This is a genomic window from Serratia myotis (genome assembly GCF_027474885.1).
Classification (GTDB): Bacteria; Pseudomonadota; Gammaproteobacteria; order Enterobacterales; family Enterobacteriaceae; genus Serratia; species Serratia proteamaculans.
This window is the reverse complement of the sequence record NZ_CP099707.1, coordinates 4,365,650-4,480,992: the sequence shown is the minus strand read 5'-3', so window position 1 is coordinate 4,480,992 and position 115,343 is coordinate 4,365,650. Positions and strand designations below refer to the sequence as shown.

The window sequence follows — 115,343 nt, the reverse complement described above, 5'->3', positions numbered from 1 at the left end:
TTTGGGAAACGATGTCTATTTGTATGATGCGCAGCATTATCTGATGGTGTCAGTCCCGGTGCCCTTTAGCATGGAAACGGATGCCAGTGCTTCAGAGCCGATGTTGGCGATTTATATGCGGCTGGATTTCAATTTAGCGGCTGATTTGATGTTGCAACTCGATGAGCATAGTCCGAATCTCAGCGAGCCTCCACGAAGTATGGTGTCGAGTCCGATGGATGACGCAATGAGCCACTCGGTTTTGCGTTTCTTGCAGATCATGGCTTCACCGTTGGATGCAGAAATACTGGGACAGGCAATGGTGCGGGAGATTTATTACCGTGTAATGACCGGTCCTCAGGGGCAGATACTGCGAAGTGCGCTGACCACGCAGGGGCAGTTTGGCAAGGTGGCGAAAGCGTTACGAAAACTGCATGCCGAGTATGACTCGTATCTGGATGTGAAGGCGCTGGCGAAAGAGGCGGGTATGAGCCTGCCAACATTCCACAGCCATTTCAAAACCGTGACCAATACGTCCCCGATGCAATATCTTAAATCTACGCGGTTGCATCAAGCCCGATTGCTGATGCTGCGAAATAATCTCACCGCTTCAGCCGCCTGTGTTCGTGTCGGCTATGAAAGCGTTTCTCAGTTCAGTCGCGAGTTTAAACGTTTATTCGGGCTGACACCGCCCCATGAGGTTGAACGTATGAGGCAGAATTTTTCGCTGCCTGCACCCGTGATCCCTTCAGAGTTTATTTCCTCTCACTGACGGGGAGAAGCCGCGGGCCCGGTTTCAGTATTACTACACTTCACGAAATGGCCACCAGAGCACCGATAATGGCGATCAGTAGGATCCAAAACCATTTAGAGGTTTTTTCCGGCTTCCATTCTTCGCCATATTCAACCCGATAATCGGGTTTACGATCCTTTTGATTCATCCTGTTCCCTGGAATCGATATCCATATATGCCCTGGGATTACTTTAAGATGAATCCTAATATTATTGAATTTAAACCTGTTTTTTGGGTAAAAATCCTAAAAAAATTGAGGAGCGTAAAATCGGCATGGGATGAGCAGCTTGCCATGTGGCTGAACGAGAGAGTCACCGGGTCAATACGCCAGGTAGCTCAGATGACTCTGTCACCCTGAAGATATTGGCCACCTGGCAATGATTGAGTTGTTACCCATTTAAATCGGGAGACATTTTCTTCTGGCTGGTATATATGATGTTTATTCACAGTTTTTTATTGTAATTAACTTTCGTTATTTACAAAGTAAACATAAAAATAACCATATTTAAACAAGCTAATTTACACGTAAATATTTGATGGTTTTTTAACTATAAAAACCATCTGTTTGTGATCGCTATCCCTCAATGAAAATGAAAAGAAGTTAATTATTAGCCTTCTTAAAAAGAATAATGAGGTTAGCATGTTATTTACTATTCAACTTATTGTCATACTGATCTGTCTCTTTTATGGAGCCAGAAAAGGTGGGATTGCACTGGGGCTACTTGGCGGTATTGGATTAATCATATTGGTTTTCGTTTTTCATCTACAACCCGGTAAACCGCCGGTTGATGTCATGCTGGTTATCATCGCCGTGGTGGCTGCGTCAGCAACGCTGCAAGCCTCCGGCGGGCTTGATGTGATGCTGCAAATTGCAGAGCGTTTACTGCGACGAAACCCTAAATATGTCTCCATCGTTGCACCCTTCGTGACCTGCATACTGACTATTCTCTGTGGTACCGGGCATGTGGTGTACACCATCTTGCCGATAATCTATGACGTGGCAATCAAGAATAACATTCGTCCCGAAAGGCCTATGGCCGCCAGCTCTATTGGGGCGCAGATGGGCATTATTGCCAGCCCGGTGTCAGTCGCCGTGGTGTCACTGGTCGCCATGTTGGGTAATTTTACCTTTAATGGTAAACATCTGGAGTTTTTGGATCTGCTGGCGATCACTATTCCATCCACCCTGTGCGGTATTCTTGCTATTGGTATCTTCAGTTGGTTCCGGGGTAAAGATCTGGATAAAGATGAAAAGTTCCAAAGCTTCATTTCAGATCCGGAAAACTATAAGTACGTCTATGGCGACACGGCAACATTGCTGGATAAAAAATTACCTACCAGCAATTGGGTGGCCATGTGGATTTTCCTGGGGACCATCGCTATTGTTGCGTTACTGGGAGCCTTTTCCGAGCTGCGTCCATTAATCAATGGAAAGCCGCTGTCCATGGTGCTGGTTATCCAGATGTTTATGTTATGTGCAGGTGCGGTCATTATTATCGCTACCAAAACCAACCCGGCTAATATCTCTAAAAACGAAGTTTTCCGTTCAGGTATGATCGCCATAGTGGCGGTTTATGGTATCGCCTGGATGGCCGAAACGATGTTTGGTGCTCATTTGGAAGAGATAAAATCGGTACTGGGCGCCATTGTTAAAGAATACCCTTGGGCGTACGCTATCGTTTTGTTGATCGTTTCCAAGTTTGTTAACTCCCAGGCTGCCGCACTGGCCGCGATTGTTCCTGTGGCATTGGCCATCGGTGTTGACCCTGCCTATATCGTTGCTTCTGCACCGGCCTGCTACGGCTACTATATTTTGCCTACCTACCCAAGCGATCTGGCCGCCATTCAGTTCGACCGTTCAGGGACAACCAATATCGGACGATTTGTTATCAACCACAGCTTTATCCTGGTCGGTTTGATTGGGGTTTCCGTTTCCTGCGTGATGGGGTGGGTCCTGGCGGCGGCATACGGCTTCTTGTAACGGGGTGGGGCGTAGCGGTGGATAAAACCGTTTATTGATGAGTCACTATTTGCTTAGAAAAGAAATGCAAAAAACCCGCTCAAAGCGGGTTTTTTTATCACTAATGCTTAACTGCTCAGGCTGATGCCTTCATCGCTATCGTAAGTTTTAGCGAGATTATCGGCGATTAAAGCGCGATAACATTAACAGCAGATGGGCCTTTAGCGCCGTCCTCAATAGAGAACTCCACTTTCTGACCTTCATCCAAGGTTTTAAAATCGCTGCTCTGGATGGCGGAGAAATGTACGAAGACATCTTTGCTGCCATCTTGTGGAGTGATAAAGCCGAAGCCTTTGTCAGCGTTAAACCATTTTACTAAACCAGTCATTTTGTTAGACATAGATATATCCTTTTCATTTTTTGAGCCACTCAACGTGGCGAACATGGCCTGTTTTGCAGATTTTTACTTATTGGGCACTTAGGAGGAGGCTCATGAAGAAGGGTATCTAGAGATAACGCTTGAACTGAGAACTGCTTTACTAAAACTGCTTTCATAAGGTCTGTGTTCCAAACCGATGCCGCCATAGTAGGCTTGGTTTGATTTATTAAGCAAGGATTAATTTTTTTAATGTCATCGGTTGGTCAATATATCCCTGGTGCTGCATGAGGGATGAGGGCAGAGCTCAGGCTGTGTCGCCGGCATCTTTTATCGTCATGTGTGGCTGATGCATAAAAGATAAAAGCCCTGACAAGGATTGCCAGGGCTTTTAAGGTACTATCAACTTCAAATTTAACATTAATGAACTTACTAATTTCTTACTGCTAAGGTACTACCATTAAATGTACAGGTTTAACACAGATAATATTGGGCGAACTAAAACCTCCCCTATATTTACCAGTTTACGTTCCTCACCAATCTGAATGAATATTCGAAGATTGGGCATCTTAAACAGTACATCTCCCCTCGCGATATAGACTCTTTGATGCGTGGCCTCACTTCCGTTGCGATTTTGGTACACTAACTTTGAAAAAACAAATCGCAAGCAAAAAACAGTTAAATCATGGCCTTACATCATCGCGTTTTGGTACACACCCTGCGATTGTAGTACTGACTACCTGGCCTTAAAGCTTCATCCAATGAGGATTTACTTTTCCTCAATATGATGGCCCATACAACAAGTGCTTCGTGGCCTTTATCGCAAAAAAAACTTTGATAACTTATTTCTAACACTTTAACTATTATCAGCTGGCTATTGTTTCGCTGCTGATGAATACCAATCTACTGGTTTTTAACAGGGTGTCAATACTGTTTTTAATATCATGTTTTTAATAACATGTCTTTATTGACAGTATTGATAAAAATCATCCATTAAGCCTTATCCAGAAGCTGTTTTCAGCGGTGCGGCCTCATTTTTTTGGATTTATTCTGTCGGGATTTTGTTTATGAAGGGAGTTGGAGTGGAGAGGGAATATTTACCTTTTTATTAGCCGAGAAAAAACAAGATTATAACCGTACTGATGCAGCCCGCTGCCAGGGCAACGGGCTGTTTTCAGCCATCAGGATTTGGCAACAAACCGCGCCAGCCGTTGGTGTAGCTGATTGTTTTCTTTGCGTAATTGCTCAATTTCTTCCAGCAGGGTCAGCGTGACCGCAATGCCAGGCCAGTCCAACGCCAGTTCACGGTGCAACTGTTCAGCACGATGGAAAGTGATTAACGCACGATCGTCAAAGATCCAGTCTTCAGTCGCGGGATCGCGTGGTTGAATCACCCCCAGTCCGACAATTTCGGTCAGTTCATCCTGTGAAACGCCGGTATGCAGGCAAAACTCGGTAATGGTGAAAGTTACTTTTACGTTAGCCATTTTGCTTACTCCACTCTTTGCGTGGATCAAAGGTCTGCTGGGCTTCCGCCAACTGCTGCCATAGCGCGGCGCTTTTTTCGTCCGGCTTCGGTGGCATCATGACCTTGATCACCGCATACAAATCCCCGGTTTCTTTTTTGCCGACCAGGCCTTTCCCTTTGATGCGCAAGCGCTGCCCGGTTTGGCAGCCGGCAGGAATGGTCAGCAGAATGCTGTCTTTCAGCGTGGGGACCGGCACCTTGGCGCCCAGTGCGGCTTCCCATGGGGCGACCGGCAGGACGATCTCCAGATTGTGGCCGACAATGTCGAACAGCGGGTGCGGCGCAATGCGAATAATCAGGTAGAGATCGCCGTTAGCACCGCCGTCAGTCCCGGCCGCGCCCTGGCCTTTCAGGCGAATACGCTCGCCATCGCCGACACCGGCGGGGATTTTCACATTAAGGGTTTTGGGGACTTCCTGCTCCACCATGCCAAAGGCGTTATACACCGGCAGGCTATAGCGAATAGTACGAGTTTGCTCGGTCTGGGTTTCTTCCAGGAAGATCGCCACTTCCATCTCAATATCCTGGCCGCGCATGCCCTGGCGTCGTTGGCGATGCTGCTGAGCCCGGGCGTGTTCGCCGAACATAGAGGAAAAGATATCGGAAAAGTCTTCGGCGTTATGGGTATTGCCGTGCTGCTTCTGGCGGCCAAAATTGGGGTCGTTACGGTGCTGGCGCAGTTGATCGTATTCGGCGCGACGCTCTTCGTCTTTCAGCACCTCATAGGCTTCGGCAACCAGTTTGAACTGCTCTTCGGCGTTCGATTCGGTGCTGACGTCGGGGTGATACTTTCGCGCCAGTCGGCGATAGGCAGTTTTGATTGCCTTGAGATCGTCCGCTGGTTTAACCCCTAAAATGGCGTAGTAATCCTTGAATTCCATAGCGTTATCATCTCACTTCAATCTTTGGTCAGGGGGGTAGTTGAGCCTGTATTGGGTGAAACTTTACTCTTAGTCGGGCAGTTTGTCGTTAAGGTCTCGACGTCATCGGCGGCTTTAGCGCCAAAAAGCGGAGCCGGGTGGCTCCGCAATGGGATCACGCGCGTTTCAGTTGTCGGGCAACCTGGAACAGGCTGAAGGAGCTGAACAGCATTTCAATACCGACAATAGTGGTGACCAGCACCACGGACGTCATCGGATCGGCGCTGAGCAGTAACCAGGCAATCGCCAGATCCAAAACGCCAATCACCAGCTGCAGCCAGCTTCCTTTGACCTCACGCAGCTTGTAGCCGGCGATCAACCGCACAATGCCACCCAGCGCAAACAAAGCCGCGAGATAAATCGCCATGGCGAAAATACCTACCGCCGGGTTGGTGATAAAAACGTAGCCGATAATAAGGTAAGCCACCCCGAGCAGGATGCCGCCGATCATTGGCCAGGTATTTTGCACCCGATTGGCAACCATGCCGAAAATCAGACCGAAGCCGCTCAGCAGCAAGAAAATCCCCACCACCATACTGATCGCTGCGCCCGAGGCAAAGGGGCTGAACAGGCAGAAAAGGCCGCCCAATAGCAGCAATATCGAGATGATTAACAGCGGGGTGTGTTGTTTCTTTAGACTCTGTTCGTCGATTTTCAACGAATGAAGATGGTTCATATTTAGCATGATGTAACTCCCTTAGTTTTGAATGTCCTGTACTGTCCCACTGACTATTATAGTGGAACACGCCACCTTGAGGATGATGCCTGGCTGCGGTGTATTGACTCTGCGTACCAAAAAGAGCCACAGGGGTGGATTACATAAGGTTTTTCATGGCATACGTGCCAGAATAGATCATAAGCCGATACTGCGCTGCTGACCGAGATGATAGATAGCCGATGATGGATCCCTCCCGCTTACTGAAATTTTTGCTGCCTTACCTGTGGCCTAAAGATAACCCTAAACTGCGTTATTACCTGGTAATCGCCTTCGTCTTTATGGTGATTTCGAAGGTCAGCATCACGCTGGTGCCGCTGGCGTACAAAGCGATGATCGACGCCCTGAGCGGCGAAACCGCCAGGATGCTGGCCATTCCCATGGGTTTGATCCTGGCCTATGGCGTCGCGCGCATCGGTGGCGCGTTATTTGAAGAGCTGCGCAACGTGATGTTTGTGCATGTCAGCCAGAATGCCACCCGATTATTGGGGCTGCGGGTCTTCAGACAGTTGCACGCGCTGAGCCTGCGTTTTCATCTGGAGCGCCAAACCGGCGGGTTGTCGTTATCGATCGAACGTGGCACCCAGGCGGTAGCGACGGTGCTTTCGCGGCTGCTGTTCTCCATTTTCCCCATCTTGTTCGAAATCACCCTGGTCTCGGTGATTATGTGGCATCTGCTAAACGGCTGGTTTGCCCTGGCGATCCTGGCGACGGTCGGCTGTTATATCCTGTTCACCGTCATGGCCGTGCGTTGGCGAACCCGCTTTAGGCGTGAGCTCAACCAGGCCAATGCCGATACCAACAGCAAGTCGATCGACAGCCTGCTGAATTACGAGACGGTTAAATACTTCGGCAACGAAAACTTTGAGGCCGACCGTTTCAACATGTCGCGCCGGCTGTACGAATATGCCGCCATCAAGAACCAGTTCAGTTTTACCGCCATCAACCTCGGACAGACCGCCATTATCTCCATTGGGCTGATTGTGATGATGGCGATGGCGGCGCAGGGCATTGTGCAAGGGCGGATGACGGTCGGTGACTTTGTGCTGGTGAATGCCTATCTGCTGCAACTCTATCAGCCACTGAATTTCTTCGGTTTTATTTATGCCGAAGTCAGGCAGGCGCTGATCGATATGGAAAACATGTTCGATTTACTGCAGGAAGAGCAGGAGATTGTCGATAAGCCGGATGCGAAGGAGCTGCAACTGACCGCGGGCGAAGTGAGTTTTGACTCGGTCAGCTTTGGCTATGATGTGCGGCGGCCGATCCTGAAAAACGTCAGCTTCACCATCCCGGCCGGTAATACGGTCGCGGTTGTTGGTGCCTCGGGGGCCGGTAAATCTACCTTGTCCCGGCTGCTGTTTCGTTTCTATGACGTGAGCAGCGGGGCAGTCTCGATTGACGGTCAGGATATTCGTGACCTGAAGCAGGCCAGCCTGCGCGCGGCGATCGGCATCGTGCCGCAGGATACCGTGTTGTTCAACGATACGCTGGGCTACAACATCGGCTACGGCAAAACCGGTTCAAGCCAGGAAGAAATCGAGCGGGCAGCCAGGTTGGCGCATATTCATGAGTTTATCGTCAGCCTGCCCGACGGTTATGAAACCCGGGTGGGGGAGCGTGGGCTGAAGCTGTCGGGCGGCGAAAAGCAGCGGGTGGCGATTGCTCGTACCATCCTGAAAAATCCGGCGATCCTGGTTTTTGACGAAGCGACCAGCGCGCTGGATACTCAGACCGAGCGCGAAATTCAGGCTCACCTGCGCGAAGTCAGCCGTGACCATACCACGCTGGTGATTGCCCACCGGTTGTCGACGGTGGTGGATGCCGATGAAATCATCGTACTGGAAGCCGGTGAAATCGTTGAGCGAGGGCGGCATGACGCCTTGCTGGCCAGCAATGGCCGCTACGCCGCCATGTGGCAAAGCCAATATAACGACGAACAGCAGCCCTGAGGGTTCTAACCCCGGGCGCTATGTCGCGCCTGGGGGATCACCGGTTAAAGATCGCCGGTCAGGTATTGCGCTACACCGTTACCGAAGCTCCAGTCTCCCTTGCTATTGGTGGTGATTGACACCATCAGGTCGCTGCCTTCAATCCCACAGCTTTCCTTCAACTCACGGCTGAGCTCGGCATAAAACCGCTGTTTCTGCTCCTCGGCCCGCGGGCTGGTTATCACCCTTACCACCACCAGATCGCGGGTGCGGGTCAGATTCAGACCGGTGTCTTCAATCACCATATGCTGGGCTTTGTTTTCATGAACAATCTGGTAGCGATCGCGCGGTGGCACTTCAAAGGCGCTGAGCACCGCACGGTGGGCGGCATCGAGCAGGGTTTTCAGTTCGGCTTCGCTGCGGCCCTCGATGACTTCAAAGATAAGTAATGGCATTTTCATAATCCCGTCAGTAAGTTAATGAGTTCTGCCATGTGCAGGGCAGCGTTTTATTCTCGCTTTTGATAACCCATCTTAGCCAAGCCCAGGGGCGGGAAGAAGCGCTATACTTGAACTCATTGTTTATATAAATGAACAGTCGATGATGAAAAACCCAAAAATAGAAACCCTGTGGACTCATTTGCACTGGCTCACCGTCTTGGCCGAGCAGGGCAGTTTTACCCGTGCGGCGGAGCGCCTGGACGTCAGCAAAGCGGCGATGAGTCAAAAAATCAAAGAGATCGAAACCCTGGCCGGGGTGCCGTTGGTACAACGCACGACTCGCAGCGTCAGGTTGACCGATGCCGGGTTGCGGCTGGTGGAGGAACTGCGTCAGCCTTTCGCGCAGATAAAACAGAGTTTTTCCGGCATTTGCGATTCGGCCGGGCCACTGCGCGGTTCTGTGCGGGTGACGGCGCCGGTGGCGTTCGCCCGCCAGCAACTGGTCCCTCGCATTACCGGTTTTCTGCGTGAGAATCCGGAGGTGCGGGTTCAGCTTGAGGTTTCCGACCGATTGGTGTCGTTAACCACCGAAGGGTTTGATTTGGCGATCCGCCACAGTGACAGCCTGCCGGATACCCACGTTGCCTGGCGGCTGTGTCCGACCGCAACGCTGACCGTGGCGTCGACAGACTACGTGAAACGGCACGGCATGCCGACATCGCCGGCCGATCTGCAACGGCATCAGTGTCTTTATTATCCCCGAGGCAATGAACGGCCTGGCTGGAGTTTTGTTGCCAAACAGGCGCCACAAGGCAAGGCGGAAAAGGCCCGGGTCCTGGTCAGCGGGCCGTTTGCCACCAACAACAGCGAGTCGATTCGCGACGCTGCAGCGGAAGGGTTAGGTATTGCGCTGCTGCCAGATTTTAGCGCTCAGCAGGCATTGGCGGACGGCAGGTTGATCGAGGTATTACCTGCCTGGCGACCGGTCGATGCCTTTGCCGACAGCCTGTATGTGGTTCGACCCTATGCACCTCAGGTCTCCAGAGCGGTGACGGAATTCAGCCGCTATCTGCGCGGCGCTTTTGCCGAGGGGTTTACCACAGGGTTAGTGCGATGATCGCGTTGTGGCTCGGAGGATTGCTGTGATTCACATCACGATATGCGCTTTTTTACGCTTCAGTGGCGGTAATGTAAGCGCTGGAGAAGGGATTCCCTCAATGGAGTTAATTGCGAAAGCCACCACCGGATAAATGAAATGAATTCAACAGATAAAGATCACGCTGAATAAAGCACTGTCGAATAGAATAATAAATAAAGTTAAAGTATAAAACGTTAATATATTTATGAAAATGATTAATTACGCGGTTTTTGGGGCGTGAGGAGTCCCAGTTAATAAAGTTTTATATATAAATAACAGAGTAATAAGATTAGTGATGTTAATAATAACCCGTCTGTAATGTACCTGACTCATCGATTTTCTGGTCACCGCCAACACCCGGTTGACAGCCTGCCCGCTTGCGATAAGTTTAAATCGTTAACATGTTAATAACATCCTGTCAGACCAACAGGCCCGCCGAATTCGGGGTGCCAAACAGAGGCTGTGAACAGGGATATTGTCACTTATCAGTTTACTAACAGGCAGATCACACCATGAAAAAATCGGTGGGGCGGGGTTCGATATTGAGTGAGGAAAACAGACTGTTGGTGATTCTGTTTTTTGTCTTTGGCTGTGTTTTTGTTGATCGTTTAACCATCTCCTTCCTGTTCCCGATGATTGCCGCCGATTTGCAGCTCAGCAATGTGCACCTTGGCACGCTGTCCGCGGTACTGGCGCTAACCTGGGCGCTGTCTGGTGCCGGGCTGGGAGCCATTGCCGATCGTTTTAACGTCCGCAAGCCGATGCTGATCGTCTCAATTATCGTATTCTCCTTATTCTCCGCATTATCTGGGTGGGTCAGTGGTTTTGCCATGCTGCTGATATTCCGTGCATTGATGGGCATTGCCGAAGGGCCGGTATTGCCGATTGCACAGTCGCTGATGGTAGAAAAGTCACAGCCGCAGCGGCGCGGGTTCAATATGGGGTTGATCCAGGGTGCGGCACCGGGATTATTGGGCGGCATTATTGCTCCGCCGCTGATTATTTATCTGGCACAGAAGTGGGGCTGGAGTACGGCCTTTCACCTGACGGCCCTGCCGGGCATTATTCTGGCCTGGTTAATTTATAAATATGTTAACGGCAAAAAGGATCCGTCCTTCGCCGCCGAGCCGGCAGTAAAAAATCAGTCGGAAAAGGCCGCTTACGCCGAGTTATTCAAAATTAAAAATGTGGTGCTGTGCATCCTGATTTCCTGCGTATTCGTCACCTGGTTTATGGTCATTATTACCTTCACGCCCAGCTTCCTGGTGACCGCCCGTGGTTTCAGCGAGCAGTCGATGGGCGGCATCATGAGCGCCATCGGCGTTGCCTGGGTTTTCTGGGGCGTAGCGGTCCCAGCGATCTCGGACCGTATTGGCCGTAAGCCCACCTTGATTTTCTTCTCGTTGCTGGCGATTTGCTGTCCACTGTTTCTGAGCTACGTCGACAACCTGTGGTTATTGGGGGGGCTGGTGTTTTTGTCCTATACCGGCCTGGGTTGCTTCACTCTGTTTATGGCCACCATACCGTCCGAAACCGTCTCGAAAGCCCGTATTGCCACCGCACTGGGGCTGGTCATGGGGATTGGCGAGGTGATCGGCGGTTGCCTGGCGCCGTTTACGGCAGGCTTGATCGCCGATCGTTACGGCCTGGTCAGCGTGATGTGGCTGGCGGCCATCGGCGCGGCCTGTGCGGTGGTATTAAGTTGTTTTCTCGATGAAACGGCACCCGCAGTGGTCAGCCGAAGAGCGTTGAAAAGTCAGGGTGTTGCCGACGTCTGAAATGGTTTTTCACCCCTATCCTCAAGGAGAGCGAGCATGTCTTTAAACCCATCAGTATTGAACCAGAACGCCGAGCCGGAGTGGAAGAACTATGACGATTTTGCCCGGGGAATAGACACCAACCGTCTGCCCGCGACGCAGGATTGGCGAGGAAAAACGCTGCAGTTGGCGTTTGAACAGGGCGAGCAGATGACGTTGAATTTCAGTGCTGGTCATCAGCAGCTGAGCTGGGCCTGGCAGGGCGAAAGCGGTGAGGATACTTACGAGGAAGTGCGCACTTCCGCTGCACAATATTTCGTGAATATCCCCTTGCAGACGCCGGGCAATGAATGCCTGACGCTGGTGCTGAATACTGACAGCGGGCGGGTGCTGATGGTGCGCAGCACGCTATTGCCGGAACATCAGGTGGCGAGCGGCTCTCGTTTGGGACAAAGCTTTCACGTTGGCCAGATTACCGGTATGACACCGCTCGGCGCTGCTCCGCATCTGACTCGTGAACTGCTGGGCTATCGCACCTTGAATATTTACAGCCCCAACCATTATTACGAGCATTTCTACGTCAATACCGAGCGCTATGCCTGGCAGAATCTGCGCGGCGAGCAGTTTGGTCACGGCGATATGGATTACGCCACTTATTATAAATTCGATGAGGACCGGTATTTATTCACCTTCCGGGAAAAGATCATTCCGGTTTGTTCGGTGTTCTTTTTTGACTTTACCCTCGGCCGTTGCACCGGGATATTCCTGGGGCTGGATGCCGCCGGCAAGGTGCTGGTCTCACCCGCCGGCGCTTTTATTCACAAGATGAGTTACAACGCATATCCCGACGGGGTGCAGCCGCTGTAATCAGCGGCCGTTAACCAGCGAATCGGCGTTGATGTCCGCGATGGTTTTCGCGCCGATCAGCGTCATGGCGACGCGCATTTCTTTATCGATCAGCTCGAGCAGGTTGGTGACACCGGCCTGCCCGGCGGCTGCCAACGCATAGGCAAAAGCACGGCCCAACAACACTCCGTCTGCGCCCAGTGCAATCATGCGCACCACGTCCAGCCCGTTGCGAATCCCGGAATCGGCCAGCAGGGTGATATCACCCTTGACCGCCTCGGCAATCGCCGGCAGCGCATGGGCGGTAGATAACACGCCGTCGAGTTGGCGGCCGCCGTGGTTGGAAACCACGATGCCATCGGCGCCGAAACGCACCGCATCTTTGGCATCTTCCGGATCCAGAATGCCTTTGATGATCATTGGGCCTTGCCAGAATTCGCGGATCCAGTCCAGATCCTTCCAGGAGATAGAGGGATCGAAGTTGGTGCCCAGCCAGCCGATATAGTCTTCCAGGCTGGTGGGTTTGCCGCGATAGGCCGAGACGTTGCCCAGATCGTGCGGCTTGCCGCACAGCCCGACGTCCCAGGCCCATTGCGGATGGGTTACCGCCTGCAATATACGGCGCGTGGCGGCATGGGGACCGCTCATGCCGGAGTGGGCATCACGGTAACGCGCGCCGGGCACGGGCATATCTACGGTGAATACCAGAGTTTTCACCCCGGCGGCTTTGGCGCGTTCCAGCGCATTGCGCATAAAACCACGGTCTTTCAATACGTACAGTTGGAACCACATCGGTCGATCGATCGCCGGTGCCACTTCTTCAATCGGGCATACCGAGACCGTCGACAGGGTGAAAGGAATGCCTTTTTGCGCGGCGGCTTTGGCAGCCTGCACCTCACCGCGGCGGGCATACATGCCGGTCAGCCCGACCGGACCGAGGATCACCGGCATCGCCAGTTTTTCACCGAACAGGCTGGTCTCCAGGCTGAGATCCGACATATTGCGCAGTATGCGCTGGCGTAGCGCGATGCCCGCCAGGTCTTCGGTGTTACGTCGCAGCGTATGTTCTGCGTAGGCCCCGCCGTCAATGTAGTGGAACAGAAAAGGCGGGAGCTTAGCCTGTGCTGCGGCCCGGTAGTCGGTTGAAGCGGAGATAATCATAGTTTTACCTTATTTCGATAACGTGCTTTTACGCTCAAAGAATCATGATCTGCGCCATCACAGCGGCGATCCCCCCGTACACCAGCATGGGCAATACGGTCTTTTTGATAATTTTGCCTTCGGCATTGCCGATCCCAAGAATTGAGCAGACGGCGATAATATTGTTCAGGCATATCATGTTGCCCATGGCACCGCCAACGGACTGCAGTGCCAGAGTCAGGTTGACGTTTAGTCCGCTGCTGAGGGCGATCGAATGCTGAATACCGCCGAAGGTCAGATTAGAAACGGTGTTGGAACCTGAAAAGAACGATCCCAGAGCCCCGAGGAAAGAGGAAAACAACAGCCAGCTTTCTCCGGTGAGTGAGGCCAGCGTTTTGCCAATGAGGAACACCGGCGCATTGTCACCGCCCAGCATCATCAGGTTGACCATGACCAAAGCGCCAAAGAGCGCGATAAAGGGTTTGGCCACGCGTCCGCCGGTCTCTGCGAACATCTGTTTTACCTGCCCGCAGTTCAGTCGGAACAGGGGAATACACAGCAAGACCACCAGCAGGAAAGGGATCAGAGCAGGTACATACAGCGTTTTGTAGCTGGCGGCGGCAGAAGTGCCTAATACCTGCTGCAATTCAACGATCAGGGCATCGCTGACGCGTAACTCGCCCAGCCCGCTGAGTTTGCCCTGCCATAAAGGGGTGGTGCTGTTGAGCAAGGCCTTAATCCCCAATTGATGAATGCGCGTCACTATTAAAATAGCAATCAGCAGCAGGGTTGGGGTCATGGCTTTAATCACTTGAATGAAGGGCACGGGTTGAGGCGCGGTTTTGTCTTCGCAGCGGGACAGGCCGATGCCGGCACGCGCCAACAGAACCGACAGCATCAGGCCAATGGCGCCACCCACCAGTGCCGGGAATTCATAGTTAACCTGCGCCAGCAGCAGGTAAGGCACCGTGCAACTTAAGACGCTGAGTAAAATAAACGGCAGGTTGAGGCGAATATCACGCCAGGAAACGATAAAACGCAGCGCCAGTAGTGGGATAACAAATCCGGCGACAAAGTGGATCAACGCTGTCTGACGGCCAATTTCCAGCAGGTTGGCGTCGGATAATCCCAAATTGGCAAAGCCGAACCAGGTGGGGGTGCCGACGGCGCCGAATGAGACGGGAACCGAGTTCATCACCAGCGTCAACAGAGCCACGCGCAGGGGGTTAAAACCCAGGCCGACCAGAATGGGCGCGGCAATGGCGGCTGGAGTACCAAAGCCGCTGGCCCCTTCAATCATAAAAGCAAATGCCCAGCCGATGATCATCAATTGAGCAACAGGATTGGGGCTGATATTTTCCAGCCAACGACGAACCACGTTTTCCGCACCGCTGATTTGCATCAGTTTATTCAGCAAAATCGCGCCGGCGATGATGGTTATCGGGGTGAAAACCGACACCAGTGCGGTAATGATATTGGCGTGCAGCAGCAGGGGCAGACTGTCGAACCAAAACATCTGTATGGCATACACGGCGGCGGCCGTTAAGGGCAGCGCGATATAAGAAGGAACACCGTTCTTTTTGGTCATCATCCAAATCAGCAGAATGATGGGCGCAATACTGAAAAATAGGGACATAAGAGCCTCAGCGTTATTATTGTTATTTGTGGAGGTATGTAGCCGAAAGGTTAATTACCGCAACATTTTCATTCTAATCACAACGCTGGCTGATGTTCTATTGTGCAATTTTCCCGTAGGGAAATGTGGGGCGGTAGAGTGACTCTGCGGAACCATTTCTAATGACTGGGGGTATTTTTATTGTATTAAAAATCAAATTGATAGAATGTTTTATTGTGTGATGAATGTGCTGGGTCACATTGATTACACAACAATTATCAATAGATTATCTTCAAAAACAGGGTAATCCCGGCGGCTCGCTGGCGAGCCCGCGCAGAATGATTAGGTGACCCACTTCAAAAATAATGGCTGATATTTTGGTAGGAGGTGATGATGTGTTCGATCAGCAGTCGGGTTTTTAACGGTAAATTGCGGGTGTAAGGGTAGACGGCGTAAATGCCTAATACCTTGCCACAGTGGCCGGCCAAAATTTCCACCAGCTTTCCATCCTGTAAATCCTCGTACACCATGCAGCGTGGCACCATGGCAATGCCATAACCGCCGATCACCGCCTTGCGGATCGCCCGGGCGTTATTGGCGGACAGGTTGCCATTGACCTGCAGTTCATAAATCTCGTTGCTGCCCGGCTGCTTCATCAGCCAGTTGTCGGTGCCACTCTCCTGATAGGTATAGGTCAGGCAGTTATGCCTGAGCAAGTCGTCGGCGGACTGCGGCTCAGAATATTGTTGCAGATAACCGGGCGAGCAAACGATCACCCAGCGAGAATTCAGGATCGGACGGGCAATCAGGCTGGAGTCCGGCAGGGTACCGGTGCGGATCGCCAGATCTATCCCTTCGTTAACCAGATCGACAAAGCGATTTTCCAGCCGCATTTCAACCTTCAGGTTGGGATGATGAGCACAGAATTCCGCCACGCTTTCACTTAGCAACAATTCCCCCGAAATCGTCGGCACCGACATGCGGATCACGCCGGTCAGCTCATCGCTGTTTTCACTGATGACGTTCAGGGCCTCCTGAGTTTTTGCGCTGATTTCTTTGGCCTGACGATACAGGCTTTGGCCATTTTCGGTCAGCGTCAGGCTACGGGTAGTGCGGTACAGCAGGCGTGCGCCGAGGGATTTCTCCAGACGGCCGATACGTTTGCTGACCACCGAACTGGTGATGCCGGCGGTTTCAGCGGCTTTGCTGAAAGAACCGCAATCAACAATCAGGGCGAACAGGATCAGGTCGTTGGCGTATTCATGTGTGGGCAACATCGGTGGGGGTTTTCCTCGTCCCAGAGTAACAGCCAGTGTAAATCCTCAGGTTCAGGAATCAATCGCCGGCGACAATATGAGAATTGTTATTGATATCACTTTTTGGCCGCTTACAATGCCTGCCATCTCAAGATTTCAGGCTAAGGGTTCTTCATGGAGTTGCTACGGGTGGTTTACCACCAGTATCGCTGGCCGTTTCTGGCGGTCATGGCGTTGACCATGGTCAGTGCGGCGTTGGGCATAGGCATCATCGCCTTTATCAATTTGCGGCTGATGGCGGTGGCGGGCAATCCTCTGGCCGTGTTGCCGGAGTTCCTCGGGCTACTGGCGTTGCTGATGGCGGTCACGCTCGGCTCACAGCTGGCGCTGACGACGCTCGGCCATCATTTTGTGTTCCGGCTGCGCGGCCAACTGGTGAAGCAGATCCTGGATACTCATATCGAACGGATAGAGCAACTGGGCAGCGCTTCGCTGTTGGCGAGCCTGGCCAGTGATATTCGCAATATCACCATTGCCTTTGTTCGCCTGCCGGAGCTGGTGCAAGGTGTGGTTCTGACCCTGGGGTCGGCAGCCTATCTGGGCTGGTTGTCGCCACAGATGCTGGCGGTGACAGCCGTTTGGGTGGCGGTGACGGTATTTGGCAGCGGGTGTCTGGTATCGCGCGTGTATCGTCATCTGACCAGCGTACGTGAGGCTGAAGAGCGCCTTTATGAACACTACCAATCGGCGATTGACGGCCGCAAAGAGCTGGCGCTGAACCGCGATCGTGCCAAAGCGCTGTATCAGCAGGCCTATCAGCCGGATGCCGAAGATTATCGGCACCATATTATCCGTGCCGATACTTACCATCTCAGCGCGGTGAACTGGTCGAATATCATGATGTTGGGCGCAATTGGCCTGGTGTTCTATATGGCCAACAGCCTGGGCTGGGCCGATACCCCGGTCGCGGCAACCTATTCACTGACATTATTGTTCCTGCGAACCCCGCTGTTGCAGGCGGTGGGGGCGTTCCCGACGCTGATTGGTGCCGAAGTGGCCTTCGGCAAGGTCAAAGCCCTGCGGTTGGCCGATTATCAACCCGGGTTCCCCGCGGTGGCAGCCAAAGCCTGGCAAACTCTGGAACTGCGTGATGTGGTATTCCACTATGGTGCTACGGAGCAAAAAACCGGTTTCGCCGTCGGGCCGCTCAACCTGACGCTGCACCGTGGCGAACTGGTATTTCTGATTGGTGGCAACGGCAGCGGTAAATCAACGCTGGCGATGCTGTTGACCGGGTTGTATCAGCCGGTCAGCGGGCAGATTTTGCTGGATGGTGTGCCACAAACTCCGATCGATATGCCTGACTATCGCCGTTTGTTCTCCGCCATTTTTACCGATTTTCACCCGTTTCATCATTTACAGGGGCCTGAGGGTGAACAGCCGGACGCCGAACTGGTGGAAAGCTGGCTTAACCGTTTGAACATGAAGAGCAAACTGCAGTTTGACGGCCTGCGGGTGACCAATCCACAGCTGTCGCAGGGGCAGCGCAAACGCCTGGCACTGCTGCTGGCGGTGGCGGAAAAACGAGATATTTTGCTGTTGGACGAATGGGCTGCGGATCAGGACCCACAATTTCGCCGAACCTTCTACCGTGAACTGCTGCCGCAGTTACGTGCATTGGGTAAAACGGTGTTTGCCATCAGCCATGACGACCATTACTTCGAGCATGCCGATCGGCTACTGCAAATGCGCGATGGGCAGCTCAGTGAATTGACCGGCAGCGATCGTGAACGTGCCAGCAAGGATTCCGTTTCACAAATTGACTGATTAATTTCACCCAGACCTCGCTAAGGGGCTGGGTGATACCTCCTGTTTGCACGGTGCTATCCGCGACGCCAGCATATCCATTCATTTCCACATCCCCACTCAGCCTGATTCATTGCCAATTTCGCTTAAGAAAAGTCAATTAATTGATTTTTCGTTTATGTACTGGCGGTTTAATTTTGATCAATCCGCTTGTGACACACTGCTTCCTTATCCCTTCATTGAGCCTGGATCCATCGCCAAAGACCTGACAAATACTGATGTCTTTCAGCTGTATACCTGACTTTAGGCACATGGCTAGCAGAACTTTTATAAATATCTATAGGAACAAACTTCTTTATTGATCGTTTAAATAGATCAATAATTGCATTTTGATTAGTTTAATCTATTAGTAGAGGCGGCTGTGATAAGCAAGGATGGCGTGGATATCAAACGTAAAGCTTGGTTGTGCGTATTTATCGGCTGCGGAGTATTTTGGCTGGCCGTCGCCAGCGTGATTTATTGGCTGTTTATTTAGGAACCTATTGATGGACAAGAAGCGCGTAAAGAACATGGGGGGCGCCCGGGATGATAGCCCGGTCAAGATCCCCCCTTCCTGGCAGTTGACGCCCGAACAGCAGGATTTTATTAACGACCTCTGGCAGGACGACGCGGCAGAATATGCCGCAGAGCGACCCGCCCGCCCCACAGTTAACGAATAACCCGATTACGCCCGGCCAGAATGCCGAACAGCATTTGCAGCAGCGTCAGGGCCAACAGAATGGCCAGCGGCAACCGCCAGCCCTGAGTCAGATCGTGTAACAGACCGAACAGCGTGGGCCCCAGTGCCGCCAGCAAGTAACCTACCGATTGCGCCATGCCCGACAGTTGTGTGGCCTGATGATGGTGGCTGCTGCGCAGACCAAAGAAGGACAGCGCCAGCACCAAAGAACTTCCCGCCCCCAGCCCGGCAAAAATCAACCACACCAGCGAGTTGGCCGGCATCAACAGCAAACCGGCGACGCCGGTAAAAATCAGCAATGAACTGCACAATGCGATAGCCCGCTGATCGCGTGCGCGCGGCAGAATAAACACCATGACAAAGTTGGCGGCGATCGCCACCACCTGATAGATAAACAGCTCAAAACCCGCCTGTTGTGGCGAGGTGCCGTGGCTGGCGGCAAAGGCACTGAACCAGCCGATAATGGTGTAGAAGGTGATGGACTGTAAGCCCATAAATAAAGCCACCTGCCAGCCGAGTGCACTACCCCAGGGAGAACGGGACGGCGCAGGTTGAAGCGCCGAGGTATCAGCCGTTGCCGAAGCCGCGGGGCGGCGCAGTTGCGGCAGCCAGACCATCAGCGCCAACAGGGCTGGCAGGCTCCAGCACAGCAGGGAAAAACGCCAACCAAGATTATTCAACTCCGCCAGTGGCACCGCCAGACCGGAGGCCGTGGCGGCCACCAGTGACATCACCGCCGCATAACCGGCAATCATGGCGGCGGCACGGCTTGGGAAGTCGCGTTTTACCAGCGTCGGCAATACGACGTTGGCAAATGCAATGGCAGCGCCGATCAATACCGTGCCCAGCCACAGCATGCTGGTTTGCGGCAGAGAGCGCAGCACAATGCCACCAATCAACAGTAACAGCGCCATACCCAGCGTACGTTCAATACCCATACGTTTGGCCAGGCTGGGGGTCACTGGTGACAGCACGGCAAACAGGATCAGCGGCAGTGAGTTAAGCAGGCCGGCCGAGGTGGCAGACAGCGACAACTGCTGCTGGATCTGTTCCAGCAATGGGCCCACGCTGGTCAATGCGGCGCGCAGATTGGCCGCAACCAGCATAATGCCGGTGATCAGTAACAGCGGGTGGCGTAAACGGCTGCGCTTGTTGGCGGCAGGCGTTGGGGATAAAGCGGATTGGGGCATCAGTTCCTCGCACCAGGGCATGCAGTCAATCAATACTGCACGGCATGATGCGTTGATTGACGTTAACGCTTACGTACCGGCAGGGGGCCGATATCTGCGCGCAAGTGTAGGGAAGAACCCCTGATCTGACAAGAGGGTGGTTAAGCGGAACCTGCCCCATTCAGGCGTCGGCGGCGGGATGCCGGAGAGGCATAATTGTTATTATGTGATCCCGATCACCTGATGAACTAAAAGTCAGCCAGCCGGGCCGCTGTGTTACCCCTTTCGTTTTCTGCTGTACTTCGGGCTCCTCAGCCCGGCAGCTGCGCCTGCGCTGAGATTTCACTTTGCCTTTCACTGCTTCTCAATATTTTCATTTCATTTCGATCCGAAAGGTTTTTAACCTCTTTTTCTGCTAAAACAGCGCTGTAACCCCGATCACAATTTCATTGCCTTCGCTTTGCTGTAATGCCAGCGCAGTAGAGCGAAAGCCATCTTCTCCCCGGCCCGGCCGGAAACCTGAGGACCGCAGCTCATGCCAGTGAATACCGCAAAGCGACGTGAACACATTATCGATCTGTTATGCGAGCACGGCAGCGTGCGCGTGGAGCAGCTCAGCAAACAGTTTGCAGTATCCACGGTGACGATCCGCAACGATCTGCGCTTTCTGGAACGAAAAGGGTGTGCGCTACGAGCCTATGGCGGCGCGATGCTCAATCAGCAATTCGCCTTCGATCGCCCGTTGCATGACAAGGGGCGGTTAAACCGCGATGTGAAGTCGCAGATCGCCAGTGTAGCGGCCAGCTATGTGCGCGATGGTGATGCGCTGATCCTCGATTCCGGTTCCACCACCACCCAGATAGTGCCGTTCCTCAAAGGACGACGCGATCTGGTGGTGATGACCAATGCGCTGAACATTGCTTATGAGCTTTCAGGTAACGATGGGGCAGAGGTGATGGTGCTGGGGGGCAGCGTGCGCCGCAACTCCTACTCGCTCTACGGTCCGGCTGCCGAGCAGCAATTGCGCCAGTACCGTTTCGACAAGCTGTTTTTGGGGGTCGACGGTTTCGATCTGGTTGCCGGTATCACCACGCCTCACCCCGGTGAGGCACACCTCAATCGCGTGATGTGCGAGGTGGCGCGCGAAATTATCGCCGTGGCGGATGCCAGCAAGTTTGGTCGCAAGAGCTTTTGCATGATTCGCGAAGCCGGACAAATTCATCGGCTGATTACCGACAGCCTTCTTCCGGACGATTACGAGCGGGCGTTAACCGAGTTGGGCGTGGAGGTTGTCATCGCCGATCGGTAGTACGGCGCCTGCGTGGGGGATTCATGCAGCAGTTGTTACAGCTTATTGAGCAGCACAAGGCCGGAAAACCGGTTGGGGTATTTTCCGTTTGTTCCGCTCACCCCTGGGTGCTGAAAGCGGCCCTGCGGCAGGCCAAAGCGCGCGGCACACCGGTGCTGGTTGAGGCCACCTCGAATCAGGTCAATCAGTTTGGCGGTTACACCGGCCAGACGGCGCAGCAGTTCCGCGATGCGCTGTGGCAACTGGCGGATGAAGTGGGGCTGGCGCGCGATCGTCTGTGGTTGGGAGGTGACCATCTCGGTCCCAATGCCTGGCAGGATCGACCGGCGGAAGAGGCGATGCAGCTGGCAGAAACGCTGATCGACGATTATGTCCGCGCCGGCTTTCGCAAAATTCACCTCGATTGCTCGATGTCCTGCGTCGGCGATCCCTTCCCACTGAATGATGAAACCGTGGCCGTTCGCGCTGCGCGGCTGTGTGCCGTGGCGGAGCGCGCCTGGCAGGCAAGCGGCGGTGAGCCACCGGTATATGTCATAGGTACCGAAGTGCCGGTACCGGGTGGCGCGCAGGAGGCGCTGGAAGGCATGCAGGTCACCACACCGCAGGCAGTACAGCAAACCCTTGAGGTGCATCGCCTGGCCTGGCAGCGGGCGGAGCTGGTTGATGCCTGGACGCGGACTATTGCGCTGGTGGTACAGCCGGGCGTGGAGTTTGATCATCACAGCGTGGAACACTATCAGCCACAGCGGGCCCATGAACTGAGTCGTTTTATCGAACGGCAACCGGGAATGGTCTACGAAGCGCACTCAACGGATTACCAACCCCCACAGGCCTACCGGCAACTGGTGGGCGACCATTTCGCCATCCTGAAAGTCGGCCCGGCGCTGACCTTTGCCCTGCGTGAAGCCCTGTTTGCCCTGGATCATATCGAAAGAGAATGGCTGGGTGAGCATCAGTCGGCACAGCTGTGCGCCACGCTGGAACAGGTGATGCGCGAGCAACCGCAGCAGTGGAGCCGCTATTACCACGGCAATCCACATCAACAATATCTTGATCGCCACTACAGCCTGAGTGACCGGGTGCGTTACTACTGGCCGCAGCCACAGGTCCAGCAGGCGGTAGAGAGCCTGATCGACAACCTGCGTCGCAATCCGGTGCCGCTGGCGTTGCTAAGCCAGTATCTGCCCGATCAGGCGCGTGCGATGAATGCCGGTGAACTGAGCGACGATCCACAGGATTGGGTGATGCACAAAGTGACGCAGGTACTCGATGACTATCACGCCGCCTGCTATCCGGAGGTGCATTGAAATGCCGAATATCTTGATGACCCGTATCGATAACCGACTGGTGCACGGCCAGGTCGGCGTCACCTGGACCAACACCCTGGGAGCCAATCTGGTGGTGGTTGCCAATGACGAAGCGGCGGCCGATCCGGTACAGCAAAACCTGATGGACATGGTGGTGGCGGAGGGGGTGCAGACGCGCTACTTCACGCTGCAGAAAACCATCGATGTGATCCACAAAGCGGCAGATCGACAGAAGATCTTTTTGGTGTGCAAAACGCCGCAGGATGTTTTGCGGCTGGTGCAGGGCGGGGTGCCGATCCGTTTCGTCAACGTCGGCAACATGCATTTTACCGAGGGGAAGCGGCAGGTGCATAAAACGGTCTCGCTGGATGACGGTGACGTGGTTGCCTTTCGCGAGCTGGCGGCGCTGGGCGTCGAATGTGAGGTACGCCGGGTGCCGGATGAAGCGGGTGAGGCGATCGGCAAACTGCTGTTTTGAGTTCGGGGGAAACCATGTTGACTGATGCGTTATTGATTGCACTGCTGGCCGGATTGGCGGGGGTCGACTTGTTCGACGGCCTGACCCACTTCCACCGTCCGGTGGTACTGGGGCCGCTGGTCGGCCTGATCCTGGGGGATGTCTACACCGGCCTGTTGGTGGGCGGCACGCTGGAACTGGTGTGGATGGGCATGGTGCCGCTGGCGGGGGCTCAGCCGCCTAACGTGGTGATTGGCGGGGTGATTGGTACGGCGTTTGCCATTCTGACCAAGGCCGATCCCAAGGTGGCGATTGGCGTGGCGGTACCGTTTTCGATTGCGGTACAGGGCTGTATCACGCTGTTGTTCACCCTGTTTTCACCGATGATGCATCGCTGCGATCGCATGGTGAAAGAGCTGAACTGGCGCGGTATCGAACGGGTGAACTATCTCGGTATCACCATCCTGTTCGCGTTCTATTTTGTGGTGGCGTTTCTGCCGATTTATTTCGGTGCCGACGCGGCCAGCGCCATGGTGCAAAAGGCCCCGGTCTGGCTGTTGGACGGCCTGGCCGTGGCGGGTGGCATGATGCCGGCGATTGGTTTCTCGCTGCTGATGAAAGTGATGATGAAAAAAACCTACGTGGCCTACTTCATCCTCGGCTTTATTTCCGTCACCTTCCTGAAATTGCCGATCCTGGCCGTGGCGCTGGGCGCGCTGGCGATCGCCCTGATCGATTTCTTTAACAGTCAGCGGGCCGGTGCGGACCCGCTCAAACAACCTGTACCCCAGGAGGATGCTGAAGATGGCATTTAATGATTCTGACGATCTGCTGGCGCAAAAAGCGGAAAAACGTATGGCGCAGGCGCTGGCCACCAGTCAGGTGGAGCAGGACGACTACCTCGACAGCCAGCCCGCCGAGGCCTTGACCCGCGGTGACATCAACCGTATGGCCTGGCGCTCATTGTTGCTGCAGGCATCGTTCAACTATGAACGCATGCAGGCCGGCGGCTGGCTGTATCAGTTGATCCCCGCTTTGCGCAAGATCCACCGTAATCCGCAGGATCTTTCCAATTCGATGAAAATGCACATGGAGTTTATCAATGTGCATCCGTTTGACGTCACCTTCCTTTCCGGGTTGGTGCTGGCGATGGAGCAAAACAAAGAGAAGATCTCCACCATCCGTGCGGTCAAAGTGGCACTGATGGGCCCGCTGGGGGGCATCGGCGATGCGCTGTTTTGGCTGACGCTGTTGCCGATCTGCGCCGGGATTGGTGCTTCGCTGGCGCTGGAGGGAAGCCTGTTCGGGCCGATCGTCTTCCTGCTGCTGTTTAACGTGTTCCATTTCGGCCTGCGTTTCGGGTTGGCTCACTATGGTTATCAGGCCGGTACCAGCGCGCTGGCGCTGCTGAAAACCCATACCCGACGAATATCCCACGCCGCCTCGATTGTCGGTATGACGGTGATCGGCGCGCTGGTGGCCTCCTATGTACATCTTTCTACCCCGCTGGTGATGCATGCCGGCAAGGCCAGTGTGGCGCTACAGACCGACGTGCTGGACAAGCTGATGCCCAACCTGTTGCCGCTGTGCTTTACGCTGCTGATTTTCTTCCTGATGAAGCGCGGCTTCTCACCGGTAAAACTGATTGGCGTGACGGTGGTGATTGGGGTGGTGGGCAAGTTTATCGGTTTACTGTGAGGAAAGGCTTATGCCAGGCATTGTGATTACCGGCCACGGCGGCTTCGCCAGTGGGCTGTTGCAGGCGGTTGAACAGGTAGTGGGGCCGCAGCCGTACTGCGTTGCGGTCAATTTTCCCGAACAGATGAGTACCGCAGAGTTAAAGGCCGCGTTGATCTCGGCATTGGCCGAGGTGGCACAGCCGGACGGCGTGGTGTTTCTTACCGATATGCTCGGCGGTTCACCGTTTCGCTGTGCCAGCGAGTTGGCGGATGCGCAAGGGCATTGCGAGGTACTGACGGGCGTTAATATGCAGTTGGTGGCGGAGATGATGCTGGAACGGGATGGGCTGAGCCTGGATGAATTCCGCGAACTGGCGCTGGCGTGTGGCAAGCGTGGGTTGACCAGCCTGTGGCACGAGAGACGCCGGGTAAAATGTGAGGACGTGCAGACGGACGGTATTTGAGGGAAACCGGGCGCTGCCAGGGGAGCAGCGCCCGGTTGATCAACTGGCGAGCGGCAGTGGGCTAAGTGCCATACGCGCCGGTTGATTCTCTTCTGTACGGCTAAAGCGCCAGCAGCTCTGGTGATATTTCGCCACGCTGTTGCGGTGCGCCACGCTGACCAGCGTCACCTGCGGCAGTTCATCCACCAACAGGCAGTACATCAGTTGCTCGGTTTCATCGTCCAGCGCGCTGGTGGCCTCGTCGAGGAACAAAATATCCGGACGGGTCAGAATAGCGCGGGCAAATGCCAGCCGCTGTTGTTCACCCGGCGACAGACGGTGGCTCCAGTTGGCGCTGGTATCCAGCCAACGCTGCAGAGGTTTCAGACAGCAATTTTCCAGCACTTTCAGCAGTTGTTCATCGCTGTATTCCGCCGCGAGATGCGGATAACTGAGCGCCTCCCGCAATGTGCCAATCGGAATATAGCTGCGCTGCGGCAGGAATAAGCTGCTGCTGGCGGCATCCCGGCCGATGGCGCCGGAACCGTAGGGCCAGATACCGGCGATAGCACGCAGCAGCGTTGATTTGCCACAGCCGGACGGGCCAACGATCAACACGCGATCGCCGCGTTTCAGCGTTATCGAGGTCGGTTCCAGCAAGCTCTGGCCGTCCGGCAATTGCAGGCTGAGGTGGTCGAGGATCACCGGCTGGCCGTTCTCCGACAACAGTTGAATGCCTCGTTGCTGATGATGCACCTGATCCACGGCGGCGTTGAAACCGGCCAGACGGTTAACGCAGGCTTTCCAGGTCGCCAAATCGCTAAAGGCATCGATAAACCACGACAGTGCCCCCTGCACCTGACCAAAGGCGGAGGCGATCTGCATCATGCCCCCCATCTGGATAGCGCCGGAGAAGTAGCGCGGTGCCGCCACCAGCAGCGGGAAGACAATGGCGAACTGGCTGTAAAAGTTGGAGGCAATGTTAAGTCGACGGGTGATACGCATGATCGACCCCCAGTTGGTCCGAATGCTGTCAAAACGATCGCCCAACTGTTGTGCCTCGCGGGGTTCACCGTGGTACAGCGCGATAGCATCGTTATTTTCACGGATGCGGATCAGGCCAAAACGGAAGTTCGCCTCGTAGCGTTCCTGATTAAAGCCGAGCTGCACCAGTGGCTTACCGACCCACCAAATCAACAGCGACCCCAGCACCGCATACAGCAGGGCGAACCACACCATGTAGCCGGGCAGGGTGACGGCATGCTGATGGATAACAAAGGTCATTGGCCCGCTGACGTGCCAGAGAATGGTGATAAACGAAAACAGCGTCACCAGGCTGGAGAGCAGCCCGAGTGACAGCGACAGCGTGTACTGGGTCAGCACGTTGAGATCTTCGGCAATACGCTGGTCCGGGTTATCGACGATCTGTTGCTGTTCGGTGTGGTAATAGGCCTGATGGGCCAGCCATTTCCCCATAAACTTTTCGGTCATCCAGCGCCGCCAGCGCATTTGCAGGCCCTGTGTCAGGTAAATCTTATACACCGCCAGCACGATAAAGATCAGCGCCAGGTAGGTAAAGCGCCACAGTTGCGCCTTGAACACCGGGTAGTTCTTGTTTTGCAGCGCGTCGTAGAACACCTGGTTCCACTGGTTGATCAGCACGCTGATGTAGACCAGCCCGAGCGACAGGGCGATGATGGCGATCAACATCGACCAGGCCCGCAGTTTTTCTTCTGAAACCCAGAAGGGCTTAATCAACTGCCAGACGGCGTGTTTGGGGGTGGGGCTTGTGTTCATGGGCTCTCGTTAATTCTGCATTTTTTTCAGCATGGGCCGGGGACAGGTAACAAACAAACCCTGACTGTAAGCAGTTTTAACGCGGCTAACCGTTTGAAATATTGTGGTTGGATCGTCAGAGGTGAAGCCGGGAGGGATGGCGGTTATACTGGCGCCGAAATTGGGTTTGTTTACTGCGGAAAGGATGAGTGATGAAGGCGTGGGTTCCCCTGCTGTTGGCCTATGGCGCGCTCGCCAGCGGCCAGGCGATGGCACAGATTGATGAGCCGGATATTGATGCCGATTGTCACAAGGTGGCGAGCTATGCCGAACTCGGGAAAAGTGCCTACCAGCGCGGTGATTACCCGCGAGCCGCCGATATTTTCCGCGATCAGGCCGCCTGGAGTGAGTTCTGCGGCCTGGAGCGTCAGGCGACCGCCACGGCCTATAACAACGTGGCGCTGGCGCTGATGCGTGCCGGTGAACTGCTTAAAGCGCGTGCCTATCTGGAACTGGCCCCGCAAGACAGTAAATCCCAGCATAACCTGAAGCTGTTGCAGCAGCGTTTGGCGAAACAGCCGCCGCTGAGCGGACCGGCTGGCGTCTACTGGCAGTACGCCGGGCGTGGTGTCTGGAGCGAAGTGGAGGTCAAGCCACAAAACGGCCGCTGGCTGATCCAATACTCTGGCTATTACATGCCGCAGATGGGGCTGTATTACGGGCCGAATATGGGCGAATTCGCCGAGGTATTACCGATTGAACACGGCAAGGCGCTGTACCGTCAACGGGAGCCTGAGGACGCGATGGCCTGTGATGTGACGATGCAATTCACCGCGGATGCGTTGGAAATGCATACCCAGGGTGACTGCGGTTTTGGTTTTAACGTACGGGCGGAAGGGCGTTTCGTGCGGGTCGAATAATCAGCCCCGGACATTCAATTTCGTGAATACCGGGGACTGTCGCAGGCATTACGCCCAGGTGGCGGCACCGCTCAACAACTCTTTCCAGGCTGCAACATTACCCAGATAGTTGCCCGCCGGGATCTGGCGTAGCTGACCTTCGCTGTCTTCCAGTGCGAAGGTCGGGAAGCCCTGGCCCTGAACTTTGGCCAGCAGCGCCCGGCTTTGGGCGATGTGTTGTGCGGTCGGTGCACCGGCGTTAAAGCGCATCTCGGCGATGAACGGGGCCGAAGCCAGGCCCAGCTCTTTCGCCAGGGCTTCCAGCACCGGCGTATCGGCGATGCGTCGACCTTCCTGATAATGCGCTTCCTGAATGCGGTGCAGCATATCCAGCCCACGTCCCGCCAGCGCCTGAGCGGCCAGAATCGCGGTAATCGGCGGCTCAGAATCCATGATCGCCGTGGTATCACGCAGCAGCCCATTGAAATAGGCTTCACCAAAGGTCTGTCCGGTTAACTCCGCAATACGCTTGTCGTGCGGAATCACATAATTACGCCATTCGTCCGTGATTTGGCGGCGGTTGTTGCCGGTCATCATGCCACCGGCGTGCAGGGCGATGTTCAGCCCTGGAATGGTTTTGGCCGCCTTCACCAGGGGGGCTGCGCCATAACACCAGCCACACAGCGGATCGAAAATGTAATGCAGAGTCGTGCCGGTCATAATAATTCCTCGTTATACCCGCCCCCTTTCAAGGGCGGGGTAGCAGTAACGCCTTAGCCTGTGTGTTTAGATGGGCTTATTGCGGCCACTTCATTTCGCCTTTCAGCACCTTGGCGCTCAGTTCCAGGCTGGACTCATCTTTCAGGTTCGGGTAATGCTTTTTCATTGCCGCCACCAGTTCCGCAGAGTCTTTGGCCTTCGGCAGTTCAGCCTCCAGCGTGGTCAGGTAGTTCTGGGTAAAGGTAACGGATTTCAGCGTTTGGTCGGCACCCGGCAGGAAATGGCCTGGGACAACGACTTTCGGTTTCAATGCCTTGATGCCTTCCAGCGTTTGCTGCCAGTGTGCGCGTGATTCAACGGTCTGGTTATCGGCGACCCACGGATGGATATTGTCGCCCGCGACCGGAACACCGCCCACTACCGCTTTCAGCGCCGGGATCCACACGTAGGTGCGTTCCGGGGTTGGACCGGTCAGGCCTTTCACTTCGACTTTCTGGCCGTCAACGGTAAAGCTGTCACCCTGCAACGCCTGTGGGACCACCACCGCTTTCGGTGCGTTGTCTTTCAGAATTGGGCCCCAGTAGGCCACTTTGCCGTCTTTGGTGGCGTTGATTTCTTCGATGGTGCCTGGGGAAGCGATGATTTTTGCCTGTGGGAAGGCGGCTTTAATCACGTCCAGACCGAAGTAGAAATCCGGATCTGAATGGCTGATATAAACGGTGGTCAGCTTCTTGCCGGTCGCCTTGATCTTTTTCACCAGCTCTTCCGCGTCATTACGCTGGAACTGGGCGTCGATCAGTGCCACTTCGTGCTTGCCGCTGATGATTTCAGAGGACACCGGGAAAACGCTTTTCTCACCTGGGTTGTACACTTCCATGGTCAGAGTGTTAGCCGCAGTGGCGTAGGCGCTAAAGGTAGTGATGCCGGCGAAGGCCAGGGTCAGTAATGATTTGTTAAACATGGGCAGAGGTCCTTGGGTAGCGATTAAATGTTGTATAGATGTTAGGTTGCATAAAGCGATAGAAAAACCGGATAATGAGCAATTATTCATTGCGTAAATCGGACGAATCATGGATCGCATTACCGCAGCTGAGGTTTTTATCACCATCGTTGACCGTGGCAGCATGATTGCGGCAGCGGAAACGCTGGAAATGTCACGAGCCATGGTGACGCGCTATCTGGCTCAGATGGAGCAATGGGCAGGTGCACGTTTACTGCATCGCACTACCCGTAAGCTTAGTCTGACTGACGCCGGTGAGCGCACGCTGGAGCGTTGTCGGCAGATGCTGGCGCTGGCGGGTGAGATTGATTTGGTTGAAGGAGAACAGAGCGATGAGCTGCGCGGCCTGTTGCGTATCACCTGCTCACAGTCCCTGGGCCAGACGGCGTTGGTGGGAGCGGTAGCCCAATACCTGAAGCGCCATCCGCAGGTCGCGGTGGATCTGCAAATGAATAATCGCACGGTGAATCTGGTCGAAGAGCGTATCGATTTGGCACTGCGAATTACCAACGAGCTGGATCCCAATTTGATCGCCCGGCCTTTATCCTCTTGCGCCTCGGTGGTTTGTGCCTCCCCGGCTTATCTGGCAGCGCACGGCACGCCGCGTCATCCGCAGGATCTGGCGTTACACAACTGCCTGACCTATTCCTACTTCGGTAAAAGCCTGTGGCATTTTGATCACCAGGGGGTGAAGTCGGCGGTCGCGGTCAGCGGCAACCTGAGTGCCAATGAGTCGGTGGTGTTGATGGCGGGTACGGCGCAGGGGGCGGGTATTTCGATGCAGCCTTACTATTCGGCGGCACCGCTGCTGGTCAGTGGTGATCTGATTGAACTGATGCCGGAGTATCGGCCTCAGTCGATGGGCATTTACGGCATTTATACTTCACGCCGACAGATGCCGGCGACCCTGAGAACCATGCTGGATTTTTTGGTGGAGTGGTTTGCCACCGACGCTGACTGGCGGGCGACGCTGCGCTGATATAGTTAACACGACAGTAACATTTTCACACATTTTTGATCGGTAGCGCATTCAAGCGGTTAGTCGGCTCATGGGGGCTTTTTGTGCGCTACTCTGGCTTTCTCACTGGTTAACTCGTGGGACGAGGTGTAATTTCTGTAACGTGAAAAGAGTGAATAAGACTTAATAATTATAGGGTTAAATACATTTCCCCAGCTCTTGGAACACCCTCTCTGACCTTTTTCACGGGCAGCCTGTCAGGTTGCCCGATAATTTCGTGTGTTTTTACCGGCCTCGGGCGCCTGACGCCGGGGCTTTGTTAATTGGGAGCGTTACGCATGCCTGTTTCTCTGCTCGCACTGGCATTAAGTGCATTTGCTATCGGCACCACCGAGTTTGTGATTATGGGGTTGCTGCCTGAGGTCGCCAGAGACCTGCAGGTTTCTATTCCTTCTGCCGGCTGGTTGATCAGTGGCTATGCGCTTGGCGTGGCTATCGGCGCACCGATCATGGCGCTGTTGACGGCGAAACTACCGCGTAAAAAGACTCTGTTGCTGCTGATGGTGATTTTCATCTTCGGCAATATTATGTGCGCCCTGGGTTACAGCTACGACTTCCTGATGCTGGCGCGCATTATCACCGCTCTGTGTCACGGTGCGTTCTTTGGTATTGGCGCGGTGGTGGCGGCCAACCTGGTTCCGCCAAACCGCCGGGCCTCTGCCGTGGCGTTGATGTTTACGGGCCTGACGCTGGCTAACGTGCTCGGGGTGCCGCTCGGTACCGCGCTGGGGCAGGCACTGGGCTGGCGCTCGACGTTCTGGGCGGTGGCGGTGATCGGTGTGTTCTCCCTGTTGGCGTTGTATAGCAAGCTGCCCACGGTGAAGGACGAGGCACCAACCGACCTGAAAAAAGAACTGGCGGCGCTGCGTGGCGCTGGCATCTGGCTTTCGCTGCTGATGACCGTGGCCTTTGCCGCATCGATGTTCGCGCTGTTTACCTACATTGCGCCATTGTTGACCGAAGTGACCGGCGTTTCATCCCATGGGGTGAGCTGGACGCTGTTGCTGATGGGGGTAGGGCTGACGCTGGGGAATATCCTGGGCGGCCGTCTGGCAGACTGGCGTTTGCCGCTGACGCTGACCTGTACCTTCCTGGTGATCGCCTGTTTCGCCGCGCTGTTCAGTTGGACCAGCCATTCGATGGTCCCGGCAGAGATCACCCTGTTCCTGTGGGCTGCCGCCGCGTTTGCCGCCGTACCGGCACTGCAGATCAACGTGGTCACCTACGGTAAAAAAGCCCCCAACCTGGTCTCTACGCTGAACATTGCCGCGTTCAACGTCGGTAATGCGATTGGTGCCTGGGTCGGCGGCGTGGTGATTGCGCAGGGGCTGGGCTTGACCAGCGTACCGCTGGCCGCTGCGGGGATTGCGCTGCTGGGGTTGCTGCTCTGCATGGTGACCTTCAGCCGCGCCAAGCGCCCGGCTAGCGTGTAATTACCGCAGCCAGGCGGGCGGGGAGTGTCTCCGCCTGCTGTTGCAAATGCTGAGTAAAGGCCGTGACCAGCGCCGACGATGGGCGGTGCAGCGGCCGGATCAGACTGACGGTAAAGGGCACTTCAACGCTGAATGGCCGCACGTGCAGGCCATCACTGGCGTAATCGAGCGCCGTCAGCGGGTTAACGATCGACACACCCACCCCTGCTTTAACCATGGCGCAGACCGACGCGGCGCTGTGGGTTTCCATCACCAGACGGCGGTTAACGCCTTCCTCACTGAACAGCGAATCCAGCAGTTGACGATAGCTGTCGGTATTCGACAGGCTGATAAAGTTTTGCCCGGCAAAGTCCTGCGGCGTCAGTACCGTTTTTGCCAGCATGGGGTGCCCGGCCGGCAGCACGCAGACCTCGTTCAAGGTCATCAGCGTCATGCGCTCGGTTCCCGCCGGGGTCAGGGTATTTTCCGTCAGCCCCAAATCGTGACGCTGCGCCGACAGCCACTCCTCCAGCAGCGGTGATTCCTGCGGTATTACGCTGAAACTCACTTCGGGATAGCGATCGATAAAGGGTTTGCACACGGCGGGCAGCAGTGACTGCGAGAACACCGGCAGGCAGGCAATCGACAGCTGCGCCTGCTGGAACTGGCGGATACCGGCGGCGGCATTGACGATGCGATCCAGACCGTAATAGGAGCGTTGCACCTCCTCTAACAGCCGCAGGCCTTGCACCGTCGGGGATAACCGGCCGCGCACCCGTTCGAACAATTGCAGTTGGATCAGCTTTTCGAAGCGCGCCAGTTCACGGCTGACGGTGGGTTGCGAGGTTTGCAGCAGCGCAGCGGCCTCGGTCAGATTGCCGGTGGTCATCACCGCATAGAAGATTTCAATCTGGCGCAGGGTTATCGCGTGCATCGGCAGTGTCCATAATGAGCAAAGTCATATCATAGATGAATAGACTCTGGCTAAATAGATATTTTCCACCCGAGAAAGAGTGCGGCAATATTGGGGTATTAGAGTCACTAAATTTTATTCAGGGATACCACCATGCCACGTGCTTTACACGATACGACGACTGCCCTTAATGCCGCTAACCTGTTGGCCTTGCCTCAGCGTTTTGGTTGCCCGGTATGGGCCTATGACGCCGCTATCATTAGCGAGCGTATCAGCCAACTGCGTCATTTTGATGTGATCCGTTTTGCCCAAAAGGCCTGTTCGAATATTCATATTCTGCGCCTGATGCGTGAGCAGGGCGTCAAGGTGGATTCGGTGTCGCTGGGGGAGATTGAACGTGCACTGCAGGCCGGTTTTCAGCCGGGTGGTGAGCCAAGCGAAATCGTATTTACCGCCGACGTATTGGATCATGCAACGCTGGCGCGCGTCAGTGAATTGAAAATCCCGGTCAACGTCGGTTCGATCGACATGCTGGAGCAACTGGGCCAGGTTTCTGCCGGGCACCCGGTGTGGCTACGCATTAACCCGGGCTTCGGCCACGGTCACAGCCAGAAAACCAATACCGGCGGTGAGAACAGCAAGCACGGCATTTGGTATGCCGATTTGCCGCAGGCAGTGGAAAAAATTCAGCAGTACGGCCTGAAATTGATCGGCGTGCATATGCATATCGGTTCGGGTGTGGATTACCAGCATCTGGAGCGCGTGTGTGACGCCATGGTGCAGCAGGTGATCGACCTGGGCCATGACATCAGCGCTATTTCCGCCGGTGGTGGCCTGTCGATCCCGTATCAGTACGGCGAAGAGGCGATTGATACCGAACACTATTTTGGCCTGTGGAACAGTGCGCGCGAGCGTATTGCCGCCCATCTGGGCCATCCGGTGAGTCTGGAAATTGAACCTGGGCGCTTCCTGATGGCGGAAGCCGGGGTGCTGGTGGCTGAGGTACGCGCGGTAAAAGACATGGGCAGCCGCCACTTCGTGCTGGTGGACGCCGGTTTTAACGATTTGATGCGTCCGGCGATGTACGGCAGTTACCACCATATTTCCCTGCTGCCGGCCGATGGCCGCGATACTGCCAACCAGCCGCTGCGCGATACCGTGATTGCCGGGCCGCTGTGTGAGTCCGGTGACGTCTTTACCCAGCAGGCCGGTGGCGGTATTGAAACCCGCGAACTGCCGCCGGTGCAGGTCGGCGATTATCTGGTGTTCCATGACACCGGCGCTTATGGCGCATCGATGTCTTCGAACTACAACAGCCGTCCGCTGCTGCCGGAAGTGCTGTTTGAGAACGGCGAACCTCGTTTGATCCGTCGCCGCCAGACCATTGAAGAGCTGATTGCGTTGGAACTGATCTGAGTGCTTCGGGCGCAGTTCAAAACTGCGCCCGTCTCACAATGTCATCCGTCGATGCTGACCGTTGGGCAGTTGGACCTCCAGCGAGAGTGTGCCGCCCATGGCTTCGATGTAGCGCTTCAGTGAAGAGAGTTTAATTTCGCTACCACGTTTTTCCAGATTGGCGACCGAAGGCTGGCTGATGCCCAGTCGTTTCGCCAGTTCCACTTGGGACACCGCCAGTTCTTCCCGCAGCATTGCCAGCCGCAATTCAAAAATTTCTTTGTCCGCTTTTTGCCTCGCTGCTTCAACCACTGCGGGATCAAGCTTTTCGATCAGGTTTGCTAAAGGCTTAGCCATATGCGTTACCTCTGGGTTGCCAAATAAAAATCAGTTGTCGAATCGTTCGACGACCACACTCCAAATATAGCTTTTATGCTATATAGCGTAAAGACTATTGTTGTGACAATATGCGGCTAAGTGGCAGGCAAGGGAAATCGTAGTGGGGGAAATGCGGCGTGGCGCGCAATCAGCGCCAGCGCCCGAAGGGATCAGTTGGCGTAGGGGCCGGGTATCACGGATTCGCGCAGCCGTAGTTCACCGGTGAAAGGAGGGAGTGGCTGTATATTCTCTCCTTTAATCAGGCGGAAAGCCTGGCTGATGGCGGCTTCGATCATCACGTCGATCGGCAGATAAACGGTGGACAGCGCAGGTTGCAAATAGGCGGCGCTGGGTTCGTCGTCAAAGCCAAACAGGGAGACATCCTGCGGCAGGCGTTTGCCTGCATCGTGCAGCGCCTTCATGGCGCCGACCGCCATGTCGTCGTTGCAGGCGAACAGTGCGCTAAAGCCGCTATCGCTGGCCAGTAAACTGCGGGCACCCTGATAGCCGCTTTGCACGCTGCTATCGCCATAGGCTACACGGGCGTCGTCGAAGGCAATCTCATGATGTTCAAGCGCCTGCTGATAACCCGCCAATCGCGCCTGAGCGGTGGGCGTGGCGATCGGCCCGGTAATACAGGCGATCTCGCGGTGCCCTTGCCGGATCAGATAATCCACCGCGTGGAAGGCGGCCCTCTGCTGTTCGAAGAACACGCAGCGCTCGCGTGCCTGTGGCAGATCGCGGTTGATCACCATGATCGGCACCGGCAGGCTTCCCAGCAAGTTCATCAGCGCAGATTCGGACATAAATCGGGTATACAGAATGATGGCGTCACAACGGCGATCGGCCAGCAGTCGCACTGCCTGTAGCTCGTCTTCCGGCGTGTCGTGGCCATCGGTGACAATCAGGTGCTTGCCGCTGGCTTCGATCAGCTTGGCGGCTTTACGCAGCAGACGGCCGAAGTAGGGGCCGTCGAAGTTGGAGACTACCAGTCCAATGCTGTTGGAGCTTTTATTCGCCAGCGATTGGGCGAGGAAATTCGGGCGGTAACCCAGGTCGTCCATCGCTTTGAACACCGCGTCGCGGGTGCTTTTTTTCACCTGGCCGGTGCCATTTAACACGCGTGAGACCGTGGCCTTAGAGACCCCAGCGCGAATGGAAACATCCAACATGGTGATCATCAATGGCTTACCCCTTTCAACATCCGCTGTGGCAAATAATGCTCAGTCTAGCATAGGGTTAGCCCTTGGCTGCGTGGCTTTTTGTCGCCGGGATTGCGTTGTCTGCAAACGCCCGTAGACTGATCTCGGGCAACGGGAAAAGGGGGGGAGATGATTAACATTGTGCTTCTGGCGGATTACCCACAGTATCGACAACAGGTGATCGACTGGCAGTGGCGGGCCTTTGGTAGCGAAAGCAGCCGGGCATTTTTCGCCAGCGTGGTGGACAGTGGGCTGCGTGGGGCGGATTTACCCATCACTTTTATTGCTCTGCTGGGCGACAAACTGGTCGGCACCGTGGGCCTGTGGCGCTGCGATTTGATCAGCCGCCAGGATCTGACACCCTGGTTGGCGGCGCTGTATGTCGATGAAAGCCAACGCGGTTGCGGGCTGGGTTTACGGCTGCAGCAGCATGTGCAGGACTACAGCCGGGGTGCCGGTTTCAGCGAACTGTATCTCTATAGTGACTTCAGCGGCTATTACGAACGTCACGGCTGGCATTACATCGGCGACGCGCTGGATTACCCCGACCGCCCGGTGCGGGTCTACCACCGGGAACTGGACTAGTTCTGTTCGTAAACGTTATTGATGCTGGCCACCGAATGGCGGCGTACCAGGGTCGGGCTGAACATATTGGTGATCTCCGGCAGTGGCTGGTTGTTGGCCAGCGCTAGCGCCAGTTCGGCTGCCTGAGTCGCCATCGCCACCACCGGATAACGAATGGTGGTCAGGCGTGGCCGCAGGTAGCGTGAAATCAGCACGTCATCAAAACCAATCAACGACATCTGGCCAGGAACATCGACACTGTTGTCGCTCAGCACCGACAGAGCACCGGCGGCCATTGAGTCGTTATAGCAGGTCACCGCCGTAAAGTTTTTGCCGCGCCCGAGCAGTTCGGTCATCGCTTGCTCACCGCCGATTTCGTCCGGCTCACCATAGGCAATCAGTTTTTCATCCACCGCAATGCCATGCTCCTGCAAGGCATCGAGATAGCCCTGCAGGCGGTCTGTGGCGTCGGAAATCTGGTGGGTGGAACAAATGATGGCAATGCGCTGGTGCCCCTGCTGGATCAGATGGCGGGTCGCCAGCCAGGCACCGTAACGGTCGTCCAGCGCCACGCAGCGTGATTCAAAGCCCGGCAGCGTGCGGTTAATCAGCACCATCCCCGGGATTTGCTGCATCCAGCCACTTAACTCACGGTCAGTCAGTTTTTTGGCATGGACCACCAGCGCAGCACAGCGATGGCGTACCAGTTGTTCAATCGCCTGACGCTCTTTTTCTGCCTCATGGTAACCGTTGCCAATCAGCAAGAAGTTATGGGTGGCGTAGGCCACCTGTTCGACCGCTTTGACCATGGCGCCAAAAAAAGGATCGGACACGTCGGAGACGATCAGCCCGAGCGTTTCGGTGGATTGCTGCGCCAGCGCGCGGGCGTTAGCGTTTGGGTGGTACTGCAGTTGTTCCATCGCGGCCTGCACCGCAGTGCGTGAGCCTTCGCTGGCCTTCGGGGAATTGTTTATTACGCGGGATACCGTGGCCACGGAAACACCCGCCAGCCTGGCAACATCCTTTATGGTAGCCATATCTGTCATACATCCTGGGTAATCGCTTACATTCCTCAGTTTTGCGGAAAAAACGCGGGGCTGCAAGCGCTGGCGATCGCAACTTGTGGCGGCTGTTGCAGATATGGGCGATTTATCGTGCGCTTAGACCTGTACCACCCAGTAATAGAGTCATTTGTGCTTTGGTGGCGCAGGTCGGCTAATGTTACTTTTGGGCATCTACTTTTGTTTGAGAACCGCATGTCGATTAAACGTTATCCGCAGCTCGCTCACTGGGGGGCGTATACCGCCGTGGTTGAAGACGGCAGGCTTATCCGTTGTGAGCCGTTCACCGACGATCCGGATCCTTCCCCGATGCTCGCCTCCATCGCGCCTATGGCCTATTCCGACAAGCGCATCCGCAAGCCTGCCGTGCGTCGCTCCTGGCTGCAAAAGCGCGAAGGCAGTGACCGCACGCTACGGGGGCGCGAAGATTTTGTCGAAGTGGACTGGGATTTGGCGCTCGATCTGGTGGCGGAAGAAAACCGTCGCGTGCGCGATCGCTACGGCCCCTCGGGCCTGTTTACCGGTTCCTATGGCTGGTCATCCGCCGGGCGTTTGCATCATGCGCGTTCGCTGGTGCGGCGTTTTTATTTCGGCGGCGGTGGCGGTGTTGACCAGTTGGGCAACTACAGCTGGGGGGCTGCGCAGTTTTTCCTGCCTTATGTGATTGGCACCTTCACCCCATTGACCGGGCGCGTCACCAGTTGGCCGAGCGTGGTCGAGCACTGCGAACTGTTTGTGGCTTTCGGTGGCCTGGCGTTGAAAAATGCCCAGGTATCTTCCGGCGGTGCGGCGGAGCATTCACTCAAGCCGTGGCTGCAAAAGCTGGTGCAGAAAGGCACCCCGGTGATCAACATCAGTCCGATGCGTGATGACTGCCCGGCATTCGTCAATGCCGAATGGATCCCAATCCGTCCGAATACCGATGTGGCGCTGATGCTGGCGTTGGCGTATGAAATTCAGCGGCGGGGCGCGCAGGACGAGGCATTCCTCTATAGCCACTGTGCCGGTTACGACCAACTGGCGAGTTATCTGCGCGGCACCGATGACGGCGTGGCAAAAACGCCGGAGTGGGCCAGTGCGATCACCGGCATCCCCGCGGCACGCATCGGCTTGCTGGCGCAGCAACTGATCGGCGTGCGCAGCTTTATCACCTGTTCCTATTCCGTTCAGCGCGCTCACCGTGGCGAACAACCCTACTGGATGATGATTGCCCTGTCGGCGATGCTCGGTCAGGTTGGGCTGCCGGGCGGCGGCTTCTCGTTTGGGCACGGTTCAATGAACGGCGTCGGCAATCCGCGCGTGGATACCCCGGGGCCAATGATGCCGGTGGGGGCCAATCCTTGCGGGCTGGCGATCCCGGTGGCGCGCATCTGTGACATGTTGCTGCAACCTGGTGAACCCTATCAGTTCCGCGGCGAGACGCGGCACTATCCGGATATCCATCTGGTGCACTGGGCCGGTGGCAATCCGTTCCATCACCACCAACAGTTAAACCGACTGGTGGAGGGTTGGCAGAAGCCGGATACGGTGATTGTGCAGGACATTTGGTGGACACCGGCCGCCAAAATGGCGGATATCGTGCTGCCGGTCACGACCTCGCTGGAACGTAACGATATCGGCGGTTCATCGCGCGATCGCTACGTGTTGGCGATGCATCAGGCGATTGCGCCACAGCATCAGGCGCGAAATGACTTTGATATTTTTGCCGATCTGGCGGAGCGACTCGGTTACCGCGAGCAATTCACCGAAAACCGCGACGAACGCGCCTGGATCGAATCTATCTATCAGCAGTGCGGACAGGCGCAGGCAGGCACCGGCGTGGAATGGCCGGAGTTTGAGGACTTCTGGCGCAAAGGCTATGTCGAACTGCCGGCACCGGCGAAAGAGTTCGTGTTCTTTGATGACTTCCGCGCCGATCCACAGGCCAATCCGCTGCAAACCCCGAGCGGCAAGATTGAGTTGTTCAGCGAGAAAATCGCCGGCTACGGTTATGCTGATTTTGCACCGCATCCGCAGTGGCAGCCGCCGGCCGAATGGCTGGGGGCACCGCAGGCCAAAGATTGGCCGCTGCACCTGATTTCCATCCAGCCGAGCGACCGTTTGCACAGCCAGATGGATCCGGCACCGCTGGCGCAGGGCAATAAAACCGCCGGTCGCGAGACGCTGTATATGCATCCGCAAGATGCGGCAGAACGCAGTATTGTCGATGGCACTGAGGTGCTGGTCAGCAATGCGCGTGGCCGTTGTCTGGCAGGAGTTTCTCTTACCGACGGTGTCACCCGGGGCGTGGTACTGATGGCCACCGGTGCCTGGTTTGATCCGGGCTTCGGCACCGAGCGCCTGGAGGTGGAGCAGTCCGGCAACCCGAACGTATTGACGCTGGATATCGGCACCTCGCCGTTAACCCAGGGCCCGAACGCCATGAGCTGCCTGGTCGAAGTGAGCGCCCGATAGGTAATTACACCCCTGGTTACACTTTGCGCCTCAATGTTGCGATTGCCTGCTGGCTGGCTTTTGCCGGCCCGGGGTAAATTGAATGTCCCAGAGGTATTGATTGGTGAGTTTCGGCAACTTGTTTGTTGAACCCATATTAATTTGCACCAACCTACGCAGATGCGTAGGTTTTTTTTTGCCTGCTACCTTGCCATCCCGCCTGCACAAAATCCGATTTTGTATTTTTCTGCTCCAGGACTGTTTAAGTTTCATTGAGTTATTTCCGAAAATTGCGGGAAATTTACAGCTGGTTGCATTTAGAGCAAAACTCTTGCGATTGGTCGGTAGTTTCTTAATCGTCATCTCTCTAGAGTAGGTGATCCCAGAGGTATTGATTGGTGAGAAATCAGCATACTCTGTATGTTGAAGCCATTTTCAATTGCACCAACCTACGCGGATGCGTAGGTTTTTTTTTGCCTGCCATATAGTATTCTTTTCCCTACAACCATTTACGCTCATCTTGGCCAAGGGGAGAAGGGCATGATCTTTTCTATACTGCGGGTGCTGTTCCGCCTGCTGTACCGGGTACGTGTCGAGGGCGACGTCCGACATTTCGATCAGCAAAAGCTGCTGATTACCCCCAATCATATCTCCTTCCTCGACGGCGTTTTGCTGGCGGTGTTTTTGCCGATCAAGCCGGTGTTTGCCGTGTATGCCAGCATTGGCGATCGCTGGTTTATGCGCTGGCTGCGGCCCTATATCGACTTTGTCTCGCTCGATCCGACCAAACCCATGGCTATCAAACAGCTGGTGCGCACGGTAGAGCAGGGCCGGCCGGTGGTGGTGTTTCCTGAAGGGCGTATCACCGTTACCGGTTCGCTGATGAAGGTTTATGACGGTGCGGCGTTTATCGCCGCCAAATCCGGAGCGACCCTGGTACCGATACGGCTGGATGGCGCCGAGTTCAGTCCCTTTGGGCGCATGGCCGGGGTGTTCAGGATCCGCTGGTTCCCGCAGATCAGCATCCGTATTTTACCTCCGACCTCGCTGCCGATGCCGGTAGCGCCGCGAGCCCGCGATCGCCGTGCGTTGGCTGGTGACCGGTTGCACCAGATCATGATGAAGGCACGGATGGATACCCGTGAGCCGCAGACCCTGTTCCAGGCCCTGCTGGCGGCGCAGCACCGTTATGGCGGTAACAAGCCGTGCATCGAGGATATTAACTTCAAGGAGGACAGCTACCGGACGCTGACCAAGAAAGCGCTGGGTGTCAGCCGTATCCTGCAACGCTTTACTGCCGAGGGTGAGCATGTCGGTATGTTATTACCGAATGCGACCATCACCGTCGCGGCGATTTTTGGCGCTTCACTGCGTAATCGCATTCCGGCGATGCTCAATTACACTGCCGGGTCCAAAGGCCTGAAAAGCGCCATGACCGCCGCCAGCCTCAAAACCATCGTCACTTCGCGCCAGTTCCTGGAAAAGGGTAAGTTGACGCATTTGCCACAGCAGGTGCCGGAGGCCAATTGGGTGTACCTGGAGGATCTGAAAGATACGATTACCCTGGCGGACAAACTGTGGATCCTGCGTCACCTGTTCCAACCGGCGCGCGCCATGCTGCCGCAGCAACCGGACGATGCGGCGCTGATCCTGTTCACCTCCGGCTCGGAGGGCAATCCGAAGGGCGTCGTGCATTCTCACGCCAGCCTGCTGGCCAACGTTGAACAGATCCGCACCATCGCCGATTTCACCCCGCGTGACCGTTTTATGTCATCGTTGCCTCTGTTCCACTCGTTTGGCCTGACGGTCGGGCTGTTGACCCCGCTGATGACCGGCAGCCGCATTTTCCTTTACCCCAGCCCGCTGCATTACCGTGTGGTACCGGAGCTGGTTTATGACCGCAACTGCACCGTGCTGTTCGGCACCGCGACTTTCCTCAATAACTATGCCCGCTTTGCCCACCCGTATGATTTTGCTCGTTTGCGCTACGTGGTGGCCGGGGCGGAAAAGCTGGCGGACAGCACCAAACAGATTTATCAGGACAAATACGGCATCCGCATCCTGGAAGGCTATGGCGTGACCGAATGCGCGCCGGTGGTGTCGATCAACGTGCCGCTGGCGGCCAAGGTGGGCACCGTCGGCCGTATCATGCCGAATATGGAGGCGCGGTTGATGAAGGTGCCGGGTATCGATAACGGCGGGCGCTTGCAGTTGAAGGGGCCTAATATCATGAAAGGCTATCTGCGGGTGGAACGCCCGGGCGAGCTGGAGCCCCCGGCGGCAGAGGATGAGCACGGCAGCCTGCAGCCGGGTTGGTACGATACCGGCGATATTGTCACATTGGACGAGCAGGGGTACTGCGTGATCCGCGGTCGGGTGAAGCGCTTTGCCAAACTGGCGGGGGAAATGGTCTCGCTGGAAAGTGTGGAACTGCTGGCACAGCGCGTAGCGCCGGAGGGGCAGCACGCCGCCACGGTGAAAAGTGACAGCAGCAAAGGTGAGGCGCTGGTACTGTTTACCACCGACGCCGGCATCACCCGCGAAGCCTTGTTGAAGGTGGCGCGGGAATTGGGCAGCCCTGAGCTGTCTGTGCCGCGTGATATCCGTATTTTGAAAACCTTACCGGTGCTCGGCAGCGGGAAACCGGACTTTGTGACCCTGCGTAACATGGCTGAACAGCCGGAGACTGTCTGATGAACCCGACGTTGAATACTGATTCACCCTTGCTTTCGCGCAGCATGATTGCGGTGATTTGCGCTCAGTTTTTGTCTGCATTCGGCGACAACGCGCTGCTGTTCGCCACGCTGGCGTTGATCAAACAGCAGCTTTACCCCGACTGGAGCCAGCCGATTTTGCAGATGGCGTTTGTCGCCACCTATATCATCCTCGCGCCTTTTGTCGGCCAGGTGGCTGACAGCTTCGCCAAGGGGCGGGTGATGATGGTGGCCAACGGTCTGAAGCTGGCCGGTGCGTTGGTGATTTGTTTCGGGTTCAATCCGTTCCTCGGTTATACCCTGGTGGGCGTTGGCGCCGCGGCCTATTCACCCGCCAAGTACGGTATTTTGGGCGAGATCACCAGCGGCGAAAAACTGGTCAAGGCCAATGGCCTGATGGAGGCCTCCACCATTGCCGCGATCCTGATCGGATCGGTGGCCGGCGGCATACTGGCCGACTGGCATATCGTGGCGGCGCTGGCGGTGTGTGCGGTGGTCTATGCGGCGGCGGTGATTGCCAATCTGTACATTCCGCGCTTGCCGGTGGCACATCCTGCCGTTTCCTGGACGCCGCGTGCCATGACGCGGGCCTTCTTCAACGCCTGTGTGGTGTTGTGGCGCGACGGCCAGACACGCTTCTCATTGATTGGCACCAGCCTGTTCTGGGGCGCAGGGGTCACGCTGCGCTTCCTGTTGGTGTTGTGGGTGCCGGTGGCGCTCGGTATCGCCGATAACGCCACGCCGACGCTGCTCAATGCCATGGTGGCGGTCGGGATTGTGATTGGCGCCGGTGCGGCCGCGCGCTTCGTCACGCTGGAAACGGTGAAGCGTTGCATGCCGGCCGGGATCCTGATCGGTGTAGCGGTGGCAATATTCGCGCTGCAAACCACCCTGTTTAACGCTTATGTAGTGCTGCTGATTATCGGCGTATTGGGCGGCTTCTTTGTGGTGCCGCTGAATGCGCTATTGCAGGAGCGGGGCAAAAACTCGGTGGGGGCGGGGAACGCGATCGCGGTGCAGAACCTGGGGGAGAACACCGCCATGTTGCTGATGCTCGGGTTGTATTCTCTGGCGGTCAAAATCAGTGTGCCGGTGGTCGGCGTGGGGATTGGTTTTGGCGTGGTGTTCGCACTGGCGATTAGCGCGCTGTGGTTGTCGCAGCGGCGGGCAAAATAACGGATGGGGCGCGATCAGGCGCCCCATCTTGTTTATGGCGCAGGAATGGTAAAGCGGGTATGGATCTCTTCCAGCCCCTGCAACACATCTTCATTCAACACCACGTCGAAACTGTCGATGTTGGTTTTCAGCTGTTCCAGCGTGGTCGCGCCCAGCAGGGTACTGGCAACGAAGGGTTGTTGGCGCACAAAGGCCAGCGCCATCTGCGAAGGATCCAGCCCGTGCTTTTTGGCTAACGCGACATACTCGGCAATCGCCAACTGCGTTTGTGGCGCAGAGTAGCGGTTAAAGCGCGTGAATAACGTGTTGCGCGCACCGGCCGGTTTTGCGCCGTTCAGATACTTGCCGCTCAGGGTACCGAACGCCAGGCTGGAATAGGCCAGCAGTTCGACGCCTTCGTGCTGGCTGATCTCTGCCAGGGCAATCTCAAAACTGCGGTTCAGCAAGCTGTAGGGATTCTGAATTGAGACGATGCGCGGCAACTCGTGCTTTTCAGCCAGTTGCAGGTAACGCATCACGCCCCATGGCGTTTCGTTAGACACCCCGATATAACGGATTTTACCGGCACGCACCTGTTCGGTCAGCGCCTCCAGCGTTTCCAACAGGGTGACGGTGGCTTTATCATCGGTGTATTGATAATTGAGCTTGCCGAAGTAGTTGGTCGGACGCTGTGGCCAGTGCAGTTGGTAGAGATCGAGATAATCGGTGTTGAGTCGTTTCAGGCTGGCGTCCAGCGCGACACGGATATTTTTGCGATCCAGCGCCTGCTGTGGACGGATACTGCTGTCGGTGCCACGCACCGGCCCGGCAATCTTGCTGGCCAGCACTATCTTCTCACGGTTGCCGCGTGCCTTGATCCAACTGCCAATGTATTGCTCGGTCAGCCCCTGGGTTTCAGGACGGGGTGGAACCGGGTACATCTCTGCGGTATCGATCAGGTTGACGCCAGCGGCTAATGCATAGTCGAGTTGCGCATGGGCATCGGCTTCACTGTTCTGTTCGCCAAAGGTCATGGTGCCCAGTCCCAGCACGCTCACTTCTAAAGAACTGTGGGGAATACGGTGGTATTGCATTAACGGCCTTCCTTTCATGTTAGCGCTAACGGGCGGTACCGCCCGGTGAAACAGGAGCCAAATGGCAGGCTGTGGCAAACAACCCGCAAGGCGGTGATATCGCCTTTTCCGACTATAACCAAGCCGGGAAGATGGGGGAAGTGGATTCAGTGCGGGGAAGGCTATCACGCAGGATAGCCGACGGGGGATTAGCGTTCGATAACCTGTGAAACCTGATCGCCGTTGATTTGACGGCTGTTGCCTTTTTCATCTTTGTAGCTGATCAGGCCGGTATCCTGGTCAATCTCCGGTTTACCCTGGGTCAGGATCATATTGCCGTCTTTGGTCGCCATCACGTAATCGCTGGAACATCCCGCCAACCCGGCGGCGATCACCAACGCAGACACTGCCATTACCCACTTGTTCATCCTGCGGATCCTCTGTTATGTATGCAAAAAAGAAGCTTCTTCTTAGATTAGCAAACTCTGTAAGCGCCGTGTTTCGGATAAGTCTTTATCTTTATAGATTAAAGTGACGTTGAAGCAGGGCGGAAGGCGAAAATAATAACGGGAGCGGCTGGCGCGCACTCCCGTGGGGAATTACTCAGAGACGGTTTTTTTCTTGCTGCGCATCAGATTAAGCGCTTCGACCGACATTGAGAAGAACATCGCAAAGTAGATGTAGCCTTTTGGCACATGCACCTGGAAGCTTTCCAGCATCAGGGTGAAGCCCACCAGGATCAGGAACGCCAGCGCCAGCATTTTCACCGAAGGATGGCGGTTAACGAACTCGCCAATAGGGCGGGCGGCAAACATCATGACGCCAACGGCAATCACCACTGCGGCCATCATGATAAACAGGTGGTCGGACAGGCCTACTGCGGTAATCACCGAGTCCAGGCTGAAAATGATGTCCAGCAGCATAATCTGCACGATGGCACCAAAGAAGCCGTGCACCTTGGTGTGGTGCTCTTCATCGGAGCCTTCGATGGTTTCATGGATCTCTTTACTGGCTTTCCAAATCAGGAACAGCCCACCCAGCAGCAGGATCAGATCGCGCGCCGAGATACTGTGGTCCATGAAGCTAAACAGCGGATGGGTCAGACGGATCACCCAGGCGATAGAGGCCAACAGCCCCAGCCGCATTAACATTGCGCCGGCCAGACCGATGCGGCGAGCCTTGTTCTGCTGTGCTTTCGGCAGCTTGGACACCACCAGCGACAGGAAAATAATGTTATCAATACCCAAAATGATCTCAAGAATGGTCAGCGTACCTAACGCTAACCAGGCATTGGGATCCATAATCCACTCGAACATTGGCAAACCACACCTTAATAAAAAGCAAAGGCTGAATTATACGCGTTTATTGATACAGCGACACTGTTAGCTAAACGCGACCTAAACAAAAGGGATCAGATAAAGAAATGTCTTGCTAATAATGCACCAGTGAAGCTTTTTTTCAGGTAGAACCCGCGCGGCAATGTGAGGATCGGCTGACCCTGTTCGCCGATAGCTTCGGTCAGGGCCTTACTGTTGGCCGCCTTGGGACGCAGTTGCAGCACTTCACCGTGGCGGGCAGTGATCCGCTCGACATGACCAAGCACAATCAAATCCATCAGTTCCTCCCAGTCGCGGCGCAACATTTCTTCCTCTTCGGCGCTCGGGCTCCACAACAGCGGTGAACCTATACGTCGCTGTGCCAGCGGGATTTGCCGCTCGCCTTCCACCGGGATCCACAGCACCCGCGCCAGCTTATGGCGCACATGGCTGCTGGCCCAGGTTACGCCGCTGTTGCCGGTTAAGGGTGCCACGCAGACGAAGGTGGTTTCCAGCGGTCTGCCGGCGGCGTCTATCGGGATGGTTTTCAGCTCGATGCCCAACTCGGGGAAATCCTGCTCCGGCTTGCTGCCCGCCATGGCACCCAGATACTGCTCCAGCAGCATGCCAACCCAGCCTTTATCGCGCTTCAGGTCTTTGGGGATAGCCAACTGTGCACGTTCGGCCAGTTCACCCAGATGGCAGCCGGCAAGCTGCTGCGCCCGTTCAAACAGTTGTTGTTCGTTTTCTGGAGGAGGGGGCAAAGGAGATAAAAACGCCATAATACCAGCCTGTTAGATTTGGTTGAAAAATGTACTGTATTTGTCCACAGAGAACCTTGGCGGGAAAGGACTGGGGAAAAGAATAATAGTAGCATGATTTTTCATGACTTTTTTTCTCACAGCCGGCAGAGGAAAAATTCCGGGCGACGCTTGTGCACCTGAAGCCACCGACAATAAACAGGATCTTACACCTATTTATCCACAGATTTATGGGATAACCCAAATTTTTACCGATCACTGGTTCGATTTACAGCCTTGACGCAGGCACTTTTTTGCGAAATTGTCCGTTTTGTGCGTATCTCATACGGATAATCTGTGGATAAAAACAACGTTGGTGGATCTTTCGCCAGGGTAAGATCCTAAACGGACATAGATCACATTTTTGCTCTGTATAGGGCTGTTGATAATTATATATCTTTATGTTTTTAAACGATTAATATGATTATTATTTTTATGGGGTTTTTAGGCTCACCAGAGTTTTACCGGCTTATCCCTTGAGTTCTTCACACACCTATCCACAGAAAAAGTGAATAAAACCGCGTGTAAATCGCCTCGCATGTTTATAACTTTGCCATTATCTGTGAGTTATCCCAATGTTATCCGGTCTGCAGCGCCGCAAAGCAGTGGTTTACCGCCTGTAGCTTGTGTGAAACAATCAGGGTATCTATGCGAATTTAAGCTTATCGAGGTAGTCCGGTGATCGATGATGATGGCTACCGCCCGAATGTTGGTATCGTAATCTGTAATCGTCAGGGGCAAGTCCTGTGGGCTCGCCGTTACGGTCAACACTCCTGGCAGTTTCCCCAAGGTGGGATTAACCCTGGTGAAACCGCAGAACAGGCAATGTACCGTGAGCTGTTCGAAGAAGTGGGGCTGAGTAAAAAGGATGTACGCATCCTGGCCTCAACCCGCAACTGGTTGCGCTATAAATTGCCAAAACGTTTGGTGCGTTGGGACACAAAGCCGGTTTGTATCGGCCAAAAGCAGAAATGGTTTCTGTTGCAGTTAATGTGCAATGACGCTGATATCAATATGCAACGCAGCAGCACGCCGGAGTTTGACGGTTGGCGCTGGGTGAGTTTTTGGTATCCGGTGCGCCAGGTGGTGTCGTTCAAACGTGACGTGTACCGCCGGGTGATGAAAGAATTCGCCGTCACCGTGATGCCAATGCAGGAGCAGGCAGCACAGCGGCAGACCCCCGCTTATCGCCGGAAGAGAGGTTAAGTTAAGCCGACTATGCTCACGCGCTTGCGAGAAATTGTTGAGAAGGTGGCCGCGGCGGCCAGCCTGACAGATGCGCTGGATCTTTTGGTCAATGAAACCTGTCTGGCAATGGATACAGAAGTTTGTTCCATCTATCTGGCGGACAACGACCGCCGCTGCTATTACCTGATGGCGACACGCGGGTTAAAAAAACCGCGTGGGCGCGCTATCGCATTGGCCTTTGATGAAGGGATTGTCGGTTTGGTCGGACGCCGTGCGGAGCCGATTAACCTGGCCGACGCGCAGAGTCACCCCAGCTTCAAATACATTCCCCAGGTGAAAGAGGATCGTTTCCGATCCTTCCTCGGCGTGCCGATCATTCATCGTCGCCAACTGCTGGGCGTGCTGGTGGTACAGCAGCGTGAGCTACGTCAGTTTGACGAAAGCGAAGAATCCTTCATGGTGACCCTGGCCACGCAAATGGCCGGGATCCTCTCGCAGTCACAGCTTAACGCCATTTTCGGACAGTATCGTCAGACGCGCATTCGTGCACTGGCGGCCTCCCCAGGCGTTGCGGTGGCCGAAGGCTGGCAGGACAGCAGCCAGCCGTCACTCGATCAAGTTTACGAGGCTTCGACGCTCGATACTGCCAGCGAGCGCGAACGCCTGACCCAGGCGCTGGAAGAAGCCGGCGCGGAATTCCGCCGTTTCAGCAAGCGCTTTGCCGCCAGCTCGCAAAAAGAGAGCGCGGCGATCTTCGATCTCTACTCTCACCTGTTGAACGACGCGCGCCTCAAGCGCGAACTGTTTGCCGAAATTGATGCCGGTTCCGTGGCGGAATGGGCGGTTAAACAGGTGATCGAGGTCTTTGCGGCTCAGTTTGCCAGCCTGCAAGACACCTATATGCGTGAGCGCGCCAGCGATCTGCGCGCGCTTGGTCAGCGTCTGTTATTCCACCTCGATGACACCACCCAGGGCGCTACCCAGTGGCCGGCGCGTTTTGTGCTGGTGGCCGATGAATTGACCGCGACCCTGCTGGCAGAAATGCCACAGGACAGACTGGTCGGCGTGGTGGTGCGTGACGGTGCCGCCAACTCCCATGCGGCCATCCTGGTGCGAGCGATGGGGGTGCCGACGGTGATGGGGGCGGATATCCAGCCTGCGCTGCTCAGCCAGCGGCTGCTGATCGTCGACGGTTATCGCGGCGAATTGCTGGTCGACCCGGAACCGGTGCTGGTGCAGGAATACCAACGACTGATCAGCGAAGAGCTGGAATTAAGCAAGCTGGCGGAAGACGACGTTGAGCAACCGGCCCAACTCAAAAGTGGCGAGCGCGTCCAGGTAATGCTTAACGCCGGCCTCAGCCCGGAACATGAAAAACTGCTGGGCGGGCGGGTTGACGGTGTGGGTCTGTACCGTACCGAGATCCCTTTTATGCTGCAGAGCGGCTTCCCTTCCGAAGAGGAACAGGTCGCCCAGTATCAGGGCATGCTGCAACTGTACCCGAACAAGCCCGTGACGCTGCGCACGCTGGATATTGGCGCCGATAAGCAACTGCCTTATATGCCGATCAGCGAAGAAAACCCCTGTCTGGGTTGGCGCGGCATCCGCATCACCCTGGATCAGCCGGAAATCTTCCTGATCCAGGTGCGTGCCATGCTGCGTGCCAATGCCGGTACCGGCAATCTGGGCATACTGCTGCCGATGATCACCAGCCTGGAAGAGATCGACGAGGCCCGACGCTTGATCGACCGCGCAGGGCGGGAAGTGGAAGAGGTACTGGGATATGAAATCCCAAAACCCAAATTAGGCATCATGCTGGAAGTGCCCTCGATGATCTTCATGATCCCGCATCTGGCCGGGCGCGTTGAGTTTATCTCGGTAGGCACCAACGACCTGACCCAGTACTTGCTGGCGGTAGATCGCAATAATACTCGGGTAGCGGCGCTGTACGACAGCCTGCATCCTTCCATGCTGCAGGTGCTCAAGCTGATAGCCGTGCAGGCCAGGGCAGTTGGGTTGCAGGTAAGCCTGTGTGGGGAGCTGGCCGGTGATCCTATGGGCGCACTGCTGCTGGTGGGGATGGGTTACCGTAATCTGAGCATGAACGGACGTAGCGTGGCGCGCATCAAATATCTGCTGCGGCACATTGAGTTATCCGACGCCGAAGTGTTGGTGCAGCGGGTGCTCAATGCCCAAATGACCACCGAAGTGCGTCATCAGGTAGCGGCATTTATGGAACGGCGCGGCATGGGTGGTTTGATCCGCGGCGGTAAGTAAGGCCGTGGGCTGACTGATTTTTTTACAGAACTTTTCCCAGCAGGCCAGTCCGGAGGCGGTTAAGCTTATGCTATTATCCGCCTCCTCAACTGCGCTGAAAGCAACGGAAAAATAATGCTCCTGCTGTGTTTCACCGCGTTTGGTACCTGCCGCCCCCGGATGGGGAAGAATAATAGACTTGTTGTGGTGATAGATGACCAATAGCTATCTGGCGTTTCCTAAATTTGATCCGGTGATTTTCTCTATCGGCCCGGTCTCTCTGCATTGGTACGGTCTGATGTACCTGGTTGGCTTCGTTTTTGCCATGTGGCTGGCGGTACGCCGGGCCAACAAACCGGGCAGCGGCTGGACCAAGGATGAAGTAGAGAACCTGCTGTATGCCGGTTTCCTCGGTGTGTTCGTCGGTGGCCGCGTGGGCTATGTGCTGTTCTACAACCTGCCGCTGTTCATGGATAACCCGCTGTATCTGTTCAAAGTCTGGGATGGCGGCATGTCATTCCACGGCGGTCTGATGGGGGTGATCCTGGTGATGTTCTGGTTCGCTCGCCGCACCAAACGCACCTTCTTCCAGGTTTCTGATTTTATTGCCCCGCTGATCCCCTTCGGCCTGGGTGCCGGCCGTTTGGGCAACTTTATCAACGGCGAACTCTGGGGCCGTGTGACTACCGATACCCCATGGGCGATGCTGTTCCCAAGCTCACGCCCGGAAGACGTAGCGCTGGCTGCCGCCGATCCGCAATTGCTGCCTATCCTGAACCAATACGGCGTGTTGCCGCGTCACCCGTCCCAGCTGTATGAACTGCTGTTGGAAGGCGTGGTGCTGTTTATCATTCTGAACCTGTTTATCCGCAAACCGCGGCCGATGGGGGCCGTTTCCGGCCTGTTCCTGATTGGCTACGGCGCATTCCGTATTATCGTCGAAGCTTTCCGCCAGCCGGATGCCCAGCTTGGCCTGTTTGACGGCGTCATCAGCATGGGGCAGATCCTGTCCGTCCCTATGGTGGTGGCCGGTATTATTATGATGATTTGGGCGTATCGTCGTCGCCCGCAGCAACAACTGTCGTGAGGAACAAATGAAACAGTATCTGGATTTGATGAACAAAGTGCTCGCCGAGGGCACCCCTAAAGCCGACCGTACCGGCACTGGCACCTTGTCGATATTCGGCCACCAGATGCGTTTCAATTTGCAGGAAGGGTTCCCGCTGGTCACTACCAAGAAGTGTCATTTGCGCTCAATCATCCATGAACTGCTGTGGTTCCTGAATGGTGACACCAACGTGGCTTATCTGCGGGAAAACAACGTCAGCATCTGGGACGAATGGGCGGATGAAAATGGCAGCCTTGGCCCCGTCTATGGCAAGCAGTGGCGTGCCTGGGGGACGGCGGATGGTCGTCAGATCGACCAGTTGACCACCGTGCTGAACCAACTGAAACAGGATCCGGATTCGCGCCGTATTATCGTTTCCGCCTGGAACGTGGGTGAGCTGGATCAGATGGCGCTGGCACCTTGCCACGCGTTCTTCCAGTTCTATGTGGCAGACGGCAAATTGTCTTGCCAGCTGTACCAGCGCTCCTGCGATGTGTTCCTTGGCCTGCCGTTCAATATCGCCAGTTATGCGTTGTTGGTACATATGATGGCGCAGCAATGCGATCTGGAAGTGGGTGATTTCGTCTGGACCGGCGGCGACACTCATCTGTACAGCAACCATATGGAACAAACCCAGCTGCAGCTGACCCGTGAACCGCGTGCATTACCGAAGTTGGTGATCAAGCGCAAGCCGGCATCGTTGTTCGATTACCGCTTCGAAGACTTTGAAATCGAAGGTTACGATCCGCACCCTGCCATCAAGGCACCGGTTGCCATCTGATTTTTATCCGATGATTGATCCCCAAGGGCGCACAGGTTGCGCCCTTGGTTTTTTCTGCCGATCCACCTCCGCTGTTTCTGCGCTCTGCTTCGCATTTAATTGGGCTTCCCCGTCAGTTTCATAGAAAGGTTGCGCAGCGCGCTTCAGGCCAGATAACGCCTTCTTTATCCTGCTGTGCCTCTGGTTACACTGGCCGGCATGAGCGACAAGATGATTTTCAACATTGAGGGCCAGCGCGGCATGACGCTGATTGAGCTGCTGGTGGTGATTACCCTGGCGGGCCTGCTGACCGGTTGGGGCGTTAGCCACTGGCGTCATTATCAGCAGGCCTTGCGGCTGGAGCATACCGCACAGCAGCTGCTGGCCTTTCTCACCCGGTTACAGGCGGACGCCAACTGGCGTAATCGCACGGCGCTGCTGGGGTTTAAAACCGGCGATCCCTGGTGCATCGGCAGCGGTCAAGCGCCGGTGGATTGTGCAGCGCTCGGCGATGATGTGTTCCGTCCTGACTATCGGGACGTGCAACTGGCGGGGTTTACCCAAAAAGATATCGGGTTTTATGGCCTGCGTAACAATGCCCAGGCCGGGCATATTTTGCTCAGGAATGGTGCCGGCAGCCTGCGCCTGGTGCTGTCAGCCAAGGGGCGGCTACGGTTATGCAGCCAAGACGTGAGCCTGAGGGGGATTGCGGTATGTCAGCCCTAGAGCGCGGTTTTACACTGCCGGAGGTGATGCTGGCACTGACCTTTGGCAGCCTGATTGCGTTGGCTGCGGCAAAAACCTATCCGGTGTTGCGTCAGCACAGTGTCGATGTCGGTCGGCATTATCGGCTGGAATCGGTGCTGCGGCAGTTAGCCTTTGGCATTGAGAAGGATCTGCGCCGCGCCGGCTTCTGTGCAGGCCGGTGCCAGGGCCAACCCTTGTTGATCAGTCATGCGGCCGGGGAGGCGGCGGGCAGCTGTGTGATAGTTGCCTATGACATCACCCGCAGCGGGCGTTGGGAAACCCTCGGTGCCGACGCCGGCTACTTCGGGTACCGGTTACGGCAAGGCATGCTGGAAGGGCAGAGAGGCGTGAGTCACTGCCGTGGCACCGGCTGGGAGCGTCTGCTCGATAACGATGAAGTGCGCATTGAGACCTTCAGCATCAAGGTGAATGCGGGCGACAGCGGTAAAAACTGGGTGACGCTGGCCTTGAGTGGCCGTTCAAAAGCGGATAAAGGGATACGGCGCAGCCTGCAGTGGGCGGTTAACATGGCCTCGCTGCCATGAATGCTGGCGGGCAGCGGGGAGGCAGCACCCTGGCGGCAGTGATGATGTTGCTGGTGATGGGGTTGATGCTGCTGAATGCCCAGCACCGCCAACTGGACAGTGCTCTGCTGCTGGCCGCCGACGAGAAGCGTTATCTACAGGCTTATAATCAGGCCGCTTCGGCGCTCAGTTGGGGCGTGGTGCAGTCCTGGCCGCGCGGGCGGTTAGCCACTAACGACTGGTGGTGTCAGCAAACCGGTGAGCTGCGCGCCTGTGCAAAATTATCCTCTCAGGCGGGCATTGTGCTGGTCCGTGGTGATGCGCAGGTGAGCCGTGGGGAACCGTTGCGGTTATACCAACGAACCCAACCTGAAGGCACCGGGGGTGTCATCGGGCTGAGGGTGGAAACCGGCGGCTGGCTGGATTTTTGCCCTGAAAAAAAGCAGGTAGACTGTGCGGAGTAACCTGCGCAGCGCGTCCGGTGCAGCGTTATGGCGCCAACGGGGTTTCAGCCTGCCGGAGGTACTGATCGCCGCGTTGCTGTTCGCGGTGTCGCTGCTGGGATTGTTACAGTATCATCAGGTGCTGTTGCAGTCGTTCCAGCGTCAGTGGCAGTATCGACAGGCCTGGTCGTTGGCGCATCAGCAATTGGAAGTTTTCGCCGCTAGCGGGCGTGTGGATGTCGGGCTGCCGCTACCGGGCCCCGGTTGGCAACGTGAGACAGGGTTAAGCACCCCGCAAGCCGGCTGCCAACGGCTGACGGTAAGAATACAAACGCCCCAGCGACAGTGGGCGGAACTCAGTCGTTGGTACTGCATGCGCCCGTGATCCGGCGGATATTTTGTTTTAAGGGAGCTCCCAATGTTTAGGGTTTATCATTCCAATCAGTTGGATTTGCTGAAAACGTTAACCAGCGCGTTGATAGCCAGAGAGCCATTGGCCGATCCTTTTCAACCGGAAGTGGTGCTGGTACAGAGCCCCGGTATGGCGCAGTGGTTACAGATGCAACTGGCAGAACAATTTGGCATTGCCGCCAACATTGCGTTCCCATTGCCGGCCACCTTCATCTGGGACATGTTCACCCGGGTGTTACCGGGGATCCCGAAAGAGAGCGCCTTCAGCAAAGACGCCATGACCTGGAAGTTGATGTGGCTGTTGCCCGACCTGCTCACCCAACCTGAATTTGCCCCACTGCAGCATTACCTCACCGACGACGGCGACAAGCGTAAAATCCACCAGCTTGCCGGTCGGGTGGCTGACCTGTTTGACCAATATCTGGTGTATCGCCCGCAATGGCTGGAAAGCTGGCAGCAGGGTGAGCCTGTTGATGGGCTGGCGGAGGCACAGCAATGGCAAGCGCCGTTATGGGCGCGGTTGGTCGAATACACTCAGGAATTGGGGCAGCCGGAATGGCACCGTGCCAACCTGTATCGCCGTTTTATCAGCGCGTTAGAGAAAGCTGAAACCCCGCCGGCGGGGCTGCCACCTCGGGTCTTTATCTGCGGTATCTCGGCGTTGCCACCGGTGTATCTGGAAGCGTTGCAGGCGCTGGGCAAGCATATTGATATTCATCTGATGTTCACCAACCCGTGCCGCTACTATTGGGGGGACATTCAGAGCCAGTCATTCCTGGCTAAATTGCAGAGCCGTAAGCGGCAGCATTATCGCGACAAAACGGAATATTCGTTATTCCGGGATCCTGATAATGCCGCCGGGTTGTTTAACGACGCCGGCGAGCAAGACCTGCCAAACCCGCTGCTGGCTTCATGGGGCAAGCTGGGGCGCGACCACCACTTTTTACTCTCGCAGATCGAATCCTCAGAGGAAATTTTTGCCTTTGTTCATATCCCTGCGGACAATCTGCTGCATGCTATTCAGCACGATATGCTGGAGCTGAAGAACAGTGCGGTTATCGGTACCACACCGGAAACGCTGGAGAGCAGCGTCACTAAACGTCGGCTTGATCCTGCCGATCGCTCGATTAGCCTGCACGCCTGCCACAGCCCGCAGCGTGAGGTGGAAGTACTGCACGATCAGCTGTTGAGCATGCTGGCGGATGATCCTGAGCTGACGCCACGCGACATCATCGTGATGGTGGCGGATATCGACAGCTACACGCCATATATTCAGGCGGTATTCGGTAACGCTTCCCCCGAACGTTACCTGCCGTTTGCCATCTCTGACCGCAAGGCCAGCCAGGCTCACCCGGCGCTACAGGCGTTTATTTCATTACTGGATCTGCCGCAGAGCCGCTTTACCTCAGAGCAGGTGCTGGCCTTGCTGGAGGTTCCGGCGCTGGCAGCGCGGTTCTCCATTCGGGAGGAAGGGCTGCGCCTGTTGCGCCACTGGGTCGGCGAGTCCGGCGTGCGTTGGGGGCTGGATGACGACAACGTACGTGAACTGGATCTGCCCGCTACCGGCCAGCACACCTGGCAATTCGGTATTACACGCATGCTGCTGGGTTACGCCATGGACAGCAATGTCGGCGACTGGCAGGGCGTTTTACCCTATGACGAGTCGAGCGGGCTGGTAGCTGAACTGGCCGGGCAACTGGCGGAACTGCTGGCGGCGCTGAGCCGCTGGCGACAACGGTTGGGGCAGGCGCGTTGTTTGCCGGAGTGGCAGCCACTGTGCCGCCAACTGCTGGAAACCTTTTTTGAACAGGACGGCGAAACGGAAGTGGTGTTGGCGCTGATAGAACAGCAGTGGAACAAGCTGTTCGAATTTGGGCTGGCGGCACGCTATCCCGACGAGGTGCCGCTGTCTATCCTGCGGGATGAACTGGCGGCACGTCTCGATCAGGAACGCATCAGCCAACGTTTCCTGGCCGGACAAATCAACTTCTGCACGCTGATGCCCATGCGTTCCATCCCGTTTAAAGTGGTCTGCCTGCTGGGCATGAACGACGGAGTTTATCCGCGCACCTTGCCACCGCTAGGCTTTGATTTGATGGCGCAACAGGTGAAACGCGGCGACCGCAGCCGCCGTGATGATGACCGCTACCTGTTCCTCGAGGCGATCCTGTCGGCGCAACAACGGCTGTATATCAGCTTTATTGGCCGCTCCATCCAGGATAACAGCGAGCGTTATGCTTCGGTGCTGGTGACCGAGCTGCTGGAGTACCTTGAGCAAAGTTATTGTCTGCCGGGCGATGAAAACCTGGACGCCGATGGCAGCGCACAGCAGGTGGGTAAACATTTGCTTAACTGGCATTCACGCATGCCGTTTGCCGCCGAGAATTTCCTGCCCAATAGCGAAGCGCAGAGCTATGCCGCCGAATGGTTACCTGCCGCCGATCGGCGCGGCGCGGCGCATCCCGCGTTTAATCAGCCCCTGTTGCCGGATGAAAAAACGCAGATCTCGCTGGACGATTTACTGCGGTTCTACCGCCACCCGATCCGCGCCTTCTTCCAACTGCGGTTGGGGGTCAGTTTCATCCTGGAAGAAACCGAGCTGCCGGATGAAGAGCCCTTCACCCTGGATAATCTCAGCCGCTATCAGTTCAATAGCCAACTGTTGAACACGCTGATTGACGGTGGGGATGCTGCCCGCCTGTTTCAGCGGGTGCGTGCCGCCGGCGGGTTGCCTTTTGGCCCCTTCGGCGAAATATACTGGCAGAAGCAGCAGGAAGAGATGACCGAACTGGCCGAACAGGTACGCGCCGAACGTAGCGAAGGGCACAGCCTGGAACTGGATATCGACATTGCCGGTGTGCGCATCAGCGGCTGGCTACATCAGGTCCAGGACGACGGGCTGCTGCGCTGGCGGCCGTCAACCTTATCGGCAGTCGACGGCATATTGCTGTGGCTGGAACATCTGGTGTACTGCTGCGTCGGTGGCAGCGGAGAAAGCCGCATCTACGGACGCAAAGGGGCTGCCTGGCGTTTTGCCGCGTTAAGTGCGCAAGAGGCCCACGAGCAATTGGCTGAACTGGTGGCTGGCTACCAGCGCGGTCTGTGTCAGCCGTTGCTGTTGCTGAACAAAAGTGGTTGGGCGTGGCTGAGCCAGTGCTATCAGGCTGAGACGCAGCAGATTGCCTGGGATGAAGAGGTGCAAATCAAGGCCCGGGCCAAGCTGCTGCAAACCTGGCAGGGCGATCAGCGTATTCCAGGCGAAGGCGAGGATCCCTATGTGCAACGGGTATTCCGCCAGTTGGACAATATTTATTTAGCGCAAATTCTGGCCGAAACAGAGCGTTATCTGTTGCCGGTGGCACGGCATAACCTTGGGTAACAATCCCCCGGTGGTACTGATTGCCCTGAGGTGGTAAAAATAATCAGGGTTATATTCAACTATCGGGGTTAGCTCCGGTCTTACATAACGTACAGGCATATAGCTTTTGTTGTTTTTATGTACGTCGTCAACGTCAGGGATGTGGCGCGACGGCGTCAGAATAGGGGTTCATTTTGGATATGCGCAGACAGTTGGCCCGTATCACCGGGTTAGTATTAGTGGTTATGTTTTGGGCACCGTTGAGCTGGGCCGCACAGGGATGGCAACCGCTGGCGGAGAAGATCAACAAAAGCGATCACGATCCGCGTCAGTATCAGGCGATCAAGTTGGCGAACGGCATGACCGTGCTGTTGGTTTCCGACGCTCAGGCACCGAAATCACTGGCGGCGCTGGCGCTGCCGGTCGGCTCGCTGGAAGATCCGAACAGTCAGCTAGGGTTGGCGCACTACCTGGAGCACATGGTGCTGATGGGCTCCAAACACTACCCGCAGGCGGAGAATCTGGCGGAGTTCCTGAAGAAGCATGGGGGCAGCCATAACGCCAGCACCGCGTCTTATCGCACCGCGTTCTATCTGGAAGTGGAAAACGACGCGCTGGCCCCGGCGGTAGACCGCATGGCGGACGCTATCGCCGAACCGCTGCTGGAGCCGGGCAATGCCGATCGTGAACGTAACGCGGTTAATGCCGAGCTGACGATGGCGCGTTCACGCGACGGAATGCGCATGGCGCAGGTCGGGGCAGAAACGCTGAACCCGGCACACCCCAGTGCGCGTTTCTCAGGCGGTAACCTCGATACCTTAAAAGACAAGCCGGGCAGCAAGCTGCACGATGAGCTGACGGCATTCTACCAACGCTATTATTCCGCCAATCTGATGATGGGGGTGCTGTACAGCAACCAGCCATTGCCGGAGCTGGCTGAACTGGCGGCCAAAACTTTTGGCCGCGTGCCTAATCGTGATGCCAGCGTGCCGCCGATCAACGTCCCGGCGGTCACTCCTGAACAGCAGGGCATCATTATTCACTATGTCCCGGCCCAGCCGCGCAAGCAGTTGAAAGTGGAATTCCGCATTGACAATAACAGCGCTGAATTCCGCAGCAAGACCGATACCTACATCAGCTACCTGATTGGCAACCGCAGCCAAAATACCCTGTCTGACTGGCTGCAAAAGCAGGGGTTGGCGGATGCCATCAATGCCGGGGCCGATCCTATGGTGGATCGCAACGGCGGCGTATTCTCAATCAGTGTTTCACTGACCGATAAAGGCCTGGCCAAGCGTGACGAAGTTGTCGCCGCTATCTTTAACTACCTGAAAATGTTGCGCAGCGAAGGCATCAAGCAAAGCTATTTTGATGAGATCTCCCACGTATTGAATCTGGATTTCCGTTATCCGTCGATCACCCGTGATATGGATTACATCGAATGGCTGGTGGATACCATGCTGCGTGTGCCGGTCGAACATACGCTGGACTCGCCTTATCTGGCAGACCGCTATGACGCCAAGGCGATCGCCGAACGTCTGGACGCCATGACGCCACAGAATGCGCGGATCTGGTTCGTCAGCCCGAATGAGCCGCATAACAAGATGGCCTACTTCGTCAATGCGCCTTATCAGGTCGATAAAATCACCCCGCAGCGCTTTGAACAGTGGCAGCAACTGGGTAAAGGGATCAGCCTGTCGTTACCCACGCTGAACCCGTATATTCCGGATGATTTCAGTCTGACCAAGCCTTCACACGAGTTTAAAAAACCGGAGATGGTGGTCGACCAACCGGGCCTGCGTGTGTTGTATATGCCGAGCCGTTACTTTGCCGATGAGCCTAAGGCTGACGTCACAGTGGCGTTCCGCAATGCAAAAACCATGGATTCTGCACGCAACCAGGTGTTGTTCTCTTTGACTGACTATCTGGCAGGGATTTCGCTGGATCAACTGAGCTACCAGGCTTCGGTTGGCGGGCTGAGTTTCTCAACTTCGCCGAACAACGGCCTGGAGTTCAACGCCAACGGCTTTACCCAGCGCTTGCCGCAACTGCTGACTTCCCTGATCGAGGGCTACTCGAGCTTTACGCCGACCGAAGATCAACTGGCGCAGGCCAAGTCCTGGTATCTGGAGCAGTTGGATTCTGCCGAGAAGGGCAAAGCGTTTGAGCTGGCGATCCAGCCGGTGCAGATGGTTTCTCGCGTGCCTTATTCCGAACGTAGTGAGCGCCGTGAGGTGCTGAAAACCCTGACGCTGAAAGACGTACTGGCCTACCGCGACAGCCTGTTGGCCGACGCGACGCCGGAGCTGTTGGTGGTGGGGAATATGAGCAAGCAGCAGGTGGATACCCTGGCCTCAACGCTGAAACATCGCCTGGGTTGTACCGGTATCGAATGGTGGCACGGCGAAGACGTTGAAGTGACTAAAAGTCAGCTGGCCAATCTGCAGCGGGCGGGCAGCAGCACCGACTCGGCGCTGGCGGCGGTGTATGTGCCGACCGGCTACGACGAAGTGACCGGCATGGCTTACAGCTCACTGTTGGGCCAGATTATCCAGCCATGGTTCTACAGCCAACTGCGTACTCAGGAACAACTGGGCTACGCAGTGTTTGCTTTCCCAATGTCTGTGGGCCGTCAGTGGGGGATTGGTTTCCTGCTGCAAAGCAACAGCAAGCAGCCGGCCTATCTGTATCAGCGTTACCAGGATTTCTACCCGAAAACCGAGAAACGCCTGCGTGAGATGAAACCGGCGGACTTCGAGCAGTACCAGCAGGCGCTGATCAACGAACTGAAGCAGCGTCCGCAAACCCTGAGCGAAGAGGCCGGTCGTTTCGCCAATGACTTCGATCGCGGTAACTTCTCATTTGATACTCGTCATAAGCTGATTGAGCAGGTCAAGCAGCTGACGCCGACCAAACTGGCGGATTATTTCCATCAGGCGGTGATTAAGCCACAGGGTCTGGCGGTGTTGTCGCAGGTGAGTGGCAGCGGGCAAGAGAAGGCGGATTACGCCGTGCAGCCGGACTGGGTGACTTATCCAAACGCCTCTGCGCTGCAGAAAACTCTGCCGCGTAAAGTGGCGACACCATGACAGAGACCGCCCCGCAGCGGCTTGACCCGCTAACATTGCCGCTGTTTGGCGAGCGGCTGATAGAAGCGTCGGCGGGGACCGGTAAAACCTTTACCATTGGCGCACTGTATCTGCGCCTGCTGCTTGGCCTGGGCCAGGCAGCGGCCTTTCCCCGGCCGCTGACGGTAGAGGAGATCCTGGTGGTGACCTTTACCGAGGCCGCCACCGAGGAGCTGCGCGGGCGTATCCGTAGCAATATCCATGGATTACGCATTGCCTGCGTGCGCGGCACCAGTAAGAATCTGTTATTTAACGCGTTAATGGCGGAAATTGACGATCTGCCCGATGCCGCCGCGCAGCTGCTGGCTGCCGAACGGCAGATGGATGAAGCGGCAATCTACACCATTCATGGCTTTTGCCAGCGCATGTTGACCCATAACGCCTTCGAGTCCGGCATTCTGTTTGAACAAACGCTGGTGCAGGATGAATTGCCGCTACGCCGTCAGGCCTGCGCGGACTTTTGGCGCCGTCATTGTTATCCGTTACCGCTGGGCGTCGCCCGGGCGGTGAGTCAGGAGTGGAGTGGCCCGGAAGCACTACTGGCGGATCTTTCCGGCTACCTGCACGGCGAAGCACCTATGCTGCGTCGGCCGCCGAAGGATGAAGAAACGGTTCTGATGCGCCATGAGCAGATTGTGGCGCGCATTGACGCCATTAAAGCGCAGTGGCTGGCAGCTGCGGGCGATCTGGAAGCGTTGATCAGCCAGTCCGGCGTTGATAAGCGCAGTTACAGCAGCAAGCATCTGCCCAACTGGCTGCATAAGGTGGGGGAATGGGTGGTGCTGGAAACTCAGGACTATCAACTGCCGAAAGAGCTGGATAAATTCCGCCAGTCGGTACTGCTGGATAAAACCAAAAAAGGCGAGCCGCCACGGCATGCGCTGTTTGTGGCGATCGACGAACTGTTCGATGAACCGCTGACGTTACGTGACTTGATCATGGCGCGGGCGTTGAGCGAGATACGGCTGTCCATTCAGCAGGAGAAGCGTCAGCGCGCCGAACTGGGCTTTGACGATCTGTTAAGCCGACTGGATAGCGCATTGCAGAGTGACGGTGGCGAACGGTTGGCGCAGGCGATCCGCCAGCGTTACCCGGTAGCGATGATCGATGAGTTCCAGGATACCGATCCCCAGCAATACCGCATCTTCCAAAAACTTTATGTCGGCAGGCCGGAATGCGGCCTGCTGCTGATCGGCGACCCCAAGCAGGCGATTTACGCCTTCCGTGGTGCCGACATCTTTACCTATATGCGCGCCCGTTCAGAGGTAAGCGCCCACTATACGCTTGAAACCAACTGGCGCTCGTCCCCGTCGATGGTGGGCAGCGTTAACCATCTGTTTGCTCAGGTGGAAAAACCCTTCCTGTTCGGCCAAATTCCCTTTATTGAGGTAGCCGCCGCCGAGAAAAACCGGGGGTTGGCCTTTGAGCTGCAAAACCAGCCACAGCCGGCGATGCAGTTTTGGCTGCAGCAAGGGGAAGGCGTTGGCGTTAGTGAGTACCAACAATTGATGGCACGCCTGTGCGCCACGCAAATCCGCGACTGGCTCAGTGCCGGGCAAGACCAGCAGGCCTGGCTGGTGGACGGAGAAAAACGGCGGGCAGTAGAGGCGTCAGACATTACCGTACTGGTGCGTAGCCGCAATGAGGCGGCGTTAGTGCGTGATGCCCTGAGTGCGCTGGCCATACCTTCGGTTTATCTATCCAACCGCGACAGCGTATTTGATACGCCAGAGGCCAAAGATCTGCTGTGGCTGCTGCAGGCGGTACTGGCACCGGAGCAGGAACGCACGCTGCGCAGTGCCATGGCGACCGGGCTGATGGGGCTGGATGCACCAACGCTGGACGGATTGAATCAGGATGAGCGCGCCTGGGATGCGCTGGTCAATGAGTTCGACAAATACCGAACGCTCTGGCTGCGCCGCGGTGTGTTACCGATGCTGCGTGAAGTGATGAATCAGCGCCATCTGGCGGAAAACCTGTTGGCCAGCCTCGGTGGTGAGCGTCGGTTAACCGACGTGATGCATTTGGGGGAACTGTTGCAGGAGGCCTCCGCGCAGCTCGACAGCGAACATGCGCTGGTGCGTTGGCTGGCACAGCAGATTTCCCAGCCCAATCGACAGTCCGATAACCAGCAACTGCGGCTGGAAAGCGACCGACATCTGGTGCAGGTGATCACCATCCATAAATCTAAAGGCCTGGAGTTCGATCTGGTGTGGTTGCCGTTCGTCGGCAATTTCCGCCAGCAACAGCAGGTGCTGTACCACGATCGCCAGAGTTTCCAGGCCTTGCTGGATCTCAACGCCGATGAACAAAGTCTCGAATGGGCGGAGGAGGAACGGCTGGCAGAAGATCTACGTCTGCTGTATGTCGCGCTGACCCGTTCGGTATACCACTGCAGCATTGGCATTGCGCCGTTGATTCAAGGCACCCGCAAGAAACAGGGTGATACCGATTTACACCGCAGCGCGCTGGGTTATCTGGTGCAGTCCGGCCAGGCAGGCGATGCAGCTTATCTGCAGCAATGCCTGCAACAGCTGGCCGCAGATGGCGTTGCGCTGTCGCTGGTGGAAACCCTGGACGAGCAGCCCTGGCTGCCGCAAACGCCGGCCTTGACCGAGCTGGCGGCGAAGCACTTCTCGCGTCAGGTACAGGATTTTTGGCGGGTGACCAGTTATACCGGCCTGCAACAACATGGCGCGGGCCTGATGCAGGATTTGTTGCCACGGCTGGATGTCGATGCCGCCGGTGAGAAAGCCCAGGAAAGTGAGCCAGCGCTCACACCGCATACCTTCCCACGGGGGGCCGGTCCGGGGACCTTCCTGCACAGCCTGTTTGAAACACTTGATTTTACCCAACCGCTCGATGAGGCGTGGTTGCTGGAGCAGTTGCAACAGCAAGGGTTTGCCGATCACTGGCAACCGATACTGCTGGCGTGGATGCAGGTGCTGTTGAACACGCCGCTTAATGATACCGGTGTCGTGTTATCGGCGCTGGTACCGCAGCATAAACAGGCCGAGCTGCAGTTTTATCTGCCGATCGGGCAGCTGTTGCAGGCGCATGAGCTGGATAAGCTGGTGAAAAGCTACGATCCCCTTTCTGCTCGCTGCCCTGAATTGGATTTCCAACAGGTGCAGGGGATGCTGAAAGGGTTTATCGACCTGGTATTCTGCTGGCAGGGGAAATACTACCTGCTGGACTACAAATCCAACTGGCTGGGTGAAGACAGCAGTGCCTATACCCAACCGGCGATGGCACAGGCGATGGCAGAACACCGTTACGACCTGCAATATCAGCTATATACGTTGGCACTGCACCGCTATCTGCGTCATCGGTTGCCGGATTATGATTATCAGCGGCACTTCGGTGGGGTGATTTATCTGTTCCTGCGCGGCGTGGATGCACAGCATCCGGGTAATGGCATTTTCGCCTGCCGCCCGGAGGCGCAATTGGTGGAAGGCATGGACTTGTTATTCAGCGGTGAGGCTCTTGTGGCTGAGGATGAATCATGATCGCGCTACTGGAACAGGCGCAGGCACTCGGCGTGTTGCGCCCGCTGGACTTGCAGTTTGCCCGTGTGGTGGCCGGGAGCGACGAGCCGGAGATGCTGCTGGCTGCGGCCTGCCTCAGCGCAGAGGCCGGTGCGGGTCATGTCTGTCTGATGCTGGAACAGCTGCTGCCGGAAAATCTCTTTGACGGGCGTCAGCCGGAGCTGGCACAGGCCGCATGGTTGGCGGCAGGGCAGTTGGATGTGGCCGGTTGGCAGCAGCGTCTGTCGGCCAGTGCGGCGGTGGGTGATGGCAGTACCGCGATGCCGATGGTGTTGCAACAACAACGATTGTATCTGCAGCGTATGTGGCAGAACGAGGGTGAGGTTGCCGAGTTTATCAGTAGCGACAGCCTGCCTCAGGCGGTTGAAGAAGCCGAGCTGCGCGCCATTCTCGACCAATTATTTGGCGAAGCGACCGATGAACCCGACTGGCAGAAAATTGCGGCGGCGGTGGCCGCTACGCGACGTATTGCGGTGATTTCTGGTGGGCCGGGCACCGGTAAGACCACCACGGTCGCCAAATTACTGGCTGCGTTGGTGCAGCTTGCCGAGGGCCGTCGTTTGCGTATTCAGTTGGCTGCGCCTACCGGCAAAGCGGCGGCGCGTTTAACGGAATCGTTAGGCAGCGCAGGCAAACAACTGGCGTTAACCCCGGAGCAGCGCGCGCTGTTCCCCACCGAAGCCTCCACGCTCCATCGCCTGCTGGGCGCTCAGCCCAACAGTCAACGCATGCGTTATCACAGCGGCAACCGACTGCATCTGGATGTTCTGGTGGTCGATGAGGCCTCAATGGTCGACTTGCCAATGATGGCGCGTTTGATTGCCGCCTTGCCCGCTCAGGCGCGGGTGATCTTCCTGGGCGATCGCGATCAACTGGCTTCGGTAGAGGCTGGGGCGGTACTGGGAGATATCTGCCGCTTTGCCGAGCAAGGTTACAGCGTGGCGCGCGCAGAACAACTCTCTCGGCTAACCGGCTGTCTGTTGCAGGGCGAAAGTGCCCAGGCGGAGGCCGCAGTGCGCGACAGTCTGTGTCTGCTGCGCAAAAGCTATCGCTTTGATGCCAACTCGGGCATTGGCCAACTGGCCTCTGCGGTGAATACCGGTAATGGCAAGCTTGCACTGGCGGCACTCGACGGCCGTTTCAGTGACGTAAGCGGTTATCCGTTGGCGGAAACGCAAGACTATCAGGCGCTGCTGGATGCCTGCGTGACGGGCTATCGTGATTATCTGCAGCAGGTGGTCGCAGGTGCGGACGCGGTGGCGGTGCTGGCGGCGTTTGCTCGTTTCCAGGTGCTGTGTGCGCTGCGAGAGGGGCCATTCGGTATTGCCGGGTTAAATGAACGCATTGAGACGGGGCTGCAACGCGCCGGTCTGATCCAACGCAAGCCGGGGGCCGCAGGGCGTTGGTATTCTGGCCGTCCGGTGATGATTGGTCGCAATGACAGCACTCTGGGGCTGTTTAATGGCGATATCGGTATTGCCTTGCGGGATGAGACCGGCGAGCTACGTGTTCACTTCCAACTGCCAGACGGCAGCATTAAGTCGGTACAGCCGAGCCGTTTACCGGCGCATGAAACCGCATATGCGATGACGGTGCACAAGTCACAGGGCTCGGAGTTTGATCACACGGTGCTGGTATTGCCTAATCATTTCCTGCCGGTGCTGACGCGTGAATTGGTGTACACCGCGATCACCCGTGCTCGCAGGCAGCTTTCGTTATATGCCATTGATACGGTTTTGATGCGAGCCATTCGTACCCCCACCCAGCGTCGCAGCGGGTTGGCGGAGCGGTTGCAGATCACCGCCTGAGTGAGAATGAGCAGGGGCGCAGCATGCTGCGCCCGTAAAGGATTACAGATCTGCCAGCAGAATTTTGGAACGGCGTTGATAGTTGTACAGCGCCTGTTTCTCAACCGGCAGCACGTCGACTTCCGCCGGTGTGAAACCACGCTCCTGGAACCAGTGGATGCTGCGTGTGGTCAGGACGAACAGTTTACGCAGGCCCATCTGGCGCGCCTGGCTCTCCACCCGCTGTAACAGCATTTCCCCCCGTGACGAACTGCGGTAGTCGGGATGAACCGCGACGCAGGCCATCTCGCCGATTTTCTCTTCCGGGAACGGATACAATGCCGCACAGGCGATGGTCAGGTTATCGCGTTCAATAATGGTGAACTTGTCGATCTCCATCTCCAGTTGTTCACGTGAGCGACGTACCAAAATACCCTGCTGCTCAAGCGGGCGGATCAGCTCGAGGATGCCGCCGATGTCGTTAATCGTCGCCCGGCGCACCTGCTCAGCGCTCTCCATAACGATCTGGGTGCCGATACCATCGCGTGAGAACAGTTCCTGTACCAGCGCACCGTCTTCCTGATAGCTGATCAGGTGGCTGCGGCGCACACCGCTGCGGCAGGCCTTCACGGCGCCACGCAGGAAGCGCACGGTGCCAGAGTGGTAGTCGCCGTTCTCTTCCAGTTCTTCAATGCGTTTTTGCGCGTCGTTGGGGAACAGTTCGGAAATGATGGTGCCTTCCTGATTGGTCACCCCCTGGGATGAACAGAAGCCGATCATTTTTTCGGCCTTCAGCTTGACTGCCAACTGAGTCGCCACTTCTTCAGAGGTCAGGTTGAAGCTTTCGCCGGTGACGGAAACGGCAACCGGGCCAATCAGCACGATAGCGTTACTGTCGAGCTGACGGTGGATGGCTTCTTCATCAATACGGCGAATGCGGCCGCTGTGGCAGTAGTCCACACCGTCATCAATACCCAGCGGCTGAGCGATGATAAAGTTACCGCTGACCACGTTGATATGTGCGCCCTGCAGTGGCGTGTTGTTGAGGCTCATTGACAGCCGGGCGGTGATATCCAGTTGCAGCAGACCTGCCGCCTGTTTAACCAATTCCAGCGTTTGGGCGTCGGTGACGCGGGTATGCTTGTGATAAATCGGTTCGAGATTATGCTGCGCCAGATTGACGTCGATCTGTGGCCGCGCGCCATAAACCACCACCAAACGGATCCCCAGGCTATGCAGTAGCCCAACATCGTTAACGATGTTGGCAAAGTTCTCATGTTCTATTGCTTCCCCACCCAGCATAACGACAAACGTCTTGCCACGGTGGGCATTGATATAGGGAACTGAGTGACGGAATCCTTGGACCAGCTCTGTACTACGTTCCTTCACGGCCAAACCTCATTTGCATATTTATACGATATTTTTGTATTTTTATTCTTTTATGGCCCTGATGGCAAGTGAGAAATTGTCTCTATTTCTTTACCAGGGGCGTTGAGTCGTTAATAAATTGAAAAACCATAAAAAGATTTTCTGATGACAGCGCCGGAATGATTGGTTAAAGTTTTCGGCATTCCTATTTGACCGGTGTTTTTTTCATCTGTTTTAATCTGTTACCACTGCCGGAGTCGCATGCCAAACTCAAATCACAATCTGGGCCGCCGTCGTTTATTGCAGGGGGTTGCCGCAAGCTGGTTGCTGAGTGTGAGTCGCGTAGGTGTCGCCGCCTCATCGCATGTCATCGCCGTACGCGTCTGGCCTTCCTCCACCTATACCCGGGTGACGCTCGAATCTAACGTTGAACTGAAATATAAGCAGTTTGCGCTGACCAATCCCGACCGTGTGGTGGTGGATATCGAGGGCGTGCAGCTTAATAGCGTGCTGAAGGGCATTGTGGGTCAGGTACGTGCCGACGATCCCTACCTGAAACAGGCGCGTGTCGGTCAGTTTGATCAAAACACCGTCCGGCTGGTGCTGGAGCTTAAACGCAGCGTCAGCCCACACATGTTTACCCTGGCGCCGGTGCCGGAATACCGCAATCGTCTGGTGATGGACTTGTATCCTAGCAAGGGCGGCAGTGGCGAAGATTATGATCCGCTGTTGGCGTTACTGGAAGATTACAACAAGGGCGATCTTGAGCGTACCTTGCCGGCGGAAGCACCACAGGCCGGTAAGGCAGGGCGCGATCGACCTATTGTCATCATGCTGGATCCCGGCCACGGCGGCGAAGATCCAGGCGCGATTGGTAAATTCAAAACGCGTGAAAAAGACATCGTATTGCAGATTGCCCGCCGGCTAAGCACGCTAATCAAGCGTGAGCCGAACATGAAAGTGTTTATGACGCGCAATGAAGACGTGTTCATTCCACTGAAGGTGAGGGTGGCGAAGGCGCGTAAGCAACGTGCTGACCTGTTTGTGTCGATCCACGCCGATGCCTTTACCAGCCGGGCCGCGCGTGGATCATCGGTCTTTGCGTTGTCGACCAAAGGCGCCACCAGTTCGGCGGCGAAGTTCCTGGCGCAGACCCAGAACGAATCGGATCAAATTGGCGGCGTCAGCAAAAGTGGTGACCGCTATCTGGATCACACCATGTTTGATCTGATACAAACCGCGACCATCAATGACAGCCTGAAATTCGGTAAGGAAGTGCTGAACCGGATGAGCAAAATTAACCGTTTGCATAAGAATCGGGTCGATCAGGCCGGTTTTGCGGTATTAAAAGCGCCGGACATCCCTTCGATTCTGGTTGAGACGGCGTTTATCAGCAACATAGAAGAAGAGCGCAAGCTGCGCACTACGCATTTCCAGCAGCAGGTGGCGGAATCTATTCTGGCGGGTATCAAAGCGTACTTTGCCAACGGTGGCGCGGCCGCGCGCAGAGGTTAAAGCTAAAGTGGGAACGGCTGGGCGGGTGCCCGGTCGGCTTTTGGCGGATTTCAGATACAAAAAAACACCCGTTAAGGTGCTTATCTGTAGTCATTAAGATTGGTTGCGGGGGCCGGATTTGAACCGACGACCTTCGGGTTATGAGCCCGACGAGCTACCGGGCTGCTCCACCCCGCGTCCGTCTTAATGCTTGTATTATCGAAACCAACATTTCATATGATACCGCTGGTACAGTATCGGTTGGTTGCGGGGGCCGGATTTGAACCGACGACCTTCGGGTTATGAGCCCGACGAGCTACCAGGCTGCTCCACCCCGCGTCCGTATAATACTTTTTCATCGAATCCAACACTTTACTTGATACTGCCTCTGGCAATATCGGTTGGTTGCGGAGGCCGGATTTGAACCGACGACCTTCGGGTTATGAGCCCGACGAGCTACCAGGCTGCTCCACCCCGCGTCCGATGGAAGCGCACTATACTCTCCGTGCATTTTGTTGCAACCCTTTTTGCATTTAATTGAACTAAAACAGTCTTTCTGCTGGATTAGTCCGCAATGTGCGTTCTTTTTCATCGTTATTGGCCGTATGGCTTTTTTTATTGGCGGCGATTCCTTTATCTATGGGCGTTTGTTATCGTTCGCCGGTAGATCATATATGTAGAGAGTGTGCGCGATGAAAGGACGTTGGGGCAAATACCTGCTGGGCGGGTTAATGGTAGCGGTACTGGCAGGCTGTTCTTCCAAGCCGACCGACCGGGGACAACAATATAAGGACGGTCACCTGGATCAGTCGCTGGAGTTGGTGAATCAACCCAATGCCAAGGGCGTGCCGGTGAATGCCAAGGATTACTCGGATCAACTGATGGAGATTAAATACGCCTCTCCTTCACTCTTTAATCGCAACAACACCACCTTTCAGGCAGTACAAAGCTGGATGGCGTCCGGTGCCGACACTCGTACTCTGAACCAATACGGCCTCAGCGCTTATCAAATGGAAGGCGTGGACAGCTACGGCAACGTACAATTTACCGGTTACTACACGCCGGTGCTGCAGGCGCGCTACACCCAACAGGGTGAGTTCCGTTATCCGCTGTACCGCATGCCGCCAAAAGGTAAAGGCCGCCTGCCCGATCGCGCGGGTATTTACTCGGGCGCATTGGATGACCGCTATATTGTGGCGTACACCAACTCGCTGATGGACAACTTTATGATGGAAGTCCAGGGCAGCGGTTATGTGGATTACGGCAACGGTCAGCCGCTGGTGTTCTTCGGCTACGGCGGCAAGAACGGCCACGCCTATCGCAGTATCGGTAAAGTGCTGATCGATCGTGGCGAAGTGGCTAAAGCAGATATGTCGATGCAGGCGATTCGTCAATGGGCGGATACTCACAGCGCCGCCGAAGTGCGTGAACTGCTGGAGCAAAACCCTTCCTTTGTCTTCTTCCGTCCTGAGTCCTTTGCGCCGGTACGGGGAGCCAGTGCCGTTCCGCTGGTCGCCAAGGCTTCGGTGGCTTCCGACCGTTCACTGATCCCGGCGGGCACCACGCTGCTGGCAGAAGTGCCGTTGCTGGACAACAAGGGTAAATTCACGGGAAAATATGAGATGCGCCTGATGGTGGCTCTGGACGTGGGTGGGGCGATCAAAGGCCAGCACTTCGATATGTACCAGGGCATCGGGCCGGATGCCGGTCATTCGGCAGGTTTCTACAACCACTACGGCCGCGTTTGGGTGCTGAAAGGCGCTAACGTTAACGCACCGTTGTTCACCGGCCAGAACAATACCGCTTCCGGCGGCTCGCTGTTAGTCACCCGCTAACGGCCAAAGTAATACAGCGATAGATTGACCCGCAAGGGCCGGACACTCCGGCCCTTATCATTTGCAATGTTAAGGTACTAAAGCGTTATGAGCACAGCCTATTCTGAAGCCTATCTGCAGCGTTTTGGCGGCACGGCACGTTTGTACGGTCAGCAGGCCCTGGCGCTGTTTGCCCAGGCGCACATTTGCGTGATTGGCATCGGCGGCGTGGGCTCCTGGGCGGCCGAGGCGCTGGCGCGCACCGGCATCGGTGCCATTACGCTGATTGATATGGATGATGTCTGTGTCACCAACACCAACCGCCAGATCCATGCGCTACGTCAGCACGTGGGCCAGTCAAAGACTGAAGTGATGGCGGAACGCATTCTGGCCATCAACCCTGAGTGCCGGGTGACCTGCATTGATGATTTTATTACTGCGGATAACGTCGCCGAGCTGCTGAATAACAATTTCAGTTATGTCATCGATGCGATCGATAGCGTACGGCCCAAGGCCGCGCTGTTGGCCTATTGCCGTCGTTACAAGATCCCGGTGGTCACTACCGGCGGTGCCGGTGGTCAGATAGATCCGACCCAGATAGCGGTGGTAGATCTGGCGAAAACCATTCAGGATCCGCTGGCGGCCAAGCTGCGTGAGCGGTTGAAAAATGATTTTAACGTGGTGAAGAACAGCAAGGGCAAGCTGGGCATTGACTGCGTATTTTCCAGCGAGCCGTTGGTTTACCCGCAGCCGGATGGCAGCGTTTGCGCGTCACGCAGTACCGCGGAAGGGCCAAAACGCATGGATTGCAGTGCGGGATTTGGTGCGGCAACCATGGTGACCGCGACCTTTGGTTTTGTCGCGGTTTCCCATGCGCTGAAGAAGATGGTGGCGAAAGCCGCGCGTCAGGCGTAGCGAGCCGCCATTTCCTTCACGGCAGCGGCCAGCGCTGCCAGTCCGCTGGCACGGGTGGCACTGAGCTGAGCACGTAATGCCAGTTGCTCGAACAGTGCCAGGGGATCTATCGTCGCGATCTGCTGTGGCGTTTTTCCTTCTACCGCCGTTAGCAGTACCGCCAACAGGCCGCGTACGATACGACCTTCGCTGTCACCGTAAAAGTGCAACGTGCCGTCCGCCAGTAACTGATGCCCCAGCCAGACCCGATTTTCACAGCCACTCAATTCCATTTCCGCTGCGCGTAATGCCTCTGGCAGCGGCGGCAATTGTTTCGCCAGCATGATCAGTTGGCGATAACGATCTTCCCACTGCTTCAGCGCGGTAAATTTATCTATCAACGCTTCGCCGGTTATTTCGCGGCCAAAGGGGTGGGGGGCAAGCATAGCTTCTCCAGGATTCATTTAGTCAGCCAGCAGGTCGATGGCGTTGTGCAGTGCGGCCACCAGGGCATCGACATCTTCCATGGTGTTGTAGGGGGCAAAGGAGGCGCGCAGCGTCCCACTGACGCCGAGCGCTGCCATCAGCGGCTGGGCGCAGTGCTGACCGGCACGCAGCGCGATACCTTGTTCTGCCAGCAGGGTGACGATATCGCTGTGATGGATCCCGGCAATATCAAACGCCAGCAAGCTGGAGCCAGAACAACGGAAGCTGCGGAACCCCGGCAGTTGCGTCAATCGTTGCTCGGCAAGGTTGGCCAGTTCGCGGCTGTATTGCTCGGCTGCCGCCAGATCTTGCTCACCAAGCCACTCCAATGCGGCGGCCAGCCCCAGCACACCGGCGATATTTGGCGTGCCGGCTTCAAAACAGTGCGGCGGTTTTTGCGGCGTGAAGCCGTCAAAGGACGCCTGAGTCAACATCTTGCCGCCGCCTTGCCAGGGGGCCATCTGCGTCAGCAATTCGCTTTTACCGTATAGCGCACCGATGCCGGTCGGGCCATACAGCTTGTGGCCGGAGAAGGCATAGAAATCAATGTTCAGTCGCTTAACGTCAGCCGGGCAGTGAACTATGCCTTGCGCGCCGTCGATCATCACCCGGGCACCGGCACTGTGGGCTAGCCGAATGGCCAACGCCAGATCCGGACAACCGCCGGTGACGTTGGACATTTGCCCCAGCGCCAGCAGGCGGGTTTTATCGCTCAGCAGGCTTGGCAACTGCGCCAGGTCTGGCAGGCGGTCAGCGCCGAGCGGCAATTTCACCACCCGTGCACCGGTTTGTTCCGCCACCATCAACCAGGGGATCAAATTGGCGTGGTGTTCGGCTTCGCTCACCAGAATTTCGTCACCCGGTTGCAGGCGGGGGCGGGCATAGCTTTGAGCCACCAAATTGATCGCTTCGGTGGTACCACGGGTCCAGATAATGTCATCGGCCGAAGGGGCATTGATCAGCGTCGCGACCTGTTGGCGCGCCTGCTCGAAACGCGCGGTCAGATCCTGCGCGGCCCGGTGCTGGCTGCGGTGTACGGTGGCGGCGTCGTCACGGTAAAACTGCTGCGTAGCGGCGATCACCGCCAGCGGTTTCAACGCGGTGGCGGCGCTGTCGAGATAAATGCCCGCTTGTTGCAAGGCAGGAAACTGATTAAGAAAGGCGATGGGATTAAAAGGTGTCATACCCTGATTGTCACTGGCTTGAGTCAATGGCTGATCCTGTCCTATTTTATCGTCAGAGACAAGCTATCCCGCATATTAGGATTCATCGTCTGGAAATTATAGGCAAGTTTGTTATGCTGTTAGGTGCGCACTAAGTCATGGCGTTAAATAACATAAAAGGTTTTTACAGCATTTAAAACTACAAGGAGTCCACAATGAAGAAAACAGCCGCAGTTATCTCTGCCCTGATGCTAACGTTTACCCTGGCCGCCTGTTCCAGCAACTACGTGATGCAGACCAATGATGGACGCACCATTGTCGCTAAAGGAAAGCCCGCGTTGGATAACGACACCGGCATGATCAGCTATAAAGATGCCAACGGCGTTGAGCAGCAGATCAACCGCTCGGACGTGAAGGAAATGGTTGAAAGCGACCAGTAATTCCGGCCAGAAATGGGCAAAAAAAAGCACCGCAAAGCTTGCGGTGCTGCATAAAATCACTATGGACAGACAGGGTAAATGTACAGGAAGTGAAAAACAGTAGCTTAGCTACCACGTCTGGATTGCCAGACAATTTGCAAACACAACATCACAACCACAAGCCAAAAGTTCATCGGCGTCCTCGACACCCACTCCCTTTTCGTTCCGGCCCGGGAAGTGCCGCCACTATAGGTATTTACTGGCGCATGCTCAACGGACAATTTATAATGGCTCGGATTAAAAAAACTAATGGTAGCGCTTGGCTGTCTGGTGCCTATCGCACGGCAGATAACGCCGCCTGATTTTTTATGCCGAATCACTCGGATTATTGTTACACAAAAGTAGCTAATAAATGTCTAAACGCTTACCACCTCTTAATGCACTGCGGGTCTTTGACGCGGCTGCCCGTCACCTGAGTTTTACCAAAGCGGCAGAAGAACTGTTTGTCACCCAGGCCGCGGTGAGTCACCAGATCAAGTCGCTGGAGGACTTCCTCGGCCTGAAGCTGTTTCGACGCCGTAACCGCTCGCTGTTGCTGACGGAAGAAGGGCAAAGTTATTACCTGGATATCAAGGAAATCTTCACCTCTATCAATGAGGCGACACGCAAGCTGCAGGCACGCAGCGCCAAGGGGGCATTAACCGTCAGTTTGCCCCCGAGTTTTGCTATTCAGTGGCTGGTGCCACGACTGTCCGGCTTTAACTCAGCTTATCCGGGAATCGACGTGCGTATCCAGGCGGTAGACCGCGAAGAAGACAAGCTGGCGGATGATGTCGACGTGGCGATTTTCTACGGTCGCGGCAACTGGACCGGGTTACGAGCTGAACGTTTATATGCGGAATATCTGTTGCCGGTGTGCTCGCCCAGCCTGCTGACCGGAGAACATGCGTTAAAAGTGACGAGCGATCTGGCTTATCACACGCTACTGCATGATACTTCACGCCGCGACTGGCTGGCCTACACTCGTCAACTGGGGTTACAGCACATCAACGTGCAGCAGGGGCCGATTTTCAGCCACAGCGCCATGGTGGTTCAGGCGGCGGTGCATGGTCAGGGGATCGCGCTGGTCAATAATGTGATGGCGCAGACCGAGATTGAAGCCGGGCGGCTGGTCTGTCCCTTTAACGAAGTATTGGTCAGTAAAAATGCTTTTTATCTGGTATGTCATGACAGTCAGGCAGAACTGGGTAAAATAGCCGCCTTTCGTCAATGGATCCTTGCACGGGCAGCCAGCGAACAAGAAAAGTTTCGCTTTCGCTACGAACAATAAGGCCGGTCGCCGTGTTGTCGCAGCCGGCTTTTTCAATAAAGGTAAATAACGATGAGCAGTCGTTCAATGCTGATTTTTGCCGCTATCAGCGGCTTTGTATTTGTTGCTCTGGGCGCGTTTGGCGCACATGTATTAAGTGGCACCTTGGGTGCCAACGAGATGGTCTGGATCCGTACCGGGTTGGACTATCAGGGGTTCCATACTTTGGCGATCCTGGCACTGGCGGTGGCAATGCAACGCCGCGTCAGCCTGTGGTTTTATTGGAGCGGGGCGCTGTTGGCGCTCGGCACCGTACTGTTCAGCGGCAGTCTGTACTGTCTGGCGCTGTCACACCTGAAGTTCTGGGTTTACATCACGCCGATTGGCGGCGTGTGTTTCCTGATCGGTTGGGCATTGATGTTGATTGGCGCTTTGCGTCTGAGGAAAAAGGCCGAGCGCCATGAATAGACTTGCGTTGTATTGCCGTCAAGGCTTTGAAAAAGAGTGCGCGGCAGAAATTACCGCCAAGGCAGCCGAGCTGGAAATATTCGGTTTTGCCAGAGTGAAAGATAACAGCGGCTACGTGCTGTTCGAGTGTTATCAGCCGGATGATGCCGATCGCCTGGCGCGGGAAATCCCGTTCCGTGAACTGATTTTTGCCCGTCAGATGCTGGTGGTTGGCGAGTTGCTGCGTGATTTGCCGCCGGAAGACCGCGTGTCACCGATTGTCGGCATGTTGATGGGCGTGGTCGATCGTGGCGGTGAGCTGCGAGTGGAAGTGCCGGACACCAACGAAAGCAAAGAGCTGCTGAAGTTCTGCCGCAAGCTGACGGTTCCATTGCGCGCGGCGATGCGTGAGCAGAAGGTGTTGATGGCGCGTGAGAACAAGACCCGTCCAGTGGTTCACGTATTCTTTATCGCGCCGGGTTGCTGCTATGTGGGTTACTCCTTCAGCAACAACAACTCCCCGTTCTATATGGGCATTCCGCGCCTGAAGTTCCCGTCCGATGCGCCGAGCCGTTCTACTCTGAAGCTGGAAGAAGCGTTTCACGTGTTCATTCCTGCCGATGAGTGGGAAGAACGTTTGGGCAGCGGCATGCATGCGGTCGATCTGGGCGCCTGCCCGGGTGGCTGGACCTATCAACTGGTGCAACGCAGCATGATGGTGCACGCGGTGGATAATGGCACCATGGCGCAGAGCCTGATGGATACCGGCCAGGTGACGCATCACCGCGCCGACGGTTTCAAATATGAACCCTCCAGCAGCAAGATTTACTGGCTGGTGTGTGACATGGTGGAGAAACCGGCGAAGGTGACCAGCTTGATGATCCAGTGGCTGGTGAAAGGCTGGTGCCGTGAGGCGATCTTTAACCTGAAACTGCCGATGAAAAAACGTTACGAAGAGGTTTCGCAGAACCTGCTGTCGATCAAGGAAGCGTTGGATGCGGCGGGGATCAGCTCAGAAATTCATGCCAAACAGTTGTATCACGATCGTGAAGAAGTCACCATCCACGTCCGCCGTATGTGGTCGGCCGTGGCGGGGCGTCGCGACGAACGTGAATAATCGATAGGGCGTTGCTTGTGCAGCGCCCGGATTTAAACCGGTAACCGCAGTTGCTGCAGGTTGCCGGTTAACGTCAGATCGGTTCGCAAGGTCGCGACCCTTTTACTGACATAGGCTATCTCGCGGTGCTGTTGCAGTTTACCGCGCCATTTCTCCGGCACCTGTTCCAAATCCTGATACACCCCATCCAGCGAACCTGCCTGCTGTAACAGCAATACCGCCGTCTTCGGTCCAATACCGGCCACGCCAGGGATTTTGCTGCTGCTTATTCCCGCCAGCCCCCAGTAATCCGTCAATTGTTGTGGCGATACGCCAAACTCTTGCTGCACAAAGGGCATGTCCAGCCAGCGTTTTTGAAAGTAATCGCGGATCTGCACGCTGGGCGCCAGCAGTTGGCAATAGCCTTTGTCGGTGGACACAATGGTCACCTGATGGCCACCGCCTGCTATCTTGGCGGTCAGCGTTGCCGCCAGGTCGTCCGCTTCATTGCCCGGAGAATGCCAACAGGCAACGCCGAGCGCTTCAAACGCCTGCCGCAGCTGCGGCATTTCCTGCTGCAAATTGTCCGGCATCGGCGAACGCCCCGCCTTGTAGTCGGGCAGAATTTGGTGACGCCAGCTTTCACTGCGGTCATCTTCGTCAAACACCGCCACGGCGTGCGTTGGTCGACTGTGCTGGATCAACTGCTGCAGTGCGTGCTGGCAAGCATTCACACAGGGGGAACCCTGCACGGCGTGTATGCGGCGGATAAGGTTGAGGGCGTCGACAATCAGTAGGTGTATAGGCATGGGCAACAACGTCAGGCATCAGAAAAAAAGAAGGGCGGTTATTAGGCCGCCCGGGATGGCTTATTAAGCGACGATTTCGTAGCAGGGCACATAAGCGGTGCCTGGTAGTTTCATCCGGTGCTGGGCGACAAAGCCCTGTAACAGACTGTCCATTTGCTTCATCATCTGCGGTTCGCCGTGCAGCTTGTACGGACCAAACTGTTCGATGGCCTGAATGCCATTTTCTTTCACGTTACCGGCGACGATGCCGGAGAACGCACGGCGCAGCGCGGCAGCCAGCTGTTCGGCAGGCTGGTCCGGATACAGGTTGAGATTCGCCATATTTTCATGGCTTGGCTCAAACGGCAGCTGCAAGTCTGGCGCGATACGGATAGACCAGTTAAAGCTGTAGGCATCACCGGTATTACGGCGGTTTTCTTTCACCAGCGGCATGGCTTTTTTCATCTGACGCGCCACTTCGGCAGGATCGTCGATGATAATGCGGTAGTGACGGCGCGCTTCGTCTCCCAGCGTGTTCATGATGAACTCATCCAGCACCTGGAAGTAGTTGGCGCTCTCTTTCGGCCCGGTGAGGATCAGCGGCAATACCTGCTCGCTGTTCTCCGGGTTCATCAGGATCCCCAGCAGATACAGCAGTTCTTCCGCCGTGCCGACACCGCCCGGGAAGATAATGATGCCGTGGGCGATACGGACGAAGGCCTCCAGGCGTTTTTCAATGTCCGGCATGATCACCAGCTCATTGACCAACGGATTTGGCGGCTCGGCGGCGATGATCGACGGCTCGGTCATGCCGATAAAGCGGCTGTTGTGGTAGCGCTGTTGCGCATGGCCTACGGCAGCACCTTTCATCGGCGCTTCCATGGCACCTGGCCCACAGCCGGTGCAGATATTCAGTTCGCGCAGGCCCAGTTGGCTACCGACCTTGCGTGCGTACAGATATTCGTTTTCGTTGATCGAGTGCCCCCCCCAGCAGACCACCAGGTTAGGATCTTCATCGAGGTGCAGTGCACGGGCGTTACGCAGGATAGAGAACACCAGATTGGTAATGTGGGCCGAGTTTTCCAGATTCAGATGCTGGAAACGACCGGCGCTGTCGATCTGTCCGTGGACGAACAGGATATCGCGCAGCACGGCAAACAGGTTGGCCTGTAGCGAACGGATGATTCGACCATCGACAAAGGCGTCTTCCGGTGGATTTACCAGTTCAAGTTTGACCCCGCGCTCACGGCGCAGGACGTTAATATCAAAGGTTTCATAGCGCGACAGCAGCTGTTTGCTGTTGTCGGTCTGGCTGCCGGAGTTCAGGACGGCCAGCGAACAGTTGCGGAACAAACGGTATAGATCGCTGCTGGCGGTACGCTTCAGCATGTCTACTTCCAGCTGCGACAGCAAATCCATAGAGCCAAGCGGGCTGATGTGTGTAATCAAGGTAACTCCTTTGCACCCGGAATGGGGCAGTAGTAATCCATACGCAGCAGAACAGCATCTCGTTATAGTGAGCGCACGGCGGCAACATCATTATGGGATTGGCCTGCCGGAATGCCCGGCATAGCGCCGAGCGCTGTTGATTTAACCTTACCGCCGTCCCCTGGTTTTTACCAATACAAACCGCTCGTTAGCTCAGTTGTTGAGCAATGCTTCGCACTATTGGCGCGCCAGACGGCCATGTGATGGAACAAAGTCAGTGTTACTGCGCCATGGATTGATATCCAACCCACCCCGGCGGGTATAGCGTGCGTACACCGTCAGGCTTTGTGGTTGGCAGTAGCGCAGCAAATCGTTAAAGATGCGTTCGACACATTGTTCGTGGAATTCATTGTGATGACGGAAGGACACCAGATAACGCAGCAGCGCCTCGCGATCGATCTGCGCGCCGCGATAATGAATTTGCACCGAACCCCAATCCGGTTGGTTGGTGATCAGGCAATTGGACTTTAACAGATGGCTGACCAACCGTTCTTCCACCTGCTGGGAACCGGCGGCATTTTGCAGGTAATCGGCATTGAATTCGTAGTTATCGATGCGGATGTCCTGATGATCGATACATTCACCCTCTAACCGGGCGATTGGACTGCCTTCCAGTTGATCGACGCGGAACAATGAGACGCTGACCTCGCCCTGCGCGCAGGCGGACAGATCGCGTTGCAGGGTGTTGCGTACCGCCTCCCAATCGCTGAACGGGGTTTGGTTAAAGCTGTTGAGGTAAAGTTTGAAGCTTTTGGATTCGATCAGGTTGATGCTGTCGGCATTAAGGCTGATCTCGCCGACGGCGACCTGCGGCAGACCGTTATCGTTCAGCCAGGAGAGTTCATACAGCGTCCAGATATCGGCACCGTGGAACGGCAGGGTGTCCGGATATAATCCCAGCGGCTCGCGGTTCATACTGCGCGGCACCGCCTGTAGCAGCGTGGCGTCGTAATGGTCGCGGTACGCGGTAGCTTTACCCAGCGTTAGCGCCGACAGGGCATGGTGGTCTTGATATGAGGACATCTGCTGTCACCTTGGTGAGAGATAGGTACAATGGTCGCCAGTTTACCGTATGCGAGAAAAAATATGGACCATGATGTACCGCACGCCCTGCGTGAATTCACCCAGCGTTATGTTGAGCTTTGGCAACAAGAGCGTGGTCATGCCCCAGCCAGCCAGGATCTGTACGGCGTACCGTCGCCTTGTCTGGTAGAAAATCGCGATGATGAAGTGCTGTGGTTGCCGCAGCCGTTTACCCCGGCGGCAACGCTGGAAAAGGTAGAGACGGCGCTCGAGCTGCGTTTACAGCCGGACATCAACCTGTTTTATACCCAGCAATATGCAGGCGACATGAGCGCGCAGTTCGGTGAGAACTATGTGACCCTGTTGCAGGTGTGGAGCGAGGACGATTTTATTCGCCTGCAGGAAAACCTGATCGGCCATCTGGTGACGCAAAAACGCCTGAAGCTGTCGCCGACGCTGTTCCTGGCAACCACCGAATCAGAAATGACCATGGTCTCGCTGTGTAACGTCAGCGGCAATGTGGTGCTGGAGCAGTTTGGCAGTGATAAACGCACTTTGCTGGCGGCTTCGTTGGGCAATTTCCTCGATGCATTGCGCCCGACGTTGGGTGTTCGAGGCCAATTACAGCGAGATCCGTGTGCGAGATCTCTCACACGGACTGTGAGAGATCGCTTTTAATTTTCCCCTCTCATTGGCTTGCATGGGGTTTATTGTTATCCAGATCAATTGGTTAGATTTTCTTTAGGATAACTCTTAGCGTTAATTTCCTGTCGGCCAGCCAGTAAGCCCTTGTGAACCCGGGATAATTAAGCGATCTTATGTTCACCGGAAGGGATACGGTGGAGCTGGAAAGCATCAGGATGATGCAGCTTCAGGATGAAGAAGTGGATGCGCTCAGTGAAGAGCGGAGGACGGCGTCAGGAGATGCCAGGATGTTTCAGGATTGAAACCAGGGACACCTCCAGGATGGAGATTGAGAGCCGGCACAGGATGGTTGGCGGGTCATGAAGACTGAGGAACCGCGTCAGGATGATGCTACAGGATAGAGCCAGGATGGTTTTGGTCAGGATGGCCGCAGGAAAAGTTTTCAAGGATTGAGCAGGGAGCACACTGTGTAGCGGGACTGCTATAAAACGAACCGAGGGCACTGTTAGCGCAGTGCCCTCAACTTTTTATACAAGGTCAAGTTTTAAGCATCCAGGATGCTTACCCCTGCTCAAATTCATCTCAATTGTTAACCAATCGCCCCCAGCGTATCGCCATTGCCCTGCTTTTTCGGCAGCAGGAACAGCGTGGCGTAGATATCCAGTAGATAAATAGCTGCCAGCAGGCTGATAGCCGCAGTGAAGGAAACCTGAGTCACCAGGGCGCCGATCACCAATGGCCCCAGCCCACCGACGCCACGCCCCAGATTAAACAGGATGTTTTGCGCAGTGGCGCGTGCCTGAACCGGATAGGTATCGGAAATCAACGCGCCGTAGCCACCAATCATGCCGTTCACGAACAACCCCATCAGCGCGCCGGCAAACAGCATCAGCGTGGGGTCGCTAAGTTGTGCATAGACAACCACCATCACCACCGCACCGATCTGATAGCAGATAAAAATCTTCCAGCGGGTGAAGCGATCGGCCAACACGCCAAACAGCCAGATACCGAACGTCATGCCGATCACCGTGACCGCAGTCCACAGACCTGACTTAGTCAGGGAGAAACCGAAGTTTTTTGCCAGGTAAGTCGGCATCCAAATCATCAGCCCGTAATAACCGAAGTTCTGCACCGAGCACAAAATAAAAATGCCGATGCTGGCTTTGCTGGTAGCCCGGTCTTTGAACAGTAGCCGCACACGCTGAGTGAACGACAGTTGCTGGCCGCTGTTTTGCTGGCGGACAAACTCTTCCGGTTCACCCAGAGTGCGGCGGATCAGGAATGACACCAGCGCCGGCAGCAGCCCGACCAGGAACATGCCACGCCAGCCGATATGCGTCAGCAACAGTGGGGTGAGGAAGGCGGCCGCCAGCACGCCAAGCTGCCAGCCCATGCCCACATAGGCCGAGGCGCGATTGCGTTTCTCCGCCGGCCAGGCCTCGGCGATCAGCGCCATGCCGATACCAAATTCACCACCGAGCCCGATGCCCGCCAGTGTGCGGTAGGCGAGCAAATCCCAGTAGCCCTGTGCCAACGCGCACAGACCGGTAAACAATGAGAACATCAGGATAGTGATGGTCAGCACCCGGATACGACCAAAGCGATCGCTGAGGTGGCCGAAAATCACGCCGCCCAGTACGGCACCGATTAACGTCCAGGTAACCAGTGAACCGGCGGCGGAGGAGCTTAGCCCCATTTCAATACTGATGGCTGGCAGCATAAAGCCGAGGATCAGCAGGTCAAAGCCGTCCATGGCGTAGCCGGTGACCGAAGCCAGCATGGCTTTGCCAGGCGTGGCGTGATTTTTTGTCGGTGTGATTGCGGGCATCTGTCTAATCTGTGTGGTTTATTCGGTGAACTTATTGTGCCGTGTGGCCGTACCGGCCACCAGTTCAAATGTATCCATGCCATCAATTCAGCTGGATTTGGGCTATAAAAAGTAAAATGCTATGCTTTGCCGCCTTTCAGCCGTGCCGCTGAATATCATGGTTTAAACAGATCGGGAATGCAGATGAGTATACAAAATCAGGTTCGCCATAGTTTGCAGGCGATTGAACAGTCAATGCGAGAGTTGGCGCTGTGGCAAGCCATGCCGCCCGAGCCTGAAGCCTTCGCCAGCCCCGAGCCGTTTTGCATAGACAGCATGTCGGCCGAAGCCTGGCTACAGTGGGTCTTTCTGCCTCGCATGTACGCGTTGCTGGATGCGGGAGCGCCGCTGCCGACGCGTTTTGCTATCACGCCTTACTTTGAAGAGGCGTTGAAAGATAATGATCCCAACTGCATGCCGCTGTTGGTGCTGTTGCAGCGCCTGGATCAAATGCTGAATAAAGAGCCGCAATAATGCTTGAGATTCTTTATCAGGATGAGCATTTGGTGGCGGTGAACAAACCTTCTGGGTGGTTGGTACACCGCAGTTGGCTGGATCGTCATGAAACCCAGTTTGTGATGCAGACCGTGCGCGATCAAATTGGCCAGCACGTATATACCGTGCACCGCCTCGATAGACCGACCTCCGGGGTGCTGTTGATGGCGCTGTCCAGCGAGGTGGCACGGCTGCTGTCGCAGCAGTTTGAACAGCATCAGATGCAGAAAACCTACCATGCAGTGGTGCGTGGTTACGTGCTGGAAGGCGCTACCATCGACTATCCGTTGACGGAAGAGCTGGACAAGATCGCCGACAAGTTTGCTTCGAAGGACAAAGGTCCACAGCCGGCAGTCACTCATTATCGACCGTTGGCACAGGTTGAGATGCCGGTGGCGATTGGCCGTTATGACAGTGCGCGCTACAGCCTGGTTGAACTGAAGCCGGAAAATGGCCGCAAGCACCAGTTACGCCGCCATATGGTACATATCCGCCATCCGATCATTGGCGACAGTAAACACGGCGATCTGAACCAGAACCGGGGTATGGCCCAGCATTTTGGCTGCCCGCGCCTGATGCTGCACGCCAGTCACCTGCAACTGAATCATCCGGTAACCGGTGAGCCGCTGCATCTTTCCGCGCGCTGGGATGAACGCTGGCAGGGCGTCATGTCACAGTTTGGCTGGACAGAGAGTATCCCTGAGCTTGCCAGGGTTGAGTTTCCCCCGGCTTGCGGTCAGGATAACTGATCATTTTCAAAGGTATTGAAGGGAGTAGGGGCAATGGCTCAGGTTGGAATCTTCGTGGGAACGGTCTACGGCAACGCATTATTGGTGGCGGAAGAAGCTGAAACTATCCTCAGCGAGCAGGGCCATGAGGTCAAACTGTTTGAAGAGGGTACGCTTGAGGCCTGGCAGTTTTACCGCCAGCACCATGCGCTGGTGATCACCTCAACTACGGGCCAGGGCGATTTGCCGGACAGCATTGCGCCGCTGTTCCACGCCATCCGTGACCAGGTCGGCTACCAACCTGAGCTGCGCTATGGGTTGATCGCGCTGGGTGACAGCAGCTATGACAATTTCTGCGGTGCCGGGCGTGCGTTTGATGCACTGTTGCAGGAGCAGGGTGCCACCCGCGTGGGTGAGGTGCTGGAAATCGATGCGATGGAACAGCCGGAGCCGGAAGTGGTTTCTTGCCCATGGGTCGAGAAATGGGGCACGTTGCTGAAATAGATTTACCCGTCGCCTGTAGGGGGCGAATATATTTGCCCCGATGAATACGGGCGCAGTATGCTGCGCCCGTAAAATCTGTAGTATCAGTTCGCTGAACCCTTATTTACCGCGGGTCAGTTTTTCCAGATCGGATTCGATCTCGGCAATCTTGTGGGAGACCACGCCTTCCAGATGACGCAGGTCATCAAGAATTTTGCGCTTCAGATCCACTTCCACCTGATCGCGCTGGCATAGCTGATCCAGCTCATCAATGACGTAACGCAGATTCGGGTTAATTTCGTGGATTTCTTTGTAACCCTGGCCGGCGTTGTCCGCCACTACCGTTTTGCGTTGGCGCGGATATTTGAATTTCACGCTCTTGGCAAAGAACTCGCCTTTATCCTTGCGGAAATAAATCTTAAGAATGTCGTTATTGGCCTCCTGACGCAGGCTATAGCGATCGACATCTTCCGGTTGATTGATTCCTAAGCTTTTCAGGTTGTCATACATAATAGCGCCACCTTATAAATAGACTATATTCCACGGTCTGGGATTATGGCGAATAACCGCGCCAGAGACTGTGACTGCTCACGTAATGAAGATAAAAAAATGGCGGGTGATTAACCCGCCATGTCTATTTTAGTCGATGGTGCGTAATAACTCATTAATGCCGACTTTACCGCGCGTCTTGGCATCGACTTTCTTGACGATGACTGCGCAATACAGACTGTAAGAGCCATCTTTGGACGGCAGGTTACCGGAAACCACCACCGAACCGGCCGGCACGCGGCCGTAGTGCACTTCGCCGGTTTCACGGTCGTAAATGCGGGTGCTCTGGCCCAGGTATACACCCATGGAGATCACTGAACCTTCTTCCACGATCACGCCTTCAACCACTTCTGAACGTGCGCCGATAAAGCAGTTGTCTTCAATGATGGTCGGGTTGGCCTGCAGTGGCTCCAGTACGCCACCGATGCCGACGCCGCCGGACAGGTGAACGTTTTTACCGATCTGCGCACAAGAGCCGACGGTGGCCCAGGTATCCACCATGCTGCCTTCGTCAACGTAGGCACCGATGTTCACATAGGATGGCATCAGCACGGTATTGCGGGCGATGAACGCACCCTGGCGTACGGTGGCTGGCGGTACTACGCGGAAGCCTTCTTTCTGGAAGCGCGCTTCGTCGTAATCAGCGAACTTCATCGGCACCTTGTCGTAATAACGGGTTTCGGCACCGTCCATCACTTTGTTGTCATTGATGCGGAAAGAAAGCAGCACGGCCTTTTTCAGCCACTGATGCGTTACCCACTGACCGTCAATTTTCTCGGCAACGCGCAGGGCGCCGCTGTCCAGCAGGCCGATCACTTGGTTTACCGCTTCGCGCGTTACGGTGTCTGCGTTCGCCGGGGTGATTTCCGCACGGCGTTCGAAGGCGTTTTCAATAACGTTTTGTAATTGCTGCATGCTGTTCTCTGTCCTGATGTTGTCTACGAAAAGGTTACTTGTATCACATTTTATCGTTTGGATTGAGGGCCTCTGTCAACCGTTGTTCCAACTTTCTGCGCGTTTCCGGGTTAAGGGCGCGTCGATCGCTGTCGGCCAGAATAAATAAATCCTCAACCCGCTCGCCGATAGTGGAGATGCGTGCGCCATGCAGCGACAGGTCCAGATCGGCGAACACTTCACCCACCCGGGCCAGCAGGCCAGGTTGGTCGAGTGCGGTCAGTTCCAGATAGCTGCGGCGGTCGGTATGGGTCGGCAGGAAGCTGACTTCGGTCGGCACGCTGAAATGGCGCAGCTTGGAAGACGGCCTGCGCACGCGCGGCGGCTGATACTCCCGTTGGGTAATGGCCTGCACCAGCGCGTGGCGGATCGCCGTGTGACGATCCTGAGCCAGCGGGCTGCCGTCCGGTTCCAGCACGATAAATGTATCCATCGCCATGCCGTCGCGGTTAGTGAAGATCTGCGCGTCATGTACGCTTAGGTTGCGGCGATCCATCTCGCCGGCCACGGCGGCAAACAGGTACGGGCGGTCCGGGCTCCAGATGAAAATTTCGGTGCCACCGCGCGTTGCCTGTCGGCTGACCAGCACCAGCGGTTTGGTGGAGTCATGGGCCAGCAAATGACGGGCGTGCCAGGCCAGCTGATTGGGCGAGTGGCGCAGGAAGTAATCGGCGCGGCAGCGGCTCCAGATGCGGTGCAACGCTTCTTCGTCGATATTGTCCATGCGCAGTAGTGCCAACGCCTGCAGGCGATGATGACGCACGCGTTCGCGCAGGTCCGGGCTATTTTGCATGCCGCGGCGCAGCTGTTTTTCGGTGGCGAAGTACAGTTCACGCAACAGGCTCTGCTTCCAACTGTTCCACAAGGTTTCGTTGGTGGCGCAGATATCTGCCACCGTCAGGCAGACCAGATAACGCAGGCGGGTCTCGCTCTGCACTTCGGCACTGAATTGCTGAATAACGGTCGGATCCTGGATATCGCGGCGTTGGGCGGTCACCGACATCAGCAGATGACAGCGCACCAGCCAGGCGACCAGTTGGGCTTCGCGGGAGTTCAAACCATGCAGTGCTGCGAACTCCAGTGCATCTTCCGCGCCGAGGATCGAGTGGTCTCCACCGCGCCCTTTGGCGATATCGTGGAACAGGGCGGCCAGCAGCAGCAGTTCCGGATTCGGCAGGCGGGGATACAGCTCGACACACAGTGGATGACGCGGTCGCGTTTCGGCATCGGCAAAGCTTTCCAGCTTCTGCAAGACACGAACGGTGTGTTCGTCAACGGTGTAGGCGTGGAACAGGTCGAACTGCATTTGCCCGACGATCTTGCCCCACTGTGGCATATAGGCCCACAGTACGCTGTGGCGATGCATCGGCACCAATGCCCGAGAAACCGCGCCTGGATGGCGCAGAATGGCCATAAACAGCTCACGCGCTTCCGGAATAGTGCACAGCGGCTGCTTCAGATGGCGACGGGCGTGGCGCAGTTGGCGCACGGTAGTGGAATAAATACCTTTGATTTCACGGTTGCGGACCATCAGGTAGAACATCCGCATGATGGCTTCGGGCTGACGGATGAACAGCGTCTCATCACGCAGATCGATCAAATCACCGCGCAGTTGGAAATCATCGTTCAACGGCCGCGGTTTTTCCGTGGCATCCAATGCCAGAATGGCCTCGTCGAACAACTGCAGCAGCATGTGATTCAATTCACCGACGCGGCGCGTCATGCGATAAAAATCCTTCATCATGCGTTCAACCGGTTCGTTGCCTTCCCCCTCATAACGCAGCAACTGTGCCACGTTGAGCTGGCGATCGAACAGCAGGCGGTTGTCGTAGCGTGGTAACACCAGGTGCAGTGCGAAACGGATACGCCACAGGAAGCTCTGGCATTCGTTCAGTTCGTTGCGTTCAGCCTGGGTGAGAAAGCCGAAACCGACCATTTCGTCCAGCGAGGTAGCGCCAAAATGACGACGCGCCACCCACAGCAGCGTGTGAATATCGCGCAGGCCGCCGGGGCTGCTCTTGATATCCGGCTCCAGGTTGTAGCTGGTGCCGTGGTATCGCTGATGGCGTTCCTGTTGCTCAACCACCTTGGCGTGGAAAAATTGCGGCGAGGGCCAGAAACCATCGCTGAAAATATGTTTTTGCATTTGCAGGAACAGCGCGACATCGCCGCAGATCATCCGCGACTCAATCAGGTTGGTGGCGACGGTCAGATCCGCCAGGCCTTCCAGCAGGCATTCTTCCAGCGTTCGCACGCTGTGGCCCACCTCCAGCTTCAGATCCCACAGCAGGGTGATAAATTCCCCCACGCGTTGGGATTGTTGTTCATTCAGGCGGCGCTGGCTGAGCACCAGCACGTCAATGTCCGAGAGCGGGTGTAGCTCGCCACGGCCATAGCCACCGACGGCAACCAGCGCGGTTTCCGGGATATCCTCAAAGCCATGGTAGATCCACAGACGGCGCAGCAGGCGGTCGATAAAGTCGCTGCGGGCGGCCACCAGGCTTTCGGCGCTGGAGCCGGCGTTGAATGCCGCCGCCAGCCACAGCTGGAACTGTTCAAGGCGCTGTTTTAGCGCGATGCAGTTGATCTCCTCATCGCCATAGGCGTTGGGATATTCAGGCTGCTCCGGCACGGCCTGTTGCACAATGACCGAGGTGTCTTGTTGGGGAAAGTTTTCAGACATAATACGCAGCCCATAAAAAAGGCCGGCAAAAGCCGGCCTGTGACATCATGCATCGCGGCAAAACGCCGCGGCGCTTACATCTCGTGCGTAATGATGTTGGGGATGGTGTCATCCTTGCGCAACGTCATTATCTCGCAGCCGTTATCTGTGACCACAATAGTATGCTCATACTGCGCCGACAAGCTGCGATCCTTAGTTTTTACCGTCCAGCCATCTTTCATGGTGCGGATGCGGTAATCACCGGCGTTGACCATCGGCTCGATAGTGAAGGCCATACCGGCTTGCAACACCACGCCACCGTCGTCAGCGTCATAGTGCAGTACCTGTGGTTCCTCGTGGAACACTTCGCCAATGCCGTGGCCGCAGTACTCGCGCACCACCGAGAAATTCTCGGCTTCGACGAATTTCTGGATCTCTTTACCCAGGGTTCGCAGACGGATGCCCGGCTTCACCATTTTCAGTGACAGGTACAGGCTTTCCTGAGTGATGCGGCACAGGCGCTCGCCCAGAATGGTCGGTTTGCCGGCGATGAACATTTTAGAGGTATCGCCGTGGAAACCGTCTTTGATCACGGTGACGTCGATATTAACGATGTCGCCGTCTTTCAGGACTTTGTCATCGCTTGGGATGCCGTGGCATACCACTTCGTTCACCGAGATACACACGGATTTCGGGAAGCCGTGGTAGCCCAGACAGGCAGAAATGGCCTGCTGCTGGTTAGTAATGTGATCGTGACAGATACGATCCAGTTCGCCGGTCGTTACGCCAGGTTTGACGTGCGGCTCAATGATTTCCAGCACTTCGGCAGCCAATCGGCCGGCCACGCGCATTTTTTGGATGTCATCAGGTGTTTTAATTGAAATTGCCATGAAATTCGTCCGCAGGTGTCGTGCTCGCCGACAACAGAAAGAAATAAGAAGCAGTCTCTTATGGTATCAGCCCGGCCTGAGGCTGCCAAATTTGATTTCTCGCCGGACTTTGGTTGGTAACAAAAGTTGGTGTCGGGGGCGGGTTTATGGTATAAAGCGCGCCGGCAGATCCGCTCTTCGTCCTTGTGATAATGACGGAAAAAGCCGAAAATACTTTAACTGCACTCACTTTGTGTAAATAACACACACGTATCGGCACATCCGCCGGGGTGCCCTGAGGTGATTTATCACCGCCAGGGTCGGCGTTATGGGATACGTGGAGGCATAACCCCAACTAACTCTATAGAGGTTTAATCATGGCAACTGTTTCCATGCGCGACATGCTCCAGGCCGGTGTACACTTTGGTCACCAAACCCGTTACTGGAACCCGAAAATGAAGCCTTTCATCTTCGGCGCACGTAACAAGGTTCACATCATCAACCTGGAAAAAACTGTACCAATGGCCAACGCAGCACTGGCTGAACTGACCAAGATCTCTTCCCGTAAAGGTAAGATCCTGTTCGTTGGTACTAAGCGCGCAGCAAGCGAAGCGGTAAAAGAATATGCTAACACCTGCGACCAGTTCTTCGTGAACCATCGCTGGTTGGGCGGCATGCTGACTAACTGGAAAACCGTTCGTCAGTCAATCAAGCGTTTGAAAGATCTGGAAATCCAGTCTCAAGATGGCACCTTTGACAAGCTGACCAAGAAAGAGGCGCTGATGCGTACTCGCGAACTGGCCAAGCTGGAAAACTCCCTGGGTGGTATCAAGGACATGGGTGGTCTGCCTGACGCACTGTTCGTCATCGATGCTGATCACGAACACATCGCGATCAAAGAAGCCAACAACCTGGGTATCCCGGTATTCTCTATCGTTGATACCAACTCCGATCCAGACGGCGTTGACTTCATCATCCCTGGTAACGACGATGCAATCCGTGCAATCAAATTGTACCTGACTGCCGTTGCTGCCGCCGTCCGTGAAGGTCGTTCTCAAGATCTGGCCGTTCAAGCGGAAGAAAGCTTCGTAGAAGCTGAATAATAAGGCAAGCTCGTCACTGAGCCCTTATTAACCAGGTATTGAATATGTTGGTTAGGGGGGCCTTTATAGGCCCCCTTTGCTTATCTGAATGAGACTGTCTCCACGCGAGATAACCGAGGAAAAAGAAATGGCTGATATTACCGCTGCTCTGGTAAAAGAACTGCGTGAGCGTACTGGCGCTGGCATGATGGATTGTAAAAAAGCTCTGGTTGAGTCTAACGGCGACATCGAGCTGGCAATCGAAAACATGCGTAAATCTGGTGCGATCAAAGCGGCGAAAAAAGCAGGCAACGTAGCTGCTGACGGCGTGATCAAAACCAAGATTGAAGGCAACTACGGTCTGATTCTGGAAGTTAACTGCCAGACTGACTTCGTAGCTAAAGATGCTGGTTTCCAGGCATTTGCTGACAAAGTGCTGGATGCTGCTTTTGCCGGCAAAATCACTGATGTTGAAGTGTTGAAAGCACAGTTCGAAGAAGAACGTGTAGCGCTGGTTGCGAAAATCGGTGAGAACATCAACATCCGTCGCGTTGCTTCCCTGGAAGGCGACGTGTTGGGTAGCTACCTGCACGGTGCGCGTATCGGCGTTCTGATCGCCGCTACAGGCGCTAGCGAAGAGCTGGTTAAGCAAATTGCCATGCACGTTGCGGCAAGCAAGCCTGAATTCGTTAAGCCTGAAGATGTGTCTGCTGAAGTGGTAGAAAAAGAGTACCAGGTTCAGTTGGACATCGCCATGCAGTCTGGCAAGCCGAAAGAAATCGCAGAGAAAATGGTTGAAGGCCGCATGAAGAAATTCACCGGCGAAGTTTCTCTGACCGGTCAGCCTTTCGTTATCGAACCAAGCAAAACCGTTGGCCAAGTGCTGAAAGAGCATAACGCTGACGTGGTTAACTTCATCCGCTTCGAAGTGGGCGAAGGCATCGCTAAAGTTGAGAACGACTTTGCTGCTGAAGTTGCAGCAATGAGCAAGCAGTCTTAATGACTGTTAATGGAGCCGCCGTCTGGCGGTTCCATTTTATCCAGCCAGAATTACACCGGTGGCAAGCCCTGTGGCATGATACACAGCACAGGCGCGTTTCATCGGCTGAAATCCCCAATACTAATACTGCTTCTTAGGACAGATCACCATGGCAACCAATGCAAAACCCGTATATCAGCGTATTCTGCTTAAACTGAGTGGCGAAGCCCTGCAAGGCGCAGAAGGTTTTGGTATCGACGCTAGCGTTTTGGATCGCATGGCTCAGGAAGTGAAAGAGCTGGTCGAACTGGGAATTCAGGTCGGTGTAGTTATTGGCGGCGGTAACCTGTTCCGCGGCGCGGGCCTGGCACAAGCCGGCATGAACCGCGTAGTGGGCGACCACATGGGAATGCTGGCTACCGTGATGAACGGACTGGCTATGCGTGATGCACTGCACCGTGCCTATGTGAACGCCCGCCTGATGTCGGCAATTCCGTTGAACGGCGTGTGCGACAACTACAGCTGGGCCGAGGCGATCAGCCTGCTGCGCAATAACCGCGTAGTGATCTTTGCCGCCGGTACCGGCAATCCGTTCTTCACCACCGATTCTGCTGCGTGCCTGCGCGGGATCGAGATCGAAGCGGATGTGGTATTGAAAGCAACTAAAGTGGATGGTGTATACTCCGCTGACCCGGTTAAAAATCCGGATGCCACACTGTACGAACATATTACCTATCAGGACGTGCTGGAGCGCGAGCTGAAAGTGATGGACCTGGCGGCATTTACGCTGGCCCGCGATCACGGTCTGCCAATCCGCGTATTCAACATGAACAAGCCAGGTGCACTGCGCCGGGTGGTAATGGGTGAAAACGAAGGCACGCTGATCGGCAAATAAAGCTGTTCTGCCAAATTTAGCGGGAGCGGGCAACGCCAGACGTCGCATGCTCTCCTTGAGTAAAATTCACGGGCTATACTGTGGTATGGCCTGCCAAGTATCCAGCTTTCAAGGGTTCGCAACGTGATTAATGAAATTAGAAAAGATGCTGATTCACGCATGGAAAAAAGCGTAGAAGCATTCAAAACCCAAATCAGCAAAATTCGTACCGGCCGTGCTTCTCCAAGCATCCTGGACGGCATTATGGTTGAGTACTACGGTTCCGCCACGCCACTGCGTCAATTGGCCAGCGTGACCGTTGAAGACTCCCGCACCCTGGCAATCAACCTGTTTGATCGCTCCCTGGGTTCAGCGGTAGAAAAAGCCATCATGTCCTCAGACCTCGGCCTGAATCCAAGCTCAGCCGGCAGCGTGATCCGTGTTCCACTGCCTCCGCTGACTGAAGAACGTCGTAAAGATCTGATCAAAGTCGTCCGTAACGAAGCAGAGCAGGGCCGTGTGGCGGTTCGTAACGTGCGCCGTGATGCCAACGACAAAGTTAAAGCGCTGCTGAAAGACAAAGAAATCAGCGAAGATGAAGATCGTCGTTCACAGGACGACGTTCAGAAACTGACCGATGCCTATATCAAACTTCTGGATGCCGCTCTGGCGGATAAAGAAAAAGAGCTGATGGATTTCTAATCAGCATCGCGCAGAAAAAAAGCGTCGCCTGGGCGGCGCTTTGTTTTTTGTGGCGCAGATCCCGTTTCATCGTACTGATTGATCATGGACAAGCGGTGGCCAAGGTTACACACTGGAACACCTCCGATCTCATCAGACAGTTATTCAGAGTGAGCTCATGAAGCAACTGACTATTCTTGGCTCCACCGGCTCAGTGGGGACCAGTACCCTGGCCGTGGTCAGGGCAAATCCCGACCTTTTTGCGATTAAAGCGCTGGTTGCCGGCCGCAATGTCGCGGTCATGGCGCAACAGTGCATAGAGTTTCGCCCGGCGTATGCCGCGATGGCGGACGAAGGCGCTGCGCGTGAACTGCGTACTCTGCTGGCGGAAAACGGTATTGCCACCGAGGTCATGGCGGGCGAGCAGGCCGCCTGTGAGTTGGCGGCACTGGACGACGTCGACCAGGTTACGGCAGCCATTGTTGGCGCTGCCGGGCTACTGCCTACGCTGGCGGCCATCCGTGCCGGCAAGCAGGTACTGCTGGCGAACAAAGAGTCGCTGGTGACCTGTGGACGCCTGTTTATGGACGCGGTACAGCAGAGCAAGACGCAATTACTGCCACTCGACAGCGAACATAATGCCATTTTTCAGAGTTTGCCTGAGAGCATTCAGCGTCAGTTGGGATACTCTTCATTAGAAAGTCATGGTGTGTCGCGCATTGTGCTTACCGGTTCCGGCGGCCCGTTCCGTACCACGCCGCTGGAGCAGTTTGTCACGATGACGCCGGATCAGGCCTGTGCCCATCCAAATTGGTCGATGGGGCGCAAGATCTCGGTAGACTCCGCTACCATGATGAACAAAGGACTGGAATATATCGAGGCCCGCTGGCTGTTTAACGCCTCGGCCGAACAAATGGAAGTGATTCTGCATCCGCAGTCGGTGATCCACTCGATGGTGCGTTACACCGATGGCAGCGTGTTGGCCCAATTGGGCACTCCGGATATGCGTACGCCGATCGCCCATGCGATGGCTTACCCGCAGAGGGTCAATTCTGGTGTGGAAGCGCTGGATTTCTGCCGTATCGGGTCGCTGACCTTTGCCGAACCTGAGCGGGAACGTTATCCCTGCCTGTATCTGGCGATTGAGGCCTTCGATGCGGGCCAGGCGGCAACGACCGCGCTGAACGCGGCCAACGAAGTGGCTGTGGCAGCTTTCCTGCAGGAACAGATTCGCTTTACCGATATTGCGACAGTGAACCAAAAAGTCGTCGAACGGCTGTCACTGCAGGAACCGTCCTGCATTGATGCGGTCTTAGAAATAGATCGTCAGGCGCGTGAGGTTGCGGTTGGATTGGTTAAATCACTGTGTAACTGATACCGGCAATTATCCTATTTTGTTCGCAAATTACGCGTGCCGCAGTGGGGCCGTTTGTTCAGGCCTTGCTGAGGTGGTATAGTCTGCGCCACCTTTCAGCGGTTATACCGTTGAATTATGGCCTGATTGACATCTCGAAAGCCGGTAGCGCAGCGCAGATTACCGGCTGTCGCAGGGCAGACTGAAAAGCCGTGTCGGGCACACGGCTTTTTTTGCGCGTAAGGGCCTGATGTTCCGGAAAGGCAGTTGTATTTCTATTGAGGAAATAAGTACGAGTTATGTCGTCCGCAAATCAACAAGAGGCTAATCTGTCCACTCTGGGGCCACGGCATGTCGCCATTATTATGGACGGCAATGGGCGCTGGGCTAAACGTCAGGGTAAGTTACGTGTCTTCGGTCATAAAGCAGGGGTGAAATCGGTACGTCGTGCGGTCAGTTTTGCCGCCAACAACCATTTGGATGCACTCACGCTTTATGCCTTCAGCAGCGAGAACTGGAACCGTCCGGTGCAGGAAGTCTCCGCCCTAATGGAGCTTTTTGTCCGCGCCTTGGACAGTGAAGTAAAAAGCCTGCATAAACATAACGTCAGATTGCGAGTGATCGGCGACATTAGCCGTTTCAGCGTGCGCTTGCAGGAGCGGATCCGTCGCTCTGAGCAACTGACAGAAAATAACGATGGCCTGACGCTCAACATCGCTGCCAACTATGGCGGCCGTTGGGATATTATTCAGGGAGTAAGGGAACTGGCTGAGCAGGTGAAGGACGGTTCACTGCGTCCGGATCAAATTAGCGAAGAATTACTGGGTGAGCGGGTCTGTATGAACGATCTGTCGCCGGTGGATCTGGTGATCCGCACCGGTGGAGAACACCGCATCAGTAACTTCTTGCTGTGGCAAATTGCTTACGCCGAACTTTACTTTACTGATGTACTCTGGCCTGATTTTGATGAACTTGTCTTTGAAGGTGCGCTGAATGCATTTGCACAACGCGAGCGTCGCTTCGGGGGAACAACACCTATCGGCGCCGATGCGTCCTAGGGAGAACTTTTGCTGAAGTATCGCCTCATAACTGCTCTGATTTTAATTCCGATTGTTATCGCGGCGCTGTTTTTGCTGCCGCCGGTGGGTTTTGCCCTGGTAACACTCGTGGTGTGCATGTTAGCGGCCTGGGAGTGGGGCCAACTGGCCGGTTTTACCTCCCGCTCGCAGCGCATCTGGTTGGCGATACTGTGCGGCTTCCTGCTGGCGTTGATGCTGCTCAGCATTCCGGCCTATCACCAGTCGGTCCATTTGCTTCAGGTCGGCGGTCCGTTGTGGTTGTCGCTGGCCTGGTGGCTGGTAGCGCTGTTGCTGGTGCTGTTTTATCCCGGCTCGGCTGCACTGTGGCGTAACTCACGCCCGATACGTCTGGTTTTCGGTCTGCTGACCATAGTGCCGTTTTTCTGGGGCATGCTGTCGCTGCGCCAGTTCGGCTATGAACAGAACCACTTCACCGGCGCCTGGTGGCTGCTGTATGTGATGTTACTGGTTTGGGGGGCGGATTCCGGCGCCTACATGTTCGGCAAACTGTTTGGCAAGCACAAGCTGGCGCCGAAAGTTTCTCCGGGGAAAACCTGGGAGGGGCTGATTGGTGGCCTGATTACTTCAGCCCTGATATCCTGGCTGTTTGGTCGGTACGCTCCACTGAATGTGGTGCCGATGACCTTACTGATTTGTTCGGTGATTGCCGTGCTGGCTTCGGTGCTGGGCGATCTTACCGAGAGCATGTTCAAACGCGAAGCGGGTATCAAAGACAGTGGTCATTTGATACCGGGTCATGGCGGTATACTGGATCGTATCGATAGCCTGACCGCAGCAGTGCCTGTATTTGCCTGCCTGATGCTGTTAGTGTTTTAATCCGTCAATGGCGGGGAGTGAAGGGATTATGGTTAGCGTGCTCTGGAACTTAGTCGCATTTCTTGTTGCGCTCGGTGTTTTAATCACCGTGCACGAGTTCGGGCACTTTTGGGTCGCCCGTCGCTGCGGCGTCCGTGTAGAACGCTTCTCCATCGGTTTTGGCCGCGCTTTATGGCGCCGCACTGACCGTCAGGGCACGGAATATGTCATCGCCCTGATCCCGCTTGGCGGTTATGTGAAGATGCTCGATGAGCGGGTTGATTCGGTTGCACCGGAACTCCGTCATCAGGCGTTTAACAACAAAACCGTTTGGCAGCGTGCCGCTATCATCAGTGCCGGTCCTATCGCCAATTTCCTGTTTGCTATCCTTGCTTACTGGCTGGTCTTCATTATCGGCGTTCCCAGCTTCCGTCCGGTAATCGGTGAAATCGCGCCCCAATCGATTGCGGCCAACGCTGAAATTTCGCCAGGAATGGAACTTAAGTCCGTAGATGGTATCGAAACGCCTGATTGGGAATCAGTTCGTTTGGCTCTGGTGGCGAAGATTGGCGACGCAGAAACCGAAGTGGGTATCGCGCCGTTTGGCACTTCTCGGGTGGTGACGAAAACCCTGGATTTGCGCCAGTGGAATTTTGAGCCGGACAAACAGGATCCCGTGGTGGCGCTGGGTATTATTCCTCGCGGCCCACAGATAGAATCTGTCCTTGCCGAAGTGCAGCCGAACTCGGCAGCGCAAAAGGCAGGTTTACAAGCGGGGGACAGGATCGTTAAAGTCGATGGTCAGCTATTGGGTCGTTGGCAAACGTTGGTTAAACGGATCCATAACGGCCCTGGGCAACCGCTGGTTTTAGAGATCGAAAGAAACGGCGCCCCCTTGTCTTTGACGCTGATACCGGATACAAAGCCGGTGGGAAAAGACAAATCAGTGGGTTTTGCAGGCATCATTCCGAAAGTGCTGCCGCTGCCGGACGAATATAAGACGATTCGCCAGTATGGACCTTTCCCGGCGCTGTATCAGGCTGGGGACAAGACCTGGCAGCTTATGAGCCTTACGGTCAAAATGCTGGGTAAATTAATAACCGGTGATGTAAAGCTGAACAACCTGAGTGGCCCGATTTCGATTGCACAGGGAGCAGGGGCGTCAGCTGGGGTCGGGTTTGTGTATTATCTGATGTTCCTGGCGTTGATCAGTGTCAACCTGGGTATCATCAACCTGTTCCCATTACCGGTGTTAGATGGTGGGCATCTCCTCTTCCTGGCGATAGAAAAGCTGAAGGGTGGGCCGGTTTCCGAGCGAGTACAGGACTACAGTTACCGCATAGGTTCGATCGTGTTGGTGCTTTTAATGGGTCTTGCACTTTTCAATGATTTTTCTCGTCTTTAGGGGCGGGGATAGGTTAGGAAGAACGCATAACAACGATGGCGATGAAAAAGTTGCTCATAGCGTCGCTGCTGTTTGGCAGCGCCACCGTATACGGTGCAGACGGGTTCGTAGTGAAGGATATTCATTTCGAAGGCCTGCAGCGAGTCGCCGTCGGTGCGGCGTTACTCAACATGCCGGTTCGCGTAGGCGATACCGTCACTGACGATGATATCAGTAATACCATCCGTGCCTTGTTTGCCACTGGCAACTTTGAGGACGTTCGCGTGCTGCGCGATGGTACTACGCTGATTGTTCAGGTTAAGGAACGCCCTACCATTGCCAGCATCACTTTCTCCGGCAACAAGTCGGTGAAAGATGACATGCTCAAGCAAAACCTGGAGGCCTCTGGCGTTCGGGTTGGCGAAGCGCTCGATCGCACCACCATATCCAGCATTGAAAAAGGGCTGGAAGACTTCTACTACAGCGTCGGTAAATACAGTGCCTCGGTGAAAGCCGTTGTCACGCCGCTGCCGCGTAACCGTGTCGACCTGAAACTGGTGTTCACGGAAGGGGTTTCCGCCAAGATTCAACAAATCAACATTGTCGGCAACCATGCCTTCACCAACGATGAACTGATTTCACGCTTCCAACTGCGTGATGAAGTGCCGTGGTGGAACGTGGTTGGCGATCGCAAATACCAGAAGCAAAAGCTGGCGGGTGACCTCGAAACCCTGCGCAGTTTCTATCTGGACCGCGGCTATGCACGCTTCAATATTGATTCGACTCAGGTCAGCCTGACGCCGGACAAAAAAGGCATTTACATCACCGTCAATATCACTGAAGGCGAGCAGTACAAGCTCACCGACGTGGTGGTGAACGGCAATCTGGCCGGCCACTCGGCGGAAGTTGCCCAGTTGACCAAGATTGAGCCAGGTGAGCTGTATAACGGCAGTAAAGTGACCAAGATGGAAGACAACGTCAAAACGATGTTGGGCCGTTATGGTTACGCTTACCCGCGTGTTTCTACCCAGCCTGAAATCAACGACGCGGATAAAACCGTGAAGTTGCATGTGAACATTGATGCGGGCAACCGTTTCTATGTGCGTCGCATTAAGTTTGAAGGCAACGACACCAGTAAAGATTCCGTACTGCGCCGTGAAATGCGTCAGATGGAAGGCGCGTGGCTGGGCAACGCTCAGGTCGAGCAGGGTAAAGAACGTCTGAACCGTTTGGGCTATTTTGAAACGGTAGATGTGGAAACCCAGCGCGTTCCGGGTACTGCGGATCAGGTTGACGTCACCTACAAGGTGAAAGAGCGTAACACCGGTACCTTCAACTTCGGTGTCGGCTACGGCACCGAGAGCGGCGTGAGCTTCCAGGCGGGCGTTCAGCAGGACAACTGGCTGGGGACCGGCTATTCCGTCGGCATCAGCGGGACCAAGAACGACTACCAGACTTACACCGAGCTGTCGGTAACCAACCCGTACTTCACCGTTGACGGTGTGAGTTTGGGTGGCCGTATCTTCTACAACGACTTTAAAGCCGATGACGCGGACCTGTCCGACTATACCAACAAGAGTTACGGTATCGACGGCACCCTGGGCTTCCCGATCAACGAAAACAACTCGTTGCGCACCGGCTTGGGTTACGTGCATAACGGCTTGTCTAACATGCAGCCTCAGGTTGCCATGTGGCGTTATCTGGACTCGATGGGTCTGGATCCGAACAAGACCGATCGGGCCAGTTATTCTGCCGATGACTTCACGCTGAACCTGGGTTGGACCTATAACAACCTTGACCGGGGTTATTTCCCAACCTCGGGTAACCGCACAACGCTGAATGGTAAAGTCACCATTCCGGGGTCGGATAACGAATACTACAAAATGACGCTGGACAGCGTGCAATACGTCCCAATCAACGACGATCGCACCTGGGTACTGTTGGGTCGTGGCCGTCTGGGTTATGCCGATGGTCTGGGCGGCAAAGAAATGCCGTTCTACGAGAACTTCTACGCCGGCGGCTCGAGCACCGTGCGTGGTTTCGGTTCCAACACCATTGGTCCGAAAGCGGCGTACTACAACTCCAACTCGTACAGCTGTACCAATGGTGCCGCTGTGTGTAGTTCTGACGATGCGGTGGGCGGCAACGCCATGGCCGTCGCCAGTATGGAGCTGATCACACCAACACCATTTATCAGCGAGAAATACGCCAACTCGGTGCGTACTTCCTTGTTCATGGATGCGGGTACCGTGTGGGATACCAACTGGAAGAATGACGCTCAGACCAGCATGTACGATATTCCGGACTACAGTAAAGCGAGCAATATCCGCGTTTCTGCCGGTATCGCCTTGCAGTGGATGTCACCTTTGGGTCCGTTGGTGTTCTCTTATGCCAACCCGATCAAGAAATACGAAGGCGACAAGTCCGAACAGTTCCAGTTTAACATTGGCAAGACCTGGTAACAGGTCCCGCTTCTGGGCATAGCAGTTATTAAGAATCGCAAATGCCAGGCGCCCGTCAGAGCACAGAGAGATGATTCTCATTGTTTTGTGGGATAAGTCTGGCAGATTGTGTACTTCAAGTGTCATATGACACAAATGGGTGATGGTAAGGAGTTTATAGTGAAAAAGTGGTTGTGTGCCGCAGGCCTCGGTTTAGCAATGGCTGCTTCAGCTGGCGTTCAGGCAGCAGATAAGATCGCTGTAGTTAACGTCTCCAGCATTTTCCAACAGTTGCCGGCTCGTGAAACCGTAGCTAAACAGCTGGAAAACGAGTTTAAAGGCCGTGCGGGTGAGCTTCAGAACATGGAGCGTAGCCTTCAGACCAAAATGCAACGTTTGCAGCGTGATGGCGCTACCATGAAAGCCAGCGATCGCAGCAAGGCGGAAAAAGATGTGATGGCACAGCGCGAGCAGTTCTCTCAGAAAGCACAGGCTTTTGAGCAGGACAACCGTCGCCGTCAGATGGAAGAGCGTAACAAAATCCTGAGCCGTATTCAGGACGCTGTGAAATCTGTTGCCAGCAAAGAAGGCTACGACGTAGTCATCGATGCTAACGCAGTTGCCTATGCAGGGACTTCTAAAGATATCACTGCTGACGTGCTGAAACAGGTTAAATAACACATGCCTTCAATTCGACTGGCTGATCTAGCGCAGCAGTTGGATGCACAATTGCACGGTGATGGCGATCTCGTCATCACCGGCATTGCTTCTATGCATTCGGCACAGGCTGGCCAAATCACGTTTTTGTCAAACAGCCGCTATCAAGAGCAGCTGTCTTCCTGCCTGGCAAGCGCAGTAGTGCTTACCGAAGCGGATTTACCACACTGCCGTTCTGCGGCGCTGGTGGTTAAAAACCCTTACCTGACTTACGCGCGCATGGCGCAACTGATGGACACCACGCCGTCTCCGGCTCAGGATATCGCCCCAAGCGCGGTTATCTCACCTGCTGCCACTCTGGGACAGAATGTGGCCATTGGTGCTAATGCGGTGATCGAGTCTGGCGCCGTTCTGGGCGATAACGTGGTTATCGGTCCTGGCTGCTTTATCGGCAAACTTGCACGCATTGGCGCGGGTACGCGTCTGTGGGCAAACGTAACTATTTATCATGAAGTCGAGATCGGTCAGCGCTGCCTGATCCAATCAGGTACTGTGATCGGTGCTGATGGTTTCGGCTATGCCAACGAACGTGGCGAGTGGATTAAAATTCCTCAGCTGGGCACGGTAATCATCGGCGATCGCGTCGAGATTGGCGCTTGCACCACCATTGACCGCGGCGCGTTGGATAACACCCAGATCGGGAATGGTGTTATCATCGACAACCAATGTCAGATTGCACATAACGTGGTGATTGGCGACAATACTGCCGTTGCCGGCGGTGTGATCATGGCGGGTAGCTTGAAGATTGGCCGCTATTGCCAGATCGGCGGAGCCAGTGTGATCAACGGTCACATGGAGATCGCCGACAAAGTTGTTGTCACCGGAATGGGAATGGTTATGCGACCAATCACCGAACCTGGGGTATACTCTTCGGGCATTCCGTTACAACCCAACAAAGTTTGGCGTAAAACCGCTGCGTTGGTGATGAATATCGATGAGATTAGCAAGCGCTTAAAAGCTGTCGAACGAAAAGTCGGAAAAGACTAATCACTATCGCCCGCCTCGCTGGGTACAAAACGAAACGCGTTGGTCATGAGACCAAAAGCGCAAAGAGTTGTTAATTTGCGGCCTGCATGACTTCCTCCTTATTGGGGGCAGCGCAGGCCGTGTTGTTGATGCCATCAGTTTTTAGAGACAGGAAGAGTATTTTGACTACTGACACTCATACTCTGGATATTGCAGAAATTTTAGAGTTGCTTCCTCACCGTTACCCGTTCTTGCTGGTCGATCGCGTCCTCGAGTTTGAGGAGCACAAATTCCTGCGTGCGGTGAAGAACGTATCTGTAAATGAGCCGTTTTTCCAGGGACACTTCCCTGGTAAGCCGATTTTCCCAGGCGTATTGATTCTGGAAGCCATGGCGCAGGCCACCGGTATTCTGGCGTTCAAAAGCGTCGGCAAACTGGAGCCGGGTGAGTTGTATTACTTTGCCGGTATCGACGAAGCCCGCTTCAAACGACCGGTAGTGCCTGGCGATCAAATGATCATGGAAGTCACCTTTGAGAAAACTCGTCGTGGTTTGACGCGCTTTAAAGGCGTGGCGACCGTCGACGGCAAAATTGTCTGCGAAGCAACCATGATGTGTGCGCGCAGCCGGGAGGCCTAATCCGTGATCGACAAAACCGCCTTTATCCATCCTAGCGCGATTATTGAAGAAGGCGCCGTTATCGGCGCTGGTGCACACATCGGTCCCTTCTGCTACGTCGGCTCCCAGGTGGAAATCGGCGAAGGCACGGTACTGAAGTCCCACATTGTGGTGAATGGCTTGACCAAAATCGGCCGCGATAATCAGATCTATCAGTTCGCCTCTATTGGTGAAGTGAATCAGGATCTGAAATACGCGGGTGAACCGACGCGTGTCGAGATTGGCGATCGCAACCGCATTCGCGAAAGCGTCACCATTCATCGCGGCACAGCGCAGGGCACTGGGTTGACCAAAGTAGGTAATGATAACCTGCTGATGGTTAACGTGCATGTTGCGCACGACTGTGTGGTGGGTAACTCCTGTATTTTGGCAAACAACGCCACGCTGGCCGGCCATGTGGAAATTGATGATCATGCCATTATCGGTGGTATGACGGCTATCCATCAGTTCTGCATTATCGGTACTCACGTGATGGTGGGCGGTTGTTCCGGCGTTGCCCAAGACGTGCCTCCTTTTGTCATCGCGCAGGGTAACCACGCCACGCCATTCGGTGTTAACGCCGTTGGCCTGAAGCGTCGTGGTTTTGATAAAGATGAAATGCAGGCCATTCGTAACGCCTACAAAATTCTTTATCGCAGCGAGAAAACGCTGGATGAAGCGAAAACAGAAATCGAAGCCCTGGCGAAAGAACAACCGGTGGTGCAGCAGTTCCTTGATTTCTTTGGTCGTTCCACCCGCGGTATTATTCGCTGACCTATGCAAAATCGCCCATTGACCATCGGATTGGTCGCCGGAGAAACTTCCGGTGATATTCTTGGCGCCGGTTTAATCCGCGCGCTCAAGGCGCAGATCCCCGACGCGCGTTTTGTTGGCGTCGCCGGCCCGCTGATGCAGGCCGAAGGCTGCGAAACCTGGTACGAAATGGAAGAACTGGCGGTAATGGGCGTGGTCGAGGTGCTTGAGCGCCTGCCACGCCTGTTAAAGATCCGCAAGGATCTTACCCGCCGGTTCAGCGAACTGAAGCCGGACGTGTTTGTGGGTATCGACGCGCCGGACTTCAATATCACCCTGGAAGGTCGCCTGAAACAGCGCGGCATCCGCACCATTCATTATGTCAGCCCCTCCGTCTGGGCCTGGCGTCAAAAGCGCGTTTTCAAAATAGGCAAAGCCACCGATCTGGTGCTGGCATTTCTCCCTTTCGAAAAAGCGTTTTACGATCGTTTCAACGTTCCCTGTCGGTTTATCGGCCATACCATGGCCGACGCCATGCCGCTGCAACCAGATAAACTGGCTGCGCGCGCCACGCTGGGCATCGCCCCGGATGCCCGTTGTCTGGCCCTGTTGCCGGGCAGCCGCGGTGCGGAAGTCGAGATGCTAAGCGCCGATTTTCTGAAAACGGCCCAGTTGCTGCGTACCCGCTATCCGGATCTGGAACTGGTGGTGCCGCTGGTTAATGCCAAGCGACGCGAACAGTTCGAGCGCATCAAGGCCGAAGTGGCGCCCGAGTTAAGGGTTCACCTGCTCAACGGCCAGGGGCGCGAGGCGATGATCGCCAGCGACGCAGCATTACTGGCCTCCGGCACTGCCGCGCTGGAGTGTATGCTGGCCAAATGCCCGATGGTGGTGGGTTATCGCATGAAACCGTTTACCTTCTGGATAGCGCAACGGCTGGTGAAGACGCCGTATGTCTCATTGCCTAATCTGCTGGCCGGTCGTGAAATCGTCACCGAACTGTTGCAGCACGATTGCGTGCCGGACAAGTTGGCGGCGTCGCTAATGCCGCTGCTGGAAGATAGTCCGCAAACTGACGAACTGAAACAGACTTTCCTTAACTTGCACCAAAGCATCCGTTGTGGTGCCGATGAACAGGCCGCTCAGGCTGTGTTGGAGCTGGCAAAAGCATGATTGAACCTTTCATCTATCCTGTCGCCACGCTGATTGCCGGCGTGGACGAAGTCGGGCGTGGCCCCTTGGTGGGCGCGGTTGTGACCGCTGCGGTGATCCTCGATCCTGCACGACCGATCGTAGGGCTGGCGGACTCGAAAAAACTCAGTGAAAAACGCCGCCTGGCGCTGTATGACGAAATTACCGAGAAGGCCCTGTCCTGGAGTTTGGGGCGCGCCGAGCCGGACGAGATTGACCAACTGAACATTCTGCATGCCACTATGTTGGCGATGCAGCGTGCAGTTGCCGGATTGCATATCGCGCCGGACATGGTATTGATTGACGGTAACCGCTGCCCGAAATTGTCGATGCGCTCGCAGGCGGTGGTGAAAGGCGACAGCCGCGTGGCGGAAATCAGTGCAGCGTCCATTCTGGCGAAGGTAACGCGTGACCGCGAAATGACTGAGTTGGATCGGGAATTCCCGGACTACGGTTTTGCGCAGCATAAAGGCTACCCAACCGCTTTCCATCTGGAGCGGCTGGCCGCGCTGGGTGCGACCGAACATCATCGCCGCAGCTTTGCCCCGGTCAGAAGGGTGCTGGCGCTGTAATCTGCCGGCCTTATCCGGGCCAGGCACGCGATAGAGTTAACCCGGGTTCAGTTCGCTGAGCCCCTAGATTCAGGTATCTGGATATGGCCGAACCTCGTTTTATTCACCTGCGCGTTCATAGTGACTACTCCATGATTGATGGATTAGCCAAGATCGGGCCGTTGGTGAAAAGAGCCGCCGCGTTAGCCATGCCTGCTTTGGCAATTACCGACTTTACCAACCTGTGTGGTCTGGTGAAGTTCTATGGCAGCGCGCACGGCGCCGGGATCAAACCGATCATCGGCGCGGATTTTCATGTGCAAAGCGAAGTGCTGGGCGATGAGCTGGCGCAGCTCACCGTGCTGGCCGCCAATAATGAAGGTTACCAAAACCTGACGTTGCTGATTTCTCGCGCCTATCAGCGTGGTTACGGCGCCGCCGGTCCGATCATCGATCGTGACTGGCTGATTGAGCACCGTGAAGGGCTCATTCTGCTCTCTGGCGCCCGTCTGGGCGACGTCGGCAAGTTTCTGCTGCGTGGCAACCAGCCGCAGGTGGATCAGTGTCTGGAGTTCTATCAGCAGTACTTCCCTGACAGCTATTATCTTGAACTGATCCGCACCGGTCGGCCGGACGAAGAAAACTACCTGCATGCTGCGGTGGCGCTGGCGACCGAACGCGGGCTGCCGGTGGTGGCCACTAACGATGTACGATTTCTGGTAGCGGATGACTTCGACGCCCATGAGATCCGCGTCGCCATCCACGACGGCTTCACGTTGGACGATCCCAAGCGGCCGCGTAACTATACTCCGCAGCAATACATGCGTAACGAAGACGAGATGTGCGAGCTGTTTGCCGACATCCCGGAGGCGTTACTCAACAGCGTAGAGATTGCCAAGCGTTGCAACGTGACTATCCGCCTTGGCGAGTACTTCCTGCCGCAGTTCCCAACCGGTGATATGACTACCGAGGATTTCCTGGTCCTGAAGTCGAAGGAAGGGCTGGAAGATCGTCTGGAGTTCCTGTTCCCGGATCCGCAGGTACGTGCTGAGCGCCGCCCTGAATACGACGAACGTCTGGATATTGAGCTGAAAGTGATCAACCAGATGGGCTTCCCGGGTTACTTCCTGATCGTGATGGAGTTCATCCAGTGGTCGAAGGACAACGACGTGCCGGTAGGGCCGGGTCGTGGGTCTGGTGCCGGTTCTCTGGTGGCCTATGCGCTGAAAATCACCGATCTTGACCCGCTGGAATTTGACCTGCTGTTCGAACGTTTCCTTAACCCGGAACGTGTTTCGATGCCTGACTTCGACGTCGACTTCTGCATGGAAAAACGCGATCTGGTGATTGAGCACGTTGCGGAGATGTACGGCCGTGAGGCGGTATCGCAGATCATTACCTTCGGTACCATGGCGGCGAAAGCGGTTATTCGCGACGTGGGCCGTGTACTGGGTCACCCGTATGGCTTCGTCGATCGCATCTCCAAGCTGGTGCCGCCCGATCCGGGCATGACGCTGGAAAAAGCCTTTGCCGCCGAACCGCAGCTGCCGGAAATCTACGAGGCCGATGAGGAAGTCAAAGCGCTGATCGACATGGCGCGCAAGCTGGAAGGGGTGACGCGTAACGCCGGTAAGCACGCCGGTGGTGTGGTGATCGCACCGACCAAAATCACTGACTTCGCACCGCTGTACTGCGATGCCGAAGGTCAGCATCCGGTAACCCAGTTTGACAAGAACGATGTGGAATACGCCGGGCTGGTGAAGTTCGACTTCCTGGGGCTGCGAACCCTGACCATCATCGACTGGGCGTTGGCGATGATCAACGCCCGCCGCGCGAAAACCGGGCTGGAACCGATCGATATCGCCGCCATCCCGCTCGAGGACAAGAAAAGCTTCGACATGCTGCAGCGTTCGGAGACCACGGCGGTCTTCCAGCTCGAATCACGCGGCATGAAAGACCTGATCAAACGCCTGAAGCCCGACTGTTTCGAAGATATGATCGCACTGGTGGCGCTGTTCCGCCCGGGACCGCTGCAGTCAGGCATGGTAGATAACTTTATTGACCGTAAGCACGGCCGTGAAGAGATTTCCTACCCGGATATCCAGTGGCAGCATGAGTCGCTTAAACCGGTGCTGGAGCCTACCTACGGTATCATCCTGTATCAGGAACAGGTGATGCAGATTGCCCAGGTGCTGGCCGGTTATTCGCTGGGCGGCGCAGACATGTTGCGTCGTGCGATGGGTAAAAAGAACCCGGTTGAGATGGCCAAGCAGCGCGGCGGTTTCGAGGACGGTGCAAAATCACGCGGCATCGACGGTGAATTGTCGGTAAAAATCTTTGACCTGGTGGAGAAATTCGCCGGTTACGGCTTCAACAAATCGCACTCCGCCGCCTATGCGCTGGTGTCATACCAGACGTTGTGGCTGAAGGCGCACTACCCGGCCGAGTTTATGGCGGCGGTAATGACCGCCGATATGGACAACACCGATAAGGTGGTGGGGCTGGTGGATGAATGCTGGCGCATGGGCCTGAAAATCCTGCCGCCGGACATCAACAGCGGCCAGTATCATTTCCACGTTAACGACGAAGGTGAGATCGTTTACGGCATCGGCGCTATCAAAGGCGTCGGGGAAGGGCCGATTGAAGCCATTCTTGAAGCGCGTAACAGTGGCGAGCAGGGTTATTTCAAAGACCTGTTTGATCTCTGTGCTCGCTCTGATATCAAAAAACTGAACCGCCGTATTCTGGAAAAGTTGATCATGTCCGGGGCATTCGACCGCCTTGGGCCGCACCGTGCCGCACTGATGAATTCATTGGGCGACGCCCTGAAAGCGGCGGATCAGCATGCCAAAGCCGAAGCGATCGGCCAGGTGGACATGTTTGGCGTACTGGCGGAAGCGCCGGAGCAGGTAGAGCAATCCTACGCCAACGTGCCCCTCTGGCAGGAGCAGGTGGTGCTGGACGGTGAACGGGAAACCCTGGGGTTATACCTCACCGGCCACCCGATCACCCAGTACCTGAAGGAGATCGAACGCTATGCCGGTGGCCAGCGTTTGAAAGATATGCATCCGACGGACCGGGGCAAAATGACGACCGCCGTTGGGCTGGTGATCGCCTCACGGGTAATGGTCACCAAGCGCGGTAATCGCATCGGAATTTGTACGCTGGATGACCGTTCAGGCCGTCTGGAAGTGATGTTATTCACCGATGCGTTAGAAAAATACCAGCATTTATTGGAAAAAGACCGTATCCTGATCGCCAGTGGACAGGTCAGCTTTGATGACTTTAGCGGTGGGCTTAAAATGACTGCCCGCGAGCTAATGGACATCAGTGAAGCCCGTGAAAAATACGCTCGCGGACTTGCTATCTCGCTGACGGACAGGCAAATTGATGACCAGCTTTTGAACCGTCTCCGTCAGTCTTTGGAACCCCATCGCTCGGGGACGATTCCAGTGCATCTTTACTATCAACGGGAAGATGCGCGGGCCAAGCTGCGTTTTGGCGCAACCTGGCGCGTGACGCCCACCGACCGCTTATTGATAGATTTGCGGACTTTGGTAGGTAATGAGCAGGTGGAACTGGAATTTGACTAAAATAGGAATGCTATGAGTCTGAATTTTCTTGATTTTGAACAGCCGATTGCAGAGCTGGAAGCGAAAATTGACTCGCTGACTGCAGTCAGCCGTCAAGACGAAAAATTAGATATTAATCTGGACGAAGAGGTTCAGCGCCTTCGTGAAAAGAGCGTTGAGCTGACGCGCAAGATTTTTTCCGATCTTGGGGCTTGGCAAGTTGCCCAATTGGCACGCCACCCACGCCGTCCTTATACCCTGGATTATATCAAACACATCTTTACCGACTTCGAAGAACTGGCAGGCGATCGCGCCTATGCCGATGATAAAGCGATTGTCGGTGGTATTGCTCGTCTGGATGGTCGCCCGGTGATGATCATCGGTCATCAGAAAGGCCGCGAAACCAAAGAGAAAATCCGCCGTAACTTCGGCATGCCGGCACCGGAAGGCTACCGCAAAGCGCTGCGCCTGATGGAAATGGCTGCTCGCTTCAAACTGCCGTTGATCACTTTCATCGACACTCCAGGGGCATACCCGGGTGTGGGCGCGGAAGAACGCGGTCAGTCAGAAGCGATAGCCCATAACCTGCGTGAAATGTCTCGTCTGAATATCCCGGTGATTTGCACCGTGATCGGCGAAGGCGGTTCTGGCGGTGCATTGGCTATCGGCGTTGGCGACAAAGTGAATATGCTGCAGTACAGCACCTACTCGGTGATCTCACCGGAAGGCTGTGCCTCCATCCTGTGGAAGAGTGCTGACAAGGCTCCTCTGGCTGCAGAAGCGATGGGCATTACCGCACCGCGTCTGAAAGAACTGAAGCTGATCGACTCGGTGATCCCGGAGCCTTTGGGCTCTGCTCACCGTGACGTGCCGGCGATGGCAGCCTCGCTGAAAGCGCAGCTGTTGGCTGACCTGAAAGATCTCGACGGCCTGAACAACGAAGAGTTGCGCAACCGTCGTTACCAACGCCTGATGAACTACGGCTACTGCTGAGTTTTATCATGTGTTGCAAGAAACCGCCTCCGGGCGGTTTTTTTTTGGCTGATGAAAAGGGAGTTTTTGGGGTACACAGTCCGGGTTTTTCATGTTGTTATAGATGATTGCTGGTTAACTGACAGGAGCAGCCGTTGAATATCATCGCGATCATGAGCCCAGCGGGCGTTTATTACAAAGACGAGCCGATCCGCGAGCTTCACACCGCACTGACTGCAATGGATTTCCAACTGGTGTATCCGAAAAACAGCGGTGACCTGTTAAAGCTGATCGAGGCCAACGCGCGCATTTGCGGAGTGATTTTTGACTGGGACGATTACAGCCTGGAATTGTGCAGTGACATCAACGAGCTGAATGAATATCTGCCGTTGTATGCATTTATCAACACCCACTCCACCTTTGATGTCAGCCTGCATGAAATGCGTATGGCGCTGTATTTCTTCGAGTACGCCCTGAATGCGGCGGATGATATTGCCCAGCGCATCCAGCAATACACTGACGAATATATCGATACCATTACGCCGCCCTTGACCAAGGCGCTGTTTAACTACGTGCGTGAAGGGAAATACACCTTCTGTACCCCAGGGCACATGGCCGGCACTGCGTTTCAGAAAAGCCCGGTCGGCTGTTTGTTCTACGACTTTTTCGGTGCCAATACTCTCAAAGCCGACGTTTCGATTTCGGTTACCGAACTGGGTTCGTTGCTGGATCACACCGGCCCGCATCTGGAGGCCGAAGAGTATATAGCGCGTACTTTTAACGCCGAACAGAGTTATCTGGTGACCAACGGCACCTCCACTGCCAACAAAATTGTCGGCATGTATTCGGCGCCGACCGGCAGCACGGTATTGATTGATCGCAACTGCCATAAATCCTTATGCCATTTGCTGATGATGAGCGATATCGTCCCGATCTACCTGCGCCCACTGCGTAACGCCTATGGCATTCTCGGTGGCATCCCACAGCATGAGTTTACCCATGAGAGCATTGCCGGCCGGGTCGCGGCGACGGCTAATGCCAGTTGGCCGGTGCATGCGGTGATCACCAATTCTACCTATGACGGTTTGTTGTATAACACCGACTACATCAAACAGACGCTGGACGTGCCCTCGATCCACTTTGACTCAGCCTGGGTGCCCTATACCAACTTCCATCCGATTTACGACGGTAAGAGTGGCATGAGCGGTGAGCGCACGCCCGGCAAGGTGATCTACGAAACCCAGTCTACGCACAAATTGCTGGCAGCGTTTTCGCAGGCCTCGATGATCCACATTAAGGGAGACTATGACGAAAGCACCTTTAATGAAGCCTATATGATGCACACCACCACTTCGCCGAATTATGGCATCGTGGCCTCGATGGAAACCGCGGCGGCGATGCTGCGTGGTAATCCGGGGCGGCGTTTGATTAATCGCTCGGTGGAGCGTGCATTGCATTTCCGCCGTGAGGTACAGCGGTTACGAGGGGAGAGCGATAGCTGGTTCTTCGACATCTGGCAGCCGGAGGAGATCGACGAGGCGCAGTGCTGGCCACTGAACCCGGATGATAACTGGCACGGTTTCGGCAACACCGACCGTGACCACATGTACCTCGATCCGATCAAGGTCACCATCCTGACGCCGGGCATGAATGAGTTGGGCATGCTGGAAGAGAGCGGGATACCGGCGGCGCTGGTGGCGAAATACCTGGATGAACGCGGTATCGTGGTAGAAAAAACCGGGCCCTATAACCTGCTGTTCCTGTTCAGCATCGGCATTGATAAAACCAAGGCGATGAGCCTGCTGCGTGGTCTGACCGATTTCAAACGCGCTTACGATCTCAACCTGCGGGTGAAGAACATGCTGCCGGATCTGTTTGCTGAAGATCCGGATTTCTACCGCAATATGCGCATTCAGGATCTTGCCGCCGGGATCCACAGTTTAATCCGTCGGCACGATCTGCCAGGCCTGATGCAGCGGGCGTTTGACGTGCTGCCTGAAATGAAGCTGACGCCGCATCAGATGTTCCAGCAACAGGTGCGCGGCAACGTAGAAACCTGCGAACTGGATCAGTTGGTTGGCAAGGTGGCGGCCAATATGATCCTGCCTTATCCGCCAGGGGTACCTTTGGTGATGCCGGGCGAGATGATCACCGAAGAGAGCCGTGCAGTACTCGATTTCCTGCTGATGCTGTGCTCGATCGGTGAACGTTATCCAGGCTTTGAAACCGATATCCATGGCGCGAAGCTGACCGAGGACGGACGTTATCTGGTGAAGGTGCTGAAAACGCCGCTGGCTTAAGCAAATTCCCGGCAAATCAGGTTCACGCTGCTTGATGGCAGCGGTTCCTGCGTCAGCCCACAAAATGGTTGGCCGTCCTGTCGCTGGTGGTAACGGCAACGATGGCATTCGCCGAATAACGCCACATTATTATCCTGCTTTTGCAACTGGCGCAGTAACTGCGTCAACAGTTCCAGCAACTGCCCACCGTCCTGCTGCATGGCATCCTGCGCATTTTGTAAATAGGCCGGTGGGAACAGAGCATCCATCAATGCACGTGACTTGTCGGTCAGCTTTAACCTGACGCTACGGCGGTCCTTCTCGTCCGCAGTACGGGCGATCATCCCATTACTTTCCAGCTTTTTTAGCGATTGCGATACCGTGCCCTTGGTCAGGCCGAGATATTCCGCCACTGCCATCGGCGTGTTGGAGTAATGGTTGCAGCGTGCCAGATAATACAACGCGCTTAACTGCACCGGGGGCAGGTTATCCAGTTCTTCATGGTTGCGCAGCCAGCTGCGTTGCAGGCTATTCAGCCGCTCCAATAAATCAAACAGTCTCAATATGTACTCCTCATTAGGCTGTGAAAATAGTATCGATTAAAAACTATATTGACAAGTCAGGAGCGAGGATTTATTGTGCATTTGGTTTCGAATCGAAACCAAATGGGTGAGCATATTTCGCCCCCAACAGTCAGAACCAAGGAGAATTATCATGACTAAGGCCGTTTTCTATCATGCCGGTTGCCCGGTTTGCGTCAGCGCAGAGCAGCAGTTGTTGGGTCTGTTGAGCCAGGATGTGCAGGTGGACGTGGTGCATCTGGGTGAAAAACCGGCGCGCATCGCCGAAGCAGAAAAAGCAGGAGTACAGAGCGTGCCGGCGCTGGTGGTGGATGGGCAGGTGCTGCACATCAACTACGGTGCAGCGTTGGCTGACCTTAAAGCCTGATCTGTCCGTGGCATTATAGATAGCTGAATGATAGCCCCGCCTTATGCTGCGGGGCTTTTTGCCGTTGACGTTGCCCGCGTCGCCGGATACCGTGCCTCATCAAACCGATCATGAGGCATCACCATGTTGGCACTACGTCAGGTACATCACATCGCCGTCATTGGTTCAGATTATGCTGCCAGTAAGCATTTTTACTGCGATATTCTGGGCTTCACCCTGCTGGATGAGTTCTATCGTGAAGAGCGTGATTCCTGGAAGGCGGATTTGGCGCTCAATGGTCAATACAGTATCGAACTGTTTTCATTCCCGTCGCCGCCCGCCCGCGTCAGCCGCCCAGAAGCCTGTGGCCTGCGCCATCTGGCATTCAGCGTCGACGATATCGAGCAGGCCATCGAGCACTTGCAGGTTGCCGGGGTGGTTTGTGAACCGGTACGTGTCGATCCTTATACCCAGTCACGCTTCACTTTTTTCAGCGATCCTGATGGATTACCTCTAGAATTATATGAGGTATGAATGCTTAATCGGGGCGTATCGACGCAGGCCACGCCCTCATATGGTATTATCCCGCGCTTGCCGTACCCCCTTTTGAGTTATTTTCACTATGCAAGAACCTGTTTTTCGCGTTGGTGAGTGGTTGGTTACTCCCGCAGACAACAAAATAAGCCGTGACGGGCGCCAACTGGCGTTGGAACCCCGCTTAATCGATATGCTGCAATATTTCGCCCGACATCCGGATGTGGTGTTGAGTCGCGATGAGCTGATCGACAACGTTTGGAAGCGCAACATTGTCACCAATCATGTGGTGACCCAGAGTATTTCCGAACTGCGCAAATACTTGAAAGACGGGGACAGTAACAGCCCGGAATACATTATTACCGTGCCCAAACGCGGCTATAAGCTGGCCGCCCCGGTAATGTGGTGTGAAGGGGAAGAGGCGACGATGCCTGCGGTGCCACGGGTGGCGGTCATTACTCATGAGCCGGAAGATGGCAGTGAAGACGACGGCATAGATTATGAGCCGCCTAAACCCAGCGTGGCAAAAAAATCGGCGGCAAAATCGACGGTTCCTTTTTACCGTCAATCACCGTTCTGGGTCTGGTTGGCTTTCCTGACCGCGTTGAGTGCCTGCGTGGTGTTTGTGGCGATAGCCACTTTGTCACAGCGCATACCGGAATCCACGATGCCGGTACTGATGAACCCGCGTGATATTGATATCCGCATTCAGGGTGGCAACAGTTGCAGTAACTGGACGCCGCAACTTTCCTATGTCGTCGGCCTGAGCGAAGTGGTGACGGATTCGCTGAATACCTATTCCACCTTCCTGGTGCACGATCAAACCAACTATAACTACACCGGGCCCAGCAGTTCGGGTAAATCACTGACCATAGAGTTCGTCAACCAGCGCCATTATCGCGCGCAACAATGCTTCCTGTCGGTGCGGCTGGTGGACAATGCGGACAGCTCGATCATGCTGGACAAGCGTTACTTTGTGACCACGGACAACCAGCTAAAAATCCAGGAAGACTTCCTGAGCAGTCTGTCTGTTGCACTTAATCAGCCGTGGCCGGCACCCCTGCAGCAGCGCCTGATGCAGCTGTTGCCCAACTCCGGCCCAGCCCTGCAACAGTATTATCAGGCACATCAGCTGCTGATCCAGGGGGATATCGATTCCCTGACCCATGCCAGCAACCTGTTGGGTGAGATGGCCAAAAGCTCTCCAGACTTTATTTATGTTGCGGCGGAAAAAGCGCTGGCGGACTTGCTGCGTAACTCTTATCAACCTTTTGACAGCGTGCAACTGACGCAACTGGAGACGGAGATCGCCCGCCTGGATGCGCTGCCGGCATTAAAAGACAGCCCCATTATTCAGCAAATTCGTACGATACAGGCGCTGGGGGAGGGGAAAACCGATGAGGCGTATCAGGCGATAAATAAGGGTATCGAGCTGCAGATGTCATGGATGAATTATGTGTTACTCGGCAAGGTTTATGAGATGCAGGGTCATAATCGTCTGGCTGCAGACTCCTATATCACCGCATTTAATCTACGCCCGGGTGAGAATACTTTGCATTGGATCCGCAATGCCGTCTTCCATACCTCAGTTAACACCGTAGTTCCCTACCTCGAAAACTACAACCCAGACAAAGAGTCTCAATAATCTCACACCGCCGGGCGATATCATTGCTCGGCGGTGTTATTTATTGTGTTTTATTTGTTAAGTCAAATAACCCCGCGCGTTGATGAATTACCCTCTTGAATTCTAATTTGTTATTGCAATTAACATGTCTATTTTGTTGTTTTTATTGAATGTTTATCTTTTCTTGACCATCTGTTTATCTCTTGATTTGTTAATGAAAAACCTCAATTTATCATTTGTATGATCATGAGCGTAATATCACTTTATCTTTAGGACTTTATTCCCGCCGATGATTAGCATCCTGACTATCAAGTCCGGTCATTAGCAAAATTGCATAACGACCAAGACTTATAAGAAATCAAAATCAGGAGAAACTGACCATGGCTTCATCCAAGAAAATAGGGCTTATTGCCTGCACCGGTGTCGTTGCCGGTAATATGATGGGGAGCGGCATTGCCTTATTACCCGCGAACCTGGCAA

101 protein-coding genes and 3 tRNA genes (2 of these 104 running past the window's edge) are annotated in these 115,343 nt (G+C 55.5%); 68 read left to right on the top strand and 36 right to left on the bottom strand.

The genetic code is table 11. The annotated features are described in order from the left end of the window. Positions 1-751, top strand: partial view of an AraC family transcriptional regulator gene (locus NHG65_RS21115; RefSeq protein WP_499183503.1) — the 3' portion only. 191 nt of this gene lie to the left of the window's left edge; only the last 751 of its 942 coding nucleotides appear in the window; its start codon lies off the left edge, out of view; the stop codon is at positions 749-751. Between the two features lie 40 nt (positions 752-791). Here the strand turns inward: NHG65_RS21115 and NHG65_RS21110 are convergent, their stop codons facing one another. Next, entirely contained in the window at positions 792-920 is a 129-nt protein-coding gene (locus tag NHG65_RS21110; RefSeq protein ID WP_255409002.1) for a hypothetical protein, read from the bottom strand. 492 nt (positions 921-1,412) lie between these two features. Between NHG65_RS21110 and NHG65_RS21105 the strand changes: the two genes are divergently transcribed. Beyond that, on the top strand, positions 1,413-2,753 hold the full coding sequence (locus NHG65_RS21105; protein WP_499182628.1) for an anaerobic C4-dicarboxylate transporter: 1,341 nt from the start codon (positions 1,413-1,415) through the stop codon (positions 2,751-2,753). A gap of 166 nt (positions 2,754-2,919) precedes the next feature. On the opposite strand, the gene cspE is transcribed toward NHG65_RS21105, so the two are convergent. From cspE to NHG65_RS21085, 4 genes are all read right to left on the bottom strand, one after another. Next, the gene (gene cspE / locus NHG65_RS21100) at positions 2,920-3,132 is read right to left on the bottom strand and encodes a transcription antiterminator/RNA stability regulator CspE (RefSeq protein ID WP_085118662.1); all 213 of its coding nucleotides are present in this window, start codon (positions 3,130-3,132) and stop codon (positions 2,920-2,922) included. A gap of 1,157 nt (positions 3,133-4,289) precedes the next feature. Continuing rightward, a complete protein-coding gene (cbpM, locus tag NHG65_RS21095; RefSeq protein WP_099063812.1) occupies positions 4,290-4,595 on the bottom strand; it encodes a chaperone modulator CbpM in 306 nt (101 codons plus the stop codon). Beyond that, a complete protein-coding gene (gene cbpA / locus NHG65_RS21090; RefSeq protein ID WP_099063811.1) occupies positions 4,588-5,517 on the bottom strand; it encodes a curved DNA-binding protein in 930 nt (309 codons plus the stop codon). The genes cbpM and cbpA overlap by 8 nt, the downstream gene beginning before the upstream one ends. Before the next feature lie 154 nt (positions 5,518-5,671). Next, positions 5,672-6,241: an HdeD family acid-resistance protein gene (locus NHG65_RS21085; protein WP_499182627.1), complete on the bottom strand. Its 570-nt coding sequence runs from the start codon at positions 6,239-6,241 to the stop codon at positions 5,672-5,674. Positions 6,242-6,456: 215 nt separating this feature from the next. Here NHG65_RS21085 and NHG65_RS21080 point away from each other — a divergent pair, with 215 nt between their 5' ends. Continuing rightward, positions 6,457-8,223: an ABCB family ABC transporter ATP-binding protein/permease gene (locus NHG65_RS21080; protein ID WP_099063858.1), complete on the top strand. Its 1,767-nt coding sequence runs from the start codon at positions 6,457-6,459 to the stop codon at positions 8,221-8,223. 44 nt (positions 8,224-8,267) lie between these two features. On the opposite strand, the gene NHG65_RS21075 is transcribed toward NHG65_RS21080, so the two are convergent. Further along, a complete protein-coding gene (locus NHG65_RS21075) occupies positions 8,268-8,657 on the bottom strand; it encodes a tautomerase family protein (protein WP_219016881.1) in 390 nt (129 codons plus the stop codon). Between the two features lie 148 nt (positions 8,658-8,805). Between NHG65_RS21075 and NHG65_RS21070 the strand changes: the two genes are divergently transcribed. The 3 genes from NHG65_RS21070 (at position 8,806) to NHG65_RS21060 (ending at position 12,404) form a co-directional block, all read left to right on the top strand. Beyond that, positions 8,806-9,759 carry a LysR family transcriptional regulator gene (locus NHG65_RS21070; protein ID WP_414072794.1) on the top strand — a complete coding sequence of 318 codons (954 nt, stop codon included), beginning with the start codon at positions 8,806-8,808 and terminating at the stop codon, positions 9,757-9,759. Between the two features lie 533 nt (positions 9,760-10,292). After that, positions 10,293-11,558 (top strand): MFS transporter, encoded by a 1,266-nt coding sequence (locus NHG65_RS21065; RefSeq protein WP_413479052.1) that lies wholly within the window; start codon positions 10,293-10,295, stop codon positions 11,556-11,558. 36 nt (positions 11,559-11,594) lie between these two features. Next, on the top strand, positions 11,595-12,404 hold the full coding sequence (locus NHG65_RS21060; protein ID WP_176980325.1) for a MoaF C-terminal domain-containing protein: 810 nt from the start codon (positions 11,595-11,597) through the stop codon (positions 12,402-12,404). Here NHG65_RS21060 and lldD read toward each other — a convergent pair whose 3' ends face one another. The 3 genes from lldD to NHG65_RS21045 all read right to left on the bottom strand — a co-directional run bounded on the left by lldD (position 12,405) and on the right by NHG65_RS21045 (position 16,415). Further along, positions 12,405-13,544: an FMN-dependent L-lactate dehydrogenase LldD gene (gene lldD / locus NHG65_RS21055; RefSeq protein WP_261416246.1), complete on the bottom strand. Its 1,140-nt coding sequence runs from the start codon at positions 13,542-13,544 to the stop codon at positions 12,405-12,407. 34 nt (positions 13,545-13,578) lie between these two features. Continuing rightward, positions 13,579-15,159, bottom strand: coding sequence for an L-lactate permease (locus NHG65_RS21050; RefSeq protein ID WP_099063806.1), 1,581 nt, complete (start codon positions 15,157-15,159; stop codon positions 13,579-13,581). Between the two features lie 335 nt (positions 15,160-15,494). Further along, the gene (locus tag NHG65_RS21045) at positions 15,495-16,415 is read right to left on the bottom strand and encodes a LysR family transcriptional regulator (protein ID WP_099063805.1); all 921 of its coding nucleotides are present in this window, start codon (positions 16,413-16,415) and stop codon (positions 15,495-15,497) included. A 153-nt stretch (positions 16,416-16,568) separates the two neighbouring features. On the opposite strand from NHG65_RS21045, the gene NHG65_RS21040 reads away from it, so the two are divergent. The 3 genes from NHG65_RS21040 to NHG65_RS21030 all read left to right on the top strand — a co-directional run bounded on the left by NHG65_RS21040 (position 16,569) and on the right by NHG65_RS21030 (position 18,919). Further along, positions 16,569-18,221, top strand: coding sequence for a multidrug ABC transporter permease/ATP-binding protein (locus tag NHG65_RS21040; RefSeq protein ID WP_283603814.1), 1,653 nt, complete (start codon positions 16,569-16,571; stop codon positions 18,219-18,221). A 400-nt stretch (positions 18,222-18,621) separates the two neighbouring features. Beyond that, complete coding sequence (locus tag NHG65_RS21035; protein ID WP_499182626.1) at positions 18,622-18,735, top strand: YmiA family putative membrane protein; 114 nt, start codon at positions 18,622-18,624, stop codon at positions 18,733-18,735. A 10-nt stretch (positions 18,736-18,745) separates the two neighbouring features. Then, positions 18,746-18,919: a YciX family protein gene (locus tag NHG65_RS21030; RefSeq protein ID WP_198404445.1), complete on the top strand. Its 174-nt coding sequence runs from the start codon at positions 18,746-18,748 to the stop codon at positions 18,917-18,919. Here NHG65_RS21030 and NHG65_RS21025 read toward each other — a convergent pair. Beyond that, positions 18,909-20,129 (bottom strand): CynX/NimT family MFS transporter, encoded by a 1,221-nt coding sequence (locus NHG65_RS21025; protein ID WP_099063802.1) that lies wholly within the window; start codon positions 20,127-20,129, stop codon positions 18,909-18,911. The genes NHG65_RS21030 and NHG65_RS21025 overlap by 11 nt on opposite strands. Before the next feature lie 514 nt (positions 20,130-20,643). Here NHG65_RS21025 and agaR point away from each other — a divergent pair. The 6 genes from agaR to agaF are packed head-to-tail and all read left to right on the top strand — an operon-like array spanning position 20,644 to position 25,324. After that, entirely contained in the window at positions 20,644-21,417 is a 774-nt protein-coding gene (gene agaR / locus NHG65_RS21020; protein WP_085118645.1) for a transcriptional repressor AgaR, read from the top strand. A 23-nt stretch (positions 21,418-21,440) separates the two neighbouring features. Continuing rightward, on the top strand, positions 21,441-22,724 hold the full coding sequence (locus NHG65_RS21015; RefSeq protein WP_099063801.1) for a D-tagatose-bisphosphate aldolase, class II, non-catalytic subunit: 1,284 nt from the start codon (positions 21,441-21,443) through the stop codon (positions 22,722-22,724). Between the two features lies 1 nt (position 22,725). Continuing rightward, positions 22,726-23,202, top strand: coding sequence for a PTS N-acetylgalactosamine transporter subunit IIB (gene agaV / locus NHG65_RS21010; RefSeq protein WP_489844794.1), 477 nt, complete (start codon positions 22,726-22,728; stop codon positions 23,200-23,202). Positions 23,203-23,216: 14 nt separating this feature from the next. Then, positions 23,217-23,996, top strand: a complete 780-nt coding sequence (gene agaW / locus NHG65_RS21005) for a PTS N-acetylgalactosamine transporter subunit IIC (RefSeq protein ID WP_085118640.1) — start codon at positions 23,217-23,219, stop codon at positions 23,994-23,996. Then, a complete protein-coding gene (locus tag NHG65_RS21000) occupies positions 23,986-24,879 on the top strand; it encodes a PTS system mannose/fructose/sorbose family transporter subunit IID (RefSeq protein ID WP_085118639.1) in 894 nt (297 codons plus the stop codon). The genes agaW and NHG65_RS21000 overlap by 11 nt, the downstream gene beginning before the upstream one ends. 10 nt (positions 24,880-24,889) lie before the next feature. Beyond that, entirely contained in the window at positions 24,890-25,324 is a 435-nt protein-coding gene (agaF, locus tag NHG65_RS20995) for a PTS galactosamine/N-acetylgalactosamine transporter subunit IIA (RefSeq protein WP_112347257.1), read from the top strand. 39 nt (positions 25,325-25,363) lie between these two features. Here agaF and NHG65_RS20990 read toward each other — a convergent pair whose 3' ends face one another. Then, positions 25,364-27,100, bottom strand: a complete 1,737-nt coding sequence (locus NHG65_RS20990; protein WP_207979402.1) for an ABC transporter ATP-binding protein/permease — start codon at positions 27,098-27,100, stop codon at positions 25,364-25,366. Positions 27,101-27,291: 191 nt separating this feature from the next. Here NHG65_RS20990 and NHG65_RS20985 point away from each other — a divergent pair, with 191 nt between their 5' ends. Then, on the top strand, positions 27,292-27,999 hold the full coding sequence (locus NHG65_RS20985) for a tetratricopeptide repeat protein (protein ID WP_499182625.1): 708 nt from the start codon (positions 27,292-27,294) through the stop codon (positions 27,997-27,999). 48 nt (positions 28,000-28,047) lie between these two features. Here NHG65_RS20985 and NHG65_RS20980 read toward each other — a convergent pair whose 3' ends face one another. Together NHG65_RS20980 and NHG65_RS20975 are read right to left on the bottom strand one after the other, a co-directional pair. After that, positions 28,048-28,698, bottom strand: coding sequence for a DsbA family protein (locus NHG65_RS20980; protein WP_099063795.1), 651 nt, complete (start codon positions 28,696-28,698; stop codon positions 28,048-28,050). Between the two features lie 76 nt (positions 28,699-28,774). Further along, a complete protein-coding gene (locus NHG65_RS20975; RefSeq protein WP_112347253.1) occupies positions 28,775-29,659 on the bottom strand; it encodes an MBL fold metallo-hydrolase in 885 nt (294 codons plus the stop codon). Between the two features lie 109 nt (positions 29,660-29,768). On the opposite strand from NHG65_RS20975, the gene NHG65_RS20970 reads away from it, so the two are divergent. Then, entirely contained in the window at positions 29,769-30,677 is a 909-nt protein-coding gene (locus NHG65_RS20970) for a LysR family transcriptional regulator (RefSeq protein ID WP_207979400.1), read from the top strand. A 317-nt stretch (positions 30,678-30,994) separates the two neighbouring features. Continuing rightward, positions 30,995-32,149, top strand: a complete 1,155-nt coding sequence (locus NHG65_RS20965; RefSeq protein ID WP_099063793.1) for an MFS transporter — start codon at positions 30,995-30,997, stop codon at positions 32,147-32,149. Here the strand turns inward: NHG65_RS20965 and NHG65_RS20960 are convergent. Then, entirely contained in the window at positions 32,139-33,062 is a 924-nt protein-coding gene (locus tag NHG65_RS20960; protein WP_261428287.1) for a LysR family transcriptional regulator, read from the bottom strand. The two genes, NHG65_RS20965 and NHG65_RS20960, sit on opposite strands and share 11 nt — an antisense overlap. A 132-nt stretch (positions 33,063-33,194) precedes the next feature. On the opposite strand from NHG65_RS20960, the gene lysA reads away from it, so the two are divergent. Continuing rightward, complete coding sequence (lysA, locus tag NHG65_RS20955) at positions 33,195-34,457, top strand: diaminopimelate decarboxylase (protein ID WP_099063791.1); 1,263 nt, start codon at positions 33,195-33,197, stop codon at positions 34,455-34,457. A gap of 33 nt (positions 34,458-34,490) precedes the next feature. On the opposite strand, the gene NHG65_RS20950 is transcribed toward lysA, so the two are convergent. Both NHG65_RS20950 and NHG65_RS20945 read right to left on the bottom strand, forming a co-directional pair. Continuing rightward, entirely contained in the window at positions 34,491-34,793 is a 303-nt protein-coding gene (locus NHG65_RS20950) for a helix-turn-helix domain-containing protein (protein ID WP_085118626.1), read from the bottom strand. A gap of 191 nt (positions 34,794-34,984) precedes the next feature. Next, a complete protein-coding gene (locus NHG65_RS20945; protein WP_099063790.1) occupies positions 34,985-35,995 on the bottom strand; it encodes a LacI family DNA-binding transcriptional regulator in 1,011 nt (336 codons plus the stop codon). Positions 35,996-36,145: 150 nt separating this feature from the next. On the opposite strand from NHG65_RS20945, the gene NHG65_RS20940 reads away from it, so the two are divergent. Then, the gene (locus tag NHG65_RS20940; RefSeq protein WP_219016869.1) at positions 36,146-36,601 is read left to right on the top strand and encodes a GNAT family N-acetyltransferase; all 456 of its coding nucleotides are present in this window, start codon (positions 36,146-36,148) and stop codon (positions 36,599-36,601) included. Here the strand turns inward: NHG65_RS20940 and galR are convergent. Then, positions 36,598-37,617 (bottom strand): HTH-type transcriptional regulator GalR, encoded by a 1,020-nt coding sequence (gene galR / locus NHG65_RS20935; protein ID WP_261258604.1) that lies wholly within the window; start codon positions 37,615-37,617, stop codon positions 36,598-36,600. The genes NHG65_RS20940 and galR overlap by 4 nt on opposite strands. 219 nt (positions 37,618-37,836) lie before the next feature. Here galR and NHG65_RS20930 point away from each other — a divergent pair, with 219 nt between their 5' ends. From NHG65_RS20930 to lplT, 3 genes are all read left to right on the top strand, one after another. Further along, entirely contained in the window at positions 37,837-40,095 is a 2,259-nt protein-coding gene (locus NHG65_RS20930) for a molybdopterin guanine dinucleotide-containing S/N-oxide reductase (protein WP_499182624.1), read from the top strand. 519 nt (positions 40,096-40,614) lie between these two features. Beyond that, positions 40,615-42,768 (top strand): bifunctional acyl-ACP--phospholipid O-acyltransferase/long-chain-fatty-acid--ACP ligase, encoded by a 2,154-nt coding sequence (gene aas, locus NHG65_RS20925; protein WP_499182623.1) that lies wholly within the window; start codon positions 40,615-40,617, stop codon positions 42,766-42,768. Further along, positions 42,768-43,964, top strand: a complete 1,197-nt coding sequence (gene lplT / locus NHG65_RS20920; RefSeq protein WP_499182622.1) for a lysophospholipid transporter LplT — start codon at positions 42,768-42,770, stop codon at positions 43,962-43,964. Before aas ends, lplT begins: the two co-directional genes overlap by 1 nt. A gap of 32 nt (positions 43,965-43,996) precedes the next feature. On the opposite strand, the gene NHG65_RS20915 is transcribed toward lplT, so the two are convergent. From NHG65_RS20915 to mutH, 4 genes are all read right to left on the bottom strand, one after another. Next, complete coding sequence (locus NHG65_RS20915) at positions 43,997-45,037, bottom strand: NADP(H)-dependent aldo-keto reductase (RefSeq protein ID WP_012146531.1); 1,041 nt, start codon at positions 45,035-45,037, stop codon at positions 43,997-43,999. Positions 45,038-45,225: 188 nt separating this feature from the next. Continuing rightward, positions 45,226-45,444 carry a YgdI/YgdR family lipoprotein gene (locus NHG65_RS20910; RefSeq protein ID WP_099063784.1) on the bottom strand — a complete coding sequence of 73 codons (219 nt, stop codon included), beginning with the start codon at positions 45,442-45,444 and terminating at the stop codon, positions 45,226-45,228. Between the two features lie 171 nt (positions 45,445-45,615). Further along, positions 45,616-46,332 carry a TerC family protein gene (locus NHG65_RS20905; RefSeq protein WP_099063783.1) on the bottom strand — a complete coding sequence of 239 codons (717 nt, stop codon included), beginning with the start codon at positions 46,330-46,332 and terminating at the stop codon, positions 45,616-45,618. Positions 46,333-46,427: 95 nt separating this feature from the next. After that, positions 46,428-47,114 carry a DNA mismatch repair endonuclease MutH gene (gene mutH, locus NHG65_RS20900; RefSeq protein ID WP_112347242.1) on the bottom strand — a complete coding sequence of 229 codons (687 nt, stop codon included), beginning with the start codon at positions 47,112-47,114 and terminating at the stop codon, positions 46,428-46,430. Positions 47,115-47,810: 696 nt separating this feature from the next. On the opposite strand from mutH, the gene rppH reads away from it, so the two are divergent. The 12 genes from rppH (at position 47,811) to recD (ending at position 66,411) form a co-directional block, all read left to right on the top strand. Next, complete coding sequence (gene rppH / locus NHG65_RS20895) at positions 47,811-48,338, top strand: RNA pyrophosphohydrolase (RefSeq protein ID WP_012146527.1); 528 nt, start codon at positions 47,811-47,813, stop codon at positions 48,336-48,338. Between the two features lie 12 nt (positions 48,339-48,350). Beyond that, positions 48,351-50,597 (top strand): phosphoenolpyruvate--protein phosphotransferase, encoded by a 2,247-nt coding sequence (gene ptsP, locus NHG65_RS20890; protein WP_499182621.1) that lies wholly within the window; start codon positions 48,351-48,353, stop codon positions 50,595-50,597. A gap of 193 nt (positions 50,598-50,790) precedes the next feature. Then, a complete protein-coding gene (gene lgt, locus NHG65_RS20885; RefSeq protein ID WP_085118585.1) occupies positions 50,791-51,663 on the top strand; it encodes a prolipoprotein diacylglyceryl transferase in 873 nt (290 codons plus the stop codon). A 7-nt stretch (positions 51,664-51,670) separates the two neighbouring features. Then, a complete protein-coding gene (gene thyA / locus NHG65_RS20880; protein ID WP_085118584.1) occupies positions 51,671-52,465 on the top strand; it encodes a thymidylate synthase in 795 nt (264 codons plus the stop codon). Between the two features lie 198 nt (positions 52,466-52,663). Continuing rightward, on the top strand, positions 52,664-53,170 hold the full coding sequence (locus NHG65_RS20875) for a prepilin peptidase-dependent protein (RefSeq protein ID WP_499182620.1): 507 nt from the start codon (positions 52,664-52,666) through the stop codon (positions 53,168-53,170). Next, on the top strand, positions 53,158-53,736 hold the full coding sequence (locus NHG65_RS20870; RefSeq protein WP_499182619.1) for a prepilin peptidase-dependent protein: 579 nt from the start codon (positions 53,158-53,160) through the stop codon (positions 53,734-53,736). The genes NHG65_RS20875 and NHG65_RS20870 overlap by 13 nt, the downstream gene beginning before the upstream one ends. Continuing rightward, positions 53,733-54,179, top strand: a complete 447-nt coding sequence (locus NHG65_RS20865) for a YgdB family protein (RefSeq protein ID WP_499182618.1) — start codon at positions 53,733-53,735, stop codon at positions 54,177-54,179. Before NHG65_RS20870 ends, NHG65_RS20865 begins: the two co-directional genes overlap by 4 nt. After that, entirely contained in the window at positions 54,169-54,543 is a 375-nt protein-coding gene (locus NHG65_RS20860) for a prepilin-type N-terminal cleavage/methylation domain-containing protein (protein WP_314733068.1), read from the top strand. Before NHG65_RS20865 ends, NHG65_RS20860 begins: the two co-directional genes overlap by 11 nt. Before the next feature lie 33 nt (positions 54,544-54,576). Next, a complete protein-coding gene (gene recC, locus NHG65_RS20855; protein WP_499182617.1) occupies positions 54,577-57,948 on the top strand; it encodes an exodeoxyribonuclease V subunit gamma in 3,372 nt (1,123 codons plus the stop codon). Positions 57,949-58,127: 179 nt separating this feature from the next. Beyond that, entirely contained in the window at positions 58,128-61,016 is a 2,889-nt protein-coding gene (gene ptrA, locus NHG65_RS20850; protein WP_499183502.1) for a pitrilysin, read from the top strand. Beyond that, positions 61,013-64,564: an exodeoxyribonuclease V subunit beta gene (gene recB, locus NHG65_RS20845; protein WP_499182616.1), complete on the top strand. Its 3,552-nt coding sequence runs from the start codon at positions 61,013-61,015 to the stop codon at positions 64,562-64,564. The genes ptrA and recB overlap by 4 nt, the downstream gene beginning before the upstream one ends. Continuing rightward, positions 64,561-66,411 carry an exodeoxyribonuclease V subunit alpha gene (gene recD, locus NHG65_RS20840; protein WP_499182615.1) on the top strand — a complete coding sequence of 617 codons (1,851 nt, stop codon included), beginning with the start codon at positions 64,561-64,563 and terminating at the stop codon, positions 66,409-66,411. Before recB ends, recD begins: the two co-directional genes overlap by 4 nt. 42 nt (positions 66,412-66,453) lie before the next feature. Here the strand turns inward: recD and argA are convergent, their stop codons facing one another. Continuing rightward, positions 66,454-67,779: an amino-acid N-acetyltransferase gene (argA, locus tag NHG65_RS20835; protein WP_499182614.1), complete on the bottom strand. Its 1,326-nt coding sequence runs from the start codon at positions 67,777-67,779 to the stop codon at positions 66,454-66,456. Positions 67,780-68,019: 240 nt separating this feature from the next. On the opposite strand from argA, the gene amiC reads away from it, so the two are divergent. After that, complete coding sequence (gene amiC, locus NHG65_RS20830; protein ID WP_099064992.1) at positions 68,020-69,273, top strand: N-acetylmuramoyl-L-alanine amidase AmiC; 1,254 nt, start codon at positions 68,020-68,022, stop codon at positions 69,271-69,273. 100 nt (positions 69,274-69,373) lie between these two features. Here the strand turns inward: amiC and NHG65_RS20825 are convergent. The 3 genes from NHG65_RS20825 to NHG65_RS20815 form a co-directional block, all read right to left on the bottom strand. Next, positions 69,374-69,450 (bottom strand) — tRNA-Met (locus NHG65_RS20825). 64 nt (positions 69,451-69,514) lie between these two features. Continuing rightward, positions 69,515-69,591, bottom strand: a tRNA-Met gene (locus NHG65_RS20820). Positions 69,592-69,654: 63 nt separating this feature from the next. Next, positions 69,655-69,731 (bottom strand) — tRNA-Met (locus tag NHG65_RS20815). A 213-nt stretch (positions 69,732-69,944) separates the two neighbouring features. Between NHG65_RS20815 and mltA the strand changes: the two genes are divergently transcribed. Continuing rightward, the gene (gene mltA / locus NHG65_RS20810) at positions 69,945-71,087 is read left to right on the top strand and encodes a murein transglycosylase A (RefSeq protein WP_099064993.1); all 1,143 of its coding nucleotides are present in this window, start codon (positions 69,945-69,947) and stop codon (positions 71,085-71,087) included. 87 nt (positions 71,088-71,174) lie between these two features. Then, positions 71,175-71,981, top strand: coding sequence for a tRNA cyclic N6-threonylcarbamoyladenosine(37) synthase TcdA (gene tcdA / locus NHG65_RS20805; protein WP_012146512.1), 807 nt, complete (start codon positions 71,175-71,177; stop codon positions 71,979-71,981). On the opposite strand, the gene csdE is transcribed toward tcdA, so the two are convergent. Together csdE and csdA are read right to left on the bottom strand one after the other, a co-directional pair. Next, the gene (csdE, locus tag NHG65_RS20800; protein ID WP_099064995.1) at positions 71,972-72,406 is read right to left on the bottom strand and encodes a cysteine desulfurase sulfur acceptor subunit CsdE; all 435 of its coding nucleotides are present in this window, start codon (positions 72,404-72,406) and stop codon (positions 71,972-71,974) included. The two genes, tcdA and csdE, sit on opposite strands and share 10 nt — an antisense overlap. An 18-nt stretch (positions 72,407-72,424) precedes the next feature. Further along, the gene (gene csdA, locus NHG65_RS20795) at positions 72,425-73,630 is read right to left on the bottom strand and encodes a cysteine desulfurase CsdA (RefSeq protein WP_499183501.1); all 1,206 of its coding nucleotides are present in this window, start codon (positions 73,628-73,630) and stop codon (positions 72,425-72,427) included. Between the two features lie 194 nt (positions 73,631-73,824). On the opposite strand from csdA, the gene NHG65_RS20790 reads away from it, so the two are divergent. From NHG65_RS20790 to rlmM, 4 genes are all read left to right on the top strand, one after another. Next, a complete protein-coding gene (locus tag NHG65_RS20790; protein WP_085118562.1) occupies positions 73,825-74,049 on the top strand; it encodes a YgdI/YgdR family lipoprotein in 225 nt (74 codons plus the stop codon). 391 nt (positions 74,050-74,440) lie between these two features. Further along, positions 74,441-75,358 (top strand): transcriptional regulator GcvA, encoded by a 918-nt coding sequence (locus NHG65_RS20785; protein WP_085118561.1) that lies wholly within the window; start codon positions 74,441-74,443, stop codon positions 75,356-75,358. Positions 75,359-75,409: 51 nt separating this feature from the next. After that, positions 75,410-75,805, top strand: a complete 396-nt coding sequence (locus NHG65_RS20780; RefSeq protein ID WP_099064996.1) for a DUF423 domain-containing protein — start codon at positions 75,410-75,412, stop codon at positions 75,803-75,805. Then, positions 75,798-76,901 carry a 23S rRNA (cytidine(2498)-2'-O)-methyltransferase RlmM gene (rlmM, locus tag NHG65_RS20775; RefSeq protein WP_099064997.1) on the top strand — a complete coding sequence of 368 codons (1,104 nt, stop codon included), beginning with the start codon at positions 75,798-75,800 and terminating at the stop codon, positions 76,899-76,901. The genes NHG65_RS20780 and rlmM overlap by 8 nt, the downstream gene beginning before the upstream one ends. A gap of 32 nt (positions 76,902-76,933) precedes the next feature. Here the strand turns inward: rlmM and xni are convergent, their stop codons facing one another. The 3 genes from xni to queF all read right to left on the bottom strand — a co-directional run bounded on the left by xni (position 76,934) and on the right by queF (position 80,179). Next, positions 76,934-77,689, bottom strand: coding sequence for a flap endonuclease Xni (gene xni / locus NHG65_RS20770; RefSeq protein ID WP_099064998.1), 756 nt, complete (start codon positions 77,687-77,689; stop codon positions 76,934-76,936). A 63-nt stretch (positions 77,690-77,752) separates the two neighbouring features. Continuing rightward, on the bottom strand, positions 77,753-79,117 hold the full coding sequence (gene ppnN / locus NHG65_RS20765; protein ID WP_099064999.1) for a nucleotide 5'-monophosphate nucleosidase PpnN: 1,365 nt from the start codon (positions 79,115-79,117) through the stop codon (positions 77,753-77,755). 216 nt (positions 79,118-79,333) lie between these two features. Beyond that, on the bottom strand, positions 79,334-80,179 hold the full coding sequence (gene queF / locus NHG65_RS20760) for an NADPH-dependent 7-cyano-7-deazaguanine reductase QueF (protein ID WP_112347228.1): 846 nt from the start codon (positions 80,177-80,179) through the stop codon (positions 79,334-79,336). Between the two features lie 63 nt (positions 80,180-80,242). Between queF and syd the strand changes: the two genes are divergently transcribed. Further along, positions 80,243-80,857 (top strand): SecY-interacting protein, encoded by a 615-nt coding sequence (syd, locus tag NHG65_RS20755; RefSeq protein WP_499182613.1) that lies wholly within the window; start codon positions 80,243-80,245, stop codon positions 80,855-80,857. Positions 80,858-81,413: 556 nt separating this feature from the next. On the opposite strand, the gene NHG65_RS20750 is transcribed toward syd, so the two are convergent. Next, entirely contained in the window at positions 81,414-82,652 is a 1,239-nt protein-coding gene (locus NHG65_RS20750) for an MFS transporter (protein WP_099065001.1), read from the bottom strand. A 183-nt stretch (positions 82,653-82,835) separates the two neighbouring features. Here NHG65_RS20750 and NHG65_RS20745 point away from each other — a divergent pair, with 183 nt between their 5' ends. The 3 genes from NHG65_RS20745 to NHG65_RS20735 are packed head-to-tail and all read left to right on the top strand — an operon-like array spanning position 82,836 to position 84,418. Beyond that, complete coding sequence (locus NHG65_RS20745) at positions 82,836-83,165, top strand: YqcC family protein (RefSeq protein ID WP_165366331.1); 330 nt, start codon at positions 82,836-82,838, stop codon at positions 83,163-83,165. Then, positions 83,165-83,935, top strand: a complete 771-nt coding sequence (gene truC, locus NHG65_RS20740; RefSeq protein ID WP_129937862.1) for a tRNA pseudouridine(65) synthase TruC — start codon at positions 83,165-83,167, stop codon at positions 83,933-83,935. Before NHG65_RS20745 ends, truC begins: the two co-directional genes overlap by 1 nt. Positions 83,936-83,968: 33 nt before the next feature. Further along, on the top strand, positions 83,969-84,418 hold the full coding sequence (locus tag NHG65_RS20735; protein WP_176980358.1) for a flavodoxin: 450 nt from the start codon (positions 83,969-83,971) through the stop codon (positions 84,416-84,418). Between the two features lie 99 nt (positions 84,419-84,517). Here NHG65_RS20735 and NHG65_RS20730 read toward each other — a convergent pair whose 3' ends face one another. The 4 genes from NHG65_RS20730 to map all read right to left on the bottom strand — a co-directional run bounded on the left by NHG65_RS20730 (position 84,518) and on the right by map (position 89,452). Continuing rightward, on the bottom strand, positions 84,518-84,907 hold the full coding sequence (locus NHG65_RS20730; RefSeq protein ID WP_006318690.1) for a DUF3461 family protein: 390 nt from the start codon (positions 84,905-84,907) through the stop codon (positions 84,518-84,520). A gap of 129 nt (positions 84,908-85,036) precedes the next feature. Further along, positions 85,037-85,861, bottom strand: a complete 825-nt coding sequence (gene dapD / locus NHG65_RS20725) for a 2,3,4,5-tetrahydropyridine-2,6-dicarboxylate N-succinyltransferase (RefSeq protein WP_085118544.1) — start codon at positions 85,859-85,861, stop codon at positions 85,037-85,039. Positions 85,862-85,904: 43 nt separating this feature from the next. Continuing rightward, positions 85,905-88,583 carry a bifunctional uridylyltransferase/uridylyl-removing protein GlnD gene (glnD, locus tag NHG65_RS20720; RefSeq protein WP_499182612.1) on the bottom strand — a complete coding sequence of 893 codons (2,679 nt, stop codon included), beginning with the start codon at positions 88,581-88,583 and terminating at the stop codon, positions 85,905-85,907. Positions 88,584-88,657: 74 nt separating this feature from the next. Next, positions 88,658-89,452 (bottom strand): type I methionyl aminopeptidase, encoded by a 795-nt coding sequence (gene map, locus NHG65_RS20715; protein WP_012146495.1) that lies wholly within the window; start codon positions 89,450-89,452, stop codon positions 88,658-88,660. 356 nt (positions 89,453-89,808) lie between these two features. Between map and rpsB the strand changes: the two genes are divergently transcribed. From rpsB to NHG65_RS20625, 18 genes are all read left to right on the top strand, one after another. Next, complete coding sequence (rpsB, locus tag NHG65_RS20710; protein ID WP_020828365.1) at positions 89,809-90,534, top strand: 30S ribosomal protein S2; 726 nt, start codon at positions 89,809-89,811, stop codon at positions 90,532-90,534. A 127-nt stretch (positions 90,535-90,661) separates the two neighbouring features. Beyond that, positions 90,662-91,513, top strand: coding sequence for a translation elongation factor Ts (tsf, locus tag NHG65_RS20705; RefSeq protein WP_207979368.1), 852 nt, complete (start codon positions 90,662-90,664; stop codon positions 91,511-91,513). 148 nt (positions 91,514-91,661) lie between these two features. Next, positions 91,662-92,387: a UMP kinase gene (gene pyrH, locus NHG65_RS20700; protein ID WP_085118537.1), complete on the top strand. Its 726-nt coding sequence runs from the start codon at positions 91,662-91,664 to the stop codon at positions 92,385-92,387. A 123-nt stretch (positions 92,388-92,510) separates the two neighbouring features. After that, positions 92,511-93,068, top strand: coding sequence for a ribosome recycling factor (gene frr, locus NHG65_RS20695; RefSeq protein ID WP_085118535.1), 558 nt, complete (start codon positions 92,511-92,513; stop codon positions 93,066-93,068). Positions 93,069-93,225: 157 nt separating this feature from the next. Continuing rightward, a complete protein-coding gene (gene ispC, locus NHG65_RS20690; RefSeq protein ID WP_099065006.1) occupies positions 93,226-94,422 on the top strand; it encodes a 1-deoxy-D-xylulose-5-phosphate reductoisomerase in 1,197 nt (398 codons plus the stop codon). A gap of 278 nt (positions 94,423-94,700) precedes the next feature. Next, positions 94,701-95,459, top strand: a complete 759-nt coding sequence (ispU, locus tag NHG65_RS20685) for a (2E,6E)-farnesyl-diphosphate-specific ditrans,polycis-undecaprenyl-diphosphate synthase (RefSeq protein ID WP_099065007.1) — start codon at positions 94,701-94,703, stop codon at positions 95,457-95,459. A gap of 9 nt (positions 95,460-95,468) precedes the next feature. Then, entirely contained in the window at positions 95,469-96,317 is an 849-nt protein-coding gene (gene cdsA / locus NHG65_RS20680) for a phosphatidate cytidylyltransferase (protein ID WP_489844790.1), read from the top strand. 28 nt (positions 96,318-96,345) lie between these two features. Continuing rightward, positions 96,346-97,701 (top strand): sigma E protease regulator RseP, encoded by a 1,356-nt coding sequence (rseP, locus tag NHG65_RS20675; protein ID WP_099065009.1) that lies wholly within the window; start codon positions 96,346-96,348, stop codon positions 97,699-97,701. Positions 97,702-97,736: 35 nt separating this feature from the next. Beyond that, complete coding sequence (bamA, locus tag NHG65_RS20670) at positions 97,737-100,142, top strand: outer membrane protein assembly factor BamA (protein WP_112347220.1); 2,406 nt, start codon at positions 97,737-97,739, stop codon at positions 100,140-100,142. Between the two features lie 159 nt (positions 100,143-100,301). After that, on the top strand, positions 100,302-100,799 hold the full coding sequence (gene skp / locus NHG65_RS20665) for a molecular chaperone Skp (protein ID WP_099065011.1): 498 nt from the start codon (positions 100,302-100,304) through the stop codon (positions 100,797-100,799). A gap of 3 nt (positions 100,800-100,802) precedes the next feature. After that, entirely contained in the window at positions 100,803-101,825 is a 1,023-nt protein-coding gene (lpxD, locus tag NHG65_RS20660; protein ID WP_085118523.1) for a UDP-3-O-(3-hydroxymyristoyl)glucosamine N-acyltransferase, read from the top strand. Between the two features lie 161 nt (positions 101,826-101,986). Further along, the gene (gene fabZ / locus NHG65_RS20655; RefSeq protein ID WP_017893789.1) at positions 101,987-102,442 is read left to right on the top strand and encodes a 3-hydroxyacyl-ACP dehydratase FabZ; all 456 of its coding nucleotides are present in this window, start codon (positions 101,987-101,989) and stop codon (positions 102,440-102,442) included. 3 nt (positions 102,443-102,445) lie between these two features. Beyond that, on the top strand, positions 102,446-103,234 hold the full coding sequence (lpxA, locus tag NHG65_RS20650) for an acyl-ACP--UDP-N-acetylglucosamine O-acyltransferase (protein WP_012146483.1): 789 nt from the start codon (positions 102,446-102,448) through the stop codon (positions 103,232-103,234). A 3-nt stretch (positions 103,235-103,237) separates the two neighbouring features. Then, on the top strand, positions 103,238-104,386 hold the full coding sequence (lpxB, locus tag NHG65_RS20645; RefSeq protein ID WP_099065012.1) for a lipid-A-disaccharide synthase: 1,149 nt from the start codon (positions 103,238-103,240) through the stop codon (positions 104,384-104,386). After that, a complete protein-coding gene (gene rnhB / locus NHG65_RS20640; protein WP_283603798.1) occupies positions 104,383-104,976 on the top strand; it encodes a ribonuclease HII in 594 nt (197 codons plus the stop codon). The genes lpxB and rnhB overlap by 4 nt, the downstream gene beginning before the upstream one ends. A gap of 83 nt (positions 104,977-105,059) precedes the next feature. Continuing rightward, complete coding sequence (dnaE, locus tag NHG65_RS20635) at positions 105,060-108,548, top strand: DNA polymerase III subunit alpha (protein WP_085118519.1); 3,489 nt, start codon at positions 105,060-105,062, stop codon at positions 108,546-108,548. Between the two features lie 12 nt (positions 108,549-108,560). After that, entirely contained in the window at positions 108,561-109,520 is a 960-nt protein-coding gene (gene accA / locus NHG65_RS20630; RefSeq protein WP_085118517.1) for an acetyl-CoA carboxylase carboxyl transferase subunit alpha, read from the top strand. Positions 109,521-109,654: 134 nt separating this feature from the next. Next, complete coding sequence (locus tag NHG65_RS20625; RefSeq protein WP_219016853.1) at positions 109,655-111,799, top strand: lysine decarboxylase LdcC; 2,145 nt, start codon at positions 109,655-109,657, stop codon at positions 111,797-111,799. Here NHG65_RS20625 and NHG65_RS20620 read toward each other — a convergent pair. Beyond that, complete coding sequence (locus tag NHG65_RS20620; protein WP_261428269.1) at positions 111,796-112,341, bottom strand: MarR family winged helix-turn-helix transcriptional regulator; 546 nt, start codon at positions 112,339-112,341, stop codon at positions 111,796-111,798. The two genes, NHG65_RS20625 and NHG65_RS20620, sit on opposite strands and share 4 nt — an antisense overlap. A gap of 151 nt (positions 112,342-112,492) precedes the next feature. Here NHG65_RS20620 and NHG65_RS20615 point away from each other — a divergent pair, with 151 nt between their 5' ends. From NHG65_RS20615 to cadB, 4 genes are all read left to right on the top strand, one after another. Then, positions 112,493-112,726 carry a glutaredoxin family protein gene (locus NHG65_RS20615; protein ID WP_012146476.1) on the top strand — a complete coding sequence of 78 codons (234 nt, stop codon included), beginning with the start codon at positions 112,493-112,495 and terminating at the stop codon, positions 112,724-112,726. A 123-nt stretch (positions 112,727-112,849) separates the two neighbouring features. Beyond that, entirely contained in the window at positions 112,850-113,239 is a 390-nt protein-coding gene (locus NHG65_RS20610; protein ID WP_413479108.1) for a VOC family protein, read from the top strand. Positions 113,240-113,327: 88 nt separating this feature from the next. After that, positions 113,328-114,884 carry a lysine decarboxylation/transport transcriptional activator CadC gene (gene cadC / locus NHG65_RS20605; protein ID WP_112347213.1) on the top strand — a complete coding sequence of 519 codons (1,557 nt, stop codon included), beginning with the start codon at positions 113,328-113,330 and terminating at the stop codon, positions 114,882-114,884. Between the two features lie 359 nt (positions 114,885-115,243). Next, a protein-coding gene (gene cadB, locus NHG65_RS20600; RefSeq protein ID WP_099065020.1) for a cadaverine/lysine antiporter crosses the window boundary here: on the top strand, positions 115,244-115,343 show its 5' end (the start). 1,250 nt of this gene lie beyond the right edge of the window; only the first 100 of its 1,350 coding nucleotides appear in the window; it begins with the start codon at positions 115,244-115,246; its stop codon lies off the right edge, out of view.

Coding starts and splice junctions, on each gene's coding strand:
- NHG65_RS21110 (WP_255409002.1), bottom strand. CDS start 920: ATGAATCAAAAGGATCGTAAACCCGATTATCGGGTTGAATATGGCGAA.
- NHG65_RS21105 (WP_499182628.1), top strand. CDS start 1,413: ATGTTATTTACTATTCAACTTATTGTCATACTGATCTGTCTCTTTTAT.
- cspE (WP_085118662.1), bottom strand. CDS start 3,132: ATGTCTAACAAAATGACTGGTTTAGTAAAATGGTTTAACGCTGACAAA.
- cbpM (WP_099063812.1), bottom strand. CDS start 4,595: ATGGCTAACGTAAAAGTAACTTTCACCATTACCGAGTTTTGCCTGCAT.
- cbpA (WP_099063811.1), bottom strand. CDS start 5,517: ATGGAATTCAAGGATTACTACGCCATTTTAGGGGTTAAACCAGCGGAC.
- NHG65_RS21085 (WP_499182627.1), bottom strand. CDS start 6,241: ATGCTAAATATGAACCATCTTCATTCGTTGAAAATCGACGAACAGAGT.
- NHG65_RS21080 (WP_099063858.1), top strand. CDS start 6,457: ATGGATCCCTCCCGCTTACTGAAATTTTTGCTGCCTTACCTGTGGCCT.
- NHG65_RS21075 (WP_219016881.1), bottom strand. CDS start 8,657: ATGCCATTACTTATCTTTGAAGTCATCGAGGGCCGCAGCGAAGCCGAA.
- NHG65_RS21070 (WP_414072794.1), top strand. CDS start 8,806: ATGAAAAACCCAAAAATAGAAACCCTGTGGACTCATTTGCACTGGCTC.
- NHG65_RS21065 (WP_413479052.1), top strand. CDS start 10,293: ATGAAAAAATCGGTGGGGCGGGGTTCGATATTGAGTGAGGAAAACAGA.
- NHG65_RS21060 (WP_176980325.1), top strand. CDS start 11,595: ATGTCTTTAAACCCATCAGTATTGAACCAGAACGCCGAGCCGGAGTGG.
- lldD (WP_261416246.1), bottom strand. CDS start 13,544: ATGATTATCTCCGCTTCAACCGACTACCGGGCCGCAGCACAGGCTAAG.
- NHG65_RS21050 (WP_099063806.1), bottom strand. CDS start 15,159: ATGTCCCTATTTTTCAGTATTGCGCCCATCATTCTGCTGATTTGGATG.
- NHG65_RS21045 (WP_099063805.1), bottom strand. CDS start 16,415: ATGTTGCCCACACATGAATACGCCAACGACCTGATCCTGTTCGCCCTG.
- NHG65_RS21040 (WP_283603814.1), top strand. CDS start 16,569: ATGGAGTTGCTACGGGTGGTTTACCACCAGTATCGCTGGCCGTTTCTG.
- NHG65_RS21030 (WP_198404445.1), top strand. CDS start 18,746: ATGGACAAGAAGCGCGTAAAGAACATGGGGGGCGCCCGGGATGATAGC.
- NHG65_RS21025 (WP_099063802.1), bottom strand. CDS start 20,129: ATGCCCCAATCCGCTTTATCCCCAACGCCTGCCGCCAACAAGCGCAGC.
- agaR (WP_085118645.1), top strand. CDS start 20,644: ATGCCAGTGAATACCGCAAAGCGACGTGAACACATTATCGATCTGTTA.
- NHG65_RS21015 (WP_099063801.1), top strand. CDS start 21,441: ATGCAGCAGTTGTTACAGCTTATTGAGCAGCACAAGGCCGGAAAACCG.
- agaV (WP_489844794.1), top strand. CDS start 22,726: ATGCCGAATATCTTGATGACCCGTATCGATAACCGACTGGTGCACGGC.
- agaW (WP_085118640.1), top strand. CDS start 23,217: ATGTTGACTGATGCGTTATTGATTGCACTGCTGGCCGGATTGGCGGGG.
- NHG65_RS21000 (WP_085118639.1), top strand. CDS start 23,986: ATGGCATTTAATGATTCTGACGATCTGCTGGCGCAAAAAGCGGAAAAA.
- agaF (WP_112347257.1), top strand. CDS start 24,890: ATGCCAGGCATTGTGATTACCGGCCACGGCGGCTTCGCCAGTGGGCTG.
- NHG65_RS20990 (WP_207979402.1), bottom strand. CDS start 27,100: ATGAACACAAGCCCCACCCCCAAACACGCCGTCTGGCAGTTGATTAAG.
- NHG65_RS20985 (WP_499182625.1), top strand. CDS start 27,292: ATGAAGGCGTGGGTTCCCCTGCTGTTGGCCTATGGCGCGCTCGCCAGC.
- NHG65_RS20980 (WP_099063795.1), bottom strand. CDS start 28,698: ATGACCGGCACGACTCTGCATTACATTTTCGATCCGCTGTGTGGCTGG.
- NHG65_RS20975 (WP_112347253.1), bottom strand. CDS start 29,659: ATGTTTAACAAATCATTACTGACCCTGGCCTTCGCCGGCATCACTACC.
- NHG65_RS20970 (WP_207979400.1), top strand. CDS start 29,769: ATGGATCGCATTACCGCAGCTGAGGTTTTTATCACCATCGTTGACCGT.
- NHG65_RS20965 (WP_099063793.1), top strand. CDS start 30,995: ATGCCTGTTTCTCTGCTCGCACTGGCATTAAGTGCATTTGCTATCGGC.
- NHG65_RS20960 (WP_261428287.1), bottom strand. CDS start 33,062: ATGCACGCGATAACCCTGCGCCAGATTGAAATCTTCTATGCGGTGATG.
- lysA (WP_099063791.1), top strand. CDS start 33,195: ATGCCACGTGCTTTACACGATACGACGACTGCCCTTAATGCCGCTAAC.
- NHG65_RS20950 (WP_085118626.1), bottom strand. CDS start 34,793: ATGGCTAAGCCTTTAGCAAACCTGATCGAAAAGCTTGATCCCGCAGTG.
- NHG65_RS20945 (WP_099063790.1), bottom strand. CDS start 35,995: ATGATCACCATGTTGGATGTTTCCATTCGCGCTGGGGTCTCTAAGGCC.
- NHG65_RS20940 (WP_219016869.1), top strand. CDS start 36,146: ATGATTAACATTGTGCTTCTGGCGGATTACCCACAGTATCGACAACAG.
- galR (WP_261258604.1), bottom strand. CDS start 37,617: ATGGCTACCATAAAGGATGTTGCCAGGCTGGCGGGTGTTTCCGTGGCC.
- NHG65_RS20930 (WP_499182624.1), top strand. CDS start 37,837: ATGTCGATTAAACGTTATCCGCAGCTCGCTCACTGGGGGGCGTATACC.
- aas (WP_499182623.1), top strand. CDS start 40,615: ATGATCTTTTCTATACTGCGGGTGCTGTTCCGCCTGCTGTACCGGGTA.
- lplT (WP_499182622.1), top strand. CDS start 42,768: ATGAACCCGACGTTGAATACTGATTCACCCTTGCTTTCGCGCAGCATG.
- NHG65_RS20915 (WP_012146531.1), bottom strand. CDS start 45,037: ATGCAATACCACCGTATTCCCCACAGTTCTTTAGAAGTGAGCGTGCTG.
- NHG65_RS20910 (WP_099063784.1), bottom strand. CDS start 45,444: ATGAACAAGTGGGTAATGGCAGTGTCTGCGTTGGTGATCGCCGCCGGG.
- NHG65_RS20905 (WP_099063783.1), bottom strand. CDS start 46,332: ATGTTCGAGTGGATTATGGATCCCAATGCCTGGTTAGCGTTAGGTACG.
- mutH (WP_112347242.1), bottom strand. CDS start 47,114: ATGGCGTTTTTATCTCCTTTGCCCCCTCCTCCAGAAAACGAACAACAA.
- ptsP (WP_499182621.1), top strand. CDS start 48,351: ATGCTCACGCGCTTGCGAGAAATTGTTGAGAAGGTGGCCGCGGCGGCC.
- lgt (WP_085118585.1), top strand. CDS start 50,791: ATGACCAATAGCTATCTGGCGTTTCCTAAATTTGATCCGGTGATTTTC.
- thyA (WP_085118584.1), top strand. CDS start 51,671: ATGAAACAGTATCTGGATTTGATGAACAAAGTGCTCGCCGAGGGCACC.
- NHG65_RS20875 (WP_499182620.1), top strand. CDS start 52,664: ATGAGCGACAAGATGATTTTCAACATTGAGGGCCAGCGCGGCATGACG.
- NHG65_RS20870 (WP_499182619.1), top strand. CDS start 53,158: ATGTCAGCCCTAGAGCGCGGTTTTACACTGCCGGAGGTGATGCTGGCA.
- NHG65_RS20865 (WP_499182618.1), top strand. CDS start 53,733: ATGAATGCTGGCGGGCAGCGGGGAGGCAGCACCCTGGCGGCAGTGATG.
- recC (WP_499182617.1), top strand. CDS start 54,577: ATGTTTAGGGTTTATCATTCCAATCAGTTGGATTTGCTGAAAACGTTA.
- ptrA (WP_499183502.1), top strand. CDS start 58,128: ATGCGCAGACAGTTGGCCCGTATCACCGGGTTAGTATTAGTGGTTATG.
- recB (WP_499182616.1), top strand. CDS start 61,013: ATGACAGAGACCGCCCCGCAGCGGCTTGACCCGCTAACATTGCCGCTG.
- recD (WP_499182615.1), top strand. CDS start 64,561: ATGATCGCGCTACTGGAACAGGCGCAGGCACTCGGCGTGTTGCGCCCG.
- amiC (WP_099064992.1), top strand. CDS start 68,020: ATGCCAAACTCAAATCACAATCTGGGCCGCCGTCGTTTATTGCAGGGG.
- mltA (WP_099064993.1), top strand. CDS start 69,945: ATGAAAGGACGTTGGGGCAAATACCTGCTGGGCGGGTTAATGGTAGCG.
- tcdA (WP_012146512.1), top strand. CDS start 71,175: ATGAGCACAGCCTATTCTGAAGCCTATCTGCAGCGTTTTGGCGGCACG.
- csdE (WP_099064995.1), bottom strand. CDS start 72,406: ATGCTTGCCCCCCACCCCTTTGGCCGCGAAATAACCGGCGAAGCGTTG.
- csdA (WP_499183501.1), bottom strand. CDS start 73,630: ATGACACCTTTTAATCCCATCGCCTTTCTTAATCAGTTTCCTGCCTTG.
- NHG65_RS20790 (WP_085118562.1), top strand. CDS start 73,825: ATGAAGAAAACAGCCGCAGTTATCTCTGCCCTGATGCTAACGTTTACC.
- NHG65_RS20785 (WP_085118561.1), top strand. CDS start 74,441: ATGTCTAAACGCTTACCACCTCTTAATGCACTGCGGGTCTTTGACGCG.
- NHG65_RS20780 (WP_099064996.1), top strand. CDS start 75,410: ATGAGCAGTCGTTCAATGCTGATTTTTGCCGCTATCAGCGGCTTTGTA.
- rlmM (WP_099064997.1), top strand. CDS start 75,798: ATGAATAGACTTGCGTTGTATTGCCGTCAAGGCTTTGAAAAAGAGTGC.
- xni (WP_099064998.1), bottom strand. CDS start 77,689: ATGCCTATACACCTACTGATTGTCGACGCCCTCAACCTTATCCGCCGC.
- queF (WP_112347228.1), bottom strand. CDS start 80,179: ATGTCCTCATATCAAGACCACCATGCCCTGTCGGCGCTAACGCTGGGT.
- syd (WP_499182613.1), top strand. CDS start 80,243: ATGGACCATGATGTACCGCACGCCCTGCGTGAATTCACCCAGCGTTAT.
- NHG65_RS20750 (WP_099065001.1), bottom strand. CDS start 82,652: ATGCCCGCAATCACACCGACAAAAAATCACGCCACGCCTGGCAAAGCC.
- NHG65_RS20745 (WP_165366331.1), top strand. CDS start 82,836: ATGAGTATACAAAATCAGGTTCGCCATAGTTTGCAGGCGATTGAACAG.
- truC (WP_129937862.1), top strand. CDS start 83,165: ATGCTTGAGATTCTTTATCAGGATGAGCATTTGGTGGCGGTGAACAAA.
- NHG65_RS20735 (WP_176980358.1), top strand. CDS start 83,969: ATGGCTCAGGTTGGAATCTTCGTGGGAACGGTCTACGGCAACGCATTA.
- NHG65_RS20730 (WP_006318690.1), bottom strand. CDS start 84,907: ATGTATGACAACCTGAAAAGCTTAGGAATCAATCAACCGGAAGATGTC.
- dapD (WP_085118544.1), bottom strand. CDS start 85,861: ATGCAGCAATTACAAAACGTTATTGAAAACGCCTTCGAACGCCGTGCG.
- glnD (WP_499182612.1), bottom strand. CDS start 88,583: ATGTCTGAAAACTTTCCCCAACAAGACACCTCGGTCATTGTGCAACAG.
- map (WP_012146495.1), bottom strand. CDS start 89,452: ATGGCAATTTCAATTAAAACACCTGATGACATCCAAAAAATGCGCGTG.
- rpsB (WP_020828365.1), top strand. CDS start 89,809: ATGGCAACTGTTTCCATGCGCGACATGCTCCAGGCCGGTGTACACTTT.
- tsf (WP_207979368.1), top strand. CDS start 90,662: ATGGCTGATATTACCGCTGCTCTGGTAAAAGAACTGCGTGAGCGTACT.
- pyrH (WP_085118537.1), top strand. CDS start 91,662: ATGGCAACCAATGCAAAACCCGTATATCAGCGTATTCTGCTTAAACTG.
- ispC (WP_099065006.1), top strand. CDS start 93,226: ATGAAGCAACTGACTATTCTTGGCTCCACCGGCTCAGTGGGGACCAGT.
- ispU (WP_099065007.1), top strand. CDS start 94,701: ATGTCGTCCGCAAATCAACAAGAGGCTAATCTGTCCACTCTGGGGCCA.
- rseP (WP_099065009.1), top strand. CDS start 96,346: ATGGTTAGCGTGCTCTGGAACTTAGTCGCATTTCTTGTTGCGCTCGGT.
- bamA (WP_112347220.1), top strand. CDS start 97,737: ATGGCGATGAAAAAGTTGCTCATAGCGTCGCTGCTGTTTGGCAGCGCC.
- lpxD (WP_085118523.1), top strand. CDS start 100,803: ATGCCTTCAATTCGACTGGCTGATCTAGCGCAGCAGTTGGATGCACAA.
- lpxB (WP_099065012.1), top strand. CDS start 103,238: ATGCAAAATCGCCCATTGACCATCGGATTGGTCGCCGGAGAAACTTCC.
- rnhB (WP_283603798.1), top strand. CDS start 104,383: ATGATTGAACCTTTCATCTATCCTGTCGCCACGCTGATTGCCGGCGTG.
- dnaE (WP_085118519.1), top strand. CDS start 105,060: ATGGCCGAACCTCGTTTTATTCACCTGCGCGTTCATAGTGACTACTCC.
- accA (WP_085118517.1), top strand. CDS start 108,561: ATGAGTCTGAATTTTCTTGATTTTGAACAGCCGATTGCAGAGCTGGAA.
- NHG65_RS20615 (WP_012146476.1), top strand. CDS start 112,493: ATGACTAAGGCCGTTTTCTATCATGCCGGTTGCCCGGTTTGCGTCAGC.
- NHG65_RS20610 (WP_413479108.1), top strand. CDS start 112,850: ATGTTGGCACTACGTCAGGTACATCACATCGCCGTCATTGGTTCAGAT.
- cadC (WP_112347213.1), top strand. CDS start 113,328: ATGCAAGAACCTGTTTTTCGCGTTGGTGAGTGGTTGGTTACTCCCGCA.